General features: G+C 68.9%; 96 protein-coding genes, 4 tRNA genes and 2 pseudogenes (1 of these 102 running past the window's edge). 65 read left to right on the top strand and 37 right to left on the bottom strand.

Annotated elements, in window-relative coordinates:
* Positions 1-184: 184 nt before the first annotated feature.
* Both ASD38_RS14305 and ASD38_RS14300 read right to left on the bottom strand, forming a co-directional pair.
* Positions 185-412: a DUF2842 domain-containing protein gene (locus ASD38_RS14305; protein WP_056460864.1), complete on the bottom strand. Its 228-nt coding sequence runs from the start codon at positions 410-412 to the stop codon at positions 185-187.
* Positions 409-672 (bottom strand): GlsB/YeaQ/YmgE family stress response membrane protein, encoded by a 264-nt coding sequence (locus ASD38_RS14300; protein WP_056446169.1) that lies wholly within the window; start codon positions 670-672, stop codon positions 409-411. The genes ASD38_RS14305 and ASD38_RS14300 overlap by 4 nt, the downstream gene beginning before the upstream one ends.
* Positions 673-812: 140 nt before the next feature.
* Between ASD38_RS14300 and ASD38_RS14295 the strand changes: the two genes are divergently transcribed.
* Complete coding sequence (locus ASD38_RS14295) at positions 813-1,844, top strand: COX15/CtaA family protein (RefSeq protein WP_056461461.1); 1,032 nt, start codon at positions 813-815, stop codon at positions 1,842-1,844.
* Here ASD38_RS14295 and ASD38_RS23955 read toward each other — a convergent pair.
* Positions 1,841-1,958 (bottom strand): annotated as a pseudogene (locus tag ASD38_RS23955) (hypothetical protein); the annotation flags it as partial. The gene ASD38_RS14295 and the pseudogene ASD38_RS23955 overlap by 4 nt on opposite strands.
* A gap of 76 nt (positions 1,959-2,034) precedes the next feature.
* Between ASD38_RS23955 and ASD38_RS14290 the strand changes: the two are divergent.
* The 5 genes from ASD38_RS14290 (at position 2,035) to argC (ending at position 6,880) form a co-directional block, all read left to right on the top strand.
* Positions 2,035-3,540, top strand: a complete 1,506-nt coding sequence (locus ASD38_RS14290) for an alkaline phosphatase (RefSeq protein WP_056460861.1) — start codon at positions 2,035-2,037, stop codon at positions 3,538-3,540.
* Positions 3,541-3,861: 321 nt separating this feature from the next.
* Positions 3,862-4,335 carry a 50S ribosomal protein L13 gene (gene rplM / locus ASD38_RS14285; RefSeq protein WP_056444711.1) on the top strand — a complete coding sequence of 158 codons (474 nt, stop codon included), beginning with the start codon at positions 3,862-3,864 and terminating at the stop codon, positions 4,333-4,335.
* A gap of 3 nt (positions 4,336-4,338) precedes the next feature.
* Positions 4,339-4,812, top strand: coding sequence for a 30S ribosomal protein S9 (gene rpsI, locus ASD38_RS14280; RefSeq protein ID WP_056460858.1), 474 nt, complete (start codon positions 4,339-4,341; stop codon positions 4,810-4,812).
* Between the two features lie 150 nt (positions 4,813-4,962).
* Positions 4,963-5,823: a hypothetical protein gene (locus ASD38_RS14275; RefSeq protein WP_056460855.1), complete on the top strand. Its 861-nt coding sequence runs from the start codon at positions 4,963-4,965 to the stop codon at positions 5,821-5,823.
* Positions 5,824-5,932: 109 nt separating this feature from the next.
* Positions 5,933-6,880, top strand: coding sequence for an N-acetyl-gamma-glutamyl-phosphate reductase (argC, locus tag ASD38_RS14270; protein WP_056444701.1), 948 nt, complete (start codon positions 5,933-5,935; stop codon positions 6,878-6,880).
* A gap of 19 nt (positions 6,881-6,899) precedes the next feature.
* On the opposite strand, the gene ASD38_RS14265 is transcribed toward argC, so the two are convergent.
* Positions 6,900-7,529 carry a DUF1287 domain-containing protein gene (locus ASD38_RS14265; RefSeq protein ID WP_056460852.1) on the bottom strand — a complete coding sequence of 210 codons (630 nt, stop codon included), beginning with the start codon at positions 7,527-7,529 and terminating at the stop codon, positions 6,900-6,902.
* Between the two features lie 87 nt (positions 7,530-7,616).
* Complete coding sequence (soxR, locus tag ASD38_RS14260) at positions 7,617-8,084, bottom strand: redox-sensitive transcriptional activator SoxR (RefSeq protein ID WP_056444695.1); 468 nt, start codon at positions 8,082-8,084, stop codon at positions 7,617-7,619.
* 77 nt (positions 8,085-8,161) lie between these two features.
* On the opposite strand from soxR, the gene ASD38_RS14255 reads away from it, so the two are divergent.
* Complete coding sequence (locus ASD38_RS14255) at positions 8,162-8,530, top strand: putative quinol monooxygenase (protein ID WP_056460849.1); 369 nt, start codon at positions 8,162-8,164, stop codon at positions 8,528-8,530.
* Positions 8,531-8,745: 215 nt separating this feature from the next.
* On the opposite strand, the gene ASD38_RS14250 is transcribed toward ASD38_RS14255, so the two are convergent.
* Positions 8,746-10,758, bottom strand: coding sequence for a class I poly(R)-hydroxyalkanoic acid synthase (locus ASD38_RS14250; RefSeq protein WP_162252139.1), 2,013 nt, complete (start codon positions 10,756-10,758; stop codon positions 8,746-8,748).
* Positions 10,759-10,853: 95 nt separating this feature from the next.
* On the opposite strand from ASD38_RS14250, the gene ASD38_RS14245 reads away from it, so the two are divergent.
* The 13 genes from ASD38_RS14245 to ASD38_RS14185 all read left to right on the top strand — a co-directional run bounded on the left by ASD38_RS14245 (position 10,854) and on the right by ASD38_RS14185 (position 20,531).
* Positions 10,854-11,336, top strand: coding sequence for a hypothetical protein (locus ASD38_RS14245; RefSeq protein WP_056460847.1), 483 nt, complete (start codon positions 10,854-10,856; stop codon positions 11,334-11,336).
* A gap of 109 nt (positions 11,337-11,445) precedes the next feature.
* The gene (locus tag ASD38_RS14240; protein ID WP_056444685.1) at positions 11,446-12,666 is read left to right on the top strand and encodes an LL-diaminopimelate aminotransferase; all 1,221 of its coding nucleotides are present in this window, start codon (positions 11,446-11,448) and stop codon (positions 12,664-12,666) included.
* Positions 12,667-12,812: 146 nt separating this feature from the next.
* Positions 12,813-14,102, top strand: coding sequence for a homoserine dehydrogenase (locus ASD38_RS14235; protein WP_056460844.1), 1,290 nt, complete (start codon positions 12,813-12,815; stop codon positions 14,100-14,102).
* 53 nt (positions 14,103-14,155) lie between these two features.
* Positions 14,156-15,109, top strand: coding sequence for a class II fructose-bisphosphatase (gene glpX, locus ASD38_RS14230; RefSeq protein ID WP_056444678.1), 954 nt, complete (start codon positions 14,156-14,158; stop codon positions 15,107-15,109).
* Between the two features lie 51 nt (positions 15,110-15,160).
* On the top strand, positions 15,161-16,135 hold the full coding sequence (locus ASD38_RS14225; protein WP_056444675.1) for a class 1 fructose-bisphosphatase: 975 nt from the start codon (positions 15,161-15,163) through the stop codon (positions 16,133-16,135).
* Between the two features lie 264 nt (positions 16,136-16,399).
* Positions 16,400-18,214, top strand: a complete 1,815-nt coding sequence (gene recJ, locus ASD38_RS14220; protein ID WP_056460841.1) for a single-stranded-DNA-specific exonuclease RecJ — start codon at positions 16,400-16,402, stop codon at positions 18,212-18,214.
* Positions 18,215-18,283: 69 nt separating this feature from the next.
* Positions 18,284-18,358, top strand: a tRNA-Glu gene (locus ASD38_RS14215).
* Positions 18,359-18,412: 54 nt separating this feature from the next.
* A tRNA-Glu gene (locus tag ASD38_RS14210) sits at positions 18,413-18,487 on the top strand.
* A 172-nt stretch (positions 18,488-18,659) separates the two neighbouring features.
* Entirely contained in the window at positions 18,660-19,265 is a 606-nt protein-coding gene (gene cspD / locus ASD38_RS14205; RefSeq protein ID WP_056444669.1) for a stationary phase survival cold shock domain protein CspD, read from the top strand.
* 115 nt (positions 19,266-19,380) lie between these two features.
* Entirely contained in the window at positions 19,381-19,914 is a 534-nt protein-coding gene (locus tag ASD38_RS14200) for a DUF192 domain-containing protein (RefSeq protein WP_235523839.1), read from the top strand.
* Between the two features lie 60 nt (positions 19,915-19,974).
* Positions 19,975-20,051 (top strand) — tRNA-Pro (locus tag ASD38_RS14195).
* Between the two features lie 47 nt (positions 20,052-20,098).
* Positions 20,099-20,404 (top strand): ETC complex I subunit, encoded by a 306-nt coding sequence (locus tag ASD38_RS14190; protein WP_056444663.1) that lies wholly within the window; start codon positions 20,099-20,101, stop codon positions 20,402-20,404.
* Positions 20,405-20,454: 50 nt separating this feature from the next.
* A tRNA-Arg gene (locus ASD38_RS14185) sits at positions 20,455-20,531 on the top strand.
* Positions 20,532-20,763: 232 nt separating this feature from the next.
* Here ASD38_RS14185 and ASD38_RS14180 read toward each other — a convergent pair.
* Complete coding sequence (locus ASD38_RS14180) at positions 20,764-23,574, bottom strand: TonB-dependent receptor (protein WP_056460835.1); 2,811 nt, start codon at positions 23,572-23,574, stop codon at positions 20,764-20,766.
* Between the two features lie 397 nt (positions 23,575-23,971).
* Here ASD38_RS14180 and ASD38_RS14175 point away from each other — a divergent pair, with 397 nt between their 5' ends.
* Entirely contained in the window at positions 23,972-25,306 is a 1,335-nt protein-coding gene (locus tag ASD38_RS14175; RefSeq protein ID WP_056460832.1) for an MFS transporter, read from the top strand.
* Between the two features lie 11 nt (positions 25,307-25,317).
* Positions 25,318-27,174, top strand: coding sequence for a hypothetical protein (locus ASD38_RS14170; protein ID WP_056460829.1), 1,857 nt, complete (start codon positions 25,318-25,320; stop codon positions 27,172-27,174).
* A gap of 690 nt (positions 27,175-27,864) precedes the next feature.
* Here ASD38_RS14170 and ASD38_RS14165 read toward each other — a convergent pair.
* The 3 genes from ASD38_RS14165 to kdgD form a co-directional block, all read right to left on the bottom strand.
* The gene (locus ASD38_RS14165) at positions 27,865-29,433 is read right to left on the bottom strand and encodes a carboxylesterase/lipase family protein (protein ID WP_056460826.1); all 1,569 of its coding nucleotides are present in this window, start codon (positions 29,431-29,433) and stop codon (positions 27,865-27,867) included.
* Positions 29,434-29,481: 48 nt separating this feature from the next.
* Positions 29,482-30,390, bottom strand: coding sequence for a LysR substrate-binding domain-containing protein (locus ASD38_RS14160; RefSeq protein WP_056444646.1), 909 nt, complete (start codon positions 30,388-30,390; stop codon positions 29,482-29,484).
* 132 nt (positions 30,391-30,522) lie between these two features.
* Complete coding sequence (gene kdgD, locus ASD38_RS14155) at positions 30,523-31,467, bottom strand: 5-dehydro-4-deoxyglucarate dehydratase (protein ID WP_056460824.1); 945 nt, start codon at positions 31,465-31,467, stop codon at positions 30,523-30,525.
* A gap of 239 nt (positions 31,468-31,706) precedes the next feature.
* Here kdgD and ASD38_RS14150 point away from each other — a divergent pair, with 239 nt between their 5' ends.
* The 3 genes and pseudogenes from ASD38_RS14150 to ASD38_RS25130 all read left to right on the top strand — a co-directional run.
* Positions 31,707-32,930: a hypothetical protein gene (locus ASD38_RS14150; RefSeq protein WP_056460821.1), complete on the top strand. Its 1,224-nt coding sequence runs from the start codon at positions 31,707-31,709 to the stop codon at positions 32,928-32,930.
* On the top strand, positions 32,930-34,090 hold the full coding sequence (locus ASD38_RS14145; protein ID WP_056460818.1) for a glycosyltransferase family 4 protein: 1,161 nt from the start codon (positions 32,930-32,932) through the stop codon (positions 34,088-34,090). Before ASD38_RS14150 ends, ASD38_RS14145 begins: the two co-directional genes overlap by 1 nt.
* A gap of 259 nt (positions 34,091-34,349) precedes the next feature.
* Positions 34,350-34,568: pseudogene (locus tag ASD38_RS25130) on the top strand (hypothetical protein); the annotation flags it as partial.
* Between the two features lie 45 nt (positions 34,569-34,613).
* On the opposite strand, the gene ASD38_RS14140 reads toward ASD38_RS25130, so the two are convergent.
* From ASD38_RS14140 to ASD38_RS14125, 4 genes are all read right to left on the bottom strand, one after another.
* A complete protein-coding gene (locus tag ASD38_RS14140; protein ID WP_056444635.1) occupies positions 34,614-35,315 on the bottom strand; it encodes a VIT1/CCC1 transporter family protein in 702 nt (233 codons plus the stop codon).
* A 34-nt stretch (positions 35,316-35,349) separates the two neighbouring features.
* The gene (locus tag ASD38_RS14135) at positions 35,350-37,764 is read right to left on the bottom strand and encodes a TonB-dependent receptor (protein ID WP_056460814.1); all 2,415 of its coding nucleotides are present in this window, start codon (positions 37,762-37,764) and stop codon (positions 35,350-35,352) included.
* Positions 37,765-37,793: 29 nt separating this feature from the next.
* Positions 37,794-38,771, bottom strand: coding sequence for a FecR family protein (locus ASD38_RS14130; protein WP_056460811.1), 978 nt, complete (start codon positions 38,769-38,771; stop codon positions 37,794-37,796).
* A gap of 100 nt (positions 38,772-38,871) precedes the next feature.
* Complete coding sequence (locus ASD38_RS14125) at positions 38,872-39,390, bottom strand: sigma-70 family RNA polymerase sigma factor (protein ID WP_056460808.1); 519 nt, start codon at positions 39,388-39,390, stop codon at positions 38,872-38,874.
* 186 nt (positions 39,391-39,576) lie between these two features.
* On the opposite strand from ASD38_RS14125, the gene ASD38_RS14120 reads away from it, so the two are divergent.
* The 5 genes from ASD38_RS14120 to ASD38_RS14100 are packed head-to-tail and all read left to right on the top strand — an operon-like array spanning position 39,577 to position 43,835.
* On the top strand, positions 39,577-40,290 hold the full coding sequence (locus ASD38_RS14120) for a thermostable hemolysin (RefSeq protein WP_235523859.1): 714 nt from the start codon (positions 39,577-39,579) through the stop codon (positions 40,288-40,290).
* A complete protein-coding gene (locus tag ASD38_RS14115) occupies positions 40,287-41,738 on the top strand; it encodes an AMP-binding protein (protein WP_056444621.1) in 1,452 nt (483 codons plus the stop codon). The genes ASD38_RS14120 and ASD38_RS14115 overlap by 4 nt, the downstream gene beginning before the upstream one ends.
* 12 nt (positions 41,739-41,750) lie before the next feature.
* The gene (locus ASD38_RS14110) at positions 41,751-42,413 is read left to right on the top strand and encodes a TenA family transcriptional regulator (protein ID WP_056460802.1); all 663 of its coding nucleotides are present in this window, start codon (positions 41,751-41,753) and stop codon (positions 42,411-42,413) included.
* Positions 42,406-43,158, top strand: a complete 753-nt coding sequence (locus ASD38_RS14105) for an SDR family NAD(P)-dependent oxidoreductase (protein ID WP_056460800.1) — start codon at positions 42,406-42,408, stop codon at positions 43,156-43,158. The genes ASD38_RS14110 and ASD38_RS14105 overlap by 8 nt, the downstream gene beginning before the upstream one ends.
* A gap of 17 nt (positions 43,159-43,175) precedes the next feature.
* Positions 43,176-43,835, top strand: a complete 660-nt coding sequence (locus ASD38_RS14100; RefSeq protein ID WP_056444612.1) for a tetratricopeptide repeat protein — start codon at positions 43,176-43,178, stop codon at positions 43,833-43,835.
* A 259-nt stretch (positions 43,836-44,094) separates the two neighbouring features.
* Here the strand turns inward: ASD38_RS14100 and ASD38_RS14095 are convergent, their stop codons facing one another.
* Entirely contained in the window at positions 44,095-46,344 is a 2,250-nt protein-coding gene (locus ASD38_RS14095; protein WP_235523838.1) for a TonB-dependent receptor, read from the bottom strand.
* Between the two features lie 280 nt (positions 46,345-46,624).
* On the opposite strand from ASD38_RS14095, the gene ASD38_RS14090 reads away from it, so the two are divergent.
* From ASD38_RS14090 to ASD38_RS14065, 6 genes are all read left to right on the top strand, one after another.
* Complete coding sequence (locus ASD38_RS14090; RefSeq protein WP_056460792.1) at positions 46,625-47,089, top strand: MarR family winged helix-turn-helix transcriptional regulator; 465 nt, start codon at positions 46,625-46,627, stop codon at positions 47,087-47,089.
* A 204-nt stretch (positions 47,090-47,293) separates the two neighbouring features.
* Positions 47,294-48,604 carry an MFS transporter gene (locus tag ASD38_RS14085; protein ID WP_200946008.1) on the top strand — a complete coding sequence of 437 codons (1,311 nt, stop codon included), beginning with the start codon at positions 47,294-47,296 and terminating at the stop codon, positions 48,602-48,604.
* Positions 48,605-48,819: 215 nt separating this feature from the next.
* The gene (locus ASD38_RS14080) at positions 48,820-49,332 is read left to right on the top strand and encodes a MarR family winged helix-turn-helix transcriptional regulator (RefSeq protein ID WP_235523837.1); all 513 of its coding nucleotides are present in this window, start codon (positions 48,820-48,822) and stop codon (positions 49,330-49,332) included.
* Between the two features lie 2 nt (positions 49,333-49,334).
* Positions 49,335-50,762: an aldehyde dehydrogenase gene (locus tag ASD38_RS14075; protein WP_056444602.1), complete on the top strand. Its 1,428-nt coding sequence runs from the start codon at positions 49,335-49,337 to the stop codon at positions 50,760-50,762.
* 43 nt (positions 50,763-50,805) lie between these two features.
* On the top strand, positions 50,806-51,633 hold the full coding sequence (locus ASD38_RS14070; RefSeq protein ID WP_056444599.1) for a p-hydroxycinnamoyl CoA hydratase/lyase: 828 nt from the start codon (positions 50,806-50,808) through the stop codon (positions 51,631-51,633).
* Between the two features lie 37 nt (positions 51,634-51,670).
* On the top strand, positions 51,671-53,161 hold the full coding sequence (locus tag ASD38_RS14065; RefSeq protein WP_056460790.1) for an AMP-binding protein: 1,491 nt from the start codon (positions 51,671-51,673) through the stop codon (positions 53,159-53,161).
* Here the strand turns inward: ASD38_RS14065 and ASD38_RS14060 are convergent.
* The 4 genes from ASD38_RS14060 to ASD38_RS14045 form a co-directional block, all read right to left on the bottom strand.
* Complete coding sequence (locus ASD38_RS14060) at positions 53,158-54,228, bottom strand: aromatic ring-hydroxylating dioxygenase subunit alpha (RefSeq protein ID WP_056460787.1); 1,071 nt, start codon at positions 54,226-54,228, stop codon at positions 53,158-53,160. The genes ASD38_RS14065 and ASD38_RS14060 overlap by 4 nt on opposite strands.
* Positions 54,229-54,301: 73 nt before the next feature.
* Entirely contained in the window at positions 54,302-55,702 is a 1,401-nt protein-coding gene (locus tag ASD38_RS14055; RefSeq protein WP_056444590.1) for an MmgE/PrpD family protein, read from the bottom strand.
* The gene (locus tag ASD38_RS14050; protein ID WP_056444587.1) at positions 55,699-56,736 is read right to left on the bottom strand and encodes a hypothetical protein; all 1,038 of its coding nucleotides are present in this window, start codon (positions 56,734-56,736) and stop codon (positions 55,699-55,701) included. The genes ASD38_RS14055 and ASD38_RS14050 overlap by 4 nt, the downstream gene beginning before the upstream one ends.
* Complete coding sequence (locus ASD38_RS14045) at positions 56,733-57,860, bottom strand: CapA family protein (RefSeq protein WP_056460784.1); 1,128 nt, start codon at positions 57,858-57,860, stop codon at positions 56,733-56,735. The genes ASD38_RS14050 and ASD38_RS14045 overlap by 4 nt, the downstream gene beginning before the upstream one ends.
* A gap of 220 nt (positions 57,861-58,080) precedes the next feature.
* Between ASD38_RS14045 and ASD38_RS14040 the strand changes: the two genes are divergently transcribed.
* Both ASD38_RS14040 and ASD38_RS14035 read left to right on the top strand, forming a co-directional pair.
* Positions 58,081-58,551 carry a MarR family winged helix-turn-helix transcriptional regulator gene (locus ASD38_RS14040; protein WP_056444581.1) on the top strand — a complete coding sequence of 157 codons (471 nt, stop codon included), beginning with the start codon at positions 58,081-58,083 and terminating at the stop codon, positions 58,549-58,551.
* Positions 58,552-58,676: 125 nt separating this feature from the next.
* A complete protein-coding gene (locus ASD38_RS14035) occupies positions 58,677-60,071 on the top strand; it encodes a spinster family MFS transporter (protein ID WP_056460781.1) in 1,395 nt (464 codons plus the stop codon).
* On the opposite strand, the gene ASD38_RS14030 is transcribed toward ASD38_RS14035, so the two are convergent.
* From ASD38_RS14030 to ASD38_RS14015, 4 genes are all read right to left on the bottom strand, one after another.
* A complete protein-coding gene (locus tag ASD38_RS14030; RefSeq protein ID WP_056446162.1) occupies positions 60,068-60,562 on the bottom strand; it encodes a MarR family winged helix-turn-helix transcriptional regulator in 495 nt (164 codons plus the stop codon). The two genes, ASD38_RS14035 and ASD38_RS14030, sit on opposite strands and share 4 nt — an antisense overlap.
* Positions 60,563-60,633: 71 nt before the next feature.
* On the bottom strand, positions 60,634-61,773 hold the full coding sequence (locus tag ASD38_RS14025; protein WP_056460778.1) for a CapA family protein: 1,140 nt from the start codon (positions 61,771-61,773) through the stop codon (positions 60,634-60,636).
* Positions 61,770-63,518: a CocE/NonD family hydrolase gene (locus tag ASD38_RS14020; RefSeq protein ID WP_056460775.1), complete on the bottom strand. Its 1,749-nt coding sequence runs from the start codon at positions 63,516-63,518 to the stop codon at positions 61,770-61,772. The genes ASD38_RS14025 and ASD38_RS14020 overlap by 4 nt, the downstream gene beginning before the upstream one ends.
* 79 nt (positions 63,519-63,597) lie before the next feature.
* Positions 63,598-66,300: a TonB-dependent receptor plug domain-containing protein gene (locus ASD38_RS14015; RefSeq protein WP_056460772.1), complete on the bottom strand. Its 2,703-nt coding sequence runs from the start codon at positions 66,298-66,300 to the stop codon at positions 63,598-63,600.
* Positions 66,301-66,747: 447 nt separating this feature from the next.
* Here ASD38_RS14015 and ASD38_RS14010 point away from each other — a divergent pair, with 447 nt between their 5' ends.
* The 10 genes from ASD38_RS14010 (at position 66,748) to ASD38_RS13965 (ending at position 84,364) form a co-directional block, all read left to right on the top strand.
* Positions 66,748-68,004 (top strand): CaiB/BaiF CoA transferase family protein, encoded by a 1,257-nt coding sequence (locus ASD38_RS14010; protein ID WP_056446159.1) that lies wholly within the window; start codon positions 66,748-66,750, stop codon positions 68,002-68,004.
* On the top strand, positions 68,004-70,376 hold the full coding sequence (locus tag ASD38_RS23420; RefSeq protein WP_082560754.1) for a 2-hydroxyacyl-CoA dehydratase family protein: 2,373 nt from the start codon (positions 68,004-68,006) through the stop codon (positions 70,374-70,376). Before ASD38_RS14010 ends, ASD38_RS23420 begins: the two co-directional genes overlap by 1 nt.
* Positions 70,377-70,583: 207 nt before the next feature.
* Positions 70,584-70,949 carry a DUF3237 family protein gene (locus ASD38_RS14000; protein ID WP_056460769.1) on the top strand — a complete coding sequence of 122 codons (366 nt, stop codon included), beginning with the start codon at positions 70,584-70,586 and terminating at the stop codon, positions 70,947-70,949.
* Positions 70,950-71,109: 160 nt separating this feature from the next.
* A complete protein-coding gene (locus ASD38_RS13995) occupies positions 71,110-73,746 on the top strand; it encodes a TonB-dependent receptor plug domain-containing protein (RefSeq protein ID WP_056460766.1) in 2,637 nt (878 codons plus the stop codon).
* A complete protein-coding gene (locus ASD38_RS13990) occupies positions 73,740-75,320 on the top strand; it encodes a tannase/feruloyl esterase family alpha/beta hydrolase (RefSeq protein ID WP_200946007.1) in 1,581 nt (526 codons plus the stop codon). Before ASD38_RS13995 ends, ASD38_RS13990 begins: the two co-directional genes overlap by 7 nt.
* Positions 75,317-76,669 (top strand): alpha/beta hydrolase, encoded by a 1,353-nt coding sequence (locus ASD38_RS13985; RefSeq protein ID WP_156390707.1) that lies wholly within the window; start codon positions 75,317-75,319, stop codon positions 76,667-76,669. Before ASD38_RS13990 ends, ASD38_RS13985 begins: the two co-directional genes overlap by 4 nt.
* Before the next feature lie 8 nt (positions 76,670-76,677).
* Entirely contained in the window at positions 76,678-77,877 is a 1,200-nt protein-coding gene (locus ASD38_RS13980; RefSeq protein WP_056460757.1) for a cytochrome P450, read from the top strand.
* Positions 77,874-78,770 (top strand): alpha/beta hydrolase family protein, encoded by an 897-nt coding sequence (locus ASD38_RS13975; protein WP_056460754.1) that lies wholly within the window; start codon positions 77,874-77,876, stop codon positions 78,768-78,770. The genes ASD38_RS13980 and ASD38_RS13975 overlap by 4 nt, the downstream gene beginning before the upstream one ends.
* 334 nt (positions 78,771-79,104) lie before the next feature.
* On the top strand, positions 79,105-80,871 hold the full coding sequence (locus ASD38_RS13970) for a hypothetical protein (RefSeq protein ID WP_056460751.1): 1,767 nt from the start codon (positions 79,105-79,107) through the stop codon (positions 80,869-80,871).
* 31 nt (positions 80,872-80,902) lie between these two features.
* Positions 80,903-84,364: a hypothetical protein gene (locus tag ASD38_RS13965; protein WP_056460748.1), complete on the top strand. Its 3,462-nt coding sequence runs from the start codon at positions 80,903-80,905 to the stop codon at positions 84,362-84,364.
* A gap of 107 nt (positions 84,365-84,471) precedes the next feature.
* On the opposite strand, the gene pcaDC is transcribed toward ASD38_RS13965, so the two are convergent.
* Genes pcaDC through pobA form a run of 8 tightly spaced genes read right to left on the bottom strand, consistent with a single transcriptional unit; the run spans position 84,472 to position 92,011 of the window.
* Positions 84,472-85,662, bottom strand: coding sequence for a bifunctional 3-oxoadipate enol-lactonase/4-carboxymuconolactone decarboxylase PcaDC (pcaDC, locus tag ASD38_RS13960; RefSeq protein ID WP_056460745.1), 1,191 nt, complete (start codon positions 85,660-85,662; stop codon positions 84,472-84,474).
* Positions 85,662-86,822, bottom strand: a complete 1,161-nt coding sequence (pcaB, locus tag ASD38_RS13955; RefSeq protein WP_056460742.1) for a 3-carboxy-cis,cis-muconate cycloisomerase — start codon at positions 86,820-86,822, stop codon at positions 85,662-85,664. Before pcaB ends, pcaDC begins: the two co-directional genes overlap by 1 nt.
* A 24-nt stretch (positions 86,823-86,846) precedes the next feature.
* Complete coding sequence (gene pcaG / locus ASD38_RS13950) at positions 86,847-87,530, bottom strand: protocatechuate 3,4-dioxygenase subunit alpha (protein ID WP_056460739.1); 684 nt, start codon at positions 87,528-87,530, stop codon at positions 86,847-86,849.
* Positions 87,523-88,236 carry a protocatechuate 3,4-dioxygenase subunit beta gene (pcaH, locus tag ASD38_RS13945; RefSeq protein ID WP_056460736.1) on the bottom strand — a complete coding sequence of 238 codons (714 nt, stop codon included), beginning with the start codon at positions 88,234-88,236 and terminating at the stop codon, positions 87,523-87,525. The genes pcaG and pcaH overlap by 8 nt, the downstream gene beginning before the upstream one ends.
* Positions 88,237-88,248: 12 nt before the next feature.
* Positions 88,249-89,448 (bottom strand): 3-oxoadipyl-CoA thiolase, encoded by a 1,200-nt coding sequence (pcaF, locus tag ASD38_RS13940; RefSeq protein WP_056460733.1) that lies wholly within the window; start codon positions 89,446-89,448, stop codon positions 88,249-88,251.
* Positions 89,445-90,092 carry a CoA transferase subunit B gene (locus ASD38_RS13935; RefSeq protein WP_056460730.1) on the bottom strand — a complete coding sequence of 216 codons (648 nt, stop codon included), beginning with the start codon at positions 90,090-90,092 and terminating at the stop codon, positions 89,445-89,447. The genes pcaF and ASD38_RS13935 overlap by 4 nt, the downstream gene beginning before the upstream one ends.
* Positions 90,092-90,817, bottom strand: a complete 726-nt coding sequence (locus ASD38_RS13930) for a CoA transferase subunit A (RefSeq protein ID WP_056460726.1) — start codon at positions 90,815-90,817, stop codon at positions 90,092-90,094. Before ASD38_RS13930 ends, ASD38_RS13935 begins: the two co-directional genes overlap by 1 nt.
* A gap of 18 nt (positions 90,818-90,835) precedes the next feature.
* Positions 90,836-92,011 (bottom strand): 4-hydroxybenzoate 3-monooxygenase, encoded by a 1,176-nt coding sequence (gene pobA / locus ASD38_RS13925; RefSeq protein WP_056460721.1) that lies wholly within the window; start codon positions 92,009-92,011, stop codon positions 90,836-90,838.
* A gap of 151 nt (positions 92,012-92,162) precedes the next feature.
* Between pobA and ASD38_RS13920 the strand changes: the two genes are divergently transcribed.
* Positions 92,163-93,062 (top strand): helix-turn-helix domain-containing protein, encoded by a 900-nt coding sequence (locus ASD38_RS13920; protein ID WP_056444517.1) that lies wholly within the window; start codon positions 92,163-92,165, stop codon positions 93,060-93,062.
* 116 nt (positions 93,063-93,178) lie between these two features.
* On the opposite strand, the gene adhP is transcribed toward ASD38_RS13920, so the two are convergent.
* Positions 93,179-94,210 (bottom strand): alcohol dehydrogenase AdhP, encoded by a 1,032-nt coding sequence (gene adhP, locus ASD38_RS13915; RefSeq protein WP_056444514.1) that lies wholly within the window; start codon positions 94,208-94,210, stop codon positions 93,179-93,181.
* A gap of 300 nt (positions 94,211-94,510) precedes the next feature.
* Here adhP and ASD38_RS13910 point away from each other — a divergent pair, with 300 nt between their 5' ends.
* The 3 genes from ASD38_RS13910 (at position 94,511) to ASD38_RS13900 (ending at position 96,414) form a co-directional block, all read left to right on the top strand.
* Entirely contained in the window at positions 94,511-94,894 is a 384-nt protein-coding gene (locus ASD38_RS13910) for a c-type cytochrome (protein WP_056460718.1), read from the top strand.
* A 2-nt stretch (positions 94,895-94,896) separates the two neighbouring features.
* Positions 94,897-95,907, top strand: coding sequence for a zinc-binding alcohol dehydrogenase family protein (locus tag ASD38_RS13905; RefSeq protein WP_056460716.1), 1,011 nt, complete (start codon positions 94,897-94,899; stop codon positions 95,905-95,907).
* An 84-nt stretch (positions 95,908-95,991) separates the two neighbouring features.
* On the top strand, positions 95,992-96,414 hold the full coding sequence (locus ASD38_RS13900) for a host attachment protein (protein WP_056460713.1): 423 nt from the start codon (positions 95,992-95,994) through the stop codon (positions 96,412-96,414).
* Between the two features lie 112 nt (positions 96,415-96,526).
* On the opposite strand, the gene ASD38_RS13895 is transcribed toward ASD38_RS13900, so the two are convergent.
* Positions 96,527-97,189, bottom strand: coding sequence for a helix-turn-helix domain-containing protein (locus ASD38_RS13895; RefSeq protein WP_056444501.1), 663 nt, complete (start codon positions 97,187-97,189; stop codon positions 96,527-96,529).
* Positions 97,190-97,251: 62 nt separating this feature from the next.
* A complete protein-coding gene (locus ASD38_RS13890; RefSeq protein ID WP_056461457.1) occupies positions 97,252-97,857 on the bottom strand; it encodes an NAD(P)H-dependent oxidoreductase in 606 nt (201 codons plus the stop codon).
* Positions 97,858-98,052: 195 nt separating this feature from the next.
* Between ASD38_RS13890 and ASD38_RS13885 the strand changes: the two genes are divergently transcribed.
* Both ASD38_RS13885 and ASD38_RS13880 read left to right on the top strand, forming a co-directional pair.
* Complete coding sequence (locus ASD38_RS13885; RefSeq protein WP_056446151.1) at positions 98,053-98,853, top strand: universal stress protein; 801 nt, start codon at positions 98,053-98,055, stop codon at positions 98,851-98,853.
* 108 nt (positions 98,854-98,961) lie between these two features.
* Entirely contained in the window at positions 98,962-101,133 is a 2,172-nt protein-coding gene (locus ASD38_RS13880) for a copper-transporting P-type ATPase (protein ID WP_082560752.1), read from the top strand.
* Positions 101,134-101,155: 22 nt separating this feature from the next.
* On the opposite strand, the gene mgtA is transcribed toward ASD38_RS13880, so the two are convergent.
* Together mgtA and ASD38_RS13870 are read right to left on the bottom strand one after the other, a co-directional pair.
* Positions 101,156-103,705 (bottom strand): magnesium-translocating P-type ATPase, encoded by a 2,550-nt coding sequence (gene mgtA / locus ASD38_RS13875; protein ID WP_056460710.1) that lies wholly within the window; start codon positions 103,703-103,705, stop codon positions 101,156-101,158.
* Entirely contained in the window at positions 103,702-104,418 is a 717-nt protein-coding gene (locus ASD38_RS13870; RefSeq protein WP_056460708.1) for a Bax inhibitor-1/YccA family protein, read from the bottom strand. Before ASD38_RS13870 ends, mgtA begins: the two co-directional genes overlap by 4 nt.
* A gap of 194 nt (positions 104,419-104,612) precedes the next feature.
* Between ASD38_RS13870 and ASD38_RS13865 the strand changes: the two genes are divergently transcribed.
* The 7 genes from ASD38_RS13865 to ASD38_RS13835 all read left to right on the top strand — a co-directional run bounded on the left by ASD38_RS13865 (position 104,613) and on the right by ASD38_RS13835 (position 110,077).
* Positions 104,613-105,653, top strand: coding sequence for a lysylphosphatidylglycerol synthase transmembrane domain-containing protein (locus tag ASD38_RS13865; protein WP_056460705.1), 1,041 nt, complete (start codon positions 104,613-104,615; stop codon positions 105,651-105,653).
* An 83-nt stretch (positions 105,654-105,736) separates the two neighbouring features.
* Entirely contained in the window at positions 105,737-107,632 is a 1,896-nt protein-coding gene (locus tag ASD38_RS13860) for a PAS domain S-box protein (protein ID WP_056444485.1), read from the top strand.
* Complete coding sequence (locus ASD38_RS13855) at positions 107,625-108,248, top strand: response regulator transcription factor (RefSeq protein ID WP_056444482.1); 624 nt, start codon at positions 107,625-107,627, stop codon at positions 108,246-108,248. Before ASD38_RS13860 ends, ASD38_RS13855 begins: the two co-directional genes overlap by 8 nt.
* An 86-nt stretch (positions 108,249-108,334) precedes the next feature.
* Positions 108,335-108,754, top strand: coding sequence for a response regulator (locus tag ASD38_RS13850; protein ID WP_056444479.1), 420 nt, complete (start codon positions 108,335-108,337; stop codon positions 108,752-108,754).
* A 154-nt stretch (positions 108,755-108,908) separates the two neighbouring features.
* Positions 108,909-109,169, top strand: a complete 261-nt coding sequence (locus ASD38_RS13845; RefSeq protein WP_056444476.1) for a hypothetical protein — start codon at positions 108,909-108,911, stop codon at positions 109,167-109,169.
* On the top strand, positions 109,166-109,546 hold the full coding sequence (locus ASD38_RS13840) for a c-type cytochrome (RefSeq protein ID WP_056444473.1): 381 nt from the start codon (positions 109,166-109,168) through the stop codon (positions 109,544-109,546). Before ASD38_RS13845 ends, ASD38_RS13840 begins: the two co-directional genes overlap by 4 nt.
* Before the next feature lie 153 nt (positions 109,547-109,699).
* Positions 109,700-110,077, top strand: a complete 378-nt coding sequence (locus tag ASD38_RS13835) for a c-type cytochrome (protein WP_056460702.1) — start codon at positions 109,700-109,702, stop codon at positions 110,075-110,077.
* A 6-nt stretch (positions 110,078-110,083) separates the two neighbouring features.
* On the opposite strand, the gene ASD38_RS13830 is transcribed toward ASD38_RS13835, so the two are convergent.
* On the bottom strand, positions 110,084-110,608 hold the full coding sequence (locus ASD38_RS13830; protein ID WP_056444467.1) for a pyridoxamine 5'-phosphate oxidase family protein: 525 nt from the start codon (positions 110,606-110,608) through the stop codon (positions 110,084-110,086).
* 190 nt (positions 110,609-110,798) lie between these two features.
* Between ASD38_RS13830 and ASD38_RS23945 the strand changes: the two genes are divergently transcribed.
* The 4 genes from ASD38_RS23945 to ASD38_RS13815 form a co-directional block, all read left to right on the top strand.
* Positions 110,799-110,936: a hypothetical protein gene (locus ASD38_RS23945; protein WP_156390705.1), complete on the top strand. Its 138-nt coding sequence runs from the start codon at positions 110,799-110,801 to the stop codon at positions 110,934-110,936.
* Positions 110,933-111,448 (top strand): hypothetical protein, encoded by a 516-nt coding sequence (locus tag ASD38_RS13825; protein WP_056460699.1) that lies wholly within the window; start codon positions 110,933-110,935, stop codon positions 111,446-111,448. The genes ASD38_RS23945 and ASD38_RS13825 overlap by 4 nt, the downstream gene beginning before the upstream one ends.
* Before the next feature lie 148 nt (positions 111,449-111,596).
* On the top strand, positions 111,597-111,923 hold the full coding sequence (locus ASD38_RS13820; protein WP_056444461.1) for a hypothetical protein: 327 nt from the start codon (positions 111,597-111,599) through the stop codon (positions 111,921-111,923).
* 39 nt (positions 111,924-111,962) lie between these two features.
* Positions 111,963-113,306, top strand: the 5' portion of a protein-coding gene (locus tag ASD38_RS13815) for a cation-translocating P-type ATPase (RefSeq protein ID WP_056460696.1). It continues 1,143 nt past the right edge of the window; 1,344 of the gene's 2,487 nt are visible here — the first part of the coding sequence; its start codon is at positions 111,963-111,965; its stop codon lies off the right edge, out of view.

Below are 113,306 nucleotides of genomic sequence, written 5' to 3'. Positions count from 1 at the left end.
AAAGGCCGCCCTCCGGGGCGGCCTTTTTCGTTTTGGACATTCGCGGTGCGGCGAACACCTGCCCCCTACGGATCGCTTCGCGATCGTCTTCCCCCACAGGGGGAAGAGGGGCGTTGCGGGGCGTCCTCCGCCCCCTACGGGCCGGACAGGCGGCGAAGCCGCCAGGTGGGGGCAAGTCGGTGAGCTACTGCCCGATCTTCTTGTCCGCCTTGCCCATCCACGACATCAGCGGCATCAGCGGCAGGCCCCAGCCCATGCCGGCGACCACGAAATAGATCAGGTGCACCGCGCGATTGTTGGGCAGGTAGTCGTAGAGGCTCGTGAAGGCCCAGATCCAGGCGGCCAGGTACACAAGAATGCCGATCCCGCCGATGAACTTGCGCAGGCGGGCGGGGATAAGAGGAGCGCTCAAGCGGGTCTCCGGAAGACACTCGAAACAATGCCGAGAACGGCCAGGAAGAAGATCGCACCCACGCTGGAGACCAGCAGGCTGCCGAGGAAGCCGTCGAACTGGAAGTCCAGCCGTTGGGCGATGAAGGTTCCGATGAACGAACCGACGACGCCGATCAAGAGCTTGGTGAACAGCGCATGCCGGCGGGCCAGCACCAGGTCGGCCACCCAGCCGGCCAGGATGCCGATCACCACGGCCACGAACACGCCAACCCCGCTCATGATGGTCTCCGCCCCCAAACGCCGCGCATCATCGCACGCCGCGCCTTAAGCGTCATGAGGCCATGGACGACGGCGCGCGTCAGGGGTACGGCAGGGCTTCGCCGTATTTCGGCCCTCAACTGACGTTCTTTCCGGCTGTCATGACGTCCTTCTTACGTTCCGATCGTTCAAGGCCCGTGGCCATCTGGCTGTTCGTCGTGGCCGTCCTGGTGTTCGCCATGGTGGTGGTCGGGGGCGCGACGCGCCTGACCGACTCGGGGCTGTCGATCACCCAGTGGAAGCCGATCATGGGCGCGCTGCCGCCGATGTCGGACGAGGCCTGGCGGGCCAATTTCGAGCTCTACAAGAAGATCCCGCAGTACCGGCTGATCAACGCCGGCATGACGCTGGAGGCCTATAAGGGCATCTTCTGGTGGGAGTGGGCGCACCGGCTGCTGGGCCGACTGGTCGGGGCGGCGTTCGCCATCCCGTTCGTGTTCTTCCTGGTCCGCCGGATGATCCCGCGCCGCCTGATCTGGCGCTGCGCGGTGCTGCTGGGCCTGGGCGGCCTGCAGGGGCTGGTCGGCTGGTGGATGGTGTCCAGCGGCCTGTCCGAGCGGGTCTCGGTGGCGCCCGAGCGGCTGATGATCCACCTGGGCCTGGCCCTGATCCTGTTCGTCTTCCTGATCTGGACGGCGCTGGACGCCTGGTCCGGCTCGCCGCGCATCGAGGAGCGCACCGACTGGCGCGGCTGGGCCCTGGCCTTCCTGGGCGCGGTGTTCTTCCAGAGTCTGCTGGGCGCCCTGGTGGCCGGCAACGACGCGGGTCTGGTCTACAACGACTGGCCGCTGATGAACGGCGCCCTGATCCCGGCCGAATACGCCGGCCACGGCTTCTGGGGCACGATCGCCCACAGCCAGGGCGCGGTGCAGCTGCATCACCGGCTGATGGCCTACGCCCTGTTCGTCGCCGCCCTCATCATCGGCCTGGCCGCGACCCGTTCGCGCCGCCTGCCGGACGAGGCCAAACTGACCGCCTTCGTGCTGGTCGGGGTGGTCTGCCTGCAGGCCGGCCTGGGGATCTGGACCTTGATGACCGCCGTGCCCCTGGCCCTGGGCGTGCTGCACCAGGCCGGAGCGGCGATCCTGCTGGCCACCGCCACCGGTTTCGCCTGGCGGGTGCGGCGGCCTTAAGGCCCCGCGTCCTTCGAGGCCCGCTTCGCGGGCGCCTCGGGATGAGGAATTCAGAGGCGACTCACGGTCCTCATCCTGAGGTGCGAGGCGAAGCCGAGCCTCGAAGGACGCGGGGCTTTCGCGGCGACGCTCTAAGAACTGTCACGAAACGCCAGCACAGGACGTTCGACGTCCTTGCTGGAGCCTACCCGTGACCCGCGCCCCCGTGTTCCTCGCCGCCGCCCTCGTCGCCCTGTCCGCCGCCTCGGCCCTGGCCGCGCCGAAACCCGCCCTCAAACCGGTCGCCCCGGTGACCAACGCCGCGCCCGGCGACGCCTACTACCAGGCCGGCCAGGCGGCCCTGGCCAAGGCCCTGGCGGTCAGTCCCCGGACCGGCAAGGCCAAGAACGTCATCCTGTTCCTCGGCGACGGCATGGGCATCTCGACCGTGGTCGCCAGCCGCATCTACGAAGGCCAGCAGCGGGACGTCGACGGCGAGAGCAATGCGCTGTCGTTCGAGAAGCTGCCTTGGACGGCGCTGTCCAAGACCTACAGCCACGACACCCAGGTGACCGACAGCGCCGCCGGCATCACCGCCATCACCACCGGCGTGAAGACCCGCAACAAGATCATCGGCCTGACCGGCGCCGCGCTTCCCGAGAAGTGCGCGACCGAGGCCGGCCAGCGGGTCGAGACCATCGCCGAGCTGGCCAAGGCCCATGGCCTGTCGGCGGGCGCGGTGACCACCACCCGCATCACCCACGCCACCCCGGCCGGGACCTACGCCCACACCGCCTATCGCGACTGGGAAGGCGACGGCGACATGCCGACCGAGGCCCTGGCCGCCGGCTGCAAGGACATCGCCCGTCAGCTGGTCGAGGCCCCGGCGGGCCTTCGCCTGGACGTGGCCCTGGGGGGAGGGCGCTCGCGCTTCCTGCCCGTGGTCAAGGACGGCAAGCGCGCCGACGGCCGCGACCTGACCGCCGAGTGGCTGAAGGCCGCGGGGTCGGCCTATGTGACCACCGACGCCGAACTGGCGGCGCTGGATCCGGCCAGGACCGGCCCGGTGCTGGGCCTGTTCGCCAACGAGCACCTGCCCTACGAGGTCGAGCGGCCGATGCTGGGGCAGGGCGTGCCGACCCTGGCGGCCATGGCGACCAAGGCCGTCGACCTGCTGTCGAAGAATCCCAAGGGCTATTTCCTGCTGGTCGAGGGCGGCAAGATCGACATGGGCAGCCACCTGAACAACGCCAAGCGGACCCTGAGCGAGACGGTCGAGTTCGCCAAGGCGGTCCAGGCCGTGCTGGACAAGGTGAACCTGGACGACACCCTGGTGATCGTCACCGCCGACCACAGCCACGGCCTGGTGATCTCGGGCTACGCCAACCGCAACGCCCCGATCCTGGGCCTGGCGGGCAACGAGGGCGAGCCGGTCCTGGCCGGCGACGGCAAGCCCTACACGGTGCTGAGCTTCGCCACCGGCCCCGGCGGCCCGGAAGGCTCCAGCCTGCGCGGCGATCCGGCCAAGGAAGACACCGACGACATCGACTACCACCAGAACGCCACGGCCTTCCTGGGCAGCTCTGCCCACTCGGGCGAGGACGTGGGCGTGTTCGCCGACGGTCCGGGCGCCTATCTGGTGCATGGGGTGGTGGAGGAGAGCTTCCTCTACCAGGTCATGCGCCACGCCTACGGGTTCGACGAAGCGGCGAAGTAGGGCGGACGAGGCTTCCCAAGAATTGTCATCCGGACGAGCGCGTAGCGCGAAGATCCGGGACCGACCTGGAGCGCTGAGCTCAGGCGTCGGTCCCGGGTCTTCGCTGCGCTACGCCCGGGATGACAGCCTAAAGGGGACGGCTGAGGCACGTGATGCGGTATCATAATACCCGACCACGAAAACCCTTGTCCTGTAAGGGTTTGCGGAGTTTCTTGCGCGCGCATTGTTGACAGGCCGCGAACGCTCCTGTACCTGCCGCCCCTCACGCAGACGGAGCCGCTTTCCTTGGCCCCCGACGCACAAGGAATACGGATCAATCCCATGCAAAAGACCACGGCTTCCCTGAAGCCCGCCGAGGTCGAGAAGAAGTGGATCGTGGTCGACGCCCAGGACGCCGTTGTCGGTCGTCTGGCGACGTTCATCGCCATGCGTCTTCGCGGCAAGCATCGTCCCGACTACACCCCGAACGTCGATTGCGGCGACTTCGTCGTCGTGATCAACGCCGACAAGGTGAAGTTCACCGGCAAGAAGATGGACGACAAGGTTTACTACCGCCACACCGGTCACCCGGGCGGCGTCAAGTCGACCACCCCGCGCAAGCTGCTGGAAGGCCGCTTCCCGGAACGCGTCCTCGAAAAGGCCGTCGAGCGCATGCTGCCCAAGGAAAGCCCCCTGGCGCGCAAGCAACTGACCCACCTGCTCATCTACAACAACGGTGAGCACCCGCACCAAGCGCAGAGCCCGGAAGCGATCGACTTCGCTTCGCGCAACGCCAAGAACACCCGGAGCGCCTAAGTCATGTCCGAAGCTCAAGGCTTTGACGCGCTGGCCAGCCTGTCCAGCAACCCCGAAGCGGCCGCTCCGGCCGTCCAGAAGATCGACGCCCAGGGCCGCGCCTACGCGACCGGCAAGCGCAAGAACGCGATCGCTCGCGTCTGGATCAAGCCGGGCAAGGGCTCGATCACGATCAACGGTCGTGACCAAGAGGTCTATTTCGCCCGCCCCGTGCTGCGCATGATGATCGCCCAGCCCCTGGAGGTCACCGACCGCCTGGGCCAGTTCGACGTCGTCGTCACCGTGGAAGGCTCGGGCCTGTCGGGCCAAGCCGGCGCCGTGCGTCACGGCCTGTCCAAGGCCCTGACCTACTACGAGCCCGGCCTGCGCGCCGCGCTGAAGCCGCACGGCTTCCTGACCCGCGACAGCCGCGTCGTCGAGCGTAAGAAGTACGGCAAGGCCAAGGCTCGCCGCTCCTTCCAGTTCTCGAAGCGCTAAGCGTTTCAGCACTCAAGAAAGAGGCCGCGGTTTCCGCGGCCTCTTTTTTTGCCTGAAACCCCGAATCTGCCGGTACCTTGCCGCCCCTATCGATGGCCGCAGTCACGCTTGCTGACGCGCTTCCATCTCGCAGCGGATGTCGAGGGCGTCATGGAAGTCAGTCAGGCCGTCAAGGATTCGATCCTGCAGCTGGGCGCCAAGCGCGTCATGTTCGAGCAGGCCAGCGAGACGCTGGAGACCATCGTCCTGGGCTCCTCGCACGGCGACTACGCCTTCGACCCGGCCTACGTCCCGAATTCGTTCAATCTCTGCTACCGGTCGCTGGACCTGAAGCACTGCTATTCGCTGTATCAGCGGACGATCACGGCCTGCCCGAACCTGAAGAACCTGGTGCTCTTCTACTCGGTGTTCTCGCCCGGCAGCATGCTGGAGCGGAGCCCCAACGAGGGCGAGATCGGCCCGTTGTTCAGCGCCCTGTTCGACCTGGAGGTCGAGTACCAGTCCGAGCACCTGACAAAGCTGGCGCAGGCCCTGACCCAGCAGCTGCAGGAGGGCATGGCCGCCACCCTGATCGAAGAGGCCGCCAAGCTGGATGGTCATGCCGGCTTCATGCCGAACTACAAGGGCGCGGTCCCGGCCTCGGAGTTCAAGACCCGTCTGCTGTCGCACATCAAGCACAATTACGAGTCCGGGGCGGACTACTACCTGCTGAAGATCCTGGCCCTGGCCAATCGGCTGGGCCACGCGGTGACCATCGTCATCCCGCCGGTGAGCTCGGCCTATCGAAACGCCCTCAACACGCGGTCCAGCGTCCTCTTCCGCGAACTGATCGAGGTGGTGGACCTGTTCCCCTGGACCGTGCCGATCAAGGTGTTGAACGCCTATGACGACGAGGCCTACGAGGACTCGTTCTTCGTCGACAGCGACCACTTGGACGCCCGCGGCGAGGGGACCCGGATGCTGTCGCGGGCGATCGCCGCGATGGTCGCGGGCTCCGAAGCCGCGGCCTAGCGCGCGGCGACACGACAATCCGCCCGGGCGCGGCCCAAAGACCCGTTTCGCTCGCCAGCGGAGTAGGCTAGATCGTCCGCTCCTCAAGGTTCGGGTTACGGGAGGGCGCATGGCCCCCAAGGTCTTCATCGACGGCGAAGCGGGCACCACCGGGCTGCAGATCCGCGAGCGCCTGGTCGGCCGCAAGGACCTGCAGCTGGTCTCGATCGATCCGGACAAGCGCAAGGACCCGGAAGCCCGCAAGGCGATGCTGAACAGCGCCGACGCCGTGATCCTGTGCCTGCCCGACGACGCGGCCAAGGAGGCCGTGGCGCTGATCGAGGACCCGAAGGTCAAGGTGATCGACGCCTCGACCGCCCACCGCACCGCGCCCGGCTGGACCTACGGCTTCCCGGAGCTGGACGGCGAACAACGGGGCAAGATCGCCAAGTCGACGCGGGTGTCGAACCCCGGCTGCTACGCGACCGGCGCCATCGCCCTGGTCCGCCCGCTGGTCAGCGCCGACATCATCGCCGCCGACCTGCCGATCTCGTTCAACGCCGTGTCCGGCTACAGCGGCGGCGGCAAGGCGATGATCGCCGAGTTCGAGGACGAGACCTCGCCGACCTACACCACGGTGCCGTACCGGATCTACGCCACCGGGCTGAACCACAAGCACCTGCCCGAGATCCAGTCGCACGGCGGCCTGCTGACCCGGCCGATCTTCACCCCGGCCGTCGGACGTTACGCCCAGGGCATGCTGGTCGAGCTGCCCCTGCACCTGGGCATGCTGAACGGCAGCGTCTCGGTGAGCGAGATCCACGAGGCCCTGGCCGAGCACTATGCCCGCGAGGCCTTCGTCGAGGTGGCGTCGCTGCACGAGGCCAAGAGCCTGACCACCCTCGACCCCGAGGGCCTGAACGGCACCAACCGCCTGAAGCTGTTCGTGTTCGGCTCGGAAACCAGCGGCCAGGTCCGCCTGGTGGCCCTGCTCGACAACCTGGGCAAGGGCGCCTCCGGCGCGGCCGTCCAGAACCTGAACCTGATGCTGGGCCTGAAGGAAGGCGCGGGGCTCTAGGCTTCGCGTCTCGGTCGCCTCACGCCCGCCAGCGATAATGCCCGACCGCCGTGTGGAGCTTGAACATCCACAACGGCTCCTCCTTGGCGCCCCAGCCGATGTTGTGGACCACGCGCACCCCTTCGGGACCTTCGCTGACCACGCCGATGTGGGGGCGGCCGCCCCAGACCCGCCAGGTGAGGATGTCGCCGGGCCGCGGTTCGTCGAAGCGGTCGCCGGCGGCCTTGGGCGGCGCGACCGCCAACTGGGCGCGCTGGCGGGTCAGGTAGGTCTCCACGTTCAACACCCGGCGATGGTCGATGTTGGAGTCCGGCCCCTTCAGGCCCCAGGCGCCCTTGGAGGGATACGCGTCGAAGTCGCGGGTCATGTCCTCGTGGATCAACTGCTGCAAGTCCGCGCGCCAGGCGTCGCGGGCGGCGCGGATCAGCACGTCGGCGCAGACGCCGGTTGAGCGCAGGACGTCGCCGTTGGGGTAGGGGATCGCGCGATAGCTGGGATCATAGCTCTTGGTGACGCCGACCTGGCTGCGCGCGGCTTCCGCCAGGCGTTGGCCGCTCGGCGCGGGGACCGGCCGCGCGAAGACCTCGCCCGCGCCGAAGATCGGCGTCGCGACCAGCATCCCTAGCGCGGTCCGGCGATGAAGGCCCATGCCGGAAAGCTCCACCAGAATCCGGGCGAGTTTTGGGCGAACGTGGGTCGATCGCGTGGAGCCGGTTCAAGGATTTGGCGCAGGGGTCTAGTCGGCGTCCGGCTCCAGAAGCCGCGGCCCCGCGCCCTGGGCGGCCAGGGCGTCGCGCGGGTTTCTGAGCGGGCAGGTCTTCAGCGACAGGCAGCCGCAGCCGATGCAGTCGTCCAGCTGGTCGCGCAGCTGGTTGAGGCGGCGGATGCGCTCGTCGAGTTCCGCTTGCCAGGCCCGCGACAGCGCCGCCCAGTCCTCGGCGGTCGGCGCGCGCCCCTGGGGCAGGGCCGCCAACGCCGCCTGAATCGAGGCCAGCGGGATGCCGGTGCGCTGGGCGACCTTGATCACCGCCACCCGCCGCAGCACGCCGCGCGGATAGCGCCGCTGATTGCCCTCGGTCCGCAGGCTGCGGATCAGGCCCTTGGTCTCGTAGAAGTGCAGGGTCGAGACCGCCACGCCGCTGCGCCTGGCCACCTCGCCGACGCTCAACGTGCCGCTGGGAACGGCGAAATCCGGGTTCGACATTCGCGCTTGACCTCAACTTTGGTTGAGGTTTTACACGAAGAGCTCCTTCCACGGCAAACGCCCTTCCAGGAGCCACCATGACCACGCTCACCGTTCCCGACCGCGCCACCGTCGCCGCCGTGCTCGCGGAGGCTCCGACCCCGCGACCGGTCCTCGCCGTCAACGTCATCCGCATCAAGCCCGGCCGCTTCGAAGAGTTCATGGCCCTGCAAATGGCGCATCTGGAGCGGATCCGGGGCACGGTTCCCGGCGTGGTCGGCAGCCGGATGTTGGTCTCGCCGGAGCGCGACGCGGTGGTGCTGGTCTCGGCCTTCGACACGGCCGAGCACGCCCAGGCCTTCCGGCGCGACCCGCGCTTCGTCGAACACCTCGAGCGGGCGGGCGGGCTGGTCGAAAGCACGGAGGCGATGCCGGTCGAGCTGGCCTACGAGGTCGGCGTGATTTGAAAACACGCTTCGCCAACCGCCGTCGTCTTGCGATTTGTTCGGGGGACGACGACGGTTTGGGCTAGGGCGTACAACCTTCAAGCTCAGGTGCGTGGTCCTCGTCCTTCGACAGGCTCGGGATGAGGACCATTTAGAGGCCTGGGCTGTGGAGGAACCTCATCCTGAGCTTGTCGAAGGACGAGGTTTTCGTCCCGGACGCTGGATGTCGATACGATCTAGGCCGTCGGGTTCGACCGCACCCGCACGAAGCTGCCGGGGGCGTCCTCGATCGGCTTGAGGGCGCCCTTGGCCGGGTCGCGGGCCGGGACCTGCTTACCGGACTTGGCCTTCAGCCACGCCGCCCAGTGCGGCCACCAGGAGCCGGGATGCTCGACCGCGCCGGCCCGCCAGCCCTCGACCGAACCGGGCAGATGCTCGTTGGTCCAGTGCTGGTACTTGTTGGCGTCGGGATGATTGATCACCCCGGCGATGTGGCCCGAGCCGGCCATGGTGAAGGTCACCGGCCCGCCGAACGCCCGGGCGCCGCGATAGACGCTGCGAAACGGCGCGATGTGGTCGTCCTTGGATGACTGCACATAGATCGGGATCTTGACCTTAGACAGGTCCAGCTTCTCGCCGCCCAGGGTCAGATGGCCCTGGGTCAGGGCGTTGTCCTTGTAGAAATTGCGCAGGTAGTAGAGGTGCAGGGCTTTGGGCATGCGCGTCTGGTCGGCGTTCCAGAACAGCAGGTCGAACGGCCGCGGCTCCTTGCCCATCAGGTAGTTGTTGATGAAGAACGACCAGATCAGGTCGTTGCCGCGCAGGCTGTTGAAGGTGTCGGCCATCGACTGGCTGGGCAGGTAGCCGCCCTGGCGGTCGATCTGCTCCTCGATGGTCTTGATCCAGGCCTCGTCGGTGAACAGCAGCAGGTCGCCGGCCTCGGAAAAGTCCTGCTGGGCGGCGAAGAAGGTGGCCGAATTGATCCGCTTGTCGCCCTTGGCGGCCATGTGGGCCAGGGCGCAGGACAGCAGCGTGCCCCCGATGCAGTAGCCGACGGTGTTGACCTTGTTGACGCCGGTCTGGGTCATGACCTGCTGGCTGGCGTCGTAGATCCCCTCGAACATGTAGTCCTCGAAGGTCTTGTCGGCCTGGCGGCTGTCGGGATTGACCCACGAGGCGACGAACACCGTGAAGCCCTGGTCGGTCAGCCAGCGGATCATCGAATTCTCGGGCCGCAGGTCCAGGATGTAGAACTTGTTGATCCACGGCGGGAAGATCAGCAGCGGGATCTCGTACACCGTCTCGGTGGTCGGGGCGAACTGCAGCAGCTGCAGGATGTCGTTCTGATAGACGACCTTGCCCGGCGCGGTGGCGACGTTCTCGCCGACCTTGAACTTGGCCAGGTCCGTCTGGCTGATGGCCAGTTGTCCGCCGCCGCGCTCCAGGTCGGCGGCGAAGTTCTCCATGCCGCGCACCAGGCTCTCGCCCTTGCTCTGCATCACCTCGCGCAGGGCGGCGGGGTTGGAGATCAGGAAGTTCGACGGCGAGAAGGCGTCGGTCAGCATCTTGGTGAAGAACTCGACCCGGCGCTTGACGTTCGGATCGACGCCGTCGGCCTGCGAGACCAGGTCGTTCAGCCAGTTCGACGACAGCAGGTAGCTCTGCTTCATCATGTCGAACATCGGGTTGGACGCCCAGTCGGGGTCGCTGAACCGCTTGTCGCCCTGGGCGGGGGCGACCACGGGCTGGGTCGGCTCGCCGGTCATCTTGCGGGCGGCGGACTGCCACAGGTCCATGTAGCGGCTGAACAGGTCGGCTTGAGCGCGCAGCAGCCGGTCGGGCTGGGCGGCCAGGCTGGTCATCACTTCGTTGAAGGCGGGGCCGACGTGGAAGGGGTCGGGGCTGAGGGCCGCGGGGCGGTCGGCCTGGCGCAGGGCGGCCTCGGCGATCGCGCCCTGGGCGGTGACGGCGGCGCGGGCCAGGTTGGCCGACAGCGTCTCCAGCATCTGGCGCTGGTCGGGCGACAGGAAGACTTCGAAATCGGGCAGGGCGGTCGCGACTGGCGGTGGATCGCGATCGGCCGGGCGCGTGGCCGATTCGGCGGCCTTGACCCGAGAGTCCGGCGCGAGGTCGACTTTCGGCGAAACCTTCGGGGCGGCCTTGGTCTTGGTCTTGGCGGCGCCTGGCGCCGCATCCGCCTTGGCGGCGGGCCTTTTGCGCGGTTTGGGGGAGGTTTCGGTCGTGGCCATGGACTTCCTTCCACCGTCTTGTCTTGGGCCATCTCGCCTGAGCGGTGCGGATGGCCTTTCGCTCGCCGCGATCATCGCATAAGACCTGAGACAAGATGAACGACGAAACCGGTAAAATCGTACGTCTTGGCGTACTCTTTCGCGGCGCGGCTCTGATGGGCCTGCTGGCGGGACTGACCGCGTGCGCCTCGTCGATGTCTTCGATGTCGCCGTTCTCGCCGCCGCCGGCCGATCCCAGCTCGCCGGTGGCCGCCGCGGCCAACGCCGCGGCCCAGGATTCCAAGCACGCCAGCGCGCCGCGCTTCATCGACATCCCGCCGATTCCGACCGACGTGCGCACGCCCGTCGAGTTCAAGAAGGCTGTCGGCGCTGAAAAAGTGGCCGCCGACAAGCTGAAGCGCGAGACCGCGCCCAGCACCTGGACCCTGTCCGACACCGAAGGCTACGCGTCCAAGGCCCGCAAGCTGGGCGAGGCCCCGCCGAGCGACATTCCCACCGACGCCGACCGCGCCGCGACCGAAGCCTTCGCAAAGGCGGCGCGCGACCGAGCTATCGCGCCTCCGTCCAAGCCCCAATAGGGCGACGGAGGCATAAAATTCCCGTAACTGGCTTGGCTATGCCCCGCTTGGGGTCTATCCATGCCCGACATCCGCTCCCGGCGCGCCGCTGCGGCGCAATGAGCATTTCATGACCTCCGATTTCCACCGCATCCGTCGCCTGCCGCCTTACGTCTTCGAAGAAGTGAACAAGATCAAGGCGCGCCTGCGCGCCGAGGGCGTCGACATCATCGACTTCGGGATGGGTAATCCCGACATGCCCACGCCCAAGCATATCGTCGACAAGCTGATCGAAACCGCGCGCGACCCCAAGGCCGGTCGCTATTCGGCGTCCAAGGGCATCGCCGGTCTGCGCAAGGCCATGGCCGGCTATTACGGCCGCCGGTTCGGCGTGAAGCTGAACCCTGACACCGAGGTGATCGCCACCCTGGGCTCCAAGGAAGGCTTCGCCAACCTGGCCCAGGCCCTGACCGCCCCGGGCGACGTGGTCATCTGTCCGAACCCGGCCTATCCGATCCACGCCTTCGGCTTCATCATGGCCGGCGGCGTCATCCGCCACGTGCCGGCCCTGACCCCCGAGCAGTACCTGTCCAACATCAGCCGCGCGGCCAAGCACTCGGTGCCGCCGGCCAGCGTGCTGATCCTGTCCTATCCGTCCAACCCGACGGCGCAGTGGGTGGACCTGGACTTCTACAAGGACGCCGTCGCCCTGGCGAAAAAGCACGAGCTGCTGGTGATCAGCGACGTGGCCTATGGCGAGATCTATTTCGACAACAACCCGCCGCCCTCGATCCTGCAGGTCGACGGGGCCAAGGACATCGCCGTGGAGGTCAATTCGCTGTCGAAGACCTACGCCATGGCCGGCTGGCGCGTGGGCATGGTGGTCGGCAACGCCCGGATCTGCGCGGCCCTGGCCCGGGTGAAGTCCTACCTGGACTACGGCGCCTACACCCCGGTGCAGGTGGCCGCGGCCGCCGCCTTGAACGGCCCGCAGGACTGCGTCGACGAGATCCGCGCCATCTACAAGGGCCGTCGCGACACCCTGGTGTCGTCGATGAAGCGCGCCGGCTGGGAGATTCCCAACCCGCCGGCCTCGATGTTCGCCTGGGCCAAGATCCCCCCGCAGTTCGAAGCGGCCGGCTCGATGCTGTTCTCGCGTCTGCTGATCGAGGAGGCCGGCGTCGCGGTGGCCCCCGGCATCGGCTTCGGCGAATACGGCGAGGGCTATGTGCGCATCGGCCTCGTCGAGAACGAGCAGCGGATCAAGCAGGCCGCCCGCAACGTCAAGAAGTTCATCGCCAACGCCGACACCATCCTGGCCAAGGCGCACAACAAGATGGAGCAGGTCTAGCGGCGGGACCGAAATCCTCGTCCTTCGACAAGCTCAGGATGAGGATTTCCACTGACACATCGCAAGTAGCCCTCATCCTGAGCTTGTCGAAGGACGAGGGCGGACCCTCGGCGCTAGAAGTTTCGTACGAACTAGGAAATGCAAGCATGACCCAGAAAACCTGGCGCGTCGGCGTCGCCGGCCTCGGCACCGTCGGCGGAGGGCTGCTGCAGTTCCTGGCCGAGCAGCCGGACTTCGCCCCGGCCGGCGACCGGGCCGTGGTGACGGCGGTCTCGGCCCGCTCCAAGTCGCGACCGCGCACGGTCGACATCTCGGGCCTGACCTGGTTCGACGATCCAGTGGCCCTGGCTTCGTCGCCGGACGTGGACCTGTTCGTCGAGCTGGTCGGCGGCAGCGACGGTCCGGCCAAGGCCGCCGTCGAGGCGGCCCTGAAGCTGGGCAAGCCGGTGGTCACCGCCAACAAGGCCCTGATCGCCGAGCACGGCGCCGAACTGGCCGCCCTGGCCGAGGCCAACGACGCGCCGCTGCTGTTCGAAGCGGCGGTCATGGGCGGCACGCCGGCCGTGAAGATGCTGCGCGAGGCCATGGTCGGTGACGAGGTGATCGGCGTGGCCGGCATCCTCAACGGCACCTGCAACTTCATCCTCAGCGAGATGGAGAAGACCGGCCGCGATTTCGCCGACGTGCTGCGCGAGGCGCAAGGGTTAGGCTACGCCGAGGCCGACCCGACCATGGACGTCGGCGGCTTCGACGCCGGCCACAAGATCAGCATCCTGGCCGCCCTGGCCTTCGGCTGCGCGCCCGACTTCGGCGCCGCCGAGATCGAAGGCATTAGCGACGTCGAGCTGCTGGACATCAAGCTGGCCAAGGACCTGGGCTATCGCATCAAGCTGGTGGCGGGCGCGGCCAAGAGCGACGACGGCGTGTCGGTGAAAGTGCATCCGTCGCTGGTGCCGCTGGAGCATCCGCTGGCCCAGGCGGGCGGGGCGCTCAACGCGCTGTTCATCGAGGGCAAGCGGATCGGCCGGATCTTCATCCAGGGCCCGGGCGCGGGCGCGGGCCCGACCGCCGCCGCCGTGGCCGCCGACATCGCCGACGTGATGACCGGCGCCAAGCGTCCGGTGTTCCAGGCCCCGGCCGGCCAGCTGAAGCCGTTCGTGGCCGTCGATCCGGCCCGTTCGGTGGGCAAGGCCTATCTGCGGATCATGGTCCGCGACGAGCCGGGGGCCATCGCCGCCATCTCCGAGACCCTGGCCGAATGCACGGTCTCGATCGATAGTTTCCTGCAGAAGCCCGTCGAGGGCGCGGGCGGCGTGCCGATCGTGCTCGTCACGCACGCGACTCCCGAATCCAATCTCCTCGACGCGATTAGTCGCATCGAAAAACTGCACGCCGTGCTAGAGCGTCCCCGCCTTTTGCGCGTCGCGCGCATCTGAGAACCGCGCCAAGCGGTCGGCACGGAAAGCCTCGCATAGGCTGGGAGACGTTGATGAGTTCGAAGACCCTGGACCGCGCGCTGGTCCTGGACGCGGTTCGCGTGACCGAAGCCGCCGCCATCGCTTCATGGTCGATGGTCGGCCGGGGCGACGAGATGGCGGCCGACCAGGCCGCGGTCGACGCCATGCGCAACGCGCTGAATGAACTGGCGATCGACGGCGAGATCGTGATCGGCGAGGGCGAGCGCGACGAGGCGCCCATGCTCTATATCGGCGAGAAGGTCGGCACCGGCAAAGGCCCGAAGATCGACATCGCCCTGGACCCGCTGGAAGGCACCACTCTGACGGCCAAGGCCATGCCCAACGCGTTGGCCGTCATGGCCTGGGCGCCCAAGGGCAGCCTGCTGAACGCCCCCGACACCTACATGGACAAGATCGCCTGCGGTCCGGGCCTGCCGGCCGGGGTGATCGACCTGGACAAGTCGCCCGCCGACAACATCAAGGCCGTGGCCGCCGCCAAGGGCGTCGCGCCCGAGCAGATCACAGTCTGCGTGCTGGACCGTCCGCGCCACGCCGAGATCATCGCCAGCGTCCGCTCGGTGGGCGCGCGGGTCAATCTGATCACCGACGGCGACGTGGCCGGGGTGATCGCCACCACCGATCCCTCGACAGGCATCGACCTCTACGTCGGCTCCGGCGGGGCGCCCGAGGGCGTGCTGGCCTGCGCGGCGCTGAAATGCGTCGGCGGCCAGTTCCAGGGGCGCCTGCTGTTCCGCAACGGCGACGAACGCGCCCGGGCCGCCAAGTGGGGCATCACCGAGCTCGACAAGAAGTACGACCTGCACGAGATCGTCCGCGCCGACGCGATCTTCGCGGCCACCGGCGTCACCTGGGGCAACCTGCTGGACGGCGTGACCTTCAAGGACGGCTTCGTCCACACCCACACGCTGGTCATGAATTCATCGACCGGCACGGTGCGCGAAGTCCGCATGAAGCGGAAGGCCTAGGCCTCGGCTAAGGTCGCCCGCGCGAATCTCATCTTCCCTACGAGGCCCCGTATGACCACGCTGACCGATCTCGCCGGATGGCTCGCCCAGGAGCCGGCTGGCGACGAGGTGAAGGCCGTCGTCGAGGTGATCGCCGGGGCCTGCGCCCAGATCAGCAAGGTCGTGGCCTCGGGCGCGATCTCCGGCAGCCTGGGCGCGGCCGGCCAGGTCAATGTCCAGGACGAAGAGCAGAAGAAGCTCGACATCATCACCAACGACATCCTGCGCGACGCGCTGAACGATTGCCCGCTGGTGGCCGGCCTGGCGTCCGAGGAGCTGGAGGTGATCGAGACCACCGGGGCCGTCGGCGGCTTCCTGGTGACCTTCGATCCGCTGGACGGGTCCAGCAACATCGACGTCAACGTGTCGGTCGGCACGATCTTCTCGATCCTGCCCGCGCCGGCCGGCGTGGCCCCCACCGAAGCCGACTTCCTGCTGCCGGGCCGCCAGCAGGTCGCCGCCGGCTACGCCGTCTACGGCCCGCAGACCATGCTGGTGCTGACCCTGTCCAAGGGCGTGGTCGGCTTCACGCTCGACGCCGACGGCGCCTGGCGGCTGACCCACCCGACCATCGCCGTCCCGGCCGACACCGCCGAGTTCGCGATCAACATGTCCAACCAGCGTCACTGGGCCGAGCCGGTGCGGCGCTACATCGACGGCTGCCTGCAGGGCAAGTCGGGCCCGCGGGCCAAGAACTTCAACATGCGCTGGGTCGCCTCGATGGTGGCCGACGTCCACCGCATCCTGATGCGCGGCGGGATCTTCATGTACCCGTGGGACGCCCGCGAGCCCGACAAGCCGGGCAAGCTGCGCCTGCTGTACGAAGCCAACCCGATGTCGCTGATCGTCGAGCGGGCGGGCGGCCAGTCGACCGACGGCAAGACCCCGATCCTCGACCTGCGGCCGACCAAGCTGCACCAGCGGGTGCCCGTGGTGCTGGGTTCGGCCAACGAGGTGGCGCTGGTGGCGGAGATGTCGGCGACCTGAGGGCCATCGCCGGCGGGACCGCCCTCGTCCTTCGACAAGCTCAGGATGAGGGCTAGTGGAAGGGCTGTTCAGTAGAAACCTCATCCCGAGCTTGTCGAAGGACGAGGTTTCGGATCAGCCGCGTCCGTTTCTGACGCACCAACGCCCTATCTTCCGACCTCGCGCCGCATGGAGCGAATCCGCCTAAGCGCGTAGGCTCGGGAGATGACCACGACAGCCAAGCTCAGCATTTCCGGCCGTCTTCCCGCGCGGGGGGGCTGAGCCATGGCCGACGGACACGCTTCGCTCGATACGGGCCACTTCCTCGACGTTTCCCGCTCGATCAGCGGCCGGGCCTGGCGCGAGCGGCCCGCCGACGCGGCGATCGTCCGCAGCCACCAGCAGGTCCACGGCCTGTCCGAGCCCCTGGCCCGGGCCCTGGCCTCGCGCGGCGTCGGCGTCGACGCGGCCGAGCACTATCTGCGGCCCACCCTGAAGGCGCTGTTCCCCGATCCCTCCAGCTTCACCGACATGGACCGGGCCGCCGAGATCCTGATCGACGCGCTGCAAAGCGGCCGCTCGACCATGGTGTTCGCCGACTACGACGTCGACGGCGCCACCAGCGCCGCCCAGCTGGTGCGATGGTTCCGCTACATGGGCGTCGAGCTGCCGATCTACATTCCCGACCGCCTGACCGAGGGCTACGGCCCCAGTCCGGCGGCCTTCAAGACCATCCGCGACACCGGCGCCGAGCTGGTCGTCACGCTCGACTGCGGGGCGGCGGCCTATGACGCCATCGCCAGCGCCGCCACCATCGGCCTCGAGGTGGTGGTGATCGACCACCACTTGATGCGCGAGGACCCGCCGGCCGCCGCCGCCGTGGTCAATCCCAACCGGCCGGGCTGCCAGAGCGGGCAGGGGGTGCTGGCCGCCGCCGGGGTGACCTTCGTGCTGCTGGCCGCCCTCAACCGCGAGGCCCGCAAGCGCGGCCTGTTCACCGACGAGCGGCCGCAGCCGGATCTGCGCCAATGGCTGGACCTGGTGGCCATGGGCGAAGTCTGCGACGTCACTCAGTTGGTCGGCTTCAACCGCGCCCTGACCACCCTGGGCCTGCGCACCATGTCCAGCTGGGGCAATCCGGGCCTGAAGGCGCTGTTCGAGGTCGGCAAGGGCTCGGGACCCGCCTCGGTGTTCCACGCCGGCTTCATCCTGGGGCCGCGCATCAACGCCGGCGGACGGATCGGCCGCTCGGACCTCGGCGCGCGCCTGTTGTCCACGGACGATCCGGAAGAGGCCCGCAGGCTGGCCGAGGAGCTGGACGGCCTCAACACCGAGCGCAAGGCGGTCGAGGCCGCCGTGGTCGAGGAAGCCGCCGCCGTGCTGGAGCGGGGCAGCAATTTCAATCCCGACGCCCCGGTGATCGTGGTGGCCGGGGAGGGGTGGCACCCCGGGGTGATCGGCATCGTCGCCGGCCGCCTGCGCGAGCGCTATCGCAAGCCCGTGGTGGTGATCGGCATCGATCGCGCGGCCAATGTCGGCAAGGGCTCGGGCCGTTCGCAGCCGGGAGTCAATCTGGGCGCGGCGATCCAGGCGGCCTTCGAGGCGGGCCTGCTGATGGCCGGCGGCGGCCACGCCATGGCGGCGGGCCTGTCGATCCGCCCGGATTCGATCCCGGAACTCCGCGCCTTCCTGGAAGAGCGCCTGGCCGGCGAGATGGAGGCCGTGGGCGTCGAGGGGGTCGAGATCGACGCCCTGGTCCAGCCTCGGGCCGCCAATCGCGCCCTCTGGACCGAGTTCCAGCAGCTGGCCCCGTTCGGTCCGGGCAACCCCGAGCCGATGTTCGCCCTGGCCGGCGTTCGGCCCGAGCGGATGATGGCGATGAAGGGCGGCCATGTGCGGGTCGACCTGGTCGGACCGTCGGGCGACCGAATCAAGGCGATCTCCTGGCGCTCGGCCGAGACCCCCCTGGGGGAGCGCCTGCTGGCCGGCGGCGGCGCCCTGCACGTCGTGGGCCGTCTGAAACCGGACGATTATATGGGCCGGGAAGGGGTCCAGCTGGAGATCGAGGACGTCGCCGACCCCCGCATGCGAATGACTTGAAAAAACTGCTCTCGGTCGCTTGCGCCGTGGGGGGAAGCTTTGTATATCGCCTGCTCTTCGCGGCCACGTGGTCCCTTCGTCTATCGGTTAGGACGCCAGATTTTCATTCTGGAGAGAGGGGTTCGACTCCCCTAGGGACTACCACCGCGAAGCCTACTTAGACTTTACATGCGAATACCCGCCTAATGCAGGCGCCGTGGTCCCTTCGTCTATCGGTTAGGACGCCAGATTTTCATTCTGGAGAGAGGGGTTCGACTCCCCTAGGGACTACCACCCCCACGGCCATTTCAGGTTTATGTCGGTTTAGCCGCTGCGACGAAATGTCGCGCGAGGTTTCTGATCGCCGTTCCGCTTCAATTGGTTATTGACGGCTCTCCTCTCGCGAGAACAGTGTTATTCTGTGGTGCTCGCCCCCTGGGCTGTCTGGGCGAGCCAGAGGGGCGGAATGTCTGGTTTCGATTTCGAGGACTCGGGATCGCACGAGGAATTCGTGCGTATCAGCGGTCGCGTGAAGTGGTTCGATACGGGGAAGGGGTACGGTTTCATCGTCCCCGACGATCCAGGCCAGACCGGCCTGAAGGACGTGCTGCTGCACGTCACGTCCCTGCGCAACTGTGGTCGGGAGACGGCGCTGGAGGGCGCGATCATCGTCTGCGACGTGGTCAAGCGCCCCAAGGGCTGGCAGGTGTCCGAGGTCGTGGACCTGGACGAAAGCGCCGCCAGCGCGCCGATGGAGCGGCCCAAGCGGTCGTTCGGCGACGGCGGCATGGGTCTGCGCCGCGATCACGGCTTCCGGTCCGGCATCGACAGCGGCCGCCAGGCGCTGGAGCCCGTGGGCCCGGCCGAGCGCGCCAAGGTCAAATGGTTCAACCGCACCAAGGGCTACGGCTTCGTCGTCCGCGACGGCCAGCCGGGCGACATCTTCGTGCATATCGAGACCCTGCGTCGCGGCGGTCTGGAAGACCTGCAGCCGGGCGACGACGTGATGGTGCGCTTCGCCGAGGGCCCCAAGGGCCTGGTGGTCGCCGAGATCACCGCCGGCGAGGACTAGGCGCGCAAGGGCGTATTCTCCAGGACTGGCTTTCGTCATCGACGCCCTTCGACATCCGCGCGGGGCGTCGTAGGATCGCCGCGTCGCGGGACGCGGCGAGGATGATGAGGCGCGCGTGACCTTGATGACGACGATCGGACGACGGGCCCTGGCGCTGGTCGTCCTGGCCCTGTTCTCCAGCGCCCTGATCGCGGCTCCGGCCCAGGCCTGGCAGGCCAAGCCCAAGCCGGCCCCCGTGGCCGCCCATGGCGCCGCCAAGCCTTCGGCCAAGCTCGACACCGTCGAGATCCTGACCAGTCGCGGGCGGGTCAGGTTCACCGTGGAGCTGGCCGTGACCAAGGCCGAGCAGGAGCGGGGCCTGATGTTCCGCAAGTCGCTGGCGCCCGACCGCGGCATGCTGTTCCCGTACAACCCGCCCCAGCGCGCGGCGTTCTGGATGAAGAACACCCTGATCCCGCTGGACATCATCTACATCGCGCCCGACGGCCGGGTGCTGTCGATCGCCCGCAACGCCGTGCCGCACGACGAGACGCCGATCCCCTCGGGCGGGATCATTCGCGGCGTTCTGGAGATCCCCGGCGGCCGCGCCGCGCAGCTGGGCATCCTGCCGGGCGATCGGGTGCTCAACAAAATCTTCCCCAAAGGCTGAAGCGTGCCCGTTCCGTTTGCTCCCGGCGACGAAGCCCTGTAGAGCACCCGCTCGGTGTTTCGGAGCGTAGCGCAGCCTGGTAGCGCATCTGGTTTGGGACCAGAGGGTCGCAGGTTCAAATCCTGCCGCTCCGACCACCTAAGCCCCTTTTCGAAGGGGCGCCGTTCGACCTGGAGAGGCTTTCATGCTCGCGCGCATCTACCGCCCCGCCAAGACCGCCATGCAGTCGGGCAAGGCCAAGACCAAGGATTGGGTGCTGGAGTTCGAACCGGCCTCGGCCAGACGTTCGGATCCGCTGATGGGTTGGACTCAGTCGAGCGACATGAACGGCCAGGTGCGCCTGAACTTCGAGACCCGCGACGAGGCCGTGGCCTACGCCCAGCGTCACGAGATCTCGTTCCAGCTGTTCGAGCCCAAGACGCCCAAGCGGATCATCAAGGCCTACGCCGACAACTTCGCCGCCGGCCGCCGCCAGCCCTGGACGCACTAGGCTTTACGCCTCAAGTTTCCACGGTTCTCCAAGGTCCCCCTCGGGGGTCCGCGCCCTTAGCTCAGCTGGATAGAGCACTCGCCTTCTAAGCGAGCGGTCGCTGGTTCGAATCCAGCAGGGCGCGCCAATCCCGTCGATTGTACGATCCCGCAGGCCGATGGAGGCGATCGGGTCGCTCTCGCCTCTTCTCGCCCTCGGGAGAGCCCGCTTGTTGGAAGGTCCGCCGAGCGAAAGGCTTCTGGCTGGACCCGCGACCTCGACGCTCAAGGCTGGCGGCGGGGAGCCTTGCACGAGCGCGGCGCCGGCTGGACAAGCCGGCGCCGCAACCAGGGCGTTGGGTCGGGGGGAAGAACCGCGCCCTAGTAGCTGTAGCGAAGACCCAGGAAATAGGTCCGGCCGCTGTGGGTGTGGACGTTCAGGCGGTTGCTGTCGCCGACGAACTGATCGTTGAACTCGTCGGTCAGGTTGACGCCCTCGATGCTCAGCTTGAGGTTCGGGCGGATGTTGAAGCTGGCCTGGGCGTCGATGTTCAGGGTCGAGTTGGTGCCGTGATAGGCGTTGCCGTCGTTGCCCGGCACCTGGGTCAGGTAGCCGTCACGATAGGCGGCCGAGCCGCGGATGCTCCAGGTGTCGGTCTCGTAGTAGAGCGTGGCGTTGGCGGCGTGCTTGGACAGGCCCACGAGGGTGGCGTTGACCGTCGGCGCGCCGGGCGTGGTGGAGGTCAGGTACTCGATGCTCGAGTCCACGAAGGTGTAGTTGAGGATGTAGCCGAGGTGGCTCCAGGCGCCGGGCAGGAAGGTCAGCGGCTGCTGCCAGTTGACCTCGAAGCCCTTCAGGTCGCCGCCGTTCGAGTTGACGGGCTGAGTGACGTCGAAGATGTCGGTCGGGGTGGCGCTGGTGCCGGCGATCAGCGAGTCCGGCAGGCCCAGGGTGTTGTAGGGCGCCTGGGTGCGCAGGGTGGCGACGAAGGTGTCGATCCGCTTGAAGAACACGCCGGCGGCCAGCATGGCGCCCTGCGAGGGATACCATTCCAGGGAGAGGTCGAGGTTCTTGGACTGGGTCGGATCCAGATCCGGGTTGCCGGACGAGAAGGTCCGGTTGGCGCCCTGGACGCCGACGTCGCCGCCCGGCGAAAGGGAGCCGATGCCCGGGCGCGAGATGGTCTTGGCGGCGCTGATCCGGGCCACGACGGTGTCGGTGACGTCGGCCGCCAGGTTGAAGGACGGCAGGGTCATGTCGTAGTCGCGCCGCACATTGACCAGCTGCACCACGTTGTTGACGACGGCGTAGCCGCCCGACTCCTGCTGGGTGTTGACCTGGCGGACGCCGGCGTCGCCGCGGAAGGGCAGGCCGAAGGCGTCGAAGCGGAACTCGGCCTGGAGGTAGGCGCCGGCGTCCTTCTCCTCGACCGTGCCGTACTGGCCGCGCGCCGAGCTGTTGTTGGTGTTGGTCAGGGCGTAGATGCCGGTGTTGCTGTAGATGCCGTAGGTCCGGGCGTAGGCGTCGATGTCGGGCACCAGCCAGGCGGTGGCGTTGCCGGCCGGCAGGCCCATGTGCTTGCCGAAGCCCGAATAGACCTTGGAGGCGGCGGCCAGCTGGGCCGGCGTCAGGGTCTGGGAGACGGTCTCGCTGGTCCGGTACTGGCCGTAGCTGTCGTACTCGAACTTACGGAAATCGACGCCGGCCTTGAGGGTCAGGTTGTCGTTGAAGTCGTACTCGCCGAAGATCTTGCCGGTGGTGAACTGGTTCTCGACGAACTGCGGCCGCAGGCGCACTTCCGACGTGCCGTTGATGGCGCTCCAATTGGCTGGATCGGTGGCGTCGAAGCCCAGCAGGATGGTCGGCAGGCGGTCGCCCCGGAAGTCGTACGAGTAGCCCTGGCTGTTGGCCCGGTCGAAGGTGATGATCGTCGACACCGGCTGGGTGAAGGTCGAGTCCGCGTAGCCGAGCAGGCCGCCGACCTTGAACTTGTCGGTGAACCGGTGATCGGCCGCCAGGGTGAACTGCTTGAACTCGGTGTTCAGCTCGTCATAGGCCGACTGGGTGCGCAGATCGACATTGTCGAGCTTGGCGTAGACCAGGTTGTGGTTCGCATCGACGACGCCGTCCCGGATGATGGTCTGCGGCTTGCCGGAGCCGCCGCGCGACAGGCCCAGCGCCTGCAGCTGCGCCTCCTTACGCGTGCCGGCCAGGTACGAATAGAGCGCGTCGAACGAGACGTTGGTCCGGTCGGTCGGCTTCCATTGCAGCGAACCGCTGGCTCCGAACCGCTCGGAATCGATGTCGTAGCTGACATAGGCCGGGATGCGCGGATGGTAGAGGGCGGTGGCGGGGTTGCTGTCGTTGATCTGGGCCAGGGTGTAGCCGGGCAGGGTCGAGGCCGCGTTGAAGCCGCCGTTGCTGCCGCCGTAGGTCCAGCGGGTGATGTTGGCGCCTTCCTCGAGCAGATGGCGGTTCTCGTAGGCGACGGAGATCAGCGCGCCGAACGTGCCGTCACGCCAGGTGCGGCTGGCCAGGGCCGACAGTCGGGGCCCGACGTCCTTGGCCAGGTCGTTGTAGCTGGCCTGGGCCGAGAGCACGAGTTGCGGCTTGGGGTTGTCGAACGGGCTGGCGGTGTCCAGGTCTACGGTCGCGCCCAGCGAGCCTTCCTCGACATCCGCCGAAGCCGTCTTGCGCACGGCGATGCTGTTGAACAGGTCCGAGGCGAAGATGTTGAAGTCGAAGCCGCGACCGCGGTTTGTGCCGCCGCTGTTGGCCGTGCCGCCGGTGGTGGTGATGGCTTCCATGCCGTTGATGCGGACGCGGGTGTATTCCGAGCCCAGGCCGCGCACCGAGATCTGCCGGCCTTCGCCGTTGATCCGCGAGATGGACACGCCCGGGATGCGCTGCAGCGACTCCGCCAGGTTCAGGTCGGGGAACTGGGCGATGTCCTCGGCCTTGATGGCGTCGACCACGCCCGAGGCGTTGCGCTTGACGTTGATGGCGCTGGCCAGGCTGGCCCGGAAGCCGGTGACGACGACCGCCTCGACCTCGGAGGCCTGCTCGGCGGGAGGCTGGGCGGGTTGGGCTTCTTGGGCGCCGGCGGCGGTCGCCACGGCCATGGCCAGCGCCAGGCCCGATGCGCCACCGTGCAGGATGGTCCGCAGGCCCTGTGAAACTCGAAGCGCCATATTCCCTCCCATGCCCGCGGTTCGCGGGTCGTTTTCTTGTGGGAAGCCGGACGAACCGGCCTCTTGCTGTGGGAAAAGGATAGGAGCGGCTTCGGCGCGGGGGCCAATCCTAATCGGGCATGGACCGATGCAGGATCTGCACCGATGAACGCCGGTTCTGTTCCGGCTGGCGCTGTTTCCGGCCGAAATCGCGACTCTGTCAACGGTTTGGCCGCTTCGAGGCGCCGCCGTTGGGGCCTCATCGATGTTGCCGGTGGATCGGTCGATAGGCGATTTGACTTAGACCGACCCGCCTACGGTCTCTAGCTTCCGTCTCAAGGTCCCTCCATCGGGGCGACGCGGGATTTGATCGGATCGGACCCGCGATCAAAACAAAGACGACAGGGAAGGGGACGCGATGACCGCGCAGACCGCCGACGGCGCAGACAGAAGGACCCGCGTCCGCTGGCTGATCATCCTGCTGCTGTTCATCATCACCACGATCAACTACGCCGACCGGGCCACCTTCTCGATCGCCGGTCAGTCGGCGTCCAAGGAACTGGGACTGGATCCCGTGGCCATGGGCTACATCCTGTCGGCCTTCGCCTGGGCCTATGTGCTGGGCCAGATCCCGGGCGGCGCCCTGCTCGACCGCTTCGGGTCGAAGAAGATCTACACCATCGCCCTGCTGGTCTGGTCGTTCTTCACCGCCCTGCAGGGTTTTGGCGGCCTGTTCACCGGCCTGGCGGCGGCGGTCACGCTGTTCGCCATGCGGTTCATGGTCGGCCTCGCGGAAGCTCCGTCGTTTCCCGCGAACTCGCGCATCGTGGCGGCCTGGTTTCCGGGTTCGGAGCGAGGAACCGCGTCGGCGATCTTCAACGCCGCCCAGTACTTCGCCCTGGTGGCCTTCGCGCCGCTGATGGGCTGGCTGGTGCACCAGTTCGGCTGGCGTTCGGTGTTCTTCGTGATGGGCGGCGTCGGCGTCGCGGCGGCCTTCGTGTTCGTCAGGTTCGTCCACGCGCCCACCGAACATCCGGCGATCAACGACGCCGAGTTCGACTATATCGAGGCCGGCGGCGGCTTGGTGCGCATGGAGGACAAGAGCGACGACAGCGGCGCGGGATTCACCTGGCGCAACGTCCGCCAGGTGCTGACCAGCCGCATGCTGCTGGGCGTCTATCTGGGCCAATACTGCATCAACGTGCTGACCTATTTCTTTGTCACCTGGTTCCCGATCTACCTGGTCAAGGAGCGCGGGCTGTCGATCCTGCAGGCCGGCTTCACCGCCGCGGCCCCGGCGCTCTGCGGCTTCGTCGGCGGGCTGCTGGGCGGGATCATCTCCGACCGCCTGCTCAAGAAGACCGGCTCGCTGGACGTCGCCCGAAAGACGCCGCTGCTGATCGGCATGCTGTTGGCCTCGCTGATCATCGGCTGCAACTATGTCGAACAGGAATGGCTGGTCATCCTGATCATGGCGGTCGCCTTCTTCGGCAAGGGCGTGGCCTCGTTGGGCTGGGCCGTGGTGGCCGACACCTCGCCCAAGGAGATGGCCGGGGTGACGGGCGGGATCTTCAACACCTTCGGCAACATCGCCGGCATCGTGACCCCGATCGTCATCGGCTACATCGTCAAGGGTACAGGCTCGTTCGACGGGGCGCTGATCTTCGTGGGCGTTCACTGCCTCATCACCATCGCCGCCTACTTCCTGATCGTCGGCAAGATCCAGCGCCTCGTGTTGAAGCCGACGGCCTGAGGGAGCGATTGATGACGACCCGCCGCCGTTTCCTCCGCACCGCCTCGGCCCTGCTGCTGGCCAGCGTCGCCTCACCAGCGCTGTCGGCCCCCGCGCCCACGCTCGAGATCAAGACCCCGATGGCGCCGCCCGAGTGGGCGCTGCTGGAGCGCGAGCTGTTGAAGGCCAACGCCGAGGCCTGCGAAGCCTTCTTCGCCCGCTATTTCGACGATCGCGGCTTTCTGCTGGCGGTCGAGCGCTGGGGCGCCAACGACGGTCCCGACGACGCGATCGAGAACGTCAACGACTGGCCGCACCTGCACGCCCTGGGCGGCGGCGAGCGGCTGCTGGAGCTGTCGAAGAAGGCCTACGAAGGCAATGTCCGCCAGTACACCCTGGCCAGGACCAAGGACGTGCCGTTCGCCCGAGAAGGCATGTACTACAAGGAATTTCCGGTCATGACCGACTGGCAGCACCTGTCCGAGGGACTGTCGGTGTTCAATCTGCTGGGGCTGTCGGACCCGCGCGACGCCCGTTACCGCGACCGGGTCAAGCGGTTCTCCGGCTTCTACATGAACGAGGACCCGGGGGCGCCGAACTACGACCCCGGGCACAAGATCATCCGCAGCATGATCACCGGCAGCCGCGGCCCGATGCTGCGCAAGGCCACGCCGCTGGACTGGGCCGGCGACCCGTTCAAGGTCGACGACTTCTTCATGGAGCACGGCGAGCGGACCTACGAGGAAACGCTGCACCACTACGACGAATATACCGACGTGATCGGCGACGGACCGTTGAACCTGCAGGTCACCAGCCTGGTGCTCAACGCCTACATGCTGGACCACGAGCCGAAGTACCGCGACTGGCTGCTGGATTATGTCGACGCCTGGGCCGAGCGGGCCAGGGCCAATGGCGGGGTGCTGCCCAGCAATATCGGCCTGGACGGCAAGATCGGCGGCGCGACCGACGGCAAGTGGTGGGGCGGGGTCTATGGCTGGGGCTTCAGCCCGGTCGTGCCCCAGACCGGCAAGCGCGAGGACCGCAACCGCGTGCCGCGCGCCATCGTCGGCTTCATGAACGCCTATCTGCTGACCGGCGACGACAAGTACCTGGAAGTCTGGCGCAGGCAGGCCGACGTCATCAACGCCCAGAAGAAGACCATCGACGGCAAGGTCCAGACCCCGCGCATGTACGGCGACAAGGGCTGGTACGGCTATGCGCCGGGCGAGTACCGGACCAACGGCCTGGAGATCTGGTACCTGTCGATGAAAGCCTCGGACCGCGCGCGGGCCGCCGACCATCCCTGGCTGACCTATCTGGACGGCAAGGATCCCGGCTTCCCCGCCAAGGCCCTGCGCGCCGACATCGAACGGGTCCGGGCCCGCGCCCAGGCCCAGCGCGAAGACCGCTCGACGCCCAAGACCCGCCTGGCCGACGCGGCGCTGGACATCAATCCGGCCAGCGCCACGGCGCTGATCCATCTGATGCAGGGCGGCATCCACATCGCTCGACCGCCGTGGTCGCCGACCTCGCCGGCCCAGGGCGGAGCCTTGCTCTATGCCAGGCTGCGCTACTTCGATCCCGAGCGCCGAAGGGCGGGCGTGCCCGAGGACGTCGCGGCCCTGGTCGAGGCCCTGAGCGACGACGGGACGACGGTGAGCCTGGTCAACACCAACCAGGTCAAGGCGCGCACAGTGACCGTGCAGGGCGGCGGCTATGGCGAGCACCAGCTGCTGAGCGTCTCGATCGACGGCGGGGCGCCGGTGGCGGTGAACGCATCGGCCTTCACCGTGCGACTGGCGCCTGGGACGGGCGCGCGCCTGACGTTGACGATGAAGCGGCACGTCAACGCGCCGACTCTGAGCTTCCCGTGGGATCGCATCGCGTAACCCTCTCCCGGACAGAGTGGGTCACGAGCGCTTACGCTCTGCGCATAGCGAACAAACCCTCGAGATTTCAACGCCCTGAATTTTCTCGACCCGATTTGGTCCCCACCCTCCAAACCGCCCGTATCCTAATCCCACCTGAAGGCATGGGGAGGGCGCACGTACGGCGACCGATGCGGCTTTCGGGGGTGGTCGAGCGGGAAGCGCTCGTCGGTGGTCCTTCGGTGGACGCCTTCGCGACGGTCCTGGGCAGGTTCTCCTTGGTCGAGACAAAGCCCAGGCGGCGGGGGATCGACGGACGCGGCAGGTGTGGGCTGAAATCGCCTGCACAGTCCAGGACGCGCCAACGTCCTGCCCGTCGGGGGCCTCCATCGGAGCGGGTTAAAAATCCGCGACCCGAAGGCTTCCGGATAACGGCCGCGCGAAGCGTCTGAACTTCGTCGAAACGGTAATCAAAACTGCAAATCATCCGGGCGAGGCCCGGGCGCTTCGCACCCTCCCACCAGCTCAGCGGTGATCCGCGTGAGGCGGCGAAGCCGTGCCTCCAAGGTCCTCCCCCCGTGGGGGAGGTGTCGGCGAAGCCGACGGAGGGGGGAGTGATCGGCCGATGGACGGGTCCAGGATCGGCGATCCTAAATCTCCCCCCACCGATCGCCGCGCGATCGCCTCCCCCACCGGGGGGAGGGCCTCGTCCTAGGTTCCTTCCTTCAGGAACGGCGCCACCGAGAACAGCTCACGCTCTTCCTTGCGCGGATCGTCGACCATCGCCGAGGTCTCGTTGATCACCAGGGTCGAACGCCGGGGCAGGGTGTACTTGTCCCAGGCCGGGATCGCCGCGCAGTTGGGATCGCCGGTCCGGGCGAAGGCCAGGAAGGCCTCGCTCATCTGGTTGGCCACCTCGCGGGCGGCGGGGCCCGTGCCGGTCTTCGAGCCCGGCTTGTTCAGATTGTCGAACACCAGGGCGATGTCGAAGCTGTGGTAGGCCCGCAGCTTGCCGCCGTCGATCGGCGAGCCGAAGTCCAGCTGGTACATCCAGGCCGGCGCCCCGATCCTGGCCCGCTGCTCGGCCTGGATCAGATGGCCCGGCCACGAGCGCCCGGCCGTGGTGGCGGCGAAGAACACCTCGGACGGGGTGTAGTTCGGATAGAGCTCGCGATAGCGGGCGATGACGCGGCGCGGCTCGACGTCCAGCACCAGCTCCGGCGCCAGGCGTTCGGGCAGTTCCTCCCAGGTGATCGAGAAGTTGCGGGGATCGCCGCCGAGGAAGGCGCGGGTCTCGTCGTGGGTGTTGCCGATGATCATCGGGATATGGGCGCTCTCGCGGGGCGCGTCGGGGTAGAATGGATGGCGCGGCAGGACGCCGCCGTCCATCACCGACCAGAAGATGATCGAACCCTTGCGTTCCAGCGGGTCGGGCATCTTCAGGGCGGCGACCAGCTGTTCGGCGGGCAGCTTGCGCAGCGTGTCGATCTGGTCGGGGCGCAGGCCCAGCTTCTCCATGAAGGCCTTGGCGCGGATCGTCGCGTGGATCGGGCCCATGGCGGTGACGTGCTGGCCGCTCATGGTGGCGACCTTGTGCATCAGGCCGCGCGCCGAGGGCATGGCCATCAGGGTGACGATCTTGCCGCCGCCGCCCGATTGGCCGAACGCGGTGATGTTGGCCGGATCGCCGCCGAACGCGGCGATGTTGTCGCGCACCCAGGCCAGGGCCATGACCAGGTCGATGTTGCCGACATTGCCGCTGTCGGCCAGGTCCGGCCCGCCAAGGTCGGCCAGGTAGCAGTAGCCGAACACGTTGAGTCGGTGATTGACGGTGACCACCACGACGTCGCCGCGCCGGGCCAGGTTGACGCCGTCATACAGCGGTTCCGAGCCCGAGCCGTTGGCGTGGGCGCCGCCGTGCACATAGACCATCACCGGCCGCTTCCTTTCATCGAGCGCCGGGGTCCAGACGTTGAGGAACAGGCAGTCCTCGCTGGTGGCCTCCTGGATCTTGGTCTGGGGACAGGCCGGGCCGTAGGCGAGGGCGTCGGCGACGCCGCTCCAGGGCCGGGGCGGCAGGGCGGGCATGAAGCGACGCGGCGCGGTGTCGGCGCCGTAGCGCACGCCCTTGAAGACCTTGACACCCTCGACCTCCGCGCCGCGCACCTTGCCGTGGCGGGTGGCGGCGATCGGGCCCGTGGCCGCGCCGACAGGGGAGGCGAGCCCGGCCAGGCTCGCCGCGGCGGCCCCGGCCAGGACAGCGCGGCGATGAGTGGTCATGAGCGGTCTCTCCCCAAGTTTCTTGGCCCGCTCCCGAGGAGAGGGCGGCTAGTCGGCGACGGTCTCCGCCGGCGAGGCCTCGGCCATGCACAGGTCGATGAACGACTGCAGGATCGGGCTGTCATTGTCCTTGCGCCAAGCCATGTAGAGCTCGACCGGTCGGTCGGGCGTGGTGGCGACCGGCCGGAACTGCACGTCGTCGAAATGCAGGCTCATCGCCGCCTCGGGCACCAGGGCCGCGCCGAGGCCGGCATGGACGAGGGCCAGCATCGAATGGATCTGGGTGACGTGCTGGACGTAGTTGGGCGACACGCCGTTGGCGTCGAACAGGGTCGTCAACATGTTGTGGAAATAGCCCGCGCCCTCGGCCGAATACATGATCAGCGGAGCGTCGTCGAAGTCGGCCAGGGTCAGGAACGCCTTGGCCAGGCGGGCGTCGCCGGTGGGCAGGGCGGCGACCAGGGGCTCGGTCAGCACCCGGGCCGTGGCGAACTCGGCGCGCTCCATCGGCGGGCGGACCAGGCCGACGTCGATGCGGCCGGTCAGCAGGGCCTCGACCTGTTCGCGGGTGACCATCTCGCGCAGGGTCAGGTCGGCGTTGGGCAATCTGGCGCGGGACAGGATCACCAGGCGCGGCAAGAAGTTGTAGCCCGAGGCGGCGGTGAAGCCGATGGCGACCTCGCCGGCGTCGCCCACCGCGATGCGGCGCGTGGCCAGGGCCGCGCTCTCGGCCAGCCGCAGGATGCGGCGAGCCTCCAGCAGAAAGGCGCGCCCCGCCGGCGTCAGCCGCACCGAGCGGCTGGTGCGGTCCAGCAGGGTGACGCCCAGGATCCGCTCCAGCAACTGGACCTGCCGGCTGAGCGGCGGCTGGGTCATGTTCAACCGCTGGGCGGCGCGGCCGAAATGCAGCTCCTCGGCGGTGGCCACGAAGCAGCGCAGCTGACTGAGTTCGAACATCGGAAACCGCCCGCTCGTGATCCCATGGATCGGCGAAACTAGGCGATCGCCGGCGGGGGCGGTAGCCGTTCCCAGGGGCTTGGCCCGCTTGACCGCCGCATCGCTCATCGGACCGCGACCGCCGACCGGGGCCTAGCCCCGCGCCGCGAGCCGCGGGACGCCGCCTTGGGCGCGGTCGATCAGGACTTTCAATTCGGCGCGCTCGGCGTCGGTCAGGTCGGTCAACGGCGTGCGCACTGGGCCGGCGTCGCGGCCTATGACGCTCATGCCGGCCTTGACGATCGACACCGCATAGCCGCGTCCGCGGTTGCGCAGGTTGATATAGGGCAGGACGAAGTCGCTCAGGCCGGCCATGACGGCGGCGTGGTCCTGGGCGCGGACCGACTTGTAGAAGTGCAGCGCCCACTCCGGCATGAAGTTGAAGATCGCCGAGGAATAGGTGGTCACGCCCATCTGCAGATAGGGCAAGGCGAAGGTCTCGGCCGTCGGCAGGCCGCCGATATAGGTCAGGCGATCACCCATGCGGGCATAGACCCGCATCATCAGCTCGATGTCGCCGACCCCGTCCTTGAAGCCGACGAGGTTGGGGTTGCGGTCGCAGAGCTTCTCGAGGGTGTCCTCGGTCAGGATGGCGTTGTCGCGGTTATAGACGATCACGCCCAGCGGCGTGGCCTTGCACACCGCCTCGACGTGGGCGGCCAGGCCTTCCTGGGTGGAGTTCATCAGGTAGGGCGGAAGCAACAGCAGGCCGTCGGCGCCGGCTTCATGGGCCGCCTTGGCCAGGTCGACCGCGATGGCGGTGCCATAGCCGCAGCCGGCCACGACGGGGATCTTGCCGGCCGTCTCCTCGACGGCGGCCTTGACCACCTTGGCCACTTCGGGCGGCGTCAGGGAGAAGAACTCGCCGGTGCCGCCCGCCGCGAACAGGCCGGCCAGCTCGTGCCGCAGCATCCAGGCGCAATGCTCGCGATAGGGGGCTTCGGTGAACTGGTGCTGAGCGTCGAAATGGGTGACGGGGAACGACAGGAGTCCTCCGCCGATCTGCTTGGCCATCTCGGACGGGGTCACTCTGGTCATAAATTCCTCGCTCGTCGTCGGTCCTTGTCGCCCGCGAGGCGTCGCGGCGTCCTGGCCGCGTGACCGTTCACTGAGGGAAACCTATGGCGGCGCCGGCGTTGGGTCTAAGCCAAAGGCGCTATCGACCGATGCGGCTTTTGGCTTGATGAGCTTCCCGGGCCGCCGACGGTCCGAGCGCGGGCCGTCTTGCGCGTTGAATGTTTTTTGAGGGACTTCGAGGGGCATGGCGTCGTTGGGCCATGCGCATCGGATTTCTCTTCAATCACGATCAGATCCATCAGGTGGCCCACAGCCTGCCGATCGCGCTGGCCCTGGCCCGAGGCGGTCGCGATCTGGAGATCGTGGTCGCCACCACCAACCGGCGGCTGACCGCCGAGGTGATCCGGTTGGGCGGCGGCCTGGTCGGTCATGGCGTCAGCCTGGTCGAACTGGACCTGACCCGGCGCGCGTCCAGACTGCTGGCCGCCACGACCGAGGCCGTGCTGCCGGCGACAAAACTGCTGATCTACGGCGACAACCTCGACTTCTTCCGGTCGCTCGACGTCCTGGTGGTCGCCGAAAAGACCTCGCTGATCCTCAAGACCCGCCATGGCCTGCGGGACCTCAAGATCATCCACACGCGCCACGGCGCCGGCGATCGGGCCATCGGGTTCGACAAGGCCAGCGCGGGCTTCGACCATGTCCTGGTTTCCGGGCGCAAGATCCGCGACCGGCTGGTTCACGAGACCGGCGTCGATCCCGCGAGGATCTCGATCGTCGGCTATCCGAAGTTCGATCTCTTGCCGGCGCGGCGAACGACCCATCCGCTGCTCGACGACGGCCGGCCGGTGGTGCTCTACAATCCGCATGTCTCGCCGCACCTGTCGTCCTGGTACCAGGACGGTCGCCGGGTGCTGGACTGGTTCGTCGAGCACGACGATCACCACCTGATCTTCGCGCCGCACGTGATGCTGTTCGAGCGGCCTTTCGTGGCGACGATCGACAAGCTGCGGCTCGACCGCGCCGGGCGGATCGAAGAGCGCTATCTGCGCGCGCCCAACATCCACATCGACCTTGGCAGCCGGGCCTCGACGACCATGGCCTACACCCAGCGCGCCGATCTCTATCTCGGCGACGTCAGCAGCCAGGTCTACGAGTTCATGCTCAAGCCCCGGCCCTGCGTCTTCCTCAACAGTCACCGCATCGCCTGGGCCGGCGATCCCAACTTCGGCCATTGGCGCGCGGGGCCGGTGATCGAGGACCTCGCCGATCTGGGCTCCGCCATGGAGCGGTCCCGCCGGGAGCACGAGACCGTCTGGCGGCCGGTGCAGGAGGCCCTGTTCAACCAGAGCTTCGACCTGACCGACGAGCCCTCGGCCGAGCGCGCGGCCCGGGCCGTGGCGCGGTTCGCCGGACAGGCCTGGCCCGCCCCGGAGGCGGTCGGCCTCGACGACGCGGCCCTAACCCGAACGGGGACGTTCTGATGCGGATCTTCTACGTGATCAACTCCCTCGAGGGCGGCGGGGCGGCCCTGCCGGTCCCGGCCGTGGCCAAGGTGCTCGCGGCCCAGGGCGCGAGGGTCGAAATCCTGGCCCTGACCCGGCGCGACGGCCGGGCGTTGCCGCCGATGATCCGGGAAGGCCTGGGCGTTCGTGTCCGGCCCGGCGGCGAGAAGGATCATCTCGACGCCCTGGCTTGGCTGGACCGGCTCGTCGCCGAGGAACAGCCCGACCTGCTGTGGACCTCGCTGACCCGCGCCACGCTGCTGGGCCAGATCGTCGGCCTGCGCCGCGGCGTGCCGGTGGTCAGCTGGCAGCACAACGCGTTCCTGAAGCCGGCCAACCGTCTGCTGCTGCGCGCGACGCGGCGGTTGTCGGGCCTCTGGATCGGCGACTCCCACAGCGTCACGGCCCTGACGGCCTCGCGCCTGAAGGTGAAGGCCGACCGTCTGGCCACCTGGCCTCTGTTCGCCGCTGATCCGGCCGCGCCCCAGGCCAGGCCCTGGCGGCCCGGCGAGACGCTGCGGCTGGGCGCCCTCGGGCGCCTGCATTCCGCCAAGGGCTATGACGTGCTCATCAAGGCCCTGGCGCATCTGCGCGACACCGGCTTTAGGTCTCCCACGCCGTTCGAGGTCCGGATCGCCGGGGAGGGCGCGCAACGGGAACGGCTGCAGGCCATGATCGACCGGGCCGGTCTGGACAACGTCTTCCTCACCGGGTTCTGCGACACGCCGCGCGAGTTCCTGGCCGGGCTGCACCTGTATCTTCAGCCGTCGCGGCGCGAAGGCCTGTGCATCGCGGTGCACGAGGCGATGCAGGCCGGATTGCCGACCCTGGTGACCGCCGTGGGCGAGATGCCCTACAGCGTGGTGGACGGCCTGACGGGACGGGTCGTGCCGCCCCGTGATCACGAGGAGCTGGCCAAGGCCTTGAAGTGGTTTCTGCGCGCGCCCTACAAGCTGGCGAGAATGGGCGAGGTCGCCCGGTCGCGGGTGCTGGACCGGTTCGGTCAGGCGCACTTCGCCGCCACGGGCGCCGAAATCTTCGCTCAGCTTCCGGTCCGGCGCGACGCCATGCCGCCGGCCGTCGCGGATCCTGGTGGCATGAAACGCTCCATGACGTCGTCTGGATCGCCCTTATCCTGACGCGTCCATTGGGGGGCGACGGTTGGCGGCTTTCTCGACAAGCCGCTCGATCGTGGATTTGGCGCTGAATGGTCCGATGGCGCCTGTCGTCCTGACCGCGACGATCGTCTTTCTGGTGGTCCTTCCGCCTTCAAATAAGCGGTCGCCATCCAATCGGCGGGCGGGGCTGATGTGACGCGATCCAGGACATGTGCGCCTCCGCAATAACCTTTGAGGTGGTCGGTTCAGCCCGTCGTCGTTGGGGCAGGAGGACGTCACCATGACCCCAGCCCACGACCCTGTCTCTGAAAAGGTTCTGCTCAATCTTACGGCTCGATCCATCGGGTTTGAGGCAGGTCACCTAGGTCGGTCATATCCGCTCGACGCCCTCGAGATCTCCACCAACGACCTCCTGACCCTGGTCGCCGTCCTGGAGGACCAGTGCGACGTCGTCTTGCCCGACTATGACCTTGCTCGTTGCGAGACGTTGGGCGAGCTGATCGATCATCTGCGTGCGCGCGCGATCCTCGACGCCGTCCTGGCGCTAGATCGCCGTGCCGACCAGACGGCCGATGCCGGCCGTCACGATCATGGCCAGCGCGCCCCAGAAGGTGACCCTCGCCGCCGCGCGCCAGGGCGGCGCCCCGCCGGCTCTCGCCCCGGCCACGCCCAAGAGCGCCAGGCAAGCTAGCGCCACCACCACGACGCTGGGCACGATCGCCTGGGCCGGCGCCAGGGCGGCGACGATCAGCGGCGCGGCCGCCCCGACCGTGAAGCTGGCCGCCGAGGCCAGGGCGGCCTGCACCGGCCGCGCTGTCGTCGCCAGGGAGATGCCCAGCTCGTCGCGGGCATGGGCGTCCAGCGCGTCCTTGGCCATCAGCTGCTGGGCCACGATCTTGGCGGTCTCGGGCTCGAGACCGCGCTGGACATAGATCTGGGCCAGTTCGGCGTGCTCGGCCTCGCCGTCGCTCTTCAACTCCTCGGTCTCGCGCGCGATGTCGGCCTTTTCGGTGTCGGACTGCGAGCTGACCGACACATACTCGCCGGCCGCCATCGACATGGCGCCGGCCACCAGGGCGGCCACCCCGGCGACCAGCACCTCGCTGGGCCTGGTCGAGGCGACGGCGACCCCCACGATCAGGCTGGCGGTCGAGACCAGACCGTCGTTGGCGCCCAGGACGGCGGCGCGCAGCCAGCCGATCCGCGAGACCAGGTGGGCTTCGGCGTGGCGATAGGACCTAGGCATGGCGATGGTCTTCCTGGATGCGCGAACCCGCCGCCTAATAGGCGACGCGGACGCTGAGGGAGAGGGTGCGAGGACGGAGCGGAGTCACCTGGTCGGTCGATCTTAGCGAGAACGGATTGCCGTAGGCGAAGGTGTCGCCGCGCGCGTTGGTCGGATTGTCCAGGGCGAGGGTCGTTCGCCAGCGCGGTGCGGCCAGACCGACAGCCAGGCGGCCCGTCGCGTAGTCGCCCATCAGGGGCGCGGTCGCGGCGTCGAAGGTGAGGCGGGAGTGGCCGACATAGGCGTAGCGGCCGTCCAGCTCCAGGGTCAGGTCCGAGCCCAGCGGCCGGTCGTAATGGATCGTCACGCCGCCGGCGCGATGGGGCACGCCGGCCAGGCTGACGTCCTTGCGGACCGGGAAGGCGGGATTGGCCTTCTCCAGTTCGGGCGAATTGAACAACAGGTTGGCGCCCAGCTGCAGTCCGGCCACGCGGTAGCTGCCTTCGAACTCCAGGCCCAGGTTGCGCCCGTCGCCGATGTTGGCGGTGAAGGGCAGGCCCGAGGGCAGAAGCTGGTCGCTCTGGATGTCCTTCCAGCTGGCCTGGAAGGCCCCGGCCCGCAAACGCAGGCGGCCGTCGAGCAGGGAGACCTTGCCGCCGGCCTCCAGGCTCCACAGCTCGTCGCCGTCATAACGGCGCCGCGGTTCGACCTGGTCGTCGGGCGAGAACACCTGACCGGGCGGTCCGGTGGTGTTGAAACCCCCGGCCCGGTAGCCTTCGGCCGCCTGGACATAGATCAGGGCGCTGGGCGACAGCGTGTAGGCCAGCACCAGCTTCGGCGCGAAGCCCGAGCTTTCCAGCGCGCCGGAAAACGGCGCGGTCGGGCCGGCCAGGGTCGTGGCCAGGCTGGTCACCCGCGTCTTGGACTTGAACAGCCGGCCGCCCAGCGTGGCGCTGAGGGATCGGCCGATCGGCAAGGTCGCCTCGCCGTAGATCGCCGCCTCGTCGAGCGTGTCGCGCCGCGTCTCCGCCAGGGCTTGAGCGGGCGCGTCGGCCAGACGCGTCAACGCCAGCTCGATGTCCTGGTGGGTGCGGGCCAGAAAGGCGCCGACCAGCCATTGCACCCGGGCGTCTTCCGGCGAGGCCAGGGAGCCTTCGGTCACCACGCTGTGAGTGCGGTCGTCGTCGTCATAGGCGGCGGGCCCCGGCGCCAGGCCGATGGGCGGCGCGGCGCTGGCGTCGTAGCGGCTCGTGATGTCGTGATCGACCGCCGAGATCGTCCACCGCGCCTGGATCCCGTCGATCTCGCCCTTCAGGTTCAGGTGCGCCTCGGCGAAGTCGTTGTCGTGCGGCTCGCGCACCTGGTTGCGGCGGGTGTAGGGCGGTTCGGTCGTCAGGGCGTACTGGGTGTCGTCGGAATTGATGAACTGGGCGGCCCCGCCGCCGGTCAGGGTCCAGCCGCCGCCCAGGTCGACCTTCACGTTCAGGCGGACGCCCGAGCGGAGGGAGCGGTTGACGTTCGTCAGGTTCAGGCCGGCGTCGTCGATATAGCCGCCTTGCTGGTCGCGATAGAGCACGGCGCGGACAGCGCCCCGGCCCTTGAAGATCGGCAGGTTGACCATGCCCGACAGGCCGTTCGAGCCGTCGCCGCCTTGCGTCGCGCCGACACTGCCCGCGATCCAGGCCTCGAAGCGATCCGGAGCCGGCGGTTCGGTGACCAGGTGCAGAACCCCGCCGAGCGAACCGGAGCCGTAGAGCGCGCCCTGCGGCCCGCGCAGCACTTCGACCTGGGCGATGTCGATCAACAGCAGGTCCGGGTCCGGGGCGTTGTAGGTCAGGCGCGTGTCGTCGAGATAGAGGCCGACCATCGACTGGGTCCGGCCGGTCAGCGGTCCGTCCGACAAGCCGCGCAGCATGATCTTGTCGCGGCCAGGGCCGAGGTTGGTCACCGTCATGGCGGGAACCGTGAACGCCAGGTCGTTGGCGTCGCGCAGGCCTTGTCCCGTGATCGCCGAGCCTTCGACCGCGCTGACGGCGTAGGCCAGGCGATCGGCCGGGGTCGGGCGGCGGGTGGCAACCACCACCAGTTCGTCGAGCGCGGCGGACGGACCGGGCTCCGTCGGGGCGGCCTTTCGGGCGACGGGCTTGGCGGCGGGCAGCCTGACGATCTCGACGGCGCCGGCGTCGATCATCCGAAAGCCGCAGCCCGTGCCCGCCAGCATCCGGGTCAGGCCGTCCTGGAGGGTGAAGCGCCCTCGAACGGGCCGGCTGGCCGGGGCGCAGCCGGCGGCGGCCTGGGTGCTGATCGAGACGCCGGCCTGGACGGCCAGATCGACCAGCGCCGTCTTCAGGGGCTTGCTGGGAATGTCGAAGCTCAGGCGGGGCTGGGCGGCCGAGGCGCAACCGCCCCATCCGGCCACGCACGCGAAGCTGGAAGCCAGCGCCCAGCGCCGCCATGCGTCAGCTCGCAACGAAACGCCCTCCAGCCTTCAGGACGGCGCTACCGTAGTTCGATTTGTTCGTCGGTGCGATGCACCGACAGCGAGAAATAACCAGCCAGCCGTTTGACCACCAGATCCTGGTCGCCCAGCTCCAGCACGCCGGAGAAGCGTTTGCCGGCCAGGGCGGGCGAAATCTTGATCGGCACGGGATAGCGGCGGTTCAGATAGGCGACCATGTCGCCCAGGGTCTCGTCGTCGCAGACCATCCGGCCCTGGGTCCAGGCGAAGGCGGGGCCGGGATCGGCGGCGGTCTGGACCGATCTGGACGCGCCTTCGACATGGCTCAGGCTCTGGCCGGCCACGAGGCGGGCCACCGGGGTCGAGCCCAGGGCGGGCTGGCGCACCTCGACGATCCCGCGACGCACGGTCACCCGCACGGTCTTGTCGTAGTGGCGGATGTTGAACTCGGTGCCGACGACGCGGACCTGCTGGTCGCCGACCGAGATCAGGAAGGGGCGTCCCGGGTCCTTGGCGACGTCGAAGGTCGCCTGGGCGTCGGCCATCTGGACGCGCCGCGCGCGCCAGCCCAGCTGGACCGTCAGGGTCGAGGCCGCGTCCATTCGGATGTGCGTGCCGTCGGCCAGCGCGACCTCGCGGGTCTCTCCGGGCCGGGTCTGGTAGACGGTCGGGGCGCCCTGGTAGCCGCGCCAGGCCATCGGGCCGACGACGATCGCGATCACGGCGGCGGCCGCGGCGGCGGACCAGACGGGAAGGACGGCGCGGCGGCGCGGCAGCGGCACGACCCGCGACGACGCCGGCGTCAGGTTCGGGGCGATCTCGGATGCGCGGTCCGTCAGTTCGGCGGCGAGGCTTTCGACCGCTTCGAAGGCGATCAGATGGTCGTCGGAGGCTTCCAGCCAGACGGTCAGGGCGGCCCAGTCGTCGGCCGTGGCCTGGTCCGACTGCACGCGGACCAGCCACGCGACGGCCTCGTCGCGCAGGGCGTCAATCGCCTTGATGCTGTCCGCGCCGCTCATCGGTGCTCACCGTTCCCTGAGGCCCAGGCCTCGTTGCTCGCCCCAATGACGCCACAAACGCCAAGGCGCCTCCAAACTTTCTGGAGAATGTTTCCGAACCTCATCGACCCACCTTGGCGAGGATGCGCTTGAGGCTGGTCATGATGTACTTCTCGACGCTGGAGCGCGACACGCCCATGGCCGCCGCCGTCTCCGCGTGGTTGAGCCCTTCCAGCTTGTGCAGGCGGAACGCTTCCTGGACGGCGGGCGGCAGGTCGTTCACGACCGCCACGATCTGGGCCAGGCGCTGGCGGGCGGCCAGGGCGTCGTCGGCGCGGGGCTCGTCGGCCGTGTCCCAGTCCGCGGCGCCGGCGCCGGCGTCTCGCCACTGCGCGTCGCGCTGGCCCGCGCGACGCTGGGTCTTGATCCGGTCCAGCATCAGGTTCGTGCCAAGCCGGTAGAGATAGGCGGCGGGATTATCGATCGGCGCGGCCGGCGGCGGGGTGATCTTCAGGTAGATGTCCTGCACCAGGTCCTGGGCGGCTTCCTCGGATCGCAGCCGCACGCGGAAATAGCGCACCAGCTCCTCCCGCCGTTCGAGATAGCAGGCGAGCAGGGGATGGACGTCGCTGTCGTCCAAGGACTCGATCCACGCTCCGGGCCCATGGCCGCTCGACGCCGGGAATCCGGCGACCCGCGCAGTCTTTCCGATGCCGCCTCCGGGCGCAATCGCAATCCCTTTGAGGAGGTTTCGAGATCACGTCGTCTTGGCTGATCGAAGGGCGTCCCGACGCTCGCCAGGACCTGGAGATCGGCCTTGCTGGAAGTGATGATGCTGGACGACGGCGCCATGCGCGGCAGCCTGCGATTCGACGAGGCGCGCATGCGGCGCTTCACCGGCCTGGCGCCCAAGGTGATCTCGATTCATCACCTGATGCGTCCGGAGCGCCTGAGGGTCGAGGCCTATCTCGAGGCCGCCTACGCCTCGGCGTTCAACGGCGTGATCCGCAATCATTATCCCACGCTGATGAGCGTGCAGGACGGCGAGGGCCGCATCCACGCGGCCGTCGGCTTCCGGTTCGCGGCCGCTGAACCGCTGTTCCTCGAGCAATATCTCGACGAGCCGGTCGAGGCGGCGATCGCCCGCAAGCTGGGCGAGCCGGTGGGGCGCGGCGGCGTGGCGGAGATCGGCAATCTGGGCTCCGGCAGCGCGGGCGCCTCGATGTTCCTGTTCCTGGCCCTGGCCCGTCATCTCGACCAGAACGGCTGCACCCACGCCGTGGCCACGGCCACGCGCCAACTGCGCCGGAGCTTCGGCCGGGTCGGCTTCGAGACCCAGGTCCTGACCCGCGCCGAGCCGTCCCGCCTGGGTGAAGCGGCCACCGAGTGGGGCGCCTATTACGAGCGCGATCCGGAAGTGCTGGCCGGCGCGATCGGCCCGGCCTTGCAGCCCCTGAGCCAGATGCTGGTGGCCGAGCCCGTCCAGGTCGAGAACATCCGCCCCCGTCTTCACCCGGCCTGCCCGGAGGTCGGCCAATGAGCCGGGTCCTGCGGGCGATCGACGCCCACGCCGCCGCGACGCCCGAGGCGGTCGCGCTGAGCACCCCGTCGGCGACCTGGACCTACGCCCAGCTGGGCGAGGCGGTGAGCCGGACGGCGAGGGCGCTGTTCGCCTTCGCGCCGCTGGTCCGTCCGGGTTCGCCGGTGGCCGTGCGCCTGCCCAACGGGCCGGCCTGGGTGATCCTGGACCTGGCCCTGATCCGCCTGGGCTGGCCCAGCCTGCCGCTGCCCGGCTTCTTCACCCCCATCCAGCGCGACCATGCCCTGGCCGACGCCGGCGCGACCCTGCTGATCGAGGCGGCGGAGGGCGAGGGCCAGATCGTCGTGGCGGGCGCGCCGCTCGCCGTGACGCCTTGCCTGACCCCTCCGGTTCCGCTGCCCGCGGGCACGGCCAAGATCACCTACACCTCGGGCTCGACGGGCCAGCCCAAGGGCGTCTGCCTGTCGCAGGCCCAGATGGAGGCCGTGGCCGGGTCCCTGGTGGAGGCGATCGGCGCCGACTATGCCGGCCGGCACCTGCCGCTGCTGCCCCTGTCGATCCTGCTCGAGAACGTGGCGGGCCTCTACACCACCTTGATCGCCGGCGGGCGTTACCACGTGCTGCCGGCGGCGACGCTGGGCCTGGACAATCCCTTCAGGCCCGATCTGGCGGCCCTGGCCGCGGCGATCGCGGCCGAAGAGGCGACCAGCCTTATCGTCGTGCCCGAACTGCTGCGGGCTCTGCTGATGGTGATGACCTTCACCGGCGCGCGCTTTCCCGCCCTGAACCTGGTGGCGGTGGGCGGGGCCAAGGTCTCGTCGCAGCTGCTGAGCCAGGCCGACGCCCTGGGCCTGCCGGTCTACGAAGGCTACGGCCTGAGCGAATGCGCCTCGGTCGTGGCGCTCAACACCCCGGCCGCCCGCAAGGCCGGCGCCGTGGGGCGGCCCCTGTCGCACCTGACCGTCGAGATCGCCCCGGACGGCGAGATCGTCGTCGGACCCCATCCGTTCCTCGGCTACGCCGGCGGCGAACCGAACACGGGCGTGGTCCAGACCGGCGACCTGGGCGGGTTCGACGCCGACGGCTTCCTGCGTATCGAAGGCCGCCGCGGCAACACCATCATCACCGCCTTCGGCCGCAACGTCGCGCCCGAATGGGTCGAGAGCGAGCTGCTGGCCCAGCCCGAAATCCGCCAGGCGGTGGTGTTCGGCGAGGCCCAGGCCGCGCTCGGCGCGCTGATCGTGCCGCTGCTGCCCGACATGGACGAGGCGGCGATCGCCCAGGCTGTGGCCCGCGCCAACCAGGCCTTGCCCGACTACGCCCAGGTCAAGCGCTGGCGGATCCGCCCGCCGTTCGACCTGGCCGCCGGCGAACTCACCAACAACGGCCGCCCGCGTCGGACGGTCCTTCTGTCGCGTCACCGCGACTTCATCGAAGCCTCGCAATAGGAGCCCGACTTGATGTTCTTCCAGAGATTGGTCGCCGAAACCGTCGAGGGTCAGCAGACCCTGGCCGGCGTGCCGCAGATCCAGGACGGCCTGGCCGGCCGCATCTCCCGCGAAACCTACGTCGCCTACCTCACGGAGGCCTATCATCACGTCAAGCACACGGTGCCGCTGATGCAGGCGGCGAAAGCCCGCCTCGACGACGCCCACGACCGGTTCCGCCACGCGCTGGACGAGTACATCGCCGAGGAGACCGGCCACGAGCACTGGATCCTCAACGACATCCGCCATTGCGGCGGCGATCCCGAGGCGGTGCGCCTGGGCGAGCCGCGCGAGACCACCCAGCGCATGGTCGCCTTCGCCTACGACTACATCGCCAAGGTCAATCCGATGGGGTTCTTCGGCATGGTCTTCGTGCTGGAGGGGACCAGCGTGCGCCTGGCCACCCAGGGCGCCGAGGCGGTGGCCAAGAACCTGAACCTGGGGCCGGAGTGCTTCAGCTACCTGACCTCGCACGGCTCGCTGGACATGGAGCATCTGGTCTTCTTCCAGAAGCTGATGGACGAGGTGACCGACCCCGACGACCAGGCCGCGATCATCGAGGTGGCCAAGGCGATCTTCGACCGCTTCGCCGACGTCTTCCGCTCGATCCCGCACGATCGGGTGGCCTATGTTTAAGGACAAGAACATTCTGCTGACCGGCGGCGCCGGCGGCCTGGGCTCGCTGATCTCGACGCAGCTGATGGAGGAGGGGGGCAGGGTGGTCGTGCTGGATCGCGCCCAACCCGCCAACGGCGCGGCCTTCCTCAATCACGACATCTCGACCCCCGAGGGGATCGAAGCCGCCGCGGCCGCTGTCGCCCGGCGTCATTGGGACATCGTCATCAACCTGGCGGGCATCCAGCACTTCGGGCCCTTCGAGCGCCAGGCGCCCGAGCACCTGATGGCCAGCTATCTGGTCAACCTGATCGCGCCGGTGCGGCTGACCCAGGCCGTCCTGCCCAGGATGAAGGCGGCCGGCGGCGGCCAGATCGTCAATGTCGGTTCGATCTTCGGCTCGATCAACTTCGCCCACTTCGTCACCTATTCCAGCGCCAAGGCCGGGCTTCGCGGTTTCAGCCAGGCGCTGCGGCGCGAGCTGTCGGGCACGGGGATCGACGTGACCTATGTGGCGCCGCGGGCGGTCAAGACGGCGCTCAACTCGCCGGCGGTCCTGGAGTTCGCCAAGCTGACCCAGATGAACATGGACCCGCCCGAGCTGATCGCCCAGCGGATCGTCGAGGCTGTCCGGGGCCGCAAGCGGGACGTCTATTTCGGCTTTCCCGAAAGCCTGTTCGTCCGGATCAACGCCATCTTCCCGCGCCTCGTCGACGGCGCTCTTTCGGCCAACGACCGCAAGGCGGCGCGGCTGTTCACTCGCTGATTTCTGGAGTCTTGATCATGAAATTTTCCATGCTGGCCGTGGTCGCGGCCGTCGCCCTGGGCGCCACGTCCGCCCTGGCCGCTGATCCGACGTTTGACGCCCGCGTCGACGGGCTGGCCCGCAATTGGGCCCACGTGAACTATGAGGTTCGCGACAAGTCAGCCCAAGCGGCCCAGGCGGCCAAGCTGGCGGCCGAAGCCGACGCCCTGGCCAAGCAGTATCCCAACCGCGCCGAACCCCTGGTCTGGGAAGCGATCTCCACGGCCACCCAGGCCGGCGCCACGGGCGGCATGGGCGGACTGTCGCTGGCCAAGAGCGCGCGGGGCATGTTGGAGCGGGCCGAGAAGATCAATCCCGCCGCCCTGGGCGACGGCTCGGTCTATACCAGCCTGGGTTCGCTCTACGCCCAGGTTCCGGGTTTCCCGATCGGATTCGGCGACGCAGGCAAGGCGCGCGCCTACCTGACCAAGGCCCTGGCCGCCAATCCGAACGGCGTGGATCCCAACTTCTTCTACGGCGACTTTCTGATGCGCCAGGGCGACTACGCCGGGGCCGAGACCGCCCTACAGCGCGCCGTCAACGCGCCGGCGCGTCCGGGGCGCGAGGTGGCCGATCACGGACGCAAGGCCCAGGCCGCCGCGCTCCTGGCGACCGCGCATCAAAAGGCGCACGGCTAGCTGACTTTTCGCGCCTCTGGATCGAGGTCGGCGGCGACGGGGTGGGGCCGATGGCCAGGTAGACCGGACAACCGCCCGCGGCGCCAGATCGACGCGGCCGGCTAGGCGCCGCCATTCAGGTCGAAGTGCTCGGCCGCGGCGAGCACCGGGCAAACCTGGCGGCGGCGGCATGAGCCAGCGCTGGAATCGGAAATGTGCGCCCGCCAGCCCGGGGAGGGCTGATCGGGCGCACCAACGCTCGTCAGGCCGAGGTCCGTTCCTAGAACTTCCGGCTCAAGCTGAGCCCCCATTCGCGCGGACGGCCGAAGCTGGCCTCTTTCAATCCGAAGCCGCTGGAGGCGTTGCCCGACACCATGTAGCGCTCGTCCGAAAGGTTCAGGCCGAACAACGCCGCCTGCCAGAGTTGATCGGGCGAGGCGTAGGCCAGCCGCGCGCCGAACAGGTCGTAGGCCGGCTGGGTCAGGTCGGGATCGTTGGCCACGTCGTTGTAGACGGTGCTGTAGTGCGTCCAGTCGACCCGGGCGGTCAGGCGACCGCCGCTCGACAGGTCATGGCCGTATTCGATGCCGCTGTTCAAGGTCCACTTCGGCGCCTTGATGAAGTGCGTGGCCAGGGTGATCGGCAGCACCTGTCCGGCGGCGAGGCCCGAACCGACCTCGGTGTACTTGGCGTCCATGTAACCGCCGCCGAAGTTGAAGCTCCAGCTGGCGGTCGGCCGGGCCTGGAGTTCGACCTCGAGCCCCTTGACCTCGCCCGCCGCGGCGTTGGCCACGAAGTTGCGCGGGGTCTGGTTCACCGTGACCTGGATGTCCTGGTAGTCGCTGAAATAGCCGGCGACGTTGAGGATCAGGCGGCGGTTAAGCCAGGCCGTCTTGGCGCCGGCTTCGTAGGTGAGCAGGGTCTCGGGCTGGTACTCGGTGACCTCGCTGGCGTCGTTGAGCGGGCGGGCGTTGAAGCCGCCGCTCTTGAAGCCCTTGCCGACCGAGGCGTAGAGCAGGACGTCGGGCGTGGCCTTGAATTCGAGGCCCACCTTGGGCGTGAACGAATTCCACGATCCGCTCGGGCTGACCTGGGCGATGACGCCGCCGTCGCGGATGCGGCGGTGGTCGAGCACGTAGTCCTTTTCGTCGCGATTGTAGCGGGCTCCGACCGTGGCGCTGAGCTGGTCGGTAAGGGCCAGGCTGCCCTGGGCGAACAGGGCGTAGGTCGTGCTGGTCACCTTGGTGTAGACGGCCGCCGAAGGGCTGTAGGGCGGCGGCGAGACGCCAGGCGCCAGGCCGAGCGCCAGCTTGGCGTAGCCGGAATCGGTGCCGCGCTCGCGGAAGACATAGGCCCCCGTCACCCAGGTCAGGCGGTCGCCGAACGACTCGCCGCCCAACTGGAATTCCTGGCTGTATTGGGCCTGGACGTCGTGGTTGAAGGTCTCGCGGAACGTGAAGGGCGTGTTGTCGCCGTCGCGGGCGAAGGTCGCCGTCAGGCCGCGCACGGCGGTGATGCTCTTGAAAGTGACCTCGCCGAGGTCCCAGCTGACGGTCGCCGAGCCGCCCCACAGGTCCAGGTCGTTGACGTTAGGACCCGTGCCGTAGGTCGTGAACGGGCTGTCCGTCAGGAACGAGGGGTTCAGCGACTTGGCCCCGTTGGGCGCGGTGATCCCGAGGCCGGGCGCGACATAGGTGTTGAAGTTGCCCATGAACGGCCCGATCGCGAAGCCGGGGACGGCGCCGATGACCAGCAGCTTCTGCGGCGCCGAATGCTCCCGCGCCCGGGTGTAGTCGGCCGACAGGTTGACCGTCACCGTGTCGGACGGCTCCCAGAGCAACTGCGCGCGCATCGCCGTGGCGTTGCGGTCGCCCAGGTCGTCGCCGGTGGTCAGGCGCTCGCCGTACCCGTCGCGGGTCAGTCGCGCCGCCGACAATCGGGCGGAGACCTTCTGGCCGAGCGGAATGTCGACATGCCCCTTGACGTCCAGCCGGTCGTAACTGCCGGTCACGCCCCCGATCTCGCCTCCGAAGGCGTTCTTGGGCTGCTCGGTGGTGATCAGCACAGCGCCGCCGATGGTGTTCTTGCCGAACAGCGTGCCTTGCGGCCCGCGCAGCACTTCGATGCGGCTGACGTCAAAGGCGTCCAGCGTGCCGCCGATCGAGCGGGCGTAGTAGACGCCGTCGACATAGACGCCCACGCCGGGGTCGCTGAAGATGGCGAAGTCGTTCTGACCGACGCCGCGGATGAAGACGGTGGCGTTGTAGTTGCCGCCGCTCAGCGCCGCCGCGCCGTCGAAGCGGATGCTGGGAGCGAACTTGGCGATCTGGTCGACGCTTTCGACGCCTCTGCTCTCCAGCGCCTCGCCCGCGAGGGCGGTGACCGCGACGGGCGTGTCCTGCAGCCGTTCCTCGCGACGGCGGGCCGTGACGACCACTTCCTCGATCTGGACGGCGGGCGCCTGGGCCTGACCGGCGGCGAGCGCGGGCGATGCGAACGCCTGCGCGCCGGCGGCGGCGCAGATCAGCAAGCCTCCGGCGCGCAAGCGCCCGGAGATATTCCCATTCCTGGGCATCTGTTTCCTCCACGTACGTCGTTTGTTTTTCTTCGACGAACCCCCGAGCGTCCGCCGTCATGCGTACTTTGTTATACGTACTAACTATCACAAAGCATGATTGTATGTACTCTTCAATCGGCCATGTGGTTGAATGGGGCTTTCGGCGAACGTTGTTGCGCGAGCGCCACTGGCGGGGCGCGGCGCGAATCCGCGCGGCGTGATACGAGGATGGGGCAGCGGGAAAGAGCCAGGAATGATCGACGCTGGTGAACGTGGGGAAGCGATCGGCGAGGGGGTCGCGCTGGGCGGCCTGGAAACCACGGTCGGGTTTCTGCTGCGCCTGGCCCAGGTGGCGGTGTTCAAGGACCTGCTGGCGGCCTTGAAGCCCTTCGACCTGCGCGTCGCCGACCTGTCGGTGCTTCTGGTCATCGAGGCCACGCCGGGGACGCAACAGAGCGCGATCGGCGAGGCGCTGCGCATCCAGCGGCCCAATCTGGTGACCATCATCGACCAGTTGCAGGCCCGGAATCTGGTGCGGCGAGGGCCTGTTCCGGGCGACCGCCGGGCCTACGCCCTGTCCTTGACGCCGGAAGGTGAAGCGCTGCTGCGGAAGGCCAAGGTCGCGCACGCCCGGCACGGCCGGAAGGTCCTCAACGCTCTCGGAGATTTCGAGACGGAGCGCATGTTGGCCGCTCTCAGGCGTATCGCCGCCCTGTGATTGAAGAGCCGGGGCGAGGCGTCCGCGGGGTCGTCCGGACCGGAGGGGAGGGCGGCATGGCGAAAATAGTATGTCTCACTGACAATCACTGCTTGGTCCTGACGCCGTGATCGATAATCCTACGCGCCATAAAAAGCGGGGAGACAGAACGTGCCGAGGATCTCAGAGAGTCTGTTCGACGGCCAAGAGCGCCCGGGCATCGCCTTGCCGCTCGACCATGATCCTCGGCGCCTGCTGGACGAACGGCCGATGGGACGATTGCAGTGGACGGTCGTGGTCCTCTGCGTCCTTCTCAACGCGCTCGATGGCTTCGACGTCCTGTCCATCAGCTTTGCCTCCCCCGGCATCGCCAAGGATTGGGGCGTCGACCGGGCCGCCTTGGGCCTGGTGCTGTCCATGGAGCTGATCGGGATGGCGATCGGCTCGGTGTTGCTGGGCGGGCTGGCCGATCGCGTCGGCAGGCGGGGCGTCACGCTCGGCTGCCTGGCCACGATGTCCTTGGGGATGGCGGCCGCGCCCTTCGTCTGGGATGTGCCCTCGTTGTCGTTGGTGCGGCTGGTCACCGGCCTGGGCATTGGCGGCATGCTCGCCTGCACCAACGCCATGGTCGCCGAGTTCACCAATCGCAGGAACCGCTACCTCGCCGTCGCCCTGATGGCGGCCGGCTATCCGCTGGGCGCCGTGCTGGGCGGCTCCGTGGCCTCGGTCTTGCTGGCGAGCGGGGGGTGGCGGGACGTCTTCATTTTCGGCGCGGCGTGCTCGGCGCTGTGCCTGCCGTTGACCGCGCTGCTGCTGCCCGAGTCGATCGGCTTCCTTGTCGCCAAGCCTCCCAAGGACGCGCTGGCGCGGATCAACCGGCTGCTGGTGCGCATGGGCCATCCGGTCGCGCCACGCTTGCCCAGCGTGGTCGATCAACCGCGCGCGGCGATGAGCGAGCTCTTCAAGCCAGGTCTCCTGCGAACGACCCTGCTGCTGACCGCGGGCTACTTCGCCCACATCATGACGTTCTATTTCATCCTGAAATGGATCCCCAAGCTCGTGGTCGACATGGGCTACGCACCGTCGACGGCCGGCGGTGTTCTGGTCTGGGCCAATGTGGGCGGGCTGACCGGCGCGGTGCTGCTTAGCGTCCTGACCCTGCGCTTCCCCCTGAGGCCGCTGGTGATCACCGCCATGCTGGCGTCGGTGGTCATGGTTTCGGTCTTCGGTCGCCCGCATGCCGACCTCTTCGAACTGCGGCTGGTCGCGGCGGTCGCCGGCTTCTGCACCAACGCCGGCGTCGTCGGGTTCTACGCCCTTCTCGCCCAGGCTTTCCCGACCCCTGTCCGAGCCGGAGGCACCGGCTTTGCGATCGGCGTCGGACGTGGCGGGGCGGCGCTGGGGCCGGTCGTGGCCGGCCTGATGTTCGCGCAAGGATTCGGCCTCTTCGTGGTCGCCTGCTGCATGGCGGCCGGTTCACTGCTGGCCGCGCTGGCGGTCCTCGCCCTGCCAAGCCGGCCGGTCGAGGCCCGTTAGGCCGAGGATCGAGAGTTGTTGGAGAGACGGTCGGATGAGGCCGGGGTTTCGGTCCCGGCCCGCTATTCGCCCGCCCGTCCTGCCTTTGCGGCCGTCACCACACCGGGTCGCCGTCACGGAGAAAAAGGCGCGGCGCAAATTGTAATTGACTATACTGTTTCATAGACATACTAATTTCCCCAACAACACAACAAGATGGGGAGGCGGTGCGCGACATGGAGGAGATCACGTCCTTTGGCGTGCTTGGCGAGCGGCTCGGCTTCCTCCTGCACCATGCCGACATGGGCGCGATGGCCGCGCTTTGCGAACGCCTGTCGCCGCTGGGCGTCACCCCCGGCCGGGCCACGGCCGTGGTCTATATCGGGCTGCACGAGGGGTGCGACCAGATCACCTTGGGCCGCGCCCTCGGCGTCAATCGCGCCAGCACGATGAAGGCGATCGACGAGCTTGAGCTGCTCGGCGCGATCCAGCGTCGACCCGGCCGCGACCGCCGCACCAACGCCCTGCACCTGACCGCCGCCGGCCGCGCGCTGCGCGGCGCGATCGAGCGGACGACCCAGGAACACGACCACTCGGCCTTCGCGGCGCTTTCGGCCGATGAACGGGCCGAACTGCGCCGCCTGCTGACCAAGCTGCGGAACCGGACGGGGACCGGCTTTGCGCCCGTCTCGGTCGCCGCCACCATGATGAGCGGGGCCAAGGCTCCCGCAGCGCCGCGAAAGGACTGATCATGAGCACCACCGACACCCTGGACAAGCCGGTCAGCTTCGAGCGTCTCGACCCGATGACGGGGGCGGTCGCCACAACCGCCGCGGCGATGACCGTCGCCCAGGCGGGGGCGGCGGTCGATGCGGCCCAGGCCGCCTTCGCGGGCTGGAGCGCGCTGGGGCCCAATGCGCGCCGCGCCTTCCTGAATAAGGCCGCCGACGCCCTGAACGCCCGGGCGGACGCCTTCGTCCAGGCGATGATGGGCGAGATCGGGGCCACCGAAGGCTGGGCGCGTTTCAATCTGATGCTGGCGGTCGGCATCGTCCGCGAGGCGGCCGCCCTGACCACCCAGATCACCGGCGAGGTAATCCCGTCGGACAAGCCCGGCTGCATCGCCATGGCCGTGCGCGAACCGGCCGGCGTGGTGCTGGGCATCGCGCCGTGGAACGCGCCGATCATCCTGGGCGTCCGCGCCATCGCCACGCCGCTGGCCTGCGGCAACACCGTCGTGCTGAAGGCGTCCGAGACCTGTCCGCGCACCCATGAGCTGATCATCGAGGCCTTCTCCGAGGCGGGTCTGCCCGAAGGCGTCGTCAATGTGGTGACCAACGCCCCGGCCGACGCGCCGGCCATCGTCGGCGCCCTGATCGACCACCCCGCGGTGCGCCGCGTGAACTTCACCGGCTCGACGGCGGTGGGCAAGATCGTCGCCAAGCGCTGCGCCGAGCACCTCAAGCCCGTCCTGCTGGAACTGGGCGGCAAGGCCCCGCTGATCGTGCTGGACGACGCCGACCTGGACGAGGCCGTCAAGGCCGCCGCCTTCGGCGCCTTCATGAACCAGGGCCAGATCTGCATGTCGACCGAGCGGATCATCGTGGTCGACGCCGTGGCCGACGCTTTCGTCGAGAAGTTCAAGGCCAAGGTCGGCGGCATGGCCGTCGGCGATCCGCGCGAGGGCAAGACGCCGCTGGGCGCGGTCGTCGACCTGAAGACGGTCGCTCACGTCGAGGGACTGGTCGCCGACGCGCTCGCGGCCGGCGCCGTGCAGGTCAACGGCGGCGCCTCGAACGGCGTGCTGATGCCGGCGACCGTCGTCGACAAGGTCACGCCCGAAATGAAGCTGTTCCGCGACGAGAGCTTCGGCCCCGTGGTCGCCGTGATCCGGGCGCGTGACGAAGCCCACGCCGTCGAGCTGGCCAACGACACCGAGTACGGCCTGTCGGCGGCCGTCTTCACCCGCGACACCGCGCGGGGCCTGCGGGTGGCGCGCCAGATCAAGTCGGGCATCTGCCACGTCAACGGCCCGACCGTGCATGACGAGGCCCAGATGCCGTTCGGCGGCGTCAAGGCCTCCGGCTACGGCCGCTTCGGCGGCAGGGCGGGCATCGACGCCTTCACCGAGCTGCGCTGGATCACCATCGAGACCCAGCCCGGTCACTATCCCATTTGACGTCCTTCAACGTCTTCCTCCCCAGATTACTCAAGGATCGGTCATGACCGAGATCAACGACACCGCCACCTTCACGGTCGAGGACCGCATCGCCTGGGTGAAGTTCAATCGCCCCGAGAAGCGCAACTGCATGAGCCCCCGGCTCAACCAGCGCATGGGTGAAATCCTCGACGAGCTCGAATTCCGCGACGATGTCGGCGTCCTGGTGCTGACCGGGGAAGGCCAGGCCTGGTCGGCGGGCATGGACCTGAAGGAATACTTCCGCGAGACCGAAGCCAAGGGGCTGGGCGCGGTGCGTAAGGCGCAACGCGAATCCTACGGCTGGTGGCGGCGTCTGCGCTGGTACCAGAAGCCGACGATCGCCATGGTCAACGGCTGGTGCTTCGGCGGCGGCTACGGACCGCTCTATTCGTGCGATCTGGCGATCGCCGCCGACGAGGCGCAGTTCGCCCTGTCGGAGATCAATTGGGGCATCCTGCCAGGCGGCGGCGCCACCAAGGTGGTGTCCGACCTGATGCCGATGCGCGACGCCATGTATCACGCGATGACCGGCGAGCTGATCGACGGCAAGAAGGCCGCCGCCTGGCGCCTGGTGAACGAGAGCGTGCCGTTGGACCAGCTGAAGTCGCGCGTGGTCGAGCTGGCCAAGGTCCTGCTGAAGAAGAACCCGGTGGCGCTGAAGGCCGCCAAGGACGCGATCCGCCGGGTCCGGGAGATGACCTACGACAACGCAGAGGACTATCTGGTCCGGGCCCAGGAGGCCGCAAACTCGTACGATGACGATGGCCGCAAGGAGGGCATCAAACAGTTCATCGACGACAAGACCTACAAGCCCGGCCTGGGCGCCTACGATCTGGCCAAGCAAGGCTGACGCGGGCGAGGGGGGAGCTGAAAGAGGAGGCGCTCCAATGGGCGGCGCGATCGATCACGTTGGCCTGCAGGCCCGCCTCGGCCCTCGAAGGCTCGCGGCCGTCGACCTAGCCAGCGGGCGGCGCTGGACCTACGCCGAGCTCGACGCGGCGCTCGCCCGCTGCGCGCGGGTGCTGGTCGATCGCGGCGTGGGCCTGGGCGACCGCGTGGTCAGCCTGGCCCGCAATCGCGTGGTGCTGGCGATCCTGCACCTGGCCTGCGCGCGTGTCGGAGCCATCTACACGCCGCTGAACTGGCGTCTGAGCGCGGCCGAGATCCTGGCCCTGGTCGAGGACGCCGAGCCCCGGCTGGTGGTCGGCGATCACGAACTTGCGCGTGTCGGCCTGGACGGACTGTCGCTGGACGGGCTGGCCGGCGAGATCGAGGCCGCCGCGCCCTTGGATGTCGGCCCGTTCGATCGCGACCGGCCGTCGCTGATCCTCTACACCTCGGGCACCTCCGGGCGGCCCAAAGGCGTGCTGCTGAGCGAGCGCAACCTCGACCAGACGGCGCTGAACTTCGGTCGACTGGGCCAGGTGACGCACCAGAGCGTGTTCTTGAACGACGCGCCGATGTTCCATGTCATCGGCCTGGTGACCTGCGTCCGGCCGCCGCTGCTGCACGGCGGCGCGATCCTGGTCTCCGACGGTTTCGAACCGGCGCGGACCCTGGCCCGGCTCGGCGATCCGGAGCTGGGCGTGACCCACTATTTCTGCGTGCCGCAGATGGCCCACGCCCTGCGCGGTCATCCCGCGTTCGCGCCCGATCGGCTGCGCCGCCTGACGGCCGTGTTCACGGGCGGCGCTCCGCACCCGGCCGCCGACATCCGCGCCTGGCTGGCCGACGGCGTCCCGATCGTCGACGGCTTCGGCATGAGCGAGGCCGGGACCGTGTTTGGCATGCCGATCGATATCCCCGGGATCGACGCGCGCGCCGGGTCGGCGGGCGTCGCCATGCCCGGGGTCCTCGGTCGGATCGTCGACGCCGAGGGGCGCGACTGCCCGCCTGACATGGCGGGCGAGCTGCTGCTCAAGGGGGAGAACCTGTTTTCCGCCTATTGGCGACGGCCCGAGGAAACGGCCGAGGCCTTCGACGACGACGGTTGGTTCCACACGGGCGATATGGTCCGCGCCGACGCCGATGGCTTCCACTGGCTGGTTGACCGCAAGAAGGACATGTTCATCTCGGGCGGTGAGAACGTCTATCCGGCCGAGATCGAGGCGGCGCTCGCCGGCCACCCCGCGATCGCCGAATGCGCCGTCGTGGGCCTGCCGGACGCGCGCTGGGGCGAGATCGGTTGCCTGGTCGTCGTGGCCCGGCCGGGGCTGACGCTCACGCACGACGAGGTCTTGGCGCACCTGCAGCCTCGCCTTGCGCGCTACAAGCTGCCCAAGCTGACCACGCTGATGGACGCCCTTCCCAGAACCGGGACGGGAAAGGTCCAGAAGAACCTGCTCCGGGACCTTCTGCTTGAGCGGTCGCCGGCCTAGACCGCTTCCGAGGCCATCATCCGGTCGATCAGGCGGCGCGCATGCACCCCGCCGGCGTCGATGTTCAAGGTCAGAAGACGGCGTTCCGGCAGCCGCGAAAGGTTGGCCTGCTGCCGCTCGAGCACGGCCAGGTCCTCGCTGAAGATCTTGCCCTGGCCCTCACGGATGGTGTCCGTCAGCGCGGCGTCGTCCACCGCGAAGGCGCGCGCCATGCCCCAGAAGTACCAGTGCGAGGTCGGGGTCTCGGGCGTGATGAAGTCGACGACGATGCTCGACGCCTTGACCTCGCGAGGCGCGTCGTAACCACCATGGCCGGCGAGGGCGACGCCGACCTCGATCATCACTTGGCTGGGCAGGGAGAACCGGCAGATCTGCCAGCGATCGACCAAGGCGGTCTCGTCCAGACCGGCGCCGCTCAGGGCCATCCGCCAGAAGGGCGGGGCGTTCACGCCCGGCATGTGACGGCTGGTGACGACCTGATCGCCCTCCAGCGTGGTGCGGACCGGCGACTCGTCGATCTCGCGCTGGCCGATGCTGGTGGCGTGGACATAGGTCTCGTGAGTGAGGTCCATCAGATTGTCGACCATCAGCCGGTAGTCGCAGTGGATGTGATAGAGGCCGCCGCCGTACGCCCAGCCCGGATTGTCGGCCCAGGGCATCGGTGGCAGCTTCGCCGGATCGGCCTGCCCGGCGTCTCCAGGCCAGACCCAGAGGAAGCCGTTGCGCTCGATCACCGGGAAAGCCCTCGCCGCCGGGAGGGCCTCCGTGCGCTGACCTGGCATGCCGGCCGCCCGGCCGTCGCAACCGATCGTCAGGCCGTGATAACCGCAGACCAACTGGCCATCGCGCACGACCCCCAGGGACAGCGGAGCGCCGCGGTGCGGGCAGAAGTCCTCGACGGCGGCGACTTGGCCGGCGGGGCCGCGAAAGAACACCATCGGCTCCCCGCAGATCATGCGGCCCAGCGGTTTGGTCGTCAGCTCCTCGGCTGTCGCGGCGACGTACCAGGCGTTGGACGGCCAGGTCCGGGCGGAAGAGGGCGGCGCCGGCGCGCGTTGGCTGGACATAGATTCCTCCGCGAAACTGATTGTATGAGATTAAACAGTTTGTAGGCCGGGTTACGCAAGAGCGTTGACCCCCTCAAGCCACGACCACGCCGGTCGATCGCGCCAGGATCGCGGCGGGCGCGGCCACCCGGTCCAGGGCGAGCAGCGTGGCGGCCAACAGGTCGATGTCGGCGTCCGACGGCGGGCAGCGCGCCCGGCGCGCGCAGTCGCGGAACTTGGCGGTGATCCCAGATTCATCGATCGGGTTCTCGGGCGCCCCCTTCGGATGGAGCACGCCGTGCGTTAGGGTCTCGCCCGAGGTCAGCACCAGGGTCAGGGCGCCCGAGGCGGCGTCGCGCATCGTGGCCTTCGGATCGACGACGAAGCGGCTGCGCGCGGCGAGGGCCAGAACGACCGGGTCGGCCAGACGGTCGGGCGCGTAGCTGTCCAGCGTCACCGCGCCGTGCGCCAGGGCCAGGGCGGTGGTGAAGGGCAGGCTGAACTTCGCGTCAATCGCCGTGCGCGGCGTCTGCTTCTGCGCCGGCGGCTCGGCCAGCATCCGCTGCACGCCGCCGCCGGTCATGATGATCTGGGCGATCCGGTCCGGCTCCAGCCCATGAGCCTGGCGCAGCGACAGCGCCGCCTCGACGAAGGCGTGGGTTCCGCGGCAGCTGGGCCAGGGCTTGAAGCTCAGGCGCTCGCCGTGGAAGTAGGCTCCCAGGCCGGCGGTCAGCACATCCTCGTCGTACTGTCCCTTGGCGAACAGGGCGAACAACCCCGCCGGCCCCTCGAAGACGCCGTCGAAGCCCCTGACGCCACGCTGGGCCAGCAGGGCCGAGACCAGGCCCGCATGGGCCGGGAAGGCGTCGCGGACGCCGCGGAGCGTTGAGGTCGGATCGGTCTTGAACTGGGCCGTGGCGGTGGCCTGGTTCAGGGTCAGGGCGAGCGCGGCTTGGGTCTGTTCGGTGCTCAGGCGCAGCAGCCGGGCGGCGGTCGCGGCCGCGCCGAACGCGCCCAGGATCGGCGGCGGGTACCAGCCCGCTTCGTCGGGATTGACCTTCAGCGCCAGGCCCAGGCGGCAGACCAGGTCGCAGCCGACCGCCAGGGCGGTCAGGAGGTCCTGGCCCGAAGCATCGAGTTGTTCGGCGAGCGCCAGCGCCACCGGAACGCAAGCGGCGTTGGGATGGATCGGCGCGCCGTCATAGGCGTCCTCGAAGTCCAGGGCATGGGCGCCCGCGCCGTTGGCCAGGGCCGCGCCGAGGCGCGAGGTCCGGAAACCAAAGCCGATCACGCTGGCCTCTGGGCGGCCGCCGGTGTCGCGCGCCACCTCGGCGAACGCCGGAACGCCTTCACCCAGACCGCTGGCGGCCAGGGTGACGCCCAGGGCGTCCAGCAGCGACAGGCGGGTCATCTCGACCGCGCGGGCCGAGAGTTGCTGGAAGCGCGCGCCGGCGACATGGGCCGCCAGGCGCGCGGTGAGCCCCTGGGCGGTCACGAGGGATCTTCGACCGCGGCCAGCACGGCCTGGCGGCGCGCGCCCCAGGACGGCGCCACCGACAGCAAGACGACGGCGGCGATCATCAGGAGGGCGCCCACCAGCTCCGTTCCCGTCGGCATGGGAAGGCCCCAGACCAGGGCCAGGATGAAGGACGCGGCGATGCCGGCCAGGATGCTGGCCGAGCGTTCCAGAGGTACGCAGAAGGTGTTCTCGCGCGGATCCAGCAGGATGACGGCGGAGAAGATCGAGACCACGAACAGCAGCACGGCCAGCACCAGGATCGGCGCGATCTGCGGCGTGCCCCACACCTCGATGAAGCCCCAGGCCAGTTGCGAGCCTTGCGCCCCCACGCCCAGCAGCGGCGTCAGGGCCAGCAGCAACACCGACAGGGGAACGGCGACGATCTTTTCCTCGACGAAGTATCGCCGCACGCTGTCGGGATCGCCGGACTTCGACACGTGGGTCATCACGGCCAGGCGGCCGAAATAGCCGATCGTGTAGAGGATGATGGTGGCGATCGCGAGCGGCGGGAGATGCAGGCCGCCGCGCTGGCGGATGGTCAGGAACAGGCCGACGGCCACCAGCGCCAGCGCGACCCAGCTGTACCAGCCCACCTTGCGTCGGAAGGCCAGATCGACCAGCGGCGCCAACAACAGCACGTCGCCGCGCATCAGCAGTTGAATGAATGGGATGCTGACGCCCTCGAAGGTCAGGGACATCGGCACGGTGAACAGCACCAGCGCCGTGCAGATGCCGGACAGGAAGGTCCAGCGCGTTGGGAAGGGCAGGGAGGCGCCCCCGAACCGAAGCCGGTGGGCCGCGCGCCACCAGCCCGACAGGCCGATGAACAGGAAGGTCAACAGGCCGCTGACGATCAGGGAGGCGGGCAGGATCTCCAGACCGCTCAGCGGGCGTCCCAGCACCGGGGCGGGCGTGCTGGCCAGCTGCTTGGTGATGACCATGTATGGGATGTAGGCCAGCACGTAGAGGGCGACGACCACCCCAAGCGGCACGCGGTTCAGCCACTTCATGCCGACGTCTCCGAAAGCTCGAGCAGGACGGCGTCGCCCCGGGCGTGGAAGCGGGCGTTGAGGCCGGCGGCTTGCGTCGCCCAGCGCAGGTAGTCGACCACCTGCCCGAACCGCGCGTCGTCGGCCTTGAGAATTTCGGGCTGGGCGTCGCGGTTGATGAAGGCGGGCAGGAAGCCGATATCGGTCAGGCCCCCGGTCGTCGCCCGCGCCGTGACCACCAGGGTCATCCGCGAGTCCGGCGGGAAGTTGTAGAGGCTGTCGAAGTCGGGAACCCAGCCGGGGCTGAGCGACTGAATCTCGCGAAAGCCCTTGCCCTGGGCGTGCTCGGGCGTCATCCGCAGGTCGATGGCGAAATTGCCCATCGAGTAGAAGATCGGCTTGCCGCGATAGACCTCGACCCCTTTGAGGATATGGGCGTGGTGGCCGAGGATCAGGTCGACCCCGGCGTCGATGGCCGCGTGGGCGACTTCGGCTTGATAGTCGGCCAGCACCGCGGGGACGAAGTGGATGCCCCAGTGGATCGACATCACCACGACGTCGGCGACCGCGCGCGCGGCCTTGACGTCGGCGACCATGGCCGCGAGATCGGCGCGGTTGGCGTGGGTGTGGACCCGGCAGGGCGTGCCCGGCTGGTCCGGCTCGATCTGCTCGTAGATCGTCCAGGCCCGCATGGGGGCGCAGCCGGGCCGATCCGCTTCCGCCCAGTAGTTGGCCGGCAGGATGGAGCAATAGGCCAGGAAGGCGACGCGGACGCCGTTCGCCGTCTGGATCACCGGGGCGCGCGCCTGGGTGATGTCGGCGCCGACCCCGACCACCGCCAGACCCGCGGCCTGGAGACTGTCGATGGTGTCGAAGAAGCCGTCGCGGCCCCAGTCCATGCAGTGGTTGCCGCTGAACGACACCACGGTGAAGCCGGCGTCCTTCAGGGCGGACGCCGTGGCGGTCGTGGCGCGGTGGGTGTGGCGCACTTGGGGCAGGCGGGCGCCGCGATCGGTCAAGTTCACCTCCAACTGGCAGAAGGCGATGTCGGCCTTGCGGATCTCGTCGCGAACCAGGGCGAAGCACTCGCGCGGGTCGTCTCGATCGGGGCCGATATCGGCCACCGCGTAGAGGCGAGCGCTCATCGCATCGGTTCTCGCCGGGTGGGGCGGGGCTTGGCCGTCACGGTTCCCTCCAGGCGGCGTTGATCGCCAGCGCAAGTTTGGAACCATACTGTTTACATCACAAACTGTTGTCAATCGCGACGCGGAGTCGATTTCATGCCGGCAAGCTCTATGCTAGGCGATGAAGATCGTCAGGGTTCCAACCTTTGGAATCCCGCCAGCCCACACGGACCTGCCGCCCATGAAAGCTTCCGCAGAACTGCCGACCGCGGACGACGCCGCGGAGCCAGGCCTGGACTTCGACACGCTGGACCAGGTGTTGGGCTTTCATGTCCGCCAAGCCCAGGGGACCATGCACCGGAACATCATCGCGGTTCTGGCCAAGGCCGACCTGACCCAGAAGCAGTCGGCGACCCTGTGGCTGATCGGATCCAACCCGGGCGCTTCGCAGATCGCCATCGGCGGCGCCCTGCGCATGGACCGCGCCACCACCATGGCGGTGATCGACAAGCTGGAAGCGCGCAACCTGGTGGTCCGCCAACGTTCGGCGGTCGATCGTCGTCGCCACGAACTCTATCTCACGCCGGCGGGACAGAAGCTGCTGGTCGAGGTCAAGGCCATGGTGAAGGCGCACGAGCAGGCCTTCGCCGACCGTTTCACCGCCGCCGAGCTGGAAACCCTGATCGACCTGCTCAAGCGCCTGTATGTCTAGCGGGCGCCGGGCGGTCGAATTTATTCGGCTCCAAATGGTTTGCTAAATAAACGATCCGGTATACAAACAAATATAGACGCCTTCCCAGGGCGCGAAGGATCGGCTGCACGCCCGGAGGAAACGGAATGTCTGAGGCCCGGATCGAGGCTGATGCGCAGCCGCGCGCGCAGTCTCCCGCGACGCGCTGGCGTCCCTACCAGATCTACATCCTCGCCCTGCTGCTGCTGGTCACCGTCTGCAACTATCTAGACCGCATCATCCTGGGGGTGTTGCAGGAACCGATCAAGCGCGAGCTGAGCCTCAGCGACGCGCAGTTGGGCCTGCTGAGCGGGCCGGCCTTCGCGATCTTCTATTCCGTCGCGGGCATTCCGATCGCGCGTCTCGCCGAACGGATCAACCGCGCCAGCCTGCTGGCGTTCGTCGTGGCCTTCTGGTCGGCCATGACGGCCTTCTGCGGCCTGAGCCAAGGCTATGCGCAACTGCTGCTGTCGCGCGTGGGCGTCGGCATGGGCGAGGGCGGCTGCATCCCGATCAGCCACTCGCTGCTGGCCGACAACTTCAGCATGCGCCAGCGCGGCGTGGTGATGTCGGTGGTCAGCACAGCCCCCTCCCTGGCCACCATCCTGGCCCCGGTCATCGGCGGCCTGGTGGCCCAGCAGTACGGTTGGCGCGTGGCGTTCCTGGCCGTGGGCCTGCCTGGCCTGCTGCTGGCCGTGCTGGTCTGGCTGACCCTCAAGGAACCCCGCACCAAGGGACAGGCGGCGGTTAGGACCGAGCGCCAGAAGGGTTCGTTCTTCAGCGATTTCAAGTGGCTGGCGGGAAATCGCGCCTTCGTCTGGGTCTTTGTCGGCGGGGCCTTCATCGGCCTGGCCTACAACGCAACGACGGTGTTCACGGTCTCGTTCATGATCCGCAGCCACGGCCTCACCCTGGCCCAGGCGGGGGGCGTGCTGGGGCTCAGCGGCATGGTGGGCCTGATCGGCGCCTTCCTCGGCGGTTTCGCCGCCGACCGCTTCGCCGACGATCGCGGACGCTCCTATGTCCTGGTCCCGGCGGTCGGCGCGGTGCTGACCTGCGTCTTCTACGTCCTGGCCTTCACCCAACCGAACTGGGCGATCGGCATGCCGTTCCTGCTGGCCTCGTCGGTGGCCTACAACCTCAAGAACGGCCCGATGTACGCGGCCGTGCAGAACATCGTGCCCGGCACCATGCGCGCCACGGGGGCGGCGGTGTTCATGTTCGGCGCCACGGTCGTGGGCGCCATGGTGGGGCCGGTGCTGGCCGGCGGGATCAGCGACATGATCTCGAGCCAGCGGTTCCCGGCGACCCTGGGTCGGTTCGCGGCGACGTGTCCGGGCGGTCACGCGGCCAAGGGCGCGGCCGCCGACATCGGAGCCGCCTGCGCGACGGCGTCGGCCGCGGGCCTGCAGACAGCCCTGGTGACGGTGTCGTTCGGCTTCGTGCTGGCCGCGGTGTTCCTGGTCCTGGCCAGCCGCGCCCTCAAGGCCCGCTCGGACTAGTCCCGGTTCGGAGGCATCGAGGCGACCGCGCGGTAGAGCTTGTCGAGCAGGGCGCCCAGCGTCTTCTGCTCCTCGGCCGACAGGGTCGCGTGCGCCTCGGCCTCGTTGCTGCGGGCCAGCGCCGCCATCCGATCCAGCGCCTTCTGACCTTCGGGCGTGACGAACAGATGATGGCGGCGCCGGTCGGCGGTCGAGCGCTGACGGCGGGTCCAGCCCCGGGCTTCCATGTTGTCGAGGATCGCGACGATGCTCGCCTTGTCGAAGCCGACTTCGCGCGACAGGGTCTTTTGCGAAAGACCCGGATTGGCGGCGATCAAGGCCAGGGTCGAGAACACGCCGGGGCGCAGGTCGTCATCGCCGAGCAGGACGCTGAACGATCGCGACAGGTGGTTCTGGATGCGCCGGATGCGGAACCCGATAATATCGTTGAGGATGCCCAGATCGATCTCCCCCTTGGGCTCGTCCAGGGGATCGGGAACTTCTGGGGCCATGGTCGAGGTCATGATCTTGCGTGCGGTTCGGCGAGAGGAGGTGACCTCCTTGTCCGCTGGAGCCGCCCGGGTCAATGGCTGTCGGCGGCGGCGAACACCACGCGCTCCCCGTCCCAAGCGAATTCGGTCTTCAGGCCCGCCTGGCGGCTGATGTCGGCGACATAGTCGGCGACCGCCTGGCCACGCTCGTCCGGACCCAGCGGCTGGGGCTGGCCCGTGGGCGCCGTCCAGATCGGTCGGAAGCCGGGGCTCAACACGCCGTTCGTATCGAGATGGCAGGCCGCGACCATGCCGTTCTTGGCCTGCGGGTGGAACGGATAGAGCGGATAGTCGGGGTCGGGCTCGAAGCCGAACAGCACCTTGCGCTTTTCCGCCCAGGCCCGCCGTTCCGGGCTTTCGTTGCCCTCGGCCGTCAGGGCGCGCGTCACGGTCACGAAATTGCCCAGCCCGTGAAAGATCGGCTTGCCGCGCCAGACCTCGACGCCGCGCAGGATGTGCGAATGGTGGCCGATCACGATGTCGGCCCCCGCTTCGATCGCCGCCCGCGACACAGCCTTCTCGTACATGGCGATGTGGGCGGGTGTGTGGACCACGCCCTTGTGGAAGGCCACGACCAGCAGATCGACCTGGGCGCGGATCGCCGCGACGTCGGCCTGCATGGCCTCGACCGTGTCGGGGTCGGCGAAGGTGTAGACCTTGGGCGGCCCGCCGGGGTTGGCGTTCTCCAGTTCGTAGTGGGTGATGATCTTCAGATAGGCGCAGCCGGCCCGCTTGGGTCCGGCCCAGCCTTCCTTGGGGCCGACGCAGTTGTAGCTCAGCAGGCCCACGCGGACGCCGCGCCGGGTCATGAGGCCGGGACGGCGGGCCCGAGCCAGGTCGAGGCCCGCGCCCGCCGTGGCCACCCCCTGGTCGGCCAGGTTGGCGATCGTGTCCTCGATGCCCTCGGCGCCGCGATCGTGGACGTGGTTGCCCGCCAGGCTGACCATGTGGAAGCCGGCCCGGCCGACCGCGCGCAGGTTCTCCGGATCGCTGGCGGGGGCGGGGATGTCGCCGACCGATTCCTCCCCGCGCGTGGTGTGCGGCACCTCGACATGGCCGATCAGCAGGTCGGCCTCGGCCAGCATCGCCCGGACCGGGTCGAAGAAGAAATCGGCCTCGGGCTCGTCCAGCACCAGGTCGCCGGTCATGTAGAGCTTGAAAGGCGCGCTCATCGGGCGGTTCCGAACGGCAGGACGACGCTGGACGGGGTGTCGCCACCAGTATGCAGGGTGAGGGCGGCGGCGGGCGAGACCTCGGTGCGGGCCCGCTCCCGCGGATCGGCGCCCGAGACCGCGACGCGGATCCTGTGACCGGCCTTGAAGACATAGGACACCGCCAGCATGTCGAACGAGACCTTCACCGGTTCATCCGTCTTCAGCGGCTGATGGTCCTCGATGCGACTGCGCCGCCAGGGGATTCCGATGGTCTCCCAGGTCGCCGGAACGACCTTCCGCAGCGAGGCGCGTTGGCGGCCCTCGCTGACGACCGTCACCGTCCCGTCCGGCGCGACGTCCTCCAGATAGGCGAAGATCGGCTGCTCAGGCGCCGTCGACGAGATCCACAGATCCACCAGCGGCGTGCCGGTCATCTCCGTATCGGCGGCCAGGCGCGATCCGTTGTAGACGAAACTGGCCTTGGCCGGATGGCAGGGCTGGGCGAACGGGCCCCAGTTGGGCTTCACCGCATCGGGCGGGCAGACGGGGGCGTAGTCCACCGTCACGCTGCTGGCCCGACTCTTGGCCGGAGCCTTGGGCGCGAGGGCCTCGGCGCTCAGGAAGAGCCTGTTGGCGGCGTCGGGGCGCGGCCACGCTCGGGCCGAGCGCCATTCCTGCCCCCGCGGCGCGCCGACGGTGAAGTAGTGGATCGGCGCGTCGGTCTCGACGCCGGTGGTCTTACCCTTCAGATAATGGTCGAAGAACCGCAGCTGCTCGGCGCGCAGATCGAAGCCGTCGTTGAGGCAGTGGCGCCAGGGGCCGATCACGATCCGCGCCTGGTCCGGCAGGTTGGCCTGGGCGATCAGGCCTTCGGTGCGGAAATCGTCGTACCAGCCGCCCTGGATGTAGAGCGGGACCTTCGAGGCCTTCACCTGGTCCAGGTAGGCCCCGATGCTGACCTCGCCCCAGAACTTGGCCATGACCAGGGGCGACCAGCTGTCGCGATAGGGCATGGACTTCATCAGTTCGAGCAGGTTGGTCGACTTCTGGTGTTCCTCGGCGGCCTGGCGCAGCTGGACGCGATCCTCGTCGCCTTGCACGGGCGTGGCCTTCAGGTCGTCCTCGAGCGTGCGGACCGGGCCGGTGCCGTATTGGGAGATGATGCCGCCGCGCGTGTGGCCGTCATAACGGTCCCAGGCGAAACAGCCAGCGAAGGCGGCCTTCAGGTGCGGCGGCCGGGCGATCAGGGCGTGCATCACCGCCTCGCCTGTGTTGGAGCAGCCGTACATGCCGATCTGGCCGTTCGACCAAGGCTGAGCCGCCAGCCATTCGGTGATCTCGTAGGCGTCGAAGCCCTCGGTGAAGTCTTCGTAGCCGCGACGGGTCCCGAACGAGGCGCCGTTGCCGCGTCGCGCCACGACGGCCACGACGTAACCGGCGCGGGTCAAGTCCGACAGGGTGTGGCGGTCGGTGGCGGCGGTCGCGTCGGCGACGCGGACGCCGGCCTTCTCGATGTCCAGGGTATGGTGCCAGATCACCGGCAGCGGCGTGTCGACCGGCTTGCCGTCCACCGCGGGCCGGTGCAGCGACACGGCGATCTTCGTGCCGTCGCGCAGGGGCAGGTAGAACGCGGTGACCACCTGCTGGGCGTAGTCGTCCCTGGGCTTGTAGGCGCCGAAGGCGGCGGGGGCTTGGGCCAGGACGGGGCCGGCAAGCGCCGAGGCGGAAAGCAGGGCGGCGAGGGCGACGACGGTGGATTTCATGCGCGGCTTACTCGAAAAGAAACGGCGGACCAGGGCTGGCCCCGATCCGCCGTAGTTACCGGGGAAGAAACGGGGCGGCCTACCAGGCCTTGGTGATTTCCAGGGATACGAACCGGCCCATCGCCGAGGCGTTCTGGCTGTCCCACGAGGACGTGCCATTGAGGACGATCGGCGGATCCTTGTCGAACAGGTTGATGACGTTGGCCGAGACGCGGACGCCCTTGCCCCAGCCGGCCTCGTCGCCGAACGCGTAGGACGTCGTGACGTCGTAGGTCGTCTGGCTCTTGGCCTTCACGTTCGGGGTGACGGCCGTGTTGAGATAGCTGTCGGTGTAGTTGGCGAAGAGGTTCGCCGACCAGCCGTTCTGACGCCAGCTCAGCGTGCCGCGCACCCGCAGGTCGACCGGGTTGCCGAAGGTGTCGAGCACGTCGATCCAGGGCGAGGCCGCGGCGGTCTTGCGCTCGAGCTTCAGGATCTTGGCCACCTCGGTCCCGACCGCCCAATCGCCGATCGGCGTGCTGAAATCGTAGCGGATCGAGACGTCCAGGCCGCGTTGATCCAACTGGCCGAGGTTCTGCCGGCGGCCGTCGAGCAGGACGTCGATATTGCTCACCGGCTCGACCGGGTTCTGCAGGTCCGGACTGGCCAGGGCCTGGGCGACCAGGGCGTTGAAGGCCGCCGTGGCCGTCGCGTCCGACGCAGCGGGGCGGCGGACGATGTAGGCGGCGTAGACCGAGCCGCTGGTCAGGGCGGTGGTCGGCGCCACGTCGATGCGATTGTCGTAGAGGATCTTGTACCAGGTCGCCGACACGCTCAGTCCTTCAAGCGCCTTGGGTTTCCAGTCCAGGCCCGCGGACCAGGTCTTGGCCGTCTCCGGGCCGAGCTGACCGTTGCCGCCGTTGGTGAAGATGCCGCGCCGCACGCCGCTCGGCGAGGTCGGGTCCGTCAGGTTCTGGATGAAGATGTTCTTGATCTGGTCGGCGCTGTCGACCAGCGACGGCGCGCGGAACGAGGTGCCGTAGGTGGCGCGCAGGCTGAGGTCCGACACCGGCGCGTAGATCAACCCCACCTTTGGATTGGTGGTCTCGCCGAAGTCGGAATAGTCCTCGCGGCGACCCGCGAGCGACAGCTCCAGCCGGTTCACCCCGGGGATGGCGTTCGCCGGGCTCACCAGGGGCACGAACAGCTCGCCGAAGATCGTGTGGATGTTGCGGCTGTTGTTGACGATCTTGTAGGTCGCCGCGCCGCTGGCCAGGACGTTGTTGGCTTCCAGGGTCTGCTTGAAGCCGTTGTCGTGGTACTCGGCGCCGATCGCCACGCGGACCGAGCCGGCGGGCAGTTCGAACAGCGGACCGTCGGCCTTGATCGAAAAGTCCTTGGCGATGTTCGTGCCCCAGGTGGCGCGGTTGGCGTCGATGATGTCCAACAGGGCGGCGTTGTTGGTCCGGTTGAACGTGCCGTCGCCGAACGGATTGAAGGCGGTCGCCGGGTTGCTGCTGGCCAAGGCCGCGGTCAGGGCGCCGTTGTTGAGCACGTTCTTCCGATCCTGGAAGCCGCGGCTGACGCTGTGGTCGACATAGGCGGCGATGCGCCACTGCTTGGGCAGATCGAAGTTGAAGCCGATCGCGTTCTGTTGGGCGTTCTCGAAGCCGGTCGAGTTCGGGTCGAGGTCGTCGTTCAGGCGGTACTCGACGGTCTCCGACGTCTGGCCGGCGGGCGAGACATACCAGGGATTGGTGTTGCGGACGGCCAGGCTGAACAGGGCCGGGGGCGCGGCGAGGTCGTATTTGCGCCGGGTGTAGAAGCCTTCGTACCAGAGCTCCAGGTTCTCATCGAGGTGCTGGTGGATGTTGAACAGCACGGTGTCGCGGTTCTGCTTGGGCAGCAGGTCCGCGGCCGCGGCCTCGTCGTAGCGGTTGGCGGTGTTGGCGACCAACGCGCTCGAGGGGACGCCGACGCCGTTGCCGGGGGGCAGGGCGTAGCGGACGCCGCCGATCACGATGTTGCCGGGCGCGGCGGTGAACGGTCGCGCGTCGCTGCCGCCGCGGGCGGTGCGGTTCTGGCTGGCGAAGTCGCGGTCGGCCCCCGAAAGGTGGCCGCGCTCGTTGTGTTCGTATGAGAAGAAGAAGCCGCCCTTGTCCCAGGTCTTGCCGAAGGTCTGGCTGAACTGCTTCTGGGAGACGTCGTCGGCGAAGTCGTAGCGGAGGGTGGTCTCGGCGCCGTCGAAATCCTTGCGGGTGATCAGGTTGACGACGCCGGCCACGGCGTCCGAGCCGTAGATCGCCGAGGCGCCGTCGGTCACCACCTCGATGCGGGCGATCGACGAAGTGGGGATCTGGTCGAGGTCGCTCAGGGCCTTGATCACGCCGTTGGGGGCCAGGCGGCGACCGTTCAGCAGCAGCAGGGTGGCTTCCGGACCGATGCCCCGGAGGTTGGCGGCGCGCACGGCCGTGGAATTCGCGGCGGCGTCCTGGGCTCCGCCGCTGAAGCTGTTGCGGCTTTCGTCCGCGCCGAGGTTCACCACCTGCGGCAGCAGGCGAACGGCGTCGCTGGCGGTGCTGGCGCCGCTGGCCTTCAGTTCCTCGATGCCGATGCCGATGGTCGGCGACCCGGCGCTGGCGACGCCGCGAATGCTGGTGCCGGTCACGACGATCTCGGACACCGCCGTATCGGGTTCGGCCGCGGGCGCGGTCTGGGCCTGAACCGCCGTGCCTGTGGACCAGACGGCGGCGATGATGGCCAGATGCGAGACGCAAGCTTGGCGTGAAATGGTGGTCTTCATGGCGGCCCTCCCGTGAGCCGTCCGGCTGGGCGCCGTCGGCCGTTCTTATCTCGGTTCATGTCCGGTTCTTCGATTTAGATCGTCGATAAAACCGTTCGAATAAAAACAGTATGTTTTACGAACGAAATGGTTGCAAGGGGGTAAGGCGAAGTTTGAGACCGGTGTTATCGGAGAGGCGCCGTCCGCGCGGAGGCCTGGTTCGGCGGCGCCGCTCACACGGCGTCGAGACGGCGGCCTTGGCCCGTGGAGGCGGTCGCCGGCGCCGCCCGGTCCCCGCGGGAAGGGAGCCAGTTGTTAGTCACCATATAGTTTATTTTGCAAACTATTCATTGACACGGGCCGCCCCGGCTCGCTGAATGTCGCGGTTGGGGAACGCGCGTCGCCGTGGTCGATGCCGCGAAAAACCTTTCAGCGCCAATATCTTATTCCCTGTAGTAGGTGATTTTCGTGACCGACGCCGCCGCCGATGCCCGCGCCCGCCCCTTGGAGGGTCTGACCGTCATCGATCTGACGCGCGCGCTGGCTGGGCCCTATGCGACCCTTCTGCTGGCCGGCCTGGGCGCGACGGTGATCAAGGTCGAGGATCCGCGCGGCGGCGACCTGGCGCGCGACAATAGTCCCTATGTGGGGCGCGACGGGGTCAGCGTCGAAAAGCGCCACGCCGACGACCTGTCGATCTCCCACCTGACCCGGGCGCGCGGCAAGCACGGGGTCAGCCTGAACCTCAAGCACCCCCAGGCCCGCGATGTCTTCGCGGATCTGGTTCGCAACGCGGACATCGTCGTCGAGAACTTCACCAGCGGCACGGCCGACCGCCTGGGCGTCGGCTATGCGGCCGCCAAGGCCGCCAATCCGGCGATCATCTATTGTTCGTTGAGCGGCTTCGGCGCGGGCGTGGCCGAAGGCAGCAAGGCCATGGACGTGCTGATCCAGGCCCTCAGCGGTGCGATGTACACCAGCGGCGGCGCCGGCGATCCACCCGTCCGCATCGGCATCCCGATGGCCGACATGTTGGCGCCCATGTTCGGCGTGATCGGCATTCTCGCCGCCCTGAACCACCGACAGCGGACCGGCGAGGGACAGCAGGTCGACGTCTCGATGCTGGGCGCCCTGACGTCGTTCGTGGCCATCGAAAACTGGCAAGCCATGGCCCTGGCCGGCATGGAGGCCCGGACCGGTCTCACGGTCCAGCGCCTGTCTCCGTTCGGCGTGTTCCGCTGCCTGGACGGCTATGTCTCGATCGTCGCGGTGCACGAGGGCCTCGCGCGCGGTCTGTTCAGGGCCATGGGCGACGAGGCCTTAGGCGAAGATCCGCGCTACGCCACCCGAGACCGCCGAGTCGCCAACGCCGTTAATCTGGAAGCCCTGATCGAAGCCTGGTCCAGCCGGCTGCCGACCGCCGAGGTCGTCCGCCGGCTGGAGGAGCAGGGCGTTCCGGCGGCGCCCGTGCGCCATCCCGCCGAAGGCCTGAAGGATCCGCGCGTGGTCGCCCGAGGTGAAACGACGCCGATCGTCCACCCGGCCTATCCGGATAAGGACGGTCTGATGACCGCCGGCGTGCCGATCCAGTTCTCGCAGGGGCGCACGGGGTTCGACGCGGTGCTGCCCGTGGCGATCGGCGAGCACAACCTGTCGATCTATCGCGACCTCCTGGGCTATTCGGACGAAAAGGTCCGCGGCCTGACCGAAGCGGGCGCGATCTGATGTCCGGGGACGGCGGTCGGACGCTGGCCCAGATCGGCGTCGACGTCCCGCGCGAGCTGATCGCCGCGGCGGGCTTCACACCGTATCGCCTGGCCGCGGATCGCGCCGGCGCGCCGGCGGAGGCGTTCGAGGGCCAGCCGCCCCGGTCGCGTTCGCTGCTGGTCCAGATGCTGGGAAGGGATCCGGCGTTCGCCGGCGCCGCCATCGCCCATGACCGTGTCGAGGACGTCCAGCTGTTCTCGGTGCTGCGCGAGCTCTCGCGGACCGGGCGTGGCGGCGGGCTTTCGACGGCCCATGTCGACGTCCTGACCGGCGTCGATGAGTCCATTCGGCGCTACAATCGTGCGCGGCTGGCGGGGTTCAAGGCCTGGCTCGAAGGCCTGGCCGGGAGGCCGATCACCCCGGCCGATCTGGCCGAGGAGGTCGCCAAGGCCAACGCGCGGCGGCGGCGCCTCAAGCAGGTCCTAAACCTGCGGGCCGCGCCGACGCCGCTGATGAGCGGCGTCCAAGCCCTGGATCTCATTCGCGCCGTGGGCCAGGTCTCCGCGACCGAGAGCGGCGGCCTGATCTTGGCGGCCCAGGCCAGCGCCGGGCCGCGGACGGGCCGACGGGTGCTGGTCACCGGCGCGCCGCACGAGACCTCTGTCATCTATGCGATGATCGAGGCCGCCGGCTGCGTGATTGTCGGCGAGGACCACGACTGGGGCGACCCCTGGGCGGACATGATGCTGGACGAGAGCCTGGACCCTTTTGAGGCCCTGCTTCGGCGTTGGGAAACGCCGCTGCCCGGCGCCGTGGGCGGATCCAGTGTCGCTCGCGCCCAGGCCCTGACCGCCCGGGCCAAGGCGATGGATGTCGAGGCGGTGGTTCATGTTCGCCTGCCGGGAGACGAGTCTTCGCCCTGGGATGTCGCGCGGACCCGTGAGGCCCTGGCGGCGGTCGAAAAGCCGCTGCTCTGCTTGAAGCTGGATCTCGAGCCCGACCCGGTGAGGCTCGCCGAGGCGCTGGACGCATTCTTCGCCGATCCGTTCGCGCCCCGACAGGCTCCGCCCGCCCGGTCGCGACCGGAGGCCAAGGCGCCTGAGAAGTCCGCGCGACCGGCCTCGGCCGACGGCGCGGGTCGCCGCAGCCGCAAGGCGCTGGTCTCGACCGCCGACTTCGGGGTCTGGCAGCGCGACTGGTTCGCCGATGTCCGGCGTCGCGCCGCGGAGGGACCCTTCGCGGTCGTCAACGCCGACGCGCCCCAGGAAATCCTCCGGGCCATGGACATCCCCTATGTGGTGAACCAGTGGTGGGCCTCGATCGTCGCCGCAAAACAGCGCGGAGGGGACTACGCGGCGCTGCTGAAAGGGGCGGACTACCCCGCGGACGTCGAGAGCTACAGCGCCCAGGGACTGGCCGCGGCCCTGGACGCCCACCTCGACGACGCGCCCTGGGGCGGGCTGCCCAAGCCGGATATCCTGGCCCTAACGAAGGGCTCCGACGCCGGGGCCAAGCTGTTCGAGGCTTGGGCGCATGAAACCGGCGCCGAGCTCTTCGTCTATGAGCGGTCGGTCGACAGCCGCTGGGACTTGCCTGTCGCCTGGTGGTCCGACCTGCCCGAGCGCTGGGACGAGACGCTGGAAGCCGAACGGCTGGACCTGCTTACCGCCCAGCTGGAGGCCAGCATCCCGCGTCTGGAGGCCGTCACCGGCCGCAAGTTCGATCCGGCGCGCTTCGTCGAGGTGATGACCCTCGTCAATGAACAGGAAGACTATTATCGCCGCGCGCGCGACCTGATCGCCGCCACCCGGCCCGCGCCGGCCGGGATCGTCGACACCATGCCCGCGACCATGGTGCCGCAATGGCATCGCGGCACGATCTGGGGGCGCGACGCGGCCAAGCGGCTCTACGAGGAGATCGCCGCGCGCGCCGAGGCGGGCGAGGGGGCCTGTCCGGACGAGCGGGTGCGGCTGATGTGGGTCGGGCGCGGCCTGTGGAGCGACATGGGCTTCTACCAGCGCTGGGAGGACAGCCACGGCGCGGTCTTCGTCTGGTCGATGTATCTGGGCTTGGCCGCCGACGGCTATATCCGCGCCTTCGAGGGCGACCGAGACTCCCTGCGCGCCCTGGCCGCGCGCTTCGTGACCATGGGCGACGAGCTGCGGATGCCCACCTGGGCCGGCGCATGGCACGTCAAGGAAGCCCAGCTTCACGGCGTGCACGGGGCGGTCGCCATCGACGACGCCGACCCCTTCGTGCTTGAGGCCCTGGAGCGAGCGGGCGTTCCGGTGCTGCGCCTGCCGATGAGCAACATGAGCGCCGACGGCGACACGCTGGAGGCCGCCGTCACGGCTTTCATCGAAGGGCCCGTGGCGGCGCGGGTCCGATAGTCCGGCGAGCGACGACAAATGTTTGTTTTCTAGACTGTTTGTTGCGCCCACGACTATTTGATCTGATCGCGCCATCCAGACGGCGAGGATCGGAGCGACCATGGGCGATTCCAGCAGACTCACCCGACGTCAGATGAGCGTGGCGTTGACGGCGGCGTCGGGCGGCTGGGCCGTGTCCGGCGCGGTGCGCGCGGCGTCTCCAGCCGCGTGATCCCGATCACGGGCGGCCGCGTGAACGGCCCGGGCCTCGGCGGGGTCATCCTGCCCGGCGGGGCGGACTTGCAGACGATCCGGCCAGACGGCGTGACCCTCCTGCAGGCCCGCTACACAATTCGCTTCGCCGACGGCCAGACGGCGGGCGTCATCAACACGGGCGTGCGCCGGGCCTCGTCCGACGTCGTGCGGCGCCTGACCGCCGGCGAAGTGGTCGATCCGGCGCTCTGCTATTTTCGCGCCACGCCGGTGTTCGAGGTCGGGCCAGGGCCGCACGGCTGGCTGACTGAAAGCGTCTTCCTCAGCCTGGGCGAACGCCTGCCCGATCGGGTGCGGCTCAAGGTCTTCCGCGTCGATTGAGTTGGGAGCCAGACTGATCAGCGCCGCGCGAAGGCGCCCACTTTCGCTTGAACTCATATAGTTCGTATAACATACTATTGTTATGCGAACCATTTGGGGGTCGCGATAAACCAAGACGGCCCGACGGCGACTTGCCGTACGCGCCGCGAGGGAGGGCGCCATGAAGAGTACCCGAGTCCCGTCACGCCACATCTGCGTCTCAAGTCTGGCGCTGGCGATCGCCATCGGAGCCGCCGCGTCGGCCGCCCAGGCGCAGACCGCTTCCGAAGGCGCCGTCGCCGAGGTGGTCGTCACCGGCACGCGCATCCGCGGTGTGGCGGCCGTCGGCGCCACCCCCATCGGGCTCGATCGCGAGCAGATCGTGGACAGCGGCGCGACCAGCGTCTCGGACCTGCTGCGCAAGGTGCCGCAGATCATCGGATTGGGTCCGTCCGCCGTCGCCACCTCGGCCCAGAACGGCGCGGCCAACGCCACGCGCGGCGCGGGCGTCAATCTGCGCGGCGTGGGCGTCAACGCCACCTTGCTGCTGCTGGACGGCAATCGCTTCCCCGCCGCCGGCACCCAGGGCCAGTTCATCGATCCGTCGGTGCTGCCGTTCATCGCGCTGGAGCGAGTCGAGGTCGTGCCGGACGGCGCTTCGGCCATCTATGGCTCCGACGCCGTGGCCGGGGTGGTCAACCTGATCCCACGCGCCCGTTTCCAGGGAGCCGAGACCACCGTCCGGGCCGGTTTCGCCGACGGCTACAGCACCCAACAGATCAGCCAGATCCTCGGCCATCGGTGGGACACCGGGTCGGTGGTCCTGGCCCTGGAGCACACCCACAACTCCGCCCTCGAAGGTCAGGATCGCGATTTCTATACGTCCGATCTGCGATCCCGGGGCGGTCGCGACTATCGCAGCACCCAGTGCAGCCCGGGCAACATCGTCATCGGCGGGGTCAGCTACGCCATTCCGGTCGGCGGCGTGACGCCGGCCAACGCGAGCCGCCTGACGCCGAACACGAGCAACGCCTGCGACAACCTGCGGCTCAACTACATCATTCCCAAGCAGTCTAAGAACAACCTGCTGCTCAGCGCCCGCCAGGAAGCCACGCCGAGCATCGACCTCTTCGCGCTCGGCTACTATTCGCGGCGCGAGGTGATGAACCGCAACGTGGTCACCGCGTCGCTCAGCGTGCCCAACACCAACGCCTTCTACGTCCGTCCCCCGGGCGCGCCGGCCGGGACCTCGGAGACGGTCAACTACTCGTTCGCCGACGTCTTCGGCTACAACCATGTGCCCAGCGTCTCGTCATCCTACGCGATGAACCTCGGCTTCGACGCCCGCCTGCCGGCCAACTGGAGAGCCAAGGTGACGGCCACCTACGGCCGGTCCGACGACGTCAACAAGCAGCGCACCAACTATTACACGGCCGGTGGGACGGCGGCCTTGGCCAGCAACGATCCGACCAAGGCGCTCAACGTGTTCGGCGGGCCGACCAATCCCGACGTGATCGCCTTGTTGAAGACGGGCTCCTTCGTCATCCAGGCCCGAACCGGGCTGGAGGCGGTCACCGCCCAAGCCGACGGCCCGCTGTTCGCCCTTCCCGGCGGGACCGTCCGTCTGGCCGTCGGGGCCGAGGCCCGCAACGAGCTCCTGGTGACCAACCTGTTCACCGGAACGACCCGCGCGCCGGTCTCGGCCTACAGCCACGCCGACCGCGACATCCGGGCGGTCTATGGCGAGCTCTTCGTGCCGCTTGTCGGCGATGGAAACGCGTTGCCGCTGGTCCAGAAGCTGAACGTGTCGCTGGCCGGCCGCTACGAGGACTACAGCGACTTCGGATCGACCTCGAACCCCAAGCTCGGCCTGGACTGGAAGCTGGTCGACGGACTCACCGTCAAGGGCAGCTACGGCAAGTCGTTCCGGGCGCCCAGCCTGGCGGAGAACAGCCCGATCGGGGGCGGGGCGGGCCTCTATGGCGACACCCTGCCTTGCGCCACCGGCAGCTGCTACGGGATCGGCATCGCCGGCGGAAATGTCGACCTCAAGCCCGAGAAGGCGACGACCTGGTCGACGGGCGTGGACTGGACGCCGCCCGCGGCGCCGGGTCTGCACGCCAACCTCACCTACTTCTCGATCGACTACCGCAACCAGATCGTGGCCCTGCGCGGCACGTCGGGCCTTCTGACGCTGCCCTATTACGCGCCCTATGTGATCTTCAATCCGACCCCCGCCCAGATCGCGGCGCTGCAGGCCAAGTACGTCACCAACACCACGATCAACGTCGGCGCGGTCACCTACATCCAGGACGGTCGCCGCCAGAACCTGGGCGCCAGTCAGATCGAAGGCTTCGACTTCGCGGTCGACTACGCCTGGGAGACCGGCCTCGGCGCGTTCGAACTCAGCGCCATGGGCGAGTACTTCTCCAAGTTCACGTTCTCGCCCGCGCCGGGCGTCGCGCCGATCGACGTGGTCGACAAGATCAACTACCCCCAGAGCCTGCGCGCGCGCCTGGGGCTGACCTGGCGACGGGGCGGCTGGAACGCCCTTGCCGCTCTCAACACCGTCAGCGGCTACGATAACAACACCGTCACCCCGGTGCAGACGGTCGACGCCTACCGGACCGTCGATCTGCGCCTAGCCTACGAGGCCCAATCGGCGGGCGGCTGGCTGAAGGGCGTCACGGTGGCCCTGGAGGCTCAGAACCTGTTCGACGAGGATCCGCCGTTCGTCAATGTGAGCGGCGGCTACGACTCTCAGTCGGCCAGTCCCATCGGACGCCTGGTCGGCCTCAATGTGAGCAAGTCATGGTGAGGCGCGATCCGCGCGGCGCGGCGGCGGCGGGGCTGGCCCTGCTGATCGTCGGGTGCGCGGACGCGCCCGCCGTCCCGCCATCCGCGCGTCCCGTCGCGCTGGGCGCCGACGCCTGCGCGGCGTTGCGTGGCTTTACCGGGCGAGGCGTACGGGTGGTCGCCGCGACGGCGGTGACCCCGAGCCCGGTCTGGTCGTCGCCGACCCAGGCCGCCTACAACGGCGTCGCCTCCAAGCCCTTCTGCCGCGTCGAGGGCGTGATCCAGGGGCGGGTCGGCTTCGAGTTCTGGCTGCCCGCCACCCAGGCTTGGAGCGGTCGGCTGCTGGGCGCCGGCGTCGGCGGCGATGCGGGGATCTACAACTACGCCGACCTCGGACGTGGGGTGGACGCCGGCTTCGCGGCCGTCACCACCGACAGCGGGCACAAGGCGGCCGACGCCCACTGGATGCTGGATCGCGCGGCGGTCGACGATTACACCCACCGCGCTCAGCATTTGACCAACCAGGCCGCCCGCGCCTTGGTCGAGGCCTATTACGGCCGTCCCGCGGCCCATGCCTATTTCCTCGGCTGCTCCGGCGGCGGGCGTCAGGGGCTGAAAGAGGTCCAGGACTATCCCGGCGACTATGACGGGGTGGTGGTCGGGGCGCCGGGACCGAACATGCCGCCGCTGTCGGCGAGGATGATGTGGCTTGGGCTGCGCGACCAGCGCGACCCGGCGGGGGCCTTGAACGACGCCGACTGGAGCCTGGTGGCCAAGGCGGCCGTGGCCGCCTGCGACCGGGACGACGGCCTGGCTGACGGCCTGGTCGCCAATCCCCCGACCTGCCGGTTCGACCCCGCCGTGTTGGCCTGTTCGACTGGAACGGTCGGAGCCTGCCTGACGCCGGCCAAGCTGGCCACGGTGCGGATCACGTACGCCCCGCTGCGCGACGAGGCCGGAAAGCCCATCGACAGCGGCGTCTTTCCAGGCGTGCGGACGCGGCCGGGACCGCCGTCGCCGTTGCTCCGGGCGATGTTCGCCGACGGCGCGCACCGCGATCCGAGCTGGGACGCCGGGACCTTCACGGTCGCCGGCGACCTGGCCCTGGCGCAGCGAAGACTGGGGAAGCTCTGGACCAACAAGACGGACCTCTCGGCCTTCAGGGCCCGGGGCGGCAAGCTGCTGATCTATCAGGGCTGGCTCGACCCGTCGGTCATCGCCCAGCAGAGCCTGGAGTACTATGCCGGCCTTGAAGCCAGGACGGGCGGGGGCCGAGAGACGCGAGCGTTCGCTCGGCTGATGATGGTGCCCGGCCTGTATCACTGCCGCGGCGGGACGGGACCTGACCGGTTCGGCGGTTCGGCCACGCCCGAACCGATCGGAGATGGCGACCACGATGTCTTGAGCGCCATGGTGGCCTGGGTCGAGCAGGGCAGGGCGCCCGAGCGCATCGTCGCCAGCCAGGTGGAGGACGGCCAGGTCACGCGTCAGCGTCCGCTCTGTGTCTGGCCTAGCCAGGCCGTCCATATCGGCGGCGATCCGAACAAGGCCGAAAGCTTCCGGTGCGCCGCGCCGGGGGAAGGGAAGGCATCGTGATCGCGCGCGCCTCCCTTCTGCCGATGATGACCGCGGCGCTGGTCGCGATGCCCGCCGCGGCGCAGACCCCGAGGGCGTCTGGCGAGACGCGTGGGCCGCTGCCTGGCGGCGGAGATTGGGTGGTCGAGGCCCCGGCGAACTGGAACGGCACGGTGCTGCTCTACGGCCACGGCTATTCGCAGACCCTGCGACCGGCCGAGAGCGCGCCCAGCGGTGAACGCGAGCTCTATCTGGCCCAGGGCTACGGCCTGGCGGCCTCGTCCTACTCCCAGGCCGGCTGGGCGCTGGAGCAGGCGCAGGTCGATCAGTGGACGGCGCTGGACGCGTTCGTCGCACGCTACGGCAAACCCAAACGCGTCATCGCCTGGGGCGACTCCATGGGCGGCCTGACCAGCGTCGCCCTGGCCGAGCGTCATCCCGAACGGCTCGACGGCGCGTTGGCCCTGTGCGGCTCCATATCGGGCGTGCTCGGCATGATGAACACGGCCCTGGACGGCGCCTTCGCGTTCAAGACCCTGCTGGCGCCGGACGCGGACCTGCGGTTGGTCGCCACCGGCGATGATCGCGCCAACGGCGCCGCCGCTCAGGCGATCCTGGGCGAGGCGATGCGGACGCCGCGAGGTCGGGCCCGGATCGCCCTGGCGTCCGCCCTGGCGCAGTTGCCCGGCTGGACGGATCCGGCCTCGCCCGAGCCCCAGGTCGACGCCTACGACGAGCAGTTGGAACAACAGGCCAAGGCCTTCGTCATGGGCGTCTTCCTGCCGCGCGCCGACCAGGAGCGCCGAGCCGGCGGGGTGTTCTCGTGGAATACGGGCGTCGACTACGCCGCCCAGCTTCGCGCCGGCGGCCGCCGTCCGGCGGTCCAGGCGCTGTACGCCAAGGCGGGCCTGGATCTCGACGCCGACCTGGCGACCTTGGCCAAGGCGCCGCGCATCGCCGCCGAGCCCGTCGCCGTCGCCTACATGTCCGCCAGCTACACGATCAGCGGAGACATCAAGCGTCCGTTGCTGACGGTCCACAATGTCGGTGACGGCATGACCGTGGTCAGCACCAACGCGGCCTACGCCTCGGCCGTGAAATCCCGCCGGCGCGGCGCCAACCTCGCCCAGGCCTTCGTCGGCGGCGCCGGGCATTGCCGGTTCGGCGCGGGCGAGCGGCTGGCGGCGATCCGCACGCTGGAAGCCCGCATCGACACGGGCCGCTGGGACGCCGCGCCGGCCGCCCTCAATCGCCGCGCCCGGGATGCGGGCGAGGCCCAGGGCCGCTTCGTGCCCTTCACGCCGCCGCCGTTCGCCCGGCCCTGCGTCAGAGGCGGCGCCTGTCGGGGCGCGCCCATCAAGCCCGAGTAGGAGCGTCCATGTCCAAGCCCGCAGACCAGGATTTCGATCCGTTGGAACCGGAGACGTTCGACAGTCCGTACGCCGTCTACGCCGACCTGCGCGCCCGGTGCCCGGTCGCCCACAGCCGGGCTTGGGGCGGCTTCTGGGCGCTGATGACCTATGACGACGTGCGCGAGGCGGCGGGGGACGCCGCGCGTTTCATCACTTCGGTGCAGAACGTGGTGCCCAAGGTGGCGTTCACCGGCCGCCGGCCGCCGCTGCACCTGGATCCGCCCGAGCACACGCCCTATCGCGCCGCGCTCAACCCGTTGTTCAACGCCCAGCGGATGGCCGCGATGGAGGCGCCGACGCGGCGCATCGCCATCGACCTTCTGGAGCCTTTGCTGGCGCGAGGCGCGGGCGACATTTGCGCGGACTTCTCCAGCCACCTGCCGATCCGGGTCTTCGCCCACTGGATGAACATCGCCGACGATCAGGCCAAGGTGCTCAGCGACGTGGGCCGCGACTACAACATCGCCGTCCAGGCCAATATCGACGACGTGGTCAAGGCGGCCAGCCTCAAGCTCTATGACATGGCCAAGGCGGTGGTCGAGGACCGTCGGTCCCAGCCGCTGGACCCGGCTGTCGACGCCGCCAGCGCGCTGCTGGCCGCGCGATACCTGGGCGAGCCGCTGCCCGAGGCGATGATCATCGGCACGATCCGCCAGGTTCTGGTGGTCGGCATCATCGCGCCGACGGTGATGATCGGCAGCATCGCGGTGCATCTGTCGCGCGACCAGGCCTTGCAGGCCCAGCTCCGCGCCGATCCCAGCCTGATCCCGGCGGCGGTCGAGGAGTTCCTGCGGCTGTACACGCCCTATCGGGGCTTCGCGCGCACGGCCGTGGAGGACGTCGTGATCGGGGGGCGGGCGATCCCGTCGGGCGAGCCTATCGCCCTAGTCTACGCGTCCGCCAACCGCGACGAGCGCAAGTTCGAGAACGCCGACCGGTTCGTGCTGAACCGTCCCAATATCGGCGAGCATCTGGCCTTCGGTCGCGGCGCCCATAACTGCCCGGGCGCGTCCCTTGCCCGGCTGCAACTGCGCATCGCCCTGGAGGAGCTGCTGGCCCGCACCGCCAGCTTCGATCTGAACGGCGAGATCCGCCCGACCCGCTTCCCCGAGATTGGCGCGCTGTCCGCGCCTTTGAGCTTCACCCTGCCGAGAGAGTCCCGATGAAGATTTCGACGTTGGCCGCGACGCTGGGCCTGTTCCTGACCGGTCCCGCCCTGGCGGCCGAGGCCCCGCCGCCGCCGTACAAGGCCGTGATGGAGAGTGATCCGGGCCTTCCGACCCACACCGTCTATCGGCCGGTCGACCTGGGCGCCGTGGCCAAGGGTTCGCTGCCGATCGTCGCCTGGGCCAACGGCGCCTGCGCCAACGAGGGCGACGCCTTCGCCAAGTTCCTGACCGAGATCGCCGGCCACGGCTATCTGGTGGTGGCCATCGGGCCGATCGTCGGCCCGAAGCCGCCGCCTCCGGCCAACGCGCCGCGACCGGCGCCGGACCTTACCGGACCGCCCAAGACCACCGCCTCGCAACTGATCGACGCCATCGACTGGGCGGTCGCCGAGAACGCCCGGCCGGCCAGCCGCTACCGGGGGCTTCTCGACGTCAAGAAGATCGCGGTGATGGGCATGTCCTGCGGCGGCCTGCAGGCGATCGAGGCGTCCGCGGATCCGCGCGTGTCCACCACCGGGGTGTGGAACAGCGGCGTGCTCGGCACGGGCACGGGCGGCCTGCCCGGCGCCAATGTGACCAAGGAGAGCCTGAAGGCCCTGCATGGTTCGGCGATCTATGTCAGCGGCGACGCCACCGACATCGCTTTCGCCAACGCCAATGACGACTTCGCCCGCATCACGCACATCCCCGCCGTTCGCGCCTACCAGGACGGCGTGGGTCACGGCGGCGTCTACGGCCAGCCGCGCGGCGGGGCATTCGGCGAAGTCGCCGTGGCCTGGCTGAACTGGCGGCTGAAGGGCGACCAGGCCGGGCGGGCGATGTTCGTGGGGGCGGACTGCGGGCTCTGCGCCAAGCCGGGCTGGCACGTCGAGCACAAGGGCGTGAACTAGGACGGCAGCGGGCGAGGCGTCGACGTCAGCGCGCCTCGCCCTGTTCGGCCAGGATTTCCGAGGCTTCGGTGAAGGCGGTGTTGGCCGCCGGCCCGCCGGCATGGAGCGCCGTCTGCATCGACGCTCCTTCAGCTCGTCGACCGTGAAGCCGCCTTGCTCAAGGCCGGCGGGGCCGCCCGCCGGCAAGCGTCAGCAAACTCGGCCAATACTCGTAAAAAACGATTCGAAAACAATAACAACTTATAGGATGTTATGTCCGGCTTTGCGTGGAGCGGGGCGGCTGGCCGCCGACGGGCGCGCGCCGAGGGCTTGTGGCCAAGCAGGGATATGATCGATGAGCGTTTCGCAATCGAACTTGTCGGATCCGCACTATGGTTTCGACCTCGTGGTCGCCGTGACGCAGGCCAGCGTCAACGCAACGCTCAAGCAGCTGCTGGCGGGGCTCTCCGCGCCGGAGGTCATTGTCTGCTACGTCTTTGACGACAGCGACAATCTCGTCCCCATCGCCTATGAAACGCTGGTCGCCAACGCCAAGGGATCGGACCCCTTCGCGGTTCCCGACGGCGCGAATCCTTCGACCAATCAGGACCTGATCAACCTGGCGGCGGCCAGCTTCGCCGGCGCCGTCAAGGCGCGGCTGGGCCTGCCGGACGTGCCGTTGGCCAGTCTTCCGCCGATCGCGACCCTGGGCGATGGAACCAGCGCCCCGGTGTTGTTCAACCTGCTCTGCGCCGAGTTCCAGATCGTTGGCTTCGAGTACGGACCGCACACCAAGTGGATCAACCAGTCGCAACCCAGCGGGTCGGGGGCGCCTTGGTACTTCTCGGCCAACGTGTTTCTCAACATCACCACGATCAATCCCAATTCCCCCGTGCCGCCGGCCGTCCAGCAACGCATCATCCAGCTGCAGCACCAGGCGCCGAACGCCTTCACCATCCAAAAGCTGTTTCTCGACCTGGACACCGCCATCCTGGAGGCGTCGCCGACGATCCAAAACATTCCGCCGGGCTGGCCGGTCTGGAACCTGATCTCGTCGGTCTTCCTGAACGCCTATTTCACCCAGCTGCGCCAGAACGGGGACCCGGTGCTCAGCTACAGCTTCACGGTGACGGCCCCGCGGCCCACCACGCTGGAACTCGGCGCGGTGTCGCGCGAAGCCTCGCCGCTGAAGCAGAACGGCCAGCCGATCAAAAATCCAACGGCCGCCCAGGCGGACGCGGCGACCCTGGTCTATATCGGCACGCAATCGACCACCGTGCCGGTCCCCGTGCCCTTCCCTTGGAACTGGGTCGAGTTGAACGAGGTGAGCCAATTTTCCGGCGTGCAGGCGGTCCGTCGCGACGTCTTCTTCACCTACCTGGCCAAGCTGATCAACGCGGAGGTGGGCAATCTGTGCATCGCAACGAACGTGCACATGACCCACTCGGGCGAGGACTTCAAGATCCACTACTCCAGCGGCCGCTCCACCTCGCCGCAATCGTTCAGGCCGGTCTCGCCGATCGGTCCGCCCGACGGCGACGGCTTCACCGACGTGCTGTCGCTCAGCTTCGTGAATAATTCCCACGACAATTCCGAATCCGCGAGCCACGCCGTGGAGATCTGGGGCGACTACAACTTCACCCTGACCGGACACGTCGCCGTCAAAGGCAACCAGATCCGGGTCCAGGTGCGGGCCGTCGTTTACATGGAATTCAAGCATCGCGAAGTATTCGTCAACTACACAGATCTGTCTGGGAAGAGCTACTACGACAAGACGCTGACCGTGCTGTATACGCTGGGCGTCGAGCAGAACGGCGCCCTGCAGGTCACGCAAACAAACAGCGTTGCCAATCAATCGGCGCGGTGGGATTTCGATCCGCAAGGCATCCTTGGAAAGTTCGGCTTTGAGGACAAGGTCAAGAATGGACTGACCAGCGTCTCCACCGACCTCTCAGCCTATATCGACACCGCTTTCACCCGCTACGTCGATGAATTGACCAATACCATCAACGGTTACCGGGCCTGGGTTTTCCCTGGAAACGACGCCTTCACGTTCAAGAACCTGTCCTTCTCGGCGAGCCAGGACCTCACGGCGCAATTGACCTACGTCAACCCAAACTAAACAGGGGCCAGGCCTGCGGAAGGGGCAAATCATGAGCGGCTATACGATCACGACCTCTTCGGAGCTGATGGAGAACTACATCCAGGCCGACTTTCTGCTGCCTCAGGAGAAGTTCATCGCGCTGCAGACCGACGCCGGGGCGTCGCTGCTGTTTTCGATCGGCACGGGCGGGGTGTTCAACCTGACGATCGAGGCCCCCGGCCAGACCCATGGCTGGCGGCAGGTCGATCTGGGCGCGGTCCGGATCCAGAGCGACTTCGGCGGCAAGGCGACGGTCAAGTCGTTCGGCGCGGCCCAGGTCGTGGCGGCGCCGGGCGGATCGGGCGCCCAGATCCATCTGGCGATGATCGTCAACGACGGGATCCGCGACCATCTCTATCTGAGCCTGGGCAATTCGGATTCCGATTTGGGCTGGACCGCCAAGCCGGCCTGGACGGCGGCGCCGTTCAACGCGATCGGCGGCGACGGCCTGCCGATCACGCCGCCGAGCCCGTTGCTGATCGCCAACGTCTTTCTGAGCGAGGCGACCGACAAGGAGTATGTCGTCGTCGACACCCTCCGCAATCCAACCCAACCGGTCGGCGTGCTGGCGCGCTACTATATCGACGCCGCCCCCGGAGCCTCGCCCACCTGGCGGCCGCACGACCTGGCGATCGACGTCCAGGCCTCGGGCTATGCTTCCTGTCTCGGCCGCGCGGCGCACGCCTACGAAGTCGACGGGCTCTACACGAAGGGCGCGGCCGGCGCGTCGGCCCAGCTGGTCTACACGCCGCTCTACAACGTCTTCAATCCGGCCCTGCCGGCGCCACCGTCGCGGCTGAACTTGCCGGGGGGACTGCTCGCCGACGCGATCGCCGCGGTGCGCGACGCCGACAACACCTCCGACCTCTACGCGGCGGCGAACGGCGGTCTCTACTGGTTCGCCAGCGGCAACCAGAAGGACGGAGCGACCGGGGTGCTGGTGGCCTCCCATCCGTTGCTGGCCGCCGTGCGCGCGCTTTACGCCTACGCCGTCGACGGCGCGGTGACGGTCTGGGGATTGAACGGCGACGATCAGGTTTTCTACCTGACCTGCCCGGCGGGACGGCAGGGGCAGCCCGCCGCCTGGAACAGGCCGCTGCCGATCCTGGCCGGGGTCGATGCGATCTCGCCGTTCATCGATCGCGGCTACAGCGCCAACACCTTCTTCGCCCATACCGGGACCGGGTTGGTCAAGCTGATCAAGTCGCCGACCACCGCGCTGTGGACTCAGCGCCGCATCACCCTGCCGCCGAGCGCGACGACCCAGCCGTCACTGCCAATCCACTCCTACACCACCCACATCCGGGTCGCCGACGCCGACGGCCGGGCGGCCCCGAACGTCAGCGTGAAGCTCACCGCGACCAACGTCACCTCGGTCTCTATCAATCACCTCTATTACATCATCGGTCCCTCGCCGATCGAGGTGCTCACCGACGCCCTGGGAACGGTGACGATCGTGGAGACGGCCACCAGCCTGACCGGCACGCGGTTCCAGGTCTCGGTCGCCTCCCAGCCGGAGATCCCCGTCAACACCATGGACGCGGCCTGGGCGCGCAACGCCCGGTACACCACCACCGAGAGCTTGCGGTCGGCTCAGATCGTCGATCGCAAAGGCAATCGGCGCGACTTCGTTCCGGCGGGAACATCCAAGGACGACCTGGACCGGGTGGCCTATTCCAACCAGTGTCTGGCCAAGGCCTATGACAGGGTCGCCGCCGCCCCGCCGCCCGGCAAGGCCCGGCCGGCCCTGTTCGCCCCGCCGCCGCCGCGCACCGTCGCCCTGTCCGCCGCGGGGATCGCCGACGGGATCGCCGTCGACATCGGTGACCTGTTCAACTGGCTGGCGACGGGCGTCGAGGCGGCGATCCAACTGGTCGAGGACACCGCCAACGATGTCTGGCTGTTCGTCGCCACGATCGGCGAGGCGGTCTATCACGGCGTGCTCGACGCCGTGGAAGCGGTCGTGGCGGCGGCGACCTGGGTCTACAACGCCATCAAGGTGATCGTCGACGACATCATCCTGTTCCTGCAGTTCCTGTTCGAGTGGCCGGACATCCTGGTCACCCACAAGGTGCTGAAGACCCTGATCCTGCGTCTCAGCCAGTCGGCGATCGCCGGCATCGAGACCGTCAAGGCCGACCTGGCGCCGCTGTTCCAGCAGCTTCAGACCGCGATCAACGGCTGGGCCGACATTCCCGACTTCAACCAGACCGCCGCCGCCACCCTGGCGTCGAACCCCCCGGTCGCGGGGCAGAACAGCGCGCCCGCCAATCTGGGCGTCCACCACTTCCAGAACGGTTGCGCGTCCAGTTCGAGCAACCTCTCGTCCGACAGTCCGGCCACGGCGATCCTGCAGGACCTGGTCGATCTGTTCGAGGCCGAGGGGCAGACCCTGGCCGCGGCGGCCACCGCCATCAAGACCGACATCATCGACCAGTTCGGCGGCCTCGGCCTCACCGAGATCATCAAACGCTTGGTGACGATCCTCGCCGACACGGTCTTGCAGTCGGCGCAGAACGTGCTGGTCACCGTGCTGGACATCCTGGCCCAGCTGATGGAAGGCGCGATCGAGATCCTGACCGCCAAGCTGGATATCCCGGTGCTGTCCTGGCTCTACAATGAGCTGACCGACGAGGACCTGTCGTTCCTGGACCTGATCTGCCTGATCGCGGCCATCCCGGTCACCATCATCTACAAGGCCGTCGCCCACAGGGCGCCGTTCCCCAAGAACGACGCCTTCACCAAAGACCTGATCGGGGCCAAGTCCTTCGCTGACATCCAGGCGCTGTTCGTGACTTCGCCCCGTCCCGTCGCGGCCGCGCCGAGGACGCCGCTGGCGACCGCCACGCCGGCGCCGGTGCTGGACGAGGCCAAGCTCAAGACCTTCGGTTTCGTGACCGGCGTCGTCTCTCTGTACGGCGCGTTAGTCCTCATCGTGACCAGCAACGTCCAGCGCGTGCTCGATGTCGCCGAGATAAAGAACCCGCTCGCCAAGACCTACGCGACGATCGCTTGTCTGGGCAACATCGCCTACGTCTCGCCCAACATCGCCACGCTGATCAACGCCAGAACCGACAACTGGTACGCCGAGATGAACAACGCCCTGACCGCGATCAGCATCCTCAAGGGCATAGCCGCCATTCCGGCCGCCGCTTCCAGCAATCCGTGGGTCGGCAAGAGCTTCGCCCTGGTCGAGACCTGCATCAACATCGTCTGGAACGTGCCGGTCGTCGCCAACGTCATCGTCAACCACGCCGCCTGGGACACCACCTACAAGTCCCTGATCCCCGAAACGATCGGCAACCTGGCGTTCAATGGCGGCGGCATCCTGGACTTTTTCATCGCCATCGACACGGACCTTAAATCGAAAGCCATCCTGGCGGGGACGCAGGGCAATCTCATGCTCGACTACGGTCTCTGCATGATCATCGCCGGAGGCATCTATGAGTTCGCGTCCGACCAAAAACACTAGCGCGGCGGCGAGGGTGTTGTCGGCCTAACCGAGGCGCCAGGGAGACCGCCAGGTTGGACATGGCGCCTGCCGCGCGAAAAGCGCCGCGCCCAGGCGAGGCGCGCGGATCAATCGGCTCCGCCCAGCTCCGCGATGATCTCGGCGGCCTCGGTGAAGGCGGTGTTGGCGGCGGGCACGCCGGCGTAGATCGCCGTCTGCATCAGGACTTCCTTCAGCTCGTCGAGGGTGAAGCCGCCCCGCTCGAGGCCCGCTCGCACGTGCAGGCGGAACTCCTCCCAGCGCGCCAAGCTCGCGCAGATGGCCACGACCAGCAGGCGGCGAGTGCGATGGTCCAGGCCCGGCCGGCCCCAGATCTCGTTCCAGGCGTAGCGCGTGATCATCGCCTGGTAATCGGCGGTGAAGGCGGTGCGCCTGGCCAGGGACTTGTCGACCCAGGCGTCGCCCAGCACCCGGCGGCGGGTCGTGAGGCCCGCCTCGAACAGGACGTCCTGGGCGTCGCCGATCGCGGTTCCGCCCAGCGCCTCGCGGACGAAGGCGCGCAGCGCGCCGGCGAAGGCCGTCGGAGCTTCCAGGCTGGGCAGATGCGCGCCGTCGATTTCGACGTGGCGGGCGCCGGGAACGGCGGCGACGATCCGCTCGGCGTGCCCCTCGAAGGGCGAGGCGATGTCCTTGGCGCCGGTGAGCACCAGGGTCGGCGCGGTGATGTCCGACAGGCGTTCCAGCAGGGCCATGTCGCGGATCGCCGCGCCGCAGCCGCAATAGCCGTCGGGGTTCTGTGCGACCATGCCGGCGCGCACCGTCTCGACGACCTCGGGGTGTTGAGCGCGGAAATCGTCGGAGAAGAAGCGGCCCAGCACCATGTCGACGATCGCACCGAGCCCCTCGGCGCGGATCAAGGCCAGGCGCTGGTCCCAGACCCCCGGGTCCAGGGCCGGAGAGGTGCAGGCCAGGACCAAGGTCTCGATGCGTTCGGGCGCCTTGGAGGCCAGGGCCATGGCGACCATGCCGCCCAGCGAGGTGCCGCAGATCGTGGCCTTGGCGATCCCCGCCGCGTCCATCACCGCCAGCACGTCGTCGGCCAGGAGGTCGAGGCTGTAGTCGCCGGCCGGGGCGTCCGAAGCCCCGTGGCCGCGGGTGTCGATCCGTAAGACGCGGAGGTCGGGCGTCAGCAAGGGGACGACGGGATCGTAGAGGGAAAGGTCCGTGCCGATCGAGGGCAGCAACACCACCGCGGGCTTGTCGGCCGCGCCGTCCAGCCGCCAGTAGATGCGGGCGCCGTTGGAAAGGGCGAAGGGCATCAGCGATCCTTTCGGTAAGCGTCGAGCGCGCGGGCGACCAGCGCCTCGGATTCGCCGGTGTCGTTCCCGAGCCCGGCGGCGGCCAGGTTGGCGGCCATGCGTTCGACATCGATCTCCAGGCCCTCGATCACCGGGGCCATGACCGCCAGGGCGCCGTGGGCCAGTTGGAAGAGATCGGCCAGCACCGGGCCTTCGATCTGCCAGCCGCCCAGGCCGCGCTCATGCTCCTGGGGCAGGGCGGACAACAGGGTGGCGGCCAGGTGCGGCGCGCGCAGGGCGGCGGACAAGGCGACCTGACAGCCGGTGGGGTTTCGCTTGTGGCCCATGGTCGAGGAGCCGCCGCGTCCGGCGACCTTCGGTTCGAACGCCTCGGCGACTTCTGTCTGGGCCAGGAGGGCGATGTCCGTGGCGATCTTGCCAACCGCCCCGATCAGGATGGCCAAGGCGCTGGCCAGGCCGGCGATCGCGCCGCGCTGGGCGTGCCAGGGCTTGGCGGGGAGGGCCAGGTCCAGCCGCGCGGCCAGGCGTTCGGCGATGGCCAGGGCCTTGCCGTCCAGTCCGGCCAGAGACCCTGTCGCTCCACCGAACTGCAGGCGTAGGGCGGTGGCGGCCTCGATGTCGAAACGCATCAAGGCTTCGTCGACGCCCTGCAGCCAGCCCGCGACCTTCAGGCCGAAAGTGATCGGCAGGGCGGCCTGCAGCAAGGTTCGGCCCAGCATCGGCGTGGCGGCGTGCGTCTCGGCCAGGGCCGCCAGGACCTGGGCCAGGCGCGCGGCCTCGTCGCGGATCAGGGCGGCGCCGGCCTTGGCTTGCAGCACCAGGGCGGTGTCGGCCAAGTCCTGGCTGGTGGCGCCCTTGTGGACTAGGGCGGCGACGGCGTCGCCGTGCCGGGCGGCCACCCGCTGGCGGAGGATCTGCACCAGGGGAATGGCCAGCGTCCCCGCGTGGGCGGCGGCCTCGGCCAGGTCCTCGACGTCGGGAAGCTCGACGCAGGCGGCGACGATGGCTTCGCCAACCTCCAAAGGGATCAGCCCCTCGGTCACCTGGGCCTCGGCCAGAACCGCCTCGAACAGCAGGGCCGCGCGCAGCAGGGCCGCGTCGCCGAACACCGCCAGCATGGCCGGAGTGGAGGCGGGACGGTCGTGGAGAAGTGAGGACAAGGGCGAGCTCCGGAGGCTTTACCGTCAGATATCGAAGAAGACGGTTTCGCGCTCGCCTTGCAAGACGATGTCGAAGCGCCACGCGTCGCCGACCTTCCGGGCGATCAGGGTGTCTCGACGCTCGGCCGGCGCCAGGGCCAGGATCGGATCGGTCTGATTGGTCGCCTGGTCCTCGAAATAGACCCGCGTGACCAGGCGCTTGATCAGGCCGCGCCCGAACACGCCCACGGCGATGTGCGGCGCTTGCAGGCTGTTTCCGGGACCGGGCACGACGCCCGGCAAAACGGTCCTGAAGCGGTAGAGCCCTTCGTCGCTGGTCGAGGCGCGGCCAAAGCCGATGAAGTCTTCGTCCAGCGGAATCTCGCTCCGGTCGTCGTCGGGGCTGGCGTAGCGGCCCGCGGCGTTGGCCTGCCAGATCTCGATCATCGCGTCGGACACGGGCTTGCCGTCGGCGTCGTAGACCACGCCCTCGAGCGTGATCGTTTCGCCGCCGACCGCGCCCTTGGGCGGCGCCAGGTTCAGAACGTAGTGGTCCTCGGGGTACAGCTCAGGCCGCGCGCCCATGTCCGACTGGCCGACCAGGTCGGCGCCGCCCTTCCAGGGCAGGCCGTAGTGGAAGAACGGGCCGACGGTCTGGGACGGGGTCTGGCCGAACAGGGCTGGATCCTGGTTGTCCTGGCGCGGGGCGGGGTTGATCTGGTCAGTCATGATGATCGTCCTCGAACGGCGTGGCGTCGCGGCCGCGCAGCACCACGTCGAACAGATAGCCCAGCGCCCAGTTGGGCTGGGTGGTCTCGATGTCGAACCGCGAGACCATCCGCTGGCGATAGGGCAGGGGCACGGCGTTGGCGATCGGGTCGATCTCGATCAGCGGATCGTCGGGGAAGTACATCTGGGTGACCAGGCGCGTGGCGAAGGCCGGCCCCAGCAGCGACAGGTGGATGTGGGCAGGACGCCAGGCGTTCTTGTGGTTGCCCCACGGATAGGCGCCGGGCCGCACCGTGACGAACTGGTAGCGGCCTTCGGCGTCGGTGATCACCCGGCCGGCGCCGGTGAAGTTAGGATCGTGCGGGGCGTCCCACTGATCCTTCCCATGGATGTAGCGGCCCGCGGCGTTGGCCTGCCAGATCTCCATCACGGTGTTGGGAACGGGGCGGCCCTGCTCGTCGAGCACGCGGCCGGCGACGATGATCCGCTGGCCTTGAGGCATGGCCTTGTGCTGGGTGGTCAGGTCGGCCAGGGCCGGGCCCATCAGATTGTCCCAGCAGCCGGCGGGGCCGGTCAGCTCGGTCAGGGTCTGGGGGATGCGCACCAGCGGCTGGCGCGGCGAGCGCGACACGGTCGAGCCGTAGGCCGGCGCCAGGGACGGCGGCTGGCCGGCGTCCTCGCGGGAAAAGCCGATGAGGTCGGTCATGAACGGTTGCTCCTAGACGCGTTCGAAGGCCAGGGCCGCGCCCTGGCCGACGCCGATGCAGAGTGTGGCCAGGGCCCGCTGGCCGCCGGTGGCTTCCAGTTGCCGCAGAGCGGTGAGCACCAGGCGGGCGCCGGACGCGCCCAGGGGATGGCCCAGGGCGATGGCCCCGCCATTGGGGTTCACGTGGGCGCCGTCGTCGGGCAGTCCCAGTTGGCGCAGGACGGCCAGGCCCTGGGCGGCGAAGGCTTCGTTCAGCTCGACCACGTCGAAGTCGCCGATCGATAGGCCCGCGCGGGTCATCAGGCGCTGGGTGGCCGGGACCGGGCCGATGCCCATCACGCGTGGCGCGACCCCGGCCGTGGCGTAGCCGAGGATGCGGGCGCGCGGCGTTAGGCCGTGCTTCCGGACGGCGGCCTCCGAGGCGATCAGCAGCGCCGCCGAGCCGTCATTGACCCCCGAGGCGTTGCCGGCCGTCACCGTGCCGCCCTCGCGGACGACGGGTTTGAGTTTGGAAAGCGCTTCCAGGGTGGTCTCGCGGGGATGCTCGTCGCGGTCGACGATCACCGGGCCGACCTTGCCGGGGATTTCGACCGGAGTGATCTCGCCGTCGAAGAAGCCAGCTTGGATCGCGGTCGCGGCGCGCTGCTGGCTGCGCAGCGCGAAGGCGTCCTGGTCGGCGCGGCTGATCCCGAAGTCGGCGGCGACGTTCTCGGCGGTCTCGGGCATCGAGTCGACGCCATAGGCCTTCTGCATGGCCGGATTGACGAAGCGCCAGCCGATGGTGGTGTCTTCGATCTTGGCGGCGCGCGAGAAGGCGCTGTCGGCCTTGCCCATGACGAACGGGGCGCGGCTCATGCTCTCGACGCCGCCGGCGATCACCAGATCGGCATGGCCGGCGGCGACAGCACGGGCGGCGTAGCCCACGGCTTCCAGGCCCGAGGCGCACAGGCGGTTGACGGTGACGCCCGGGACGCTGTCGGGGAGGCCGGCCAGCAGGGCCGCCATGCGCGCGACATTGCGATTGTCCTCGCCCGCCTGATTGGCGCAGCCCAGTACGACCTCGTCGACGGCGCTCCAGTCGAGGCCGGGATGACGGGCCACCAGGGCCTTGATGGGGATAGCGGCCAGGTCGTCGGCGCGAACCCTGGCCAAGGCGCCGCCATAGCGGCCGAACGGCGTGCGGACGCCGTCGCAGAGATAGGCGGCGGTCACGCGAAGGCTCCGGCGTCGAAGTCGGCTTCGGTCTTGGCCTTGATCTCATCCAGTGTGACGCCGGGGGCCATCTCGATCAGGGTCAGGCCGCCGCCCTTCCGATCCAGGTCGAAGACGCAGAGGTCGGTGATCACCATGTCGACGCAGGCCGCGCCGGTCAGGGGCAGGGCGCAGCGTTTGAGAACCTTGCTGTCGCCGGCCTTGTTGGCGTGGTCCATGACCACGATCACGCGCTTGACGCCGGCGACGAGGTCCATGGCCCCGCCCATGCCCTTCACCATCTTGCCGGGGATGGTCCAGTTGGCGATGTCGCCGTTCTGGGCCACCTCCATGGCGCCCAGCACCGTCAGGTCGATGTGGCCGCCGCGGATCATCGCGAAGCTCTGGGCGCTGTCGAAGAAGCTGGAGGTCGGCAGCTTGGTGATCGTCTGCTTGCCGGCGTTGATCAGGTCGGGATCGGCCTCACCCTCGTACGGGAAGGGACCCATGCCCAGCATGCCGTTCTCGCTCTGCAGGGTGACGTGGACTCCGTCCGGAATGTGGTTGGCCACCAGGGTCGGGATGCCGATCCCCAGGTTGACATAGAAGCCGTCCTTGAGTTCGCGGGCGGCGCGGGCCGCCATCTCGTCGCGGGTCCAGGCCATTAGGCGGTCTCTCCCATCTGGGCTTCCCGAGGACGGGTGGTCAGCTTCTCGATCCGCTTCTCGTTGATCGTCGACTTGATGATGCGGTCGACATAGATGCCCGGCGTGTGGATGGCGTTGGCGTCCAATTCGCCGGCCTCGACGATCTCCTCGACCTCGACGATCGTGACCTTGCCGGCCGTGGCCATCACCGGGTTGAAGTTGCGGGCCGTCATCCGGAACATCAGGTTGCCCTCGGGATCGGCCTTCCAGGCCTTGACGATGGCGAGGTCGGCGCGGAGCCAGGTCTCGCGGACATAGTCTTCGCCTTCGAACGTCTCGACCGGCTTGCCTTCCGCCACCACCGTGCCGACGCCGGTCTTGGTGTAGAAGGCCGGGATGCCCGCGCCGCCGGCCCGGATGCGTTCGGCCAGGGTGCCCTGCGGGTTCAGCTCCAACGCCAGCTCGCCCGACAGATAGAGCTGCTCGAACAGCTTGTTCTCACCGACATAGCTGGAGATCATCTTCCTTATCTGTCCGTTGTTCAGCAACTGCCACAGGCCAAAGCCGTCGGCCCCGCAGTTGTTGCTGATCACGGTCAGGTCCTTGACGCCTGTCTCCTTGATCGCCGGGATCAGGCTCTCGGGATTGCCCGACAGGCCAAAGCCGCCCGACATCAGGGTCATGCCGTCGAAGACGACGCCCTCGAGCGCGGCGGCGGCGCTGTCGTAGATCTTGCTCTTCATCGCTTGCTCCTGATCCGCCTAGACGAGCGGCAGACCGACATAGTTTTCGGCGAGGGTGATCTGGGCGGCGCGCGATCCCTTGATGTAGGCCAGCTCGGCCACCTGCATCTTGCGGTCGAAGCCGTCGCGGTCGGGGAACCTGTGGGTCAGGCTGGTGAACCACCAGGAAAAGCGCTCGGCCTTCCAGACCCGGGCCAAGGCGCGGGCCGAATAGTGGTCGACGCCGGCGTCCGAACCGTCCTGGAAGTGCTCGACCAACGCCTCGGACAGCATGACGACGTCGGAGACCGCCAGGTTCATGCCCTTGGCCCCGGTAGGCGGCACGATGTGGGCCGCGTCACCGGCCAGGAACAGGCGGCCGTGGCGCATCGGCTCGGTGACGAAGCTGCGCAGGGGCGCGATGGATTTCTCGAAGGACGGGCCGCGGATGACCTTGGCGCCGGCTTCTGGGCCCAGGCGCAGGCAGAGCTCGTCCCAGAACCGCTCATCGCTCCAGTCCTCGATCTTCTCGTCAAGGCCGCACTGAATGTAGTAGCGGCTGCGGGTGGGCGAGCGCATCGAGGCCAGGGCGAACCCGCGCTCGTGGTTGGAATAGATCAGCTCGTGGTCGCAGGGCGGCACCTCGGCCAGTATGCCCAGCCAGCCGAACGGATAGACCCGCTCGAAGGTCCTGAGCACGTCACTTGGGATCGCGGCGCGGCTGACGCCGTGATAGCCGTCGCAGCCGGCGATGAAGTCGCAGTCCAGACGCTTGTCGACGCCGTTCTCGCGCCAGGTGACGCTCGGGCGGTCGCTCTCGATGTCCCGAGGATGGACGTCCTCGGCGTCGAAGACGATCTGGACGCCGCGCGCCTCGGCGGCGTCGAACAGGTCCTTCATCACCTCCTGCTGGCCATAGACCATGACGGTCGAGCCGCCCGTCAATTCGGCCATGTCGATGCGGAAGACGTCGCCGTCGCTAGCCAGGTTGGTGCCGCCGTGGACCAGGCCTTCGCGGCGCATGCGCTGGCCAAGGCCCAGCCGCTCCATGAGGTCGACGGTGACCTGCTCCAGCACGCCCGCGCGCACGCGGCCTTCGACATAGGCGCGATCGCGGCGTTCGAGGATCACGGCGTCAACGCCGGCGCGCTTCAGCAGGTGTCCGAGGAACAGGCCGGCGGGGCCGGCGCCAATGATGGCGACCTGGGTGCGCAACGACGTCTCCTCCGGCGGTTGGGCGTCGCTTGTCGCGACTTGCGTGAACCCTAGGGCCGCGGCGTCCGAATGGGATGGACAGAGCGTCCATAAAGTTGGACTTTTTATCGCTTGGCGATTTTGGCGGGCGCCTGGATCGAAAGACTTTCAGATGACGCAGAAGGCCGAAATTCCGAGCTTTTTCCTGTTTGGAGAACCGCTCCGAACTGTCGAGGGCAAGTTCTTGCACTTAGAGGACTTGGACGATCGCTCGCGGCCGAATGATTGGAATATCCGGGCGCACGCCCATGCCGACCTCAATCACGTCTTCCACATCACTTCCGGCGGCGGCGTGATGCATGCGGAGGACCAGGCGGCCGTCTTCGCCGCGCCCTGCCTGTTGCTCGTGCCCTCGCGCGTCGTTCATGGTTTTGCCTGGGAGGCCGAGACGACGGGGACGGTCCTGACCCTGGCCGACAGCTATCTGCGCGATCTCGTCGCGCGGGAGCCGGATTTTTCGAACCTGTTCAAGGCCCCGTGCCATCTGCCCCTGTCCGCGACGTCGAGCGTTGGGCCGGCGCTGGGAAACCTGTCGCGCGAACTGGTCTGGGCCGCGCCCGGCAGCGGGGCCGCGGTCGAGGCGCACCTGCTGGCCGTCATGGTCGAGGCCCTGCGCCTGTCGATCCACGCCAAGGCGACCGGCCGCGCGATCCACGGAGCCCAGGCCCGGCTGGTGGCGCGCTTTCGCGAACTGGTCGAGGCCCACTACCGCGAGCCCTTGACCATCAAGGACCATGCGGATCGGCTGGGGGTGACGGTCGGGCGGTTGAGGGCGGCTTGCCGGAAGATCGCGGCCGTTTCCCCGCTGCGGCTGATGCAGGATCGCGCGATCCTCGAGGCGAAGCGGGCGCTGCTCTATTCGAACATGACCGTGGCCGAGGTCGGCTACCATCTGGGCTTCGAGGATCCCGCCTACTTCTCGCGTTTCTTCGCCAAAGCCGAGGGCATGTCGCCGCGACGCTATCGGGCGGAGCGCTCGGCGGATGTGCCTGGCGCGGCGAGGGTCAACTAACCGGCGCGACGATGTCGGGGGCGCCGAGCAGGCGAGCTCTTAGCCCGCCCTCGGAGCCATGGCGCGCCAGATCCGCCGACGGGACCCTGGCCTCGCGGCCGAGGGGTTCGCTTGGATCAGGAGGCGGCGAGATCCAGCACGAGCCGGCCCTCGATCTCGCCGCGACGCATGCGGTCGAAAACATCGTTGATGTTCTCCAGCCGCTCCGTGCCGACGGTCGCGCGGACCTTACCGGCGGCGGCGAAGTCGAGCGCCTCCTGCAGGTCCAGGCGCGTGCCGACGATCGAGCCGCGCACCGTGAGGCCGTTGAGCACGGTGTCGAAGATCGATAGCGGAAAATCGCCCGGCGGCAGGCCGTTCAGGGAAATCGTGCCTCCGCGGCGGGCCATGCCCATGGCCTGCTGAAAGGCCTTGGTCGAGACCGCGGTGACCAGGACGCCATGAGCCCCGCCGATCTCCTTCTGGATGAAGGCGGCCGGATCGACGTCGCGCGCGTTCACCGTCAGGGCCGCGCCCAGGCTTTCGGCGAGCTTGAGCTTCTTGTCGTCGATGTCCACCGCCACGACGTTCAGCCCCATCGCCTTGGCGTACTGCACCGCCATGTGACCCAGGCCGCCGATCCCGGAGATCGCCACCCAGTCGCCTGGCTTGGTGTCGGTGACCTTCAGGCCCTTATAGACGGTGACGCCGGCGCACAGGATGGGCGCGATCTCGATGAAGCCGATATTGTCCGGCAGGTGGCCGACATAGTTCGGATCGGCGATCACGTACTCGGCGAAGCCGCCGTTCACCGAATAGCCGGTGTTCTGCTGTTCGCCGCAAAGGGTCTCCCAGCCGCCCAGGCAGTGGGCGCAGTGGCCGCAGGCCGAATAGAGCCACGGCACGCCGACCCGGTCGCCTTCGCGCACATGGGTGACGCCGGCGCCGACCGCGGCGACATGGCCCACGCCCTCGTGGCCGGGGATGAAGGGCGGCTTGGGCTTGACCGGCCAGTCGCCCTGGGCGGCGTGCAGGTCGGTGTGGCAGACGCCGCTGGCGGCGATCTTGACCAGGATCTGACCGGGGCCGGGCGTGGGCACGGCGACCTCCTCGATCACCAGCGGCTGGCCGAACGCGCGGACGACGGCGGCTTTCATGGTCTTATGCATGGCGGGACTCCTGGCTTGTCGGGGGCGGCCCATTGGGCGCCTTCATCGCGCGGCCGCTTTGAGCGCGATCAATCAGCCGCCGCGGTTTCCGAGGCGTCCGACCGCCGTGGGCGACGGGGGTCATGACAGGCTCCGTAAAGGGGGCGTCGACGGTCGGAGGACTTGCGCCGGACCAACCGGACGGCGGTTGACGCCGATCAAGGGCGAGAGCGGAGGGCGCGGCGCACAATGGCCGCAACAGTCGCCGAACGGGTCGTGGGGAGCGCCCTTGACCGCGGTCGCCGCGCGGGAGTCTTGGCCATGGCCTATCGGAATATCGTCATTCGGATCGGCGCGGGACTGGCCCTGGCGGTCCAATGCGCCGCGCTCGCCCAGGCCGCGCCGGCGACGGCCAGAACGGGCGACGCCGCGGTCCGCGGCCAGGCCACCGTCCAGCGCGACTGCGCCGGCTGTCACGCGGTCGGACGGACGGGGGACAGCCCCAATCCTCAGGCGCCGCGGTTTCGCCAACTGCACGAACGCTACGACACCGACCAGCTCGGCGAAGCCCTGGCCGAGGGACTCTCGGTCGGCCACGGCCCCATGCCCGAATGGACGTTCGGCCCCGAGGACAACGCCGCGATCCTGGCCTACCTCAAGAGTCTGGCGCCGGTCGCCGTCGCCGCGCCGAGGAAGGAGCCCTGAGCATGCTGGCCATGGTGCTCAAGGACGGACACCTGGCGGCGGCCCTGCGGCCGGCGCCCCGGCCCGGGCGGGGGGAGCTTCTGATCCGGGTCAAGGCCTGCGGCGTCTGCCGGACCGACCTTCGCCTGCTGGACGGCGACCTGCCCGTCGAGGGCGAGATCATCCCGGGCCACGAGATCGTCGGCGTCGTCGAGGCGCTGGGCGAAGGGGTCGAAGGGTTCGCGCTCGGCGCGCGGGTCGGCGTGACCTGGCTGGGGCGAACCTGCGGCCGCTGCCCCTATTGCCGCGAGGACGCCGAGAATCTCTGTGATCGCCCGCTCTTCACCGGATGGACGCGCGACGGCGGCTACGCCCAACTGACCGTGGCCGACGCCGACTGCTGCGTGGCCATCCCGGAGGCCTATGGCGACGTCGAGGCCGCGCCCTTGCTGTGCGCCGGGCTGATCGGCTTCCGGGCCTGGCGGATGGCGATGGAGGCGCGGCCGGTCGAACGCCTGGGCCTGTTCGGCTTCGGGGCGGCGGCGCACCTGCTGGCGCAGCTGGCCATCAGCGAGGGGCAGTACGTCTACGCCTTCACTCGCGACGGCGACATCGCCGCCCAGGACCTGGCCCGCGGCCTGGGCTGTGTCTGGGCCGGCGGCTCGCTGCAGGCCCCGCCCGAGCCGCTCGACGCGGCGATCATCTTCGCGGCCGTCGGCGCGCTGGTTCCCGTGGCGCTGCGGGCCGTGCGCAAGGGCGGAACCGTCGTCTGCGGCGGCATCCACATGAGCGACCTGCCGGCCATGGCCTATGCCGATCTCTGGGGCGAGCGACGCCTGGTCTCGGTGGCCAACCTCACGCGCGCCGACGCCCGGGACTATCTGCCCCGCGCGGCCGCCGCCGGCGTGCGGCCCCACGTCAAGGCTTACCCGCTGCGCCAGGCCGGCCAGGCCCTGTCGGACCTGCGCGCCGGCGCCTTCACCGGCGCGGCGGTCCTGACCGTCGACGAGGGGGCGGGCGCCGAGGCCGCCTGATCGGGCCTCGAACGCCGAACTTGATTTCGATCAGCGTCGACCCGCGCGGCGGGCGGCATCTTGGCGCTTTTCAGGAGAACGGTCATGCGGCAAGACGAACGAACCCTGGTGGTCACCGCCGACGGCGTGCAGGCCCGCGTCTTCGAAGAGGCCCGGCGCGGTGGACATCTCATCGAACACACCGACTGGCTCGAAGATCTTCATTCCAAGAGCGGACACGACTCCGCGGTTCGCGGAACCCATGGGCGCCATGGGGAGTCGGGCGCGGACAAGGCCGAAGCCGCCTTTCTGGGCAAGCTCTGCGACCGGCTGAACGCGTTGATGACCGCCGAAAGCTTCGACGCCCTGATCCTGATCGCGCCGCCCCGCGCCCTGGGCGTGCTGCGCGAGAAGATGGCCAAGGGGCTTCATCAGCGATTGGCGCTGGACGAGGCGCATGATCGCGTCGACGCCACGGCCGAGGCGCTGACCAAGATCATCCGGGATCTGCGGCAAGCCAAGGCCTAGAGCCTGTTTATCGCTTCTGATGGAACCATCAAAAGCAGATAAACAGGCTATAATTCAAATCGTTATCGCGTGAAGAGCTCCGAAGCCGGCGCCTGCGTCCGGCCGCCGCGTTCTAGGCCGCGACGCGCTCGGAGAGGCGCGCGCGGTGGGCGATGCGGAAGCGGCGGCAGCCGTCGAACTCCACCAGGCCCTCCTGTTGAAGCTGGGTGACCATCCGCGAAACGGTTTCGATGGTCAGGCCCAGATAGTCGGCGATGTCCTGGCGGCTCATCGGCAGGACCGCCCACGGGGCCGCGCAACGGTCGGAAATATCGGACAGGAAGCAGGCGACCTTCTCGCAGGCGCTCTTGCGGCCCAGGAGCAGCATGTGGTCGTGCGCGCGTTCCAGATGCTCGCCGGTCGCCTGCCAGATCATGCGCTCAAGTTGGACGCCGTCCTCCCCCAACAGCTTGAGGGCGCGGCGCTTGACGACCAGGACCTCGACGTCGCCGAGCGCCTCGGCGGCCGCCCGATGGACCAGCCCGATCTCCAGGCCGAACAGATCGCCCGGAAAGTAGAAGTCGCTGATCTGGCGGCGGCCGTCGCTGAGCAGGCGGGTGGCGCGAACCGCGCCGCTGACCACCCGATAGATCAGGTCGGCTTCTTCTTCCTGGGCGTAGATCTCCTCGCCGACGGCAAATCGCAGCACCCCGCCCAGACGCTGGAAGGGATCGGCCAGATTTGCGGTCAGCGGCACGATGCGGCCGCGATCGGAAAAGTTCGCCTGCGGGGTCATCGCCTGTCTCCTCGGTTGAGACCAGGGATATTGGGATGCGCCCGCGCCGCCCATTGGGAAGATTACGTAGCTTGCGAGGGCGGGACCAGGGTCGCTCCGATCACCCTGGCCACGCGATCGAGCACGTCCTGGGCGGCTTCCTCGGCCATGGGCCCGGTGACGCCGCCCAGGTGCTCGTGACCCGCCACCCGTAGACCGGTGACCGCCGCCAGGTGCAGGTCGAAGACGCTCATCAAGGCGGTCAGGGCGCCTGTCGCATCGACCCAGTGTTCGGGGGCGCCCGAGGTGGAGATGCTCATCAGGGTCTTGCCGACCAGCAGGGGGTCGGCGCCGTGAGGGCCGGGCTGATAGCCGAAGCCCATGCTGAGCACCCGGTCGACATAGCCCTTGAGGATCGCGGGCGGCGCGTTGAACCAGAAGGGATAGACGAACACGAAGCCGTCGACGTCCGACAACAGGGCCCGCTCGGCGACGACGTCGGGGGCCGGAGCCCAGCCCCGGCCGACCGGCAGCTCCTCGGCCTTCAGGCGCGGATCGAAATCGAGCGCGTAGAGGTCGCGCAGGACAGCTTGGGCGCCGCCCTGCTCGAGGGCGGCGACGCAGGTCCTGGCGACCGCGGCGCAGAAGCTGGTCGGCTTGGGATGGGCGAGAATAACGGCGTATTTCATGGCGGGCTCCAGGCGGGAGGAGCCTCGATCAAGGGGCCGACCGACGCGGCGCGCCTTGATCGGCGTCATTTCCGTCCTCGATCGGCGACCCCCGGGGCCGGCCGTCTCGGCGCGCCTGCGTAGATTCCCCAATACCGGACCCCGCGCCGCCGAGGCAGATACGCTTACCCACACTTCAAGCCCATGGAGGCGACCATGAAGACCGTGCTGTTGTTCGTGCACGAGGATCCCGGTCAGGAAGCCCGGCTGCAGGCCGCGCTCGACCTCGTCCGATCGCTCGGCGGCCATCTCAAATGCGTCGACGTCACGCCGATCCCGGCCTTCGCCGGCGATTACGACGGCGGGGCCGCCGGTCTGATCCTGGTCGAGGAGCGCAAGATCGAGGCGGCCAACCGCGCGGCCCTGCAGCTGCGCCTGGCCAACGAAGACGCGCCGTGGGACTGGATCGACAGCATGGGCTACATGGCCGACTGCGTCGTGCACGAGGCGGGCCTGGCCGACCTGGTGGTGGTCAACTGCAAGCGCGACACCTTCCTGGACCTCGACCCGCGCGGCATCGTCACCGCCACGGTCCTGTCGGCGCGATGCCCGGTGGTGGCCGTGCCCGATGACGCGCGCGGCTTCGACGCCGGCGGCCACGCCCTGGTGGCCTGGGACGGCTCCGAACCTGTGATGGCCACCTTGCGGGCGGCCGTTCCCCTGCTGCGGCTGGCCGGTTCGGTGACGCTGTTCACCGTCGACGACGGCGGCAAGGGCGTGCCGGCGGAAGCGGCGGCGGCCTATCTGTCGCGCCACGGTGTCCACGCCGCCATCGAGCGCGTCCCGGCGCGCGACACGCGCGCCGACAAGGTGATCCTCGAAGCCTGCGCCAACCAGGGCGCCAGCTACTGCCTGATGGGCGCCTACAGCCACGGGCGGGCGCGCGAGGATCTGTTCGGCGGCGTCACGCGGGGCATGCTCGACGCCGCCCGGCTGCCGCTGGTGCTCGGCAGCTGAAGCCTTCGCGCCGTCGAACCGTTTATCAGCAGGGGCCGGCCGCGCCACGCGGCTGGCCCTTTCGACGTCAGGCGTACGGATTGAGCGCCAAGCCAGGATAGGACACAGATGAGCGCCCATCGGCCAAGCGCCTCCACCGCCTTGCCTCCGCCGGCCTTTCCGCCGGGGACCAAGCTGTTCACCTGTCCGATGCATTCGCAGATCCGGCAGGCTGGCCCGGGTCTCTGTCCGATCTGCGGCATGGCGCTGGAACCGGTGACGGTCGACGTCGACGACGGGCCAAGTCCCGAACTGCGCGACATGACGGTGCGGTTCTGGCTGGGGCTGGCTTTGACCCTGCCGGTGTTCATCCTGGAGATGGGCGCCCATGTCCTGGGCCATCACCGGTGGGTTCAGCCCTCGGTCTCCGCGTGGATCCAGTTCGCGCTGTCGACCCCGGTGGTGCTGTGGGCCGGCTGGCCGTTCTGGGCCCGCGGCTGGACCTCCGTGGCGACCGGCCGCTTCAACATGTTCACCCTGATCGCGATGGGCGTGGGCGCGGCCTACGCCTACAGCCTGGTCGGCCTGTTCGCGCCGGGCGCGCTGCCGACCAGCGCCCGCGACGCGATGGGGACGGCGCCGGTCTATTTCGAGGCGGCGGCGGTGATCACCGTCCTGGCCTTGCTGGGCCAGGTGCTGGAGCTGAGGGCCCGCGAGCGCACGTCCGGCGCGATCAGGGCGCTGCTCGACCTGGCGCCCAAGACCGCGCGACGGGTCAAGGCCGACGGCTCCGACGAGACCGTGACCCTGGACCTGGTCAGCGTCGGCGATCGGCTGCGCGTGCGCCCGGGCGAAAAGGTCCCGGTCGACGGCGAGATCGTCGAGGGCCGGGTGTCGATCGACGAGTCCCTGGTCACCGGCGAGTCGATGCCCGTCACCAGGTCGGCGGGCGACAGGGTCATCGCGGGTTCGATCAACCGGACCGGCGCGTTCGTGATGCGCGCCCAGCAGGTCGGCGCCGAGACCCTGCTGGCCCGCATCGTCCAGATGATCGCGCAGGCCCAGCGCAGCCGCGCCCCGGTCCAACGCCTGGCTGACCAGGTGTCGGCCTGGTTCGTGCCGGCGGTCATAGCGGCCGCGATCCTGGCGGCGGCGGTCTGGGCGATGGTCGGTCCCGCGCCGCGGGTGAGCTTCGCCCTGATGGCGGCGGTGTCGGTGATGATCATCGCCTGCCCCTGCGCCCTGGGCCTGGCGACGCCGATGTCGATCATGGTCGGGGTCGGCCGCGGCGCCCAGCTGGGCGTCCTGATCAAGAACGCCGAGGCGCTCGAGCGCCTGGAGAAGATCGACACCCTGGTCATCGACAAGACCGGCACCCTGACCGAAGGCCGCCCGGCGGTGACGGCGATCGAGGTCGTTCCCGGAGGCGATGCGACGCGGCTGTTGCGCCTGGCCGCCAGCCTGGAGCGGAGCAGCGAGCATCCCCTGGCCGACGCGATCGTGCGGGCCGCCAAGGATCGCGGCCTTGTGCTGTCGCCGGCGACGCAGTTCGACTCCCCCATCGGCCTGGGCGTCATCGGCGTGGTCGAGGGGCAGCGCGTGGTGCTCGGCGGGGCCCGCCTGATGGCCGACCAGGGGATCGACGTCTCAGCGCTGGAGGCCAAGTCCCAAGCCCTGCGCCAGGACGGCGCGACCACGATCTTCGCGGCCGTCGAGGGCCGTCTGGCCGGCGTCCTGGCGATCGCCGACCCCATCAAGGCCACCACGGTCGAGGCCATCCGCGCCTTGAAGGCTCAGGGCGTGCGGGTGGTCATGCTCACCGGCGACAATCGCAGCACCGCCCTGGCGGTGGCCGGCCGGCTGGGCATCGACGAGGTGCTGGCCGACGTCCTGCCCCAGGACAAGGCCAAGATGGTCGAAGACTTGCGCGCCGAGGGCCGTTCCGTGGCCATGGCCGGGGACGGCGTCAACGACGCCCCGGCCCTGGCCGCCGCCGAGGTCGGGATCGCCATGGGCGCGGGCGCCGACGTGGCCATCGAGAGCGCGGGCGTGACGCTGCTGCAAGGCGACCTGCAGGGCATCGTCAGGGCCCGCCGGCTGTCGCGCGCGGTGATGCGCAACATCCGCCAGAACCTGGTCTTCGCCTTCGCGTACAATGTCGCCGGCGTGCCGATCGCCGCGGGGGCGCTCTATCCGGCCTTCGGCCTGACGCTGTCGCCGGCCGTCGCGGCCCTGGCCATGGCGCTGTCCTCGGTCAGCGTGATCGGCAACGCCCTGCGTCTGCGCCGCGCGCGCCTCTAGTCGAAGCGGCCCTCTCTGGGCGTCAGATCGGCGTCGGGCTGCGGCGCGCCAGGCCCAGGGCCCGGCTCTTCAAGGCCTCGGCGGCGATCAGATAGGCGGCAACCAAGCCGAAGATCGCCGCAAGCGTCGCGGCGCTGGGCGGAGCGAAGCCCAGCACATGGGCCCAGGGCAGGAAGGGCAGGGCCAGGGCCAGCGAAAGGCCGCAGAGCGCGCTGACGATCAGGGCCGGATGCGGCCGGCTGGCCAGCGCCGGTCCGGCCGAGCGGACGATGAAGATCACCAAGACCTGGGTGGCCATGGATTCGATGAACCAGGCGGCGCGAAACTGGGCGACGTCCGTGTGAAACACCTTCAGCAGCAGCGCGAACGTGGCGATGTCGAACACCGACGACAGCGGGCCCATCAGGGCGGTGAACCGCAGCAGGCCGCGCATGTCCCAGGCCCTGGGCCGCGCGAGATCCGGGGCGTCGGCGCCGTCGAACGGAATGCCGATCTGCGACAGGTCGTAGATCAGGTTGTTGAGCAGCACCTGGACGGCGGTCAGCGGCAGGAACGGCAGGACCAGGGAGGCCAGGGCCATGGTCAGCATGTTGCCGAAGTTGGAGCTGGTGCCCATGCGGACGTATTTCATGATGTTGGCGTAGGTGCGCCGGCCTTCGGCCACTCCGTCGGCCAGCACGCCCAGGTCCGGGGCCAGCAGGATCATGTCGGCGGCCTCGCGCGCGACGTCGGTGGCGCCCTCGACCGACAGGCCGACATCGGCGGCCCTGATCGCCGGGGCGTCGTTGATGCCGTCGCCGATGAATCCGACCGTGTGGCCCCTGGCGCGCAAGGCGCGGACGATCCGCGTCTTCTGGTCGGGCGTGACGCGCGCGAACAGGTCGACGTGTTCGACCTGGACAGCCAGGGCCTGGTCGTCGAGCCTGTCGATCATCTCGCCGGTCAGCAGGCCTTCGACCGGCAGGTCCAGGGCGGCCACCAGATGTTGCACCACGGCGGCGGCGTCGCCCGAGATCACCTTGACCCGCACGCCGGCCGCTTCCAGTCGGCCGATGGCCGCGGTCGCGCTGACCTTGGGCGGGTCGACGAAGACGCAGAAGCCGAGGAACACCAGGCCTTGATCGCCGTGGTCGCCGATCGTTTCCTGGCCCGGCGCGGCCTTGAACGCCACGCCCAAGAGACGCAGGCCCTTGGCGGCGCGATCGGCTTGCAGGTCGGCCAGGCGCCGGCGAAGCGCCGGATCGAGCGGGACGCGCGCGCCCGAACGGTCCTGCGCTTCGCCGCAGAGGGCCAGCAGGGTCTCGGGCGCGCCCTTGACGATCTCCAGGCGTTCGCCGTCCGACAGCCGCTCGACCAGGACCGACACCCGGCGCCGCTCGAAGTCGAACGGCCGCTCGTCGAGCTTGCGCCAGCCCTCCAGGCTGCGGCCGGTCATGTGCAGGATCAGGGCTTCGTCCAGCGGGCTCTTCAGGCCGGTCTCGAACCTGGCGTTGACCGCCGCCCACTCGGCCACCTGGTCGTCGTCCTCGCCGTCGAGGCCCGGATGGCCGACCAGGGCGATGCGGGCCTCCGTCAGGGTCCCGGTCTTGTCGGTGCACAGGATGTCCATCTGGCCAAGGTCGTGGATCGCCGACAGCCGCTTGACCACCACCTTGGCCGCGGCCATGCGCTGGGCGCCGCGCGACAGGGCCACGGTCATGATCATCGGCAGGAGTTCGGGCGTCAGGCCGACCGCCAGGGCCATGGCGAACAGGAACGACTGCAGGGCCGGCCGCCCGAGGGCCAGATGAGCCAGGAGGACGAACAGCACCAGGAACAGGGTCAGCCGGACGATCAGCACGCCCAGCTGATGGACGCCCCGCTCGAAGGCGGTGGGGGGCTGCGCGGCCGACAAGGCTCCGGCGATCGCCCCGATCCGGGTGCGCGCGCCGGTGGCGACGACCAGCATGCGGGCCGCGCCGGCGACGACGGAGGCGCCCTCGAACAGCGCATTGCGCGCGTCGGCCAGGACGGTTTCGGTGGCGGCCGGCTCGCTCGCCTTCTCCACGGGATAGGGCTCGCCGGTCAGCAGGGCCTGATTGACCTGCACGCCGTTGGCCTCCAGGACCACGCCGTCGGCCGGGACCAGATCGCCGGCGGCCAGCTCGACGACATCGCCGGCCACCAGCTGCGCGACCGGCAGTTGCGCCACCTTGCCGTCCCGCCACACCGCCGCGCGCAGGGCGATCGTCTGGCGCAGGGCGGCGGCGACGGCCTGGGCGCGATGCTCCTGAACCATGTCCAGGCCCGTCGAGGCCAGGATGACGAAGACGATGATCACGAAGCTGGGAAGATCGCCGGTGGCGCCGGCGATGGCCGCGGCCACCAGCAGTATGGCGACCAACGGATTGGTCAGGCGGCGCAAGAGATCGGCCCAGGCGTGACGGCGGGCGGCCGGGGCGATGGTGTTGGGTCCGTCGCGCGCCAGGCGCGAGCGGGCCTGCGATGCCGAAAGGCCCTGGCGATCGCTCGCCAGGGCCTTGATCAACGCGCCGGCGCCCTGACGCCAGAATTCGGGAGGCCTGGCGCTCATCGGCGCCGTCCGGTCAGGCGCAGGGCGAACAGGAAGGGGTTCAGCAGGTCCAGATAGAGCGTCAGCGCCCCGACCACGGGCGCGCGCGCGTCGCCGCTCCAGCGTTGCGCGTACAGGCGGCCGATGTGCTGGACGTCGAGCGCGGTCAGGCCGGCGAACACCAGCACGCCGATGGCGCAGATCGCCAGGTCCACTGTCGAGGGGCCGAACAGCAGATTGGCCAGCATGGCCACGATCAGCGCCATCAGGCTCATCAGGCCAAAGGCGCCCAGGCCGCTCAGATCGGCTCSCGTCGTGGCGCTCAGCAGGGCCAGGCCGGCGAATCCGGCCGCCACGGACACGAAGGCGAGCGCCAGATCGTGATCCGAATAGGCCGCCACCAGATCTCCGAGCGAGAGGCCCACCAGCAGGGCGTAGGTGAGAAAGACCAGCGCCGCCGCGGCGGGCGCCAGCTGCCGGGCGGCGCCGCTCAGCATCAGCAACAGAGGAAGGGGCGCGAGCGTCACCGCCCAGCCGGCGGGGGTCAGGCCACGGCCCGTGACCAGCACCTGCGCCAGCGCCGGCAGGTTGGCGCAAGCCCAGGCGCCGGCGGCCGAGACCAGCATCCCGCCCGCCATCCACAGCCAGACCCGCACCATGAAGTCCAGATGGTCGGTGTCGTCTCCAGACGTCGAGAACCCTAGTTCGAGCTTGTCGTCGCTGCGCTGCGTCATGACGTGTCCTCGATCTTGGGCCGCGCGTGATGCCCGCGAAGGTTCAAGGATCGTCGCTGACGGGCGTGGGCCCAATTGGGGAACCTACGTAGGTTTGCGAAGTTCGCGGAAGACGGGAGACGACTAGGCAAGGCTCCCCATCGGTGAGGCGCGGAAAAAGGTCATGTCCGCCTGGATTCGAAAGTGCTCCAGCCATGGCCGCCCGAGCTGAACGGCGGGCGCCCGGGCGCGCCCCTGTTTTCGGCGCGTGGCGGCGCTGGCTGCTGGGCGGGCTGACCGCCGCGGCCCTGGTCTGGGCGATCCTCCATTTCGGCGAGCTGGCGGCCTTTGGCCGACTGTTGGCTCGCGCCCAGCCCCTGTGGCTGGCGGCGGCCCTGGTGCTCCAGGTCCTGACCTATGTCAGCGTCGCGAGCGGCTGGAGCCTGGTTCTGGCCCGGGCCGGCGCGCCGCGGAAACTGCGCCGGCTCGTGCCGATCGCCCTGACCAAGCTGTTCGCCGACCAGGCCATGCCCACCGCCGGCCTGGGCGGCAATCTCGTGCTGATCGACCAGCTTTCGCGTCTGGGCGTCGAGCGCGGGACCGCCGTGGCGGCGCTGATCGTGTCCCTGATCGGCTACTACGCCGCCTATGCGGTGTTCGCCGTGGTCATGCTGCTGTTGCTCTGGTCGCACGATCACGCCACGCCGCTGATGGCGGGCCTGGTGACCGTCTTTCTTCTGGTCGCCCTGGCCATGCCCGCCCTGGCGCTGTGGCTGAGGCGTCGCGGGGGCCGGCCGCTGCCGGCCTTCCTGGAGCGCCTGGGCCCGATCCGGATCCTGCTGGAGACCCTGGCCCAGGCGCCAAGCGATCTGCTGGCGGACCGCAAACTGCTGGCGCGCGTCGCGTTGTGCAACGGCCTGGTGTTCCTGCTCGACGCGACCACTCTGCAGGCCTGCCTGCTGGCGCTCGGCGGCGGCGTGGCCTTCTCCACCGCCTTCATCGCCCTGATCATGGCCTCGATCGTCGCGACCCTGGGGCCCATTCCGCTGGGCCTGGGCACGTTCGAAGCCACCTGCACCGCGACCCTGCACATGCTGGGCGCGCCGTTGGAGCAGGCCTTCGCCGCGACGATTCTCTTGCGGCTGCTGACCCTTTGGGCGCCGATGGCGCCGGGCATGGCGCTGCTTCAGCTCAACGGCCGCCGCCGCCGCCGCCGCGCCGCGTCGACCGAAGACCGTCCCGCCAAGTCCAGGTGACCCGGCGCCGAAGACGCATCCGCGCCTTGCCTAAGTCCGCGGTTGGCGCGCATCATCACGACCGGGGACGGCGAGAGACTCTGATGATGGTGCGCGATCGACCGGAAGACGCGCGAGCCTTCAACATGGCGATGCGCTACGGCGGGGCGGTCGCCGCCGTGGCGGTGGCGGCCATGGCGCGCCTCGCCCTGGGGCCCTGGCTGGAGCATCGCTCGCCCTATCTGCTGTTCACCGCGCCGGTGGTGACGGCCGCCGCATTCGGCGGTCTGGGTCCGGCCCTGGTCGCCGCCAGCCTGGGCCTGGCCGCCGGCCTGTGGTTCAGCGGACACGGCGGGGTCGACTCGACCGAGCCCCTGGTGTTCATCCTGGTCTCGATCGCCCTGATCCTGGTCGGCGGCGAGATGGAGCGACTGCGACGCCGATTCGTCGCCAGCGAGCGGCAGGCCGAAGAGCGGGCCGCGGCCGCGGGCCGGATCGCGCGCGAACTGAACCTGCTGATCCACGGGGCGGCCGAATACGCCATCTACATGCTGGACCCGCGGGGCCACGTGCTGATCTGGAACGCCGGGGCCGAGCGCCTCAAGGGCTGGAGCGAATCCGAGATCCTGGGCCAGCACACGGCCGTCTTCTATCCCGCGGACGCGCGAGCCGCCGGCAAGCCCGATGACGACCTGGAGCGGGCCCAGGCCCAGGGCAAGCTCGAGGAGGAGGATTGGCGCCTGCGCAAGGATGGTTCGGAGTTTCTGGCCCACGTCTCGATCACGCCGCTGTATGACGAGGCCGGCGCGCTTCAGGGCTTTGGCAAGGTGGTCCGCGACGTCACCGACCAGAGGGCCAGCGAACGGGCGTTGCGCGCCAGCACCAGCCACCTGGCGTCCATCCTGTCGACCGTGCCCGACGCCATGATCGTCATCGACGAGCGCGGAGCCATCCTCTCGTTCAGCGCCGCGGCGGAACGGCTGTTCGGCTACGCCGAAGCCGAGATCGTCGGCGCGAACGTCAGCCGGCTGATGCCCGAGCCGGACCAATCCCAACACGACGCCTATCTGCGGCGCTATCTGACCACCGGAGAGCGACGGATCATCGGCATCGGCCGCGTGGTCGTGGGACTCAGGCGCGACGGCACGACCTTCCCGATGGAGCTGTCGGTCGGCGAGGCGAAGGGGGAGGGGCACGGCGAGGGGCAGAGGGTGTTCACCGGCTTCATCCGCGACCTGACCGAGCGCCACCGCACCGAGACCCAGCTTGAAGAGCTGCAGTCGGAGCTGATCCACGTGGCGCGGGTCAGCGCCATGGGCACCATGGCCTCGACCCTGGCGCACGAGCTCAACCAGCCGATCACCGCGGTCGCCAACTATGTCGAGGCCGTTCGCGACCTGTTGGCCCAACCCTCGCCCGACGACCTGCCGATGATCCGCGAGGCGCTCGACGACGCGGCCGGCCAGGCCATGCGCGCGGGCCATATCGTGCGGCGGCTGCGTGACTTCGTCGCCCGCGGCGAGGTGGAAAAGACCGTCGAGGACTTACCCGCCCTGGTCGACGAGGCCGTCGCCCTGGGTCTGATGGGCGCGCGCGAGGACGGCGTGAAGGCCAGCTTCGACCTGGATCCGCACGCCCGCCTGGTGCTGGTCGACAAGGTCCAGATCCAGCAGGTGCTGATCAATCTGGCCCGCAACGCCGTGGAGGCGACGGTCGATTGCCCGCGGCGGCAGGTGGCGTTCCATAGCCGGGCCGAGCCGGGCGGCCTGATCCGGGTGACCGTGTCCGACAGCGGTACGGGGGTCTCGCCAAAGGTCGCCGAGCAGCTGTTCACCGCCTTCGTCACCACCAAGGCCGACGGCATGGGCCTGGGGCTGTCGATCTGCCGCACGATCGTCGAGGCCAACGGCGGGCGAATCTGGTTCGAACCGGGCCAGGACGGCGGTTCGCAATTTCATTTCACCCTGGTGCGCGCCGAACCGGAGGCGGTCGATGTCTGAAAAACGCGTTATCCATATCGTGGACGACGAGGAAGCCATCCGCCGCTCTGCCGGCTTCATGCTCAAGACGTCCGGCTTTACGGTCACCACCCACGTCTCGGGCGTGGCCTTCCTGCGCGAGGTTCGCCACCTGGACCCGGGTTGCGTGCTGATGGACGTCCGCATGCCGGAGATGGACGGCCTGGAAGTCCAGGCGGCCATGGTCGAACGCGGCGTGGCCATGCCGGTCGTCGTGCTGACCGGCCATGGCGACGTGACCTTGGCGGTGCGGGCGATGAAGGCCGGCGCCGTGGACTTCATCGAAAAGCCCTTCGAGAAGGCCGTCCTGCTCGCGGCCATCGAGGCGGCGTTCGAACGCCTGGACGACGCCGAGGGCCGCGCGGCTCGGGCGGCGGACGCGGCCGTGGCCGTGGCGGCCCTGACCGGCCGCGAGCAGGATGTGCTCAAGGGCCTGGCCCAGGGACTGCCAAACAAGACCATCGCCTACGACCTGGGCATCTCGCCCCGGACCGTCGAGGTTCATCGCGCCAACCTGATGAGCAAGCTGAAGGTGCGCAGTCTGTCCGAAGCCCTGCGGATCGCGTTTTCGGCGGGTCTGGCCGAAGGGCCGACCTAGGGAATTTACGTAGCGACGCCATTGCGGGTCCGATGTCATGGGAGAGGCTTGGCCGCCTTTCCCGAGCGATGGTCCCCCGTGCTGACATGATCTTGGCCGCATCTCCCGACACGCCCGCGCGTCCCCGCCTGCTCCTGGTGGAGGACGACCCCGGCGTGCGCCGCGCCCTGCAACTGCTGCTGCGGGGCCGAGGCTTCGACGTTCGCGCCTACGCCGTCGGCGCCGCCTTGATCGCCGATCTGCAGGCGCAGATGGACGCGGTCGCCCTGGTCGCCGATTTCAAGATGCCGCAGATCGACGGCGTGGCGCTGCTGACGGCGTTGCGCGCCGCCGGCTGGAACGGACCGGCCCTGTTGATCACCGGCTTCCCCAGCCGTGAGGTCGAGGCGCGCGCGCGGGCGGCGGGCTACGCCCTGGTGATCGAAAAGCCGCTGGTCGAGCAAACCCTGGGCGAGGCGGTGGAGCGCATGATCGCCGCCGCCGCGCGGACGCCGACTACGTATTAATCCCAACTGCGGCCGGCGGCGGGCGACGCTATCCCCGTCAGCAGGGCTGTCTACGGCCCGCTCGATCCCAAGTGCGCGTCGCCGCCGGCCTGCAGGGCCGGGCCGGCCCGCGGGTTCCGTTCCACGTGATCGGCTCAGTTCTGGAGGAATCGCCATGGGCAATGATCAAAACCCCGCCGACGACGCCCAGGCGTCCACCCGATCGGCCGACGCGCCGGCGTCGCCCAGGCGGCGCCGGCGCGGGCCCAGGATGGGTCGGCGCCTGCGGGGCCTGGCGCGGCGTTGGCTGTGGGCGATTCTGACTTTCCTGATGCTGGTGGTCGGCGGCGTCGCCGCCTGCCAGTCGCCGGGCTGGCTGGGGCCGTCTCATCACGAACCCAGTCTGGCCAAGCCGTTGACGGAGCCGAGCCGATGATCCGCGCGCGTCGTCGCCCCATCCTCGCGGGGGTCTTGGCGGCCGGCGGGCTGGCGTTCGCCGGGGCCTCCCTGGCCGCGACCTCGTCGCCGGACATGACCGGCGGACGCGGCGTCGCGCAGCGCAATTGCGGCGGCTGCCACGCGGTGGCCGACGGCGCCAGTCGGCTGGCCGACGCGCCGCCGTTTCGCGATCTCTGGCGGCGCTATCCGAAGGGCCGTCTCGACCTCGTGCTGGAGGAAGGAATGCTGCGGCCGAGCCGCCCGCCCGAGGAAGGTTCGCCGCGATCGCACCCGCGCATGCCCATGGCCGACCTCGGCGATGACGAGGTCGCGGCGCTTCGCGCCTATCTGCTCAGCCTGGATCCGCGGCGCTGACCTGAAGGCGCGCGCGATCGGGAGGCCGGATTTGATCATGCTCAACGCCGATCCGCACACGACGCGCAGGCTGGTTCGGGCGATCATGCCGTCCTCGGCCCAGGAGATCCCCATGAGCGCGATTCCCAGCCTCTCGACCGCGGCCGCGCCGCGATGACGCCCGCCCGGGCCCTGTTGATCGGCCTGGGCGCGGCCGCCCTGGCCGGCTGCGGCCTGTTGGCCCCGCCCGTCAAGGTCTCGCCCCTGGAACGGCTCGGGGACGTCGGCCGGGGGCGGACGCTGGCCCAGGCCCGGTGCGCGGCTTGCCATGCGATCAGCGGACCAGGCCCGAGCCGCGACCCGCAGGCGCCGCCGTTCACCCAGGTGGCGCGCCGCTACGCGGACCAGAGGCTGGATTGGGAACTGGAAGCCATTTCCCAGGTCGGCCACTACGCCATGCCCGCCAAGGCTCTGAGCCCGTCCGAAATGCGCGACCTGGACGCCTATGTGCGCAGCCTGACGCCGCGCGGCGACGCAAGCCCCGCGGTTTGACGCCGATCAGCGCGTGGTCGTCGGATCGTGGGGGACGGCGGCCGCGGGATTCAGCCGCCATTCCTGGCTGACGGTGTAGAGGCGGCTGCGCGCCGACGTGTCGTGGTAGTCGATCACCGAAATGACGCGCGGCGTGGCGCGCAGCACGGCCACGTCGACACTGGCGGGGTGAGGCGTGAACGGCTCGGTCTTGGCGTGCATCTGGATGCGCCGATTCAGGGCCTCGATGTGTTTTCCGGCCGGGACCTCGTCCACGACGGCGGCCATCGACAGGCCGCGGGCCACGCCGTCGGCCTCTCCGCCGATGGCGATCGAGACGCGCGGGTCCCGCACGATATTGGCGAGCTTCTGACTGTCGCGAGCCACCAGGAAATACAGCGCCAGCCCGTCGGCCAGATAGTTGACGATGGTGACCTGCGGCCAGCCGTCCGCCCGAAGCGTGGCCAGACTCATCAGGTGGTGGTCGACCAAGATCGCCGCTATCCGCTCGGCGGGGTCCTGGTCGTGTCCCGGCGTGTCGGGGCTGGACATCGTTTCCTCCCTTGGATGAAACCGCTTCGAGGCTGCGCCTGCCCGTGGATTCCGCCTTGAGCGTCGTCAAATCGCGCGCCGTGACGCTCAAGGATTGTCTGACGTCCGAAGCAAGGCCTCCAGTTGAGCCAGGTCAAGTCCTTCTGTCGCGAACGCGGCAGACTGGGCGGTGGTTCGGAAGGGGCGCGGCATGAGCATTCTGCAATCGATTATTCACGGCCTGAACCTGACGGGCGTGGCCGTGCTGGCGGTCATGGCCACTCTGGCGGTGCTGCGGGCGATCTGCGGCGAGGGGCCGGCGATGCGATACATCCGGCGGCGGCGATGATCCGCGCCAATCCCCGTCCCACCGCCCGTAGCGACGCCGGGGAGGGGCTGCGCTGGATCTTTCCGGCCTTGGCGCTGGCCGCGCCCGTGATGGGCGACGCGGCCGGCGGCTATCTGCTGGGATGCCTGGTGTTTGGCGCGGCCCTGGGGCTGTGGAGCGCTCATCGCACGCACGCGGTCTGGTCCGTCATCGCTTGGTGCGTGATCACGGGCGGATTCGGCGCCACGCTGATCCTGACCCGGGTTCCGGCCTTTCCCAGCCAGACGGCGCTGGCGCTCGTGGCGGCGAGCGGCCAAGGCCTCGCGCTCCTGGGCGTCGGCGCGCCGGCCACCATCGAGGGCTGGAAGGCGCGCGGCATGGTCCTCCTGTCCCTCGCCGGGCCCCTGGCTCTGGCGCTTTTGGCCTTGCACGGCGCGCCGGTCTGGGGCGCGTTCGCCGCGGCCCTGGCCGTCTGCCTCAATCTGTCGGCGCTTCCGCTGGCGCTCATGGCACGCCGCCGCGCCGCGCCTTGAAACGGGCTGGCGGTGTCCGATCCGACACCGGGGGCCTTCGACCGTCTGAAGGCGAGACGCCCGACCGAACTTGACCCAGGTCAACCCAAGTCGCCGCGAGAGGGCGTGTTCTGGGGCGTCACCCACCCCCAAACTCCAAGGCAGGACAATGTCAGCTCGCAAGATCAAGACGCTCGCCCGCGACGGCCGCGACGCTTTCGAAAACGTCACCGATCACTTCAAGATTATGGTCGACCACCTGGGCCAGGACGCCAGCGACGCGGTCTCGGTGAGCGCGGTGGCCCTGGGCCACGCGGCCATCGAACTGGTCGGTGACGTCCAGGCCAAGCTCGATCGTCTCGAGATGGCCGCGGAGCGACAAATCCGGCGCCATCCCGGCCAGGCGCTGGCCGGTTCCGCGGCCGGCGTGGCCCTGATCGCCGTCGCCGCCGGCCTCGTCACCTATGCCGTGACCCGGCGGCCTCGCGACGCCTAGCCAAGTCGCCTTGTGCAGTCTGGCGAGACGGAGGCGCAGGTGACCGAACGCACCCAGGGTCTGGACGAGGGCGAGGCGGCGCGTCGTCTCGCGCTGGTTGGTCCCAATCAGCTCGATCCGCCGCGTACGCGCTCGGTGGCGCAGATCGTGCTGGCGACGATCCGCGAGCCGATGTTTGGACTGCTGTTGGCCGCCTCGGCCCTCTATCTGGCGGTCGGCGATCTGGCCGAAGGCCTGCTGCTGACCCTGGCGGCGGTCGCCACCATCGTCCAGGTCGTGTTCCAGGAAGCGCGCAGCGAACGGGCGCTCAAGGCGCTGCGCGACTTGGCCGAGCCCATGGTGCGGCTGGTGCGGGACGGGGTCGAGCGGCTGGCGCCGTCGCGTTCGCTCGTTCCGGGCGACATCGTCCTGGTAGGCGAGGGGCAGCGCGTGCCCGCCGACGGCCAGTTGATCGACGGCGAACTGCTGACCATCGACGAAGCGGCCTTGACGGGCGAGTCGGTCCCGGTTCAGCGCGCGCCGGGATCGGCGGGCCTGTCCGACGCGATCTTCGGGGGCACGCTGATCGTCTCGGGCCAGGGGGTGGCCGAGGTGACCGCGACGGGACCGCGAACCGCCATCGGCAAGATCGGCGCGGCCCTGGCGACGCTGGCCCCCCCCGAGGACCCGCTCAAGAAAAGCATCGCGAGGCTCGTCGGGTGGCTCGGCCTGGCCGCCGGGCTGTTCTGCCTGCTGGTCGTCGTCACCTACGGGCTGATGCGGGGCGATTGGCTCGAGGCCGCCCTGGCGGGCATCACGGTCGCGATCGCGATGATCCCGGAAGAGTTTCCGATGGTGCTGTCGATCTTCCTGGCCCTGGGCGCATGGCGGCTTGGCCGCCACAACGTGCTGGTTCGCCACGGGGCGGTGATCCAGACCCTCGGCGGCGCCACCGTGCTGTGTGTCGACAAGACCGGGACCCTGACCGAAAACCGCATGACGGTCGCCAGGCTCTGGGCGGAGGGCGCGCAAGGCCCGCCCACGCCGCCGGACGCCTCCGGCCCGCACCCTCTGCTGGCGACCGCGGCCCTGGCCAGCGCTCCGCGCCCGATCGATCCGATGGACCGGGCGCTCATCGCCTTGGCCTGTCCGCCCGCCGACGCGCGCCTCGAACGGGTCTGGCCTTTGCGAACGGGACGCCTGGCCGTCGTTCAGGCTTGGCGCCGGGGCGATCGGAGTCTGCTGATGGCCGCAAAGGGGGCGCCGGAGGCGATCTTCGCCCTGTGCCGTCTCGCGGCCGAGGAGACGGCGTCCATCCGCGCGGCGCTCGACGTCCTGGCGATCGATGGCCTGCGCGTGCTGGCCGTCGCCGAGGCGGTCGGGGAGGGCGCCGCGCCGGACGAG

Origin of the sequence: Caulobacter sp. Root487D2Y, from assembly GCF_001427165.1 — a bacterium.
Classification (GTDB): Bacteria; Pseudomonadota; Alphaproteobacteria; order Caulobacterales; family Caulobacteraceae; genus Caulobacter.
This window is presented reverse-complemented; position numbering and strand designations above follow the sequence as displayed.

Excerpts from the sequence above, each read along its gene's own strand:
- ASD38_RS14300 (WP_056446169.1), bottom strand. The coding sequence starts at position 672 with ATGAGCGGGGTTGGCGTGTTCGTGGCCGTGGTGATCGGCATCCTGGCC.
- ASD38_RS14295 (WP_056461461.1), top strand. The coding sequence starts at position 813 with ATGACGTCCTTCTTACGTTCCGATCGTTCAAGGCCCGTGGCCATCTGG.
- rplM (WP_056444711.1), top strand. The coding sequence starts at position 3,862 with ATGCAAAAGACCACGGCTTCCCTGAAGCCCGCCGAGGTCGAGAAGAAG.
- rpsI (WP_056460858.1), top strand. The coding sequence starts at position 4,339 with ATGTCCGAAGCTCAAGGCTTTGACGCGCTGGCCAGCCTGTCCAGCAAC.
- ASD38_RS14275 (WP_056460855.1), top strand. The coding sequence starts at position 4,963 with ATGGAAGTCAGTCAGGCCGTCAAGGATTCGATCCTGCAGCTGGGCGCC.
- argC (WP_056444701.1), top strand. The coding sequence starts at position 5,933 with ATGGCCCCCAAGGTCTTCATCGACGGCGAAGCGGGCACCACCGGGCTG.
- ASD38_RS14265 (WP_056460852.1), bottom strand. The coding sequence starts at position 7,529 with ATGGGCCTTCATCGCCGGACCGCGCTAGGGATGCTGGTCGCGACGCCG.
- soxR (WP_056444695.1), bottom strand. The coding sequence starts at position 8,084 with ATGTCGAACCCGGATTTCGCCGTTCCCAGCGGCACGTTGAGCGTCGGC.
- ASD38_RS14255 (WP_056460849.1), top strand. The coding sequence starts at position 8,162 with ATGACCACGCTCACCGTTCCCGACCGCGCCACCGTCGCCGCCGTGCTC.
- ASD38_RS14250 (WP_162252139.1), bottom strand. The coding sequence starts at position 10,758 with ATGGCCACGACCGAAACCTCCCCCAAACCGCGCAAAAGGCCCGCCGCC.
- ASD38_RS14245 (WP_056460847.1), top strand. The coding sequence starts at position 10,854 with ATGAACGACGAAACCGGTAAAATCGTACGTCTTGGCGTACTCTTTCGC.
- ASD38_RS14240 (WP_056444685.1), top strand. The coding sequence starts at position 11,446 with ATGACCTCCGATTTCCACCGCATCCGTCGCCTGCCGCCTTACGTCTTC.
- ASD38_RS14235 (WP_056460844.1), top strand. The coding sequence starts at position 12,813 with ATGACCCAGAAAACCTGGCGCGTCGGCGTCGCCGGCCTCGGCACCGTC.
- glpX (WP_056444678.1), top strand. The coding sequence starts at position 14,156 with ATGAGTTCGAAGACCCTGGACCGCGCGCTGGTCCTGGACGCGGTTCGC.
- ASD38_RS14225 (WP_056444675.1), top strand. The coding sequence starts at position 15,161 with ATGACCACGCTGACCGATCTCGCCGGATGGCTCGCCCAGGAGCCGGCT.
- recJ (WP_056460841.1), top strand. The coding sequence starts at position 16,400 with ATGGCCGACGGACACGCTTCGCTCGATACGGGCCACTTCCTCGACGTT.
- cspD (WP_056444669.1), top strand. The coding sequence starts at position 18,660 with ATGTCTGGTTTCGATTTCGAGGACTCGGGATCGCACGAGGAATTCGTG.
- ASD38_RS14190 (WP_056444663.1), top strand. The coding sequence starts at position 20,099 with ATGCTCGCGCGCATCTACCGCCCCGCCAAGACCGCCATGCAGTCGGGC.
- ASD38_RS14180 (WP_056460835.1), bottom strand. The coding sequence starts at position 23,574 with ATGGCGCTTCGAGTTTCACAGGGCCTGCGGACCATCCTGCACGGTGGC.
- ASD38_RS14175 (WP_056460832.1), top strand. The coding sequence starts at position 23,972 with ATGACCGCGCAGACCGCCGACGGCGCAGACAGAAGGACCCGCGTCCGC.
- ASD38_RS14170 (WP_056460829.1), top strand. The coding sequence starts at position 25,318 with ATGACGACCCGCCGCCGTTTCCTCCGCACCGCCTCGGCCCTGCTGCTG.
- ASD38_RS14165 (WP_056460826.1), bottom strand. The coding sequence starts at position 29,433 with ATGACCACTCATCGCCGCGCTGTCCTGGCCGGGGCCGCCGCGGCGAGC.
- ASD38_RS14160 (WP_056444646.1), bottom strand. The coding sequence starts at position 30,390 with ATGTTCGAACTCAGTCAGCTGCGCTGCTTCGTGGCCACCGCCGAGGAG.
- kdgD (WP_056460824.1), bottom strand. The coding sequence starts at position 31,467 with ATGACCAGAGTGACCCCGTCCGAGATGGCCAAGCAGATCGGCGGAGGA.
- ASD38_RS14150 (WP_056460821.1), top strand. The coding sequence starts at position 31,707 with ATGCGCATCGGATTTCTCTTCAATCACGATCAGATCCATCAGGTGGCC.
- ASD38_RS14145 (WP_056460818.1), top strand. The coding sequence starts at position 32,930 with ATGCGGATCTTCTACGTGATCAACTCCCTCGAGGGCGGCGGGGCGGCC.
- ASD38_RS14140 (WP_056444635.1), bottom strand. The coding sequence starts at position 35,315 with ATGCCTAGGTCCTATCGCCACGCCGAAGCCCACCTGGTCTCGCGGATC.
- ASD38_RS14130 (WP_056460811.1), bottom strand. The coding sequence starts at position 38,771 with ATGAGCGGCGCGGACAGCATCAAGGCGATTGACGCCCTGCGCGACGAG.
- ASD38_RS14115 (WP_056444621.1), top strand. The coding sequence starts at position 40,287 with ATGAGCCGGGTCCTGCGGGCGATCGACGCCCACGCCGCCGCGACGCCC.
- ASD38_RS14110 (WP_056460802.1), top strand. The coding sequence starts at position 41,751 with ATGTTCTTCCAGAGATTGGTCGCCGAAACCGTCGAGGGTCAGCAGACC.
- ASD38_RS14105 (WP_056460800.1), top strand. The coding sequence starts at position 42,406 with ATGTTTAAGGACAAGAACATTCTGCTGACCGGCGGCGCCGGCGGCCTG.
- ASD38_RS14100 (WP_056444612.1), top strand. The coding sequence starts at position 43,176 with ATGAAATTTTCCATGCTGGCCGTGGTCGCGGCCGTCGCCCTGGGCGCC.
- ASD38_RS14090 (WP_056460792.1), top strand. The coding sequence starts at position 46,625 with ATGATCGACGCTGGTGAACGTGGGGAAGCGATCGGCGAGGGGGTCGCG.
- ASD38_RS14080 (WP_235523837.1), top strand. The coding sequence starts at position 48,820 with ATGGAGGAGATCACGTCCTTTGGCGTGCTTGGCGAGCGGCTCGGCTTC.
- ASD38_RS14075 (WP_056444602.1), top strand. The coding sequence starts at position 49,335 with ATGAGCACCACCGACACCCTGGACAAGCCGGTCAGCTTCGAGCGTCTC.
- ASD38_RS14070 (WP_056444599.1), top strand. The coding sequence starts at position 50,806 with ATGACCGAGATCAACGACACCGCCACCTTCACGGTCGAGGACCGCATC.
- ASD38_RS14065 (WP_056460790.1), top strand. The coding sequence starts at position 51,671 with ATGGGCGGCGCGATCGATCACGTTGGCCTGCAGGCCCGCCTCGGCCCT.
- ASD38_RS14060 (WP_056460787.1), bottom strand. The coding sequence starts at position 54,228 with ATGTCCAGCCAACGCGCGCCGGCGCCGCCCTCTTCCGCCCGGACCTGG.
- ASD38_RS14050 (WP_056444587.1), bottom strand. The coding sequence starts at position 56,736 with ATGAAGTGGCTGAACCGCGTGCCGCTTGGGGTGGTCGTCGCCCTCTAC.
- ASD38_RS14045 (WP_056460784.1), bottom strand. The coding sequence starts at position 57,860 with ATGAGCGCTCGCCTCTACGCGGTGGCCGATATCGGCCCCGATCGAGAC.
- ASD38_RS14040 (WP_056444581.1), top strand. The coding sequence starts at position 58,081 with ATGAAAGCTTCCGCAGAACTGCCGACCGCGGACGACGCCGCGGAGCCA.
- ASD38_RS14035 (WP_056460781.1), top strand. The coding sequence starts at position 58,677 with ATGTCTGAGGCCCGGATCGAGGCTGATGCGCAGCCGCGCGCGCAGTCT.
- ASD38_RS14030 (WP_056446162.1), bottom strand. The coding sequence starts at position 60,562 with ATGGCCCCAGAAGTTCCCGATCCCCTGGACGAGCCCAAGGGGGAGATC.
- ASD38_RS14025 (WP_056460778.1), bottom strand. The coding sequence starts at position 61,773 with ATGAGCGCGCCTTTCAAGCTCTACATGACCGGCGACCTGGTGCTGGAC.
- ASD38_RS14020 (WP_056460775.1), bottom strand. The coding sequence starts at position 63,518 with ATGAAATCCACCGTCGTCGCCCTCGCCGCCCTGCTTTCCGCCTCGGCG.
- ASD38_RS14015 (WP_056460772.1), bottom strand. The coding sequence starts at position 66,300 with ATGAAGACCACCATTTCACGCCAAGCTTGCGTCTCGCATCTGGCCATC.
- ASD38_RS23420 (WP_082560754.1), top strand. The coding sequence starts at position 68,004 with ATGTCCGGGGACGGCGGTCGGACGCTGGCCCAGATCGGCGTCGACGTC.
- ASD38_RS13995 (WP_056460766.1), top strand. The coding sequence starts at position 71,110 with ATGAAGAGTACCCGAGTCCCGTCACGCCACATCTGCGTCTCAAGTCTG.
- ASD38_RS13990 (WP_200946007.1), top strand. The coding sequence starts at position 73,740 with ATGGTGAGGCGCGATCCGCGCGGCGCGGCGGCGGCGGGGCTGGCCCTG.
- ASD38_RS13980 (WP_056460757.1), top strand. The coding sequence starts at position 76,678 with ATGTCCAAGCCCGCAGACCAGGATTTCGATCCGTTGGAACCGGAGACG.
- ASD38_RS13975 (WP_056460754.1), top strand. The coding sequence starts at position 77,874 with ATGAAGATTTCGACGTTGGCCGCGACGCTGGGCCTGTTCCTGACCGGT.
- ASD38_RS13970 (WP_056460751.1), top strand. The coding sequence starts at position 79,105 with ATGAGCGTTTCGCAATCGAACTTGTCGGATCCGCACTATGGTTTCGAC.
- ASD38_RS13965 (WP_056460748.1), top strand. The coding sequence starts at position 80,903 with ATGAGCGGCTATACGATCACGACCTCTTCGGAGCTGATGGAGAACTAC.
- pcaDC (WP_056460745.1), bottom strand. The coding sequence starts at position 85,662 with ATGCCCTTCGCCCTTTCCAACGGCGCCCGCATCTACTGGCGGCTGGAC.
- pcaG (WP_056460739.1), bottom strand. The coding sequence starts at position 87,530 with ATGACTGACCAGATCAACCCCGCCCCGCGCCAGGACAACCAGGATCCA.
- pcaH (WP_056460736.1), bottom strand. The coding sequence starts at position 88,236 with ATGACCGACCTCATCGGCTTTTCCCGCGAGGACGCCGGCCAGCCGCCG.
- ASD38_RS13935 (WP_056460730.1), bottom strand. The coding sequence starts at position 90,092 with ATGGCCTGGACCCGCGACGAGATGGCGGCCCGCGCCGCCCGCGAACTC.
- ASD38_RS13930 (WP_056460726.1), bottom strand. The coding sequence starts at position 90,817 with ATGAAGAGCAAGATCTACGACAGCGCCGCCGCCGCGCTCGAGGGCGTC.
- ASD38_RS13920 (WP_056444517.1), top strand. The coding sequence starts at position 92,163 with ATGACGCAGAAGGCCGAAATTCCGAGCTTTTTCCTGTTTGGAGAACCG.
- adhP (WP_056444514.1), bottom strand. The coding sequence starts at position 94,210 with ATGCATAAGACCATGAAAGCCGCCGTCGTCCGCGCGTTCGGCCAGCCG.
- ASD38_RS13910 (WP_056460718.1), top strand. The coding sequence starts at position 94,511 with ATGGCCTATCGGAATATCGTCATTCGGATCGGCGCGGGACTGGCCCTG.
- ASD38_RS13905 (WP_056460716.1), top strand. The coding sequence starts at position 94,897 with ATGCTGGCCATGGTGCTCAAGGACGGACACCTGGCGGCGGCCCTGCGG.
- ASD38_RS13900 (WP_056460713.1), top strand. The coding sequence starts at position 95,992 with ATGCGGCAAGACGAACGAACCCTGGTGGTCACCGCCGACGGCGTGCAG.
- ASD38_RS13895 (WP_056444501.1), bottom strand. The coding sequence starts at position 97,189 with ATGACCCCGCAGGCGAACTTTTCCGATCGCGGCCGCATCGTGCCGCTG.
- ASD38_RS13890 (WP_056461457.1), bottom strand. The coding sequence starts at position 97,857 with ATGAAATACGCCGTTATTCTCGCCCATCCCAAGCCGACCAGCTTCTGC.
- ASD38_RS13885 (WP_056446151.1), top strand. The coding sequence starts at position 98,053 with ATGAAGACCGTGCTGTTGTTCGTGCACGAGGATCCCGGTCAGGAAGCC.
- ASD38_RS13880 (WP_082560752.1), top strand. The coding sequence starts at position 98,962 with ATGAGCGCCCATCGGCCAAGCGCCTCCACCGCCTTGCCTCCGCCGGCC.
- mgtA (WP_056460710.1), bottom strand. The coding sequence starts at position 103,705 with ATGAGCGCCAGGCCTCCCGAATTCTGGCGTCAGGGCGCCGGCGCGTTG.
- ASD38_RS13865 (WP_056460705.1), top strand. The coding sequence starts at position 104,613 with ATGGCCGCCCGAGCTGAACGGCGGGCGCCCGGGCGCGCCCCTGTTTTC.
- ASD38_RS13860 (WP_056444485.1), top strand. The coding sequence starts at position 105,737 with ATGATGGTGCGCGATCGACCGGAAGACGCGCGAGCCTTCAACATGGCG.
- ASD38_RS13855 (WP_056444482.1), top strand. The coding sequence starts at position 107,625 with ATGTCTGAAAAACGCGTTATCCATATCGTGGACGACGAGGAAGCCATC.
- ASD38_RS13850 (WP_056444479.1), top strand. The coding sequence starts at position 108,335 with ATGATCTTGGCCGCATCTCCCGACACGCCCGCGCGTCCCCGCCTGCTC.
- ASD38_RS13845 (WP_056444476.1), top strand. The coding sequence starts at position 108,909 with ATGGGCAATGATCAAAACCCCGCCGACGACGCCCAGGCGTCCACCCGA.
- ASD38_RS13840 (WP_056444473.1), top strand. The coding sequence starts at position 109,166 with ATGATCCGCGCGCGTCGTCGCCCCATCCTCGCGGGGGTCTTGGCGGCC.
- ASD38_RS13835 (WP_056460702.1), top strand. The coding sequence starts at position 109,700 with ATGACGCCCGCCCGGGCCCTGTTGATCGGCCTGGGCGCGGCCGCCCTG.
- ASD38_RS13830 (WP_056444467.1), bottom strand. The coding sequence starts at position 110,608 with ATGTCCAGCCCCGACACGCCGGGACACGACCAGGACCCCGCCGAGCGG.
- ASD38_RS23945 (WP_156390705.1), top strand. The coding sequence starts at position 110,799 with ATGAGCATTCTGCAATCGATTATTCACGGCCTGAACCTGACGGGCGTG.
- ASD38_RS13825 (WP_056460699.1), top strand. The coding sequence starts at position 110,933 with ATGATCCGCGCCAATCCCCGTCCCACCGCCCGTAGCGACGCCGGGGAG.
- ASD38_RS13820 (WP_056444461.1), top strand. The coding sequence starts at position 111,597 with ATGTCAGCTCGCAAGATCAAGACGCTCGCCCGCGACGGCCGCGACGCT.